The following is a 115343-nucleotide window of genomic DNA, read 5'->3' as shown; positions in this document are numbered from 1 at the left end:
ATCTTCGGATAGGTTACGCTTTTGTTTTATCCAAAGTTAATTCCTAATAAAGCTTTATCAGTGGTCTCACGATCTAATCCTAAGTACTTCAACGTCATCTCAGCACTCGAATGGTTCAGTAGTTTCATTACTAATGCAATGTTATAGCCCGTTTGTTTGTAAACCAAGTAAGCCCCTGTCTTGCGCATCGTATGAGTTCCTAAGCCATCCATTCCTAACAAATCTCCTACCTTCTTCATAATATGGTATAACTGTTTTGTCTGAACATGATCATTCTCGTCTCGACTGTTAAGAAATAACCATTCTGAATGGTAATCGTGTTGTCTTAACCATGCTTGATAAGCTAATAAGTCTGTTTCGACAGGCTTTAAAAAGAGTTGGTTCTGTTTATTAGTCTTCTTATCATGAATGAAGGCATGTTCACGGATATTACCGTTCTCATCAAAGACATCATGATATTTTAAACTGAGCACATCACTCACCCGTAACAAAGTCGCTTTGCCAACTTGAAAAATGGTGTAGTTCCGTCGACCATATTTTGGAAAATTATTGAGTAACGTGTCTTTCACTTTGGCAATGTCGTTCATATTTTTTTATGGTTTAACATTTTGCACAGAATGAGTTGCATTCTGTTTATTGATTTTCGTTCTTTGATCATGATCTAACATGAAAAATCATCTCTTCAATTTTAATCCCTTAATATAATCATAGCATATAAAAGGGATTATAAATAAAGACACAATTTAAAAGTTGCTGAAATAAAAGTAAAACAACAATCCCATAACACACTATGGGATTTTTACTATTTAATTATAATATTTCTTAAGCATAACTCATTAATTATTTCTAAAAAATGTTTAGCTAACGAACCTAAATTATCAAATACCTTAATTTTTGAATAGCTTTCATCAATATAACATGGAATTCCATACTCATTTAAAAACTTGTTAGTAATTAAAAAATAGTCTTCTGCATAATCAAAACTAAATATTTGATTTATTATGTTATTTCTCTGTGTTAACAAACAATCACATGTTACATCTAAGTATTTATTAAATCCATTTTTTCTTTTTCCGATAAAATTTTTTGTACGGATTATTGACATAGGAGCAATATCTAGTAGATATAATTTTAAACTTATTCTTTTATTGAAAATAAAACGACTAATAATGGTAATACTGATGCTAAGATTGCAAAAGCATTCGCAAAGTTATTAACCGCTCCCATTAATAGTGAGCCGAGAATAAAACTAAACATTATCATTAATGTATCAACCAGGATTCCTTTAGATTTGTTGTCTTTGTTCTTAAAAGTCGCGTACAGGTTATTCATCGTTTTGCTAACGTTTCCAGTCATCATTAGCGGATTAAAGCTATTACCCTTTAACATCTTAAACTCTTGTAATTGGGCTGAGGCTGCGATAGCTAGCAGCCCAACGATGAGTATGTCAGGTAATACTTTTGCTAGAATTCCTGAAATTAGTAAAATTGTTATCTCATAGATAATGATGATGCGCTTTCGGGTACTTTCCTGTTCTATCTTTTGTTGAATTAATTTAACAATCAATATTCCTAAAGCAAAGAATAGGATTGAGATAACATACTGGAGTGCTTTACCAAATTGGAGTTGGCTTAAGCTAATCCCCATCAAGATGTTATTTCCAGTTTGGAGTCCCGCAAATACGCCACCTCGATCCAAAAAGGTATAACTATCGATGCTTCCGCTAACCATTGCTAATAACATCCCGATTAGTGGGCCTTCATAACTTTTGTATTCTTTCATATTTTCCTCCATTTTTAACAATAATTGTATTAAATCCACTAACAATTTACTTCATCTAATAAAAAAGACCGTCCAAATATATTTTCATAATTTGGACGATCTTCCCCGTGGTGCAAACCCGAATGAATTAAAAATTCATTCACTAGATGATAACGAATCTATCGAAAACCGCTTTTATTTCTTATAAGTAAACTTATAAGAAAAGAAATTGTTATTAAACTTAAGAAAATATTAGCACCATCTTTTTTAGATGTCAATTATCCGTGGTTAGTATTGATGATAAATAATACTTTAATAATTGAATGAGCTATAACAACCGCAAAAAATCCAATAAAGAAATAAGTACCTTTCGAATTTAATAAAATATATTTTTTTACACATCTTCATCAACTTCAAACCTAGGCATTTCACTAATCAAATCAACGGTTTGAACTGCTCCCTGATATTATTAAATCTAAATTGTCCCCCCATAATTAATCAAATTGTTCGGGACGCTCAATAATAGACTTATTATATGATAAATACTTTTTCGTGAAGGGTATATATAACATTTATACAACGATTATTATTTTCAAGGTACTGTCCCTTATTCATAGAAGAATCAAAAATGAAAATATATCAAAAATGCGACTTTCTTTAAATTCCATAATGTACTTATGGGATTTTTGTTTTAATTATCAAAAATTCAAATCATTATTAATTTTATCAATATGTGCTTTTAAAGTTGTGTTCCTTAATGTGTTTAAATCTTTAGCAAAATTTACAGTACAGTGAGCAAGTCTTCTTGATGATATTATGAATCTTTTTAATAAATACTCAATATCATCATATGGAACTCTATTATATTTAATATAATATGTGATTAATTCCTGTTCTATTTCTTCAGTATTAGTTGCAGCTTCTATCAAAGATTTTACAGATGTATTGGAATAAATTAACCCCTTATCTAATTTATAAGCATTATCAAAAGTAAGTTTATGAATTTCATTGATAACACCCTTGCAACCATGATCAACTAAATCATCCAATTCTTTTTGATTTATTGTCCTAAAATCAGACGGCTTTTTAGTAATATGTTCCAATGGTGCTATAGCAGTTAGTATTTTACTATAAGAATTAGAACAATTATCTTCAACTAATTTTATTTCATCATAAGTTTTTAAATATAATTCATTTTCCAAGTCTATCTGATGATTTTTTCTCATTTCCATAGAAGAAACTTCTATAGTAATGAAAGCTGTAAATGGTATTGCAACTAATGTTCCACCCATTGATCCCCAAAAAGTTATATATGTATCTTTTTTAGTATGTGCACATACTAAAAATGTATTAATGACAATCAAAATTATTAAGAAAATCAATATACATATAATAAAGTATAATTTTCTTTTTTTATTCATGTTATATAAGTGACCTCCGATGCTTAATGTTTTCTTACATCAAATCAATTTAAAAATTACATGACAAATAAAAAGAGCACTCACTGAGTGCCCCAATTATAATCAACTATCCCTCAATAGTTGAAACTGTTGTTTCTTGTATCTCTTCTTGAATACATATTATCACCTTGCCACATTAATAGTCAACATATATACTTATTAATGCTGTTAATTAATTCCCTCAGTTAATTAACAACGCTTAATCCTTGATGGAAAAGAGGTGAAACTGTTGTTTTCTAATGTTGTATCTCTTCTGTCTAATGTTATAGTTCCATTATTAGTCCCAGTCATTGGGGCATGGGCTATGCATTATTTCGATGATCATCACGATAATCATCGAAATTAATTAATCGTGTTGCACATCTAGTCTTGTACTAGATGTGTTATTTTTATATCTTAATTGTTTCTAACAGTGATATAATCATAGTCATTTATGAAATTGATTAATAGTATCAGCATTATTAATAATTAAATTATGATTATAGCGTTTAGATGCATTTGAATTTCTAACAGTCTTCCATAAGATCGCAGCCACTTTCATTGGCTCATCATATTCATTATGAATTGGATCACTCATAAAATCCTTAACGAAATGATTCCATTGATAAGTACCTTCTTCTGCATTCTGATGAGTTGGTTCATTTAATGCATCAATTAAATCAGCTACAGTCGCATTTTTATCATTATTAGACTCTACTTCACGCATTTTTATTCCCATAGATTTACGGAATGAAAATTTAGCTACATGGAAATAATTAGCAAAGAACTTACGAGCTTCATTATTTAATGAAAAGCCAGAATTAATTAGTTTTGTATCTAATGATATTTCATCAGTACGTAGTTTGGTTTTAGAATGTCTTTTATTTATCCGAACGGGTTTAATTTCAGATGGTTGGTTACCCATTAGTAATTGCTTTAAATAGATCATTAATTCAGCTTTTGTCCCATATGTGGGTAAACCATACTTGCTACACAGTTTTAATAGCTCATTCTTATACCAATAAAAATTTTCAAAATCACTAATCTTCATATTTAAACTAAATATCGGTCTCATAATTTAAACTTCTATCATACATATGTTTTAATTTGCAACTATTCTTACATCAAATCTATAAAAGATGCTAAAAAACAGCTATAGCGACTTTCAATTTATTATGGTTTTCATAAGTATAAACGTTCTTAAACTTATAATAATTAACAAGAATGACTGTGAGAATTAATAAAGATACAAATGTTATTAAGCTGATCATATTAATTATCTCCTAACAATATTTATTAACGTTAATAATAGCACAAATTTTTAATTTTTTGATCTTATTAGTTGTTATATAAGGAAAATATTTAAAACACCTTTTAAAATCTATGCCAACTATTGTTAAGTATGTATCATAAATAAAAAGATCCCTTGCAGGCTCTCTTATATTCTTTACAATAAAATAATTAGTACGATTTAAAATAAATTTCAATCTCCAGTAATTTATGCAATTCAATTTTCGGGGTGGTTATTATCAATGATTAGAAATTTTCTTAATTAACAATAAAGTTATTAACAAAATTAAAGCTCCAGTAAAAAATAATACCCATTGCCAAATGTTTCCAGATCCTCTTGAATTAAAAATCATTATAAAATCAATTATTAGATATATTATTAATACAAGCCAACACACCATATAAGAATTTCTTTTCTACTCATTCATTTTAAAAGACACTCCCTGAAAATAATAATATGTTATTCATTTAATACTCAATAATCCAAAATGAATCCTCAAAAATGAAAAAGCCAACTAGCACGATTCCTTTTTGGACTTTATTTATTTATACCTTCTCTTATTCTCTGTACAAATAACCATAAAAAATAAAGAAGAGATATACTAGCAAGTAAAGAACGTAGGATATTAAATGGTAAATAAAATATTACATATAAAGATAATAAAATAAAAAACACAGAGATTAAAATACTTAAATAACGATAGTATTTATTATTAAGCAATATAGACCCCCCCTTTTTACTTATTGTTATTCATAGTTTATAAATTTCTAAACTAGATTTCTATCTACTGGATACTTAGTAACCCAAAATGGATTCCTAATCCAAATCCAATCACAAACAAAATTTCTGGAATCAAAAAGATAAATAACTTTTTATTCGTCATTTTAAACATCCTCTTGTACTATTTTATGCATACGATAACATACTAGTAAGATAGCAATCAACCGTAATAATATGCATTCATCGCAAAGCCTATTAAATCAATGCTTTAATTCTATATATAGATAGCGTTACAGATTGCCAATTATTTGATATAATATGGAGGAAGTTAAATGAGTAATCATGATAAACCTAAAATGAATCGTAAAAAGAGTCTTATCTTAATGATTGCTGTTCTTGCTGCAACCATTGGACAAGGTATTATGACCCCATTCGCTCGCTCTAGTTTTGTAAAAGGTTTTGAACAAGGTAGAAACGCTAGCGTATCTAAACATCAAGAAAAAAACGAAAGTAATCTTAATAAAGATAAATGAAACAATTGCTATTTATAATCAAATATAAAAATTGATTAAAAAATTTCAACATAATGTGAAGACCACTTATCAATATGATGTGGTCTTTTTATTAGCTAAAAAGCGTGCTATTGATACATCCATAACTAAAGTACTTAAATTGGTTCATTTTGTTGCAATCAAGTGTACTCAAAAAAACAACATAAAATAAAAAGAACACATTAAAAATGTGCCCTATAATTTTATCCACGGATATGATTGTAGTACGTTAATCTTTACTTCATCATAATCTCCGGCATACACGTTTTGAAATTTAACAGTATTATCATAAATATAAACATGATCAGCCATCTTAGCAATATCTGGTAAATTATGATTAGACTGATAATATCGTTTAGTGATAACATCGCTTTCAATTCCATGTCCACCTTTAACTACTCTTTGTCTCACTCGATCAATTGCGGTTTGTGCATTATTGACTGTCACGTATAGCAAAGTGACATCGAAGCCATTATCATGAGCTTTCTTAATTAAGTTGCGGTGTGTTTTACCACCACCAGCGAGTGTCGTTTCAATATGAATACTCTTCCGGTTAGATAGAGCATGATGCAATTTTCGCACTTCTACCTTCATTGCCTTACGATTATCCATCGGATTACGCCAATCACCGTGCATTCTTTGTAGAATTTCATCAGCATTTAAACGTTCTGTATCTTTAAATAGAAACGGTTGAGCTCGATATAACGTACTTTTTCCAGCACCATTAATTCCGGCCACAATAATATATTTGGGTTTATTCATTTTAGATTACGAAATGGTTTTGTTGAATAATAGTGTCTTGTTTTCTATCTAGTGCATAGTTATACAAAGCATTAAAAACTTTTCGTTTCTCAGGATCCTTATTATTAATCGACTGATTAAACAATTCTTGTAGATCAGTGTTTTCTGTATCTTTTAGGATTTTATCAGAATTAGTCATAGTTCGAGACTCCTTTTTAATGTTAAATAAAGTATATCATATTTAGTTAATGCAAAATAACATTATAATTAAATCACTTTTTTGAAATAACCTAAACATAGTGACATCAGAATATTATTAACTTTTGAACAACAAATAAGTTCCAATATATAATAAGACATAATAAAAAGCATTGAGGTGGTTAAAATGGATGATGCTCAAAAATCAAAAGAGTTCGTTATCAATGGTGGCTGGACTTTGTATCGTATTAGCAAAAAAACGGAAATAACTAGTAATAAGTCCTTCTTGTTTAAAACATGGAACAATTGATTCGTATAACATGGACTATAGAAGTATCATGAAAATTATCAAAATTTTATGATGAAAACAAAACATGTAACGTAAAGAATTAACCTCTACGTTACATGTTTTCATTTTGAAAATGATTACCGTTATTAAAGTATTTTTATATCATTTTAATTTCTTTAAACAATGACATAAATTGATAATTGAACAATAAAAGATATTATTGATATAATAATTACTCTTCACTTAAACTTTCAATTGGATCTAATTTAGCAGCCTTTCCTGCTGGTAATAGTGCTGCTAAAGTATTGATAATTAATGAAATTATAATAATAAATAAACTGTTGCCAAGTGAAATTTGCATGATTGAATAATCAATCGAACCTTTTAATAATGTATTAACACCAAACTGACACAGATAAGCAATTCCAACTGCGAGGACAGAAGCAGAGATTCCTAGAATAATAGCTTCACTAAAGAATAATGAACGAATATTACCTTTAGTAACTCCCAAGGCTCTTAAAATTCCAATTTCTTTAGTTCTTTCTACAACACTGATGAATAATACAATAATAATCATAATTGCTGATACTAATAACGAGATTCCAGCAATAGCAGCAAGTACATAAATAGCCAAGTTCACATACGTGTTCAAAGTAGTGATCATTGAACCCATGCCAGCAATCTTAAAGTCTTTTTTACCATTGACCCCATGTAATGCCTTAATCCGATTTTGAGTTGGTGTAATATCAGAAATGCCACCTTTGATATTAGCAATCGCAAAATTTGGCTTTAATGTTTGATCTTTGCTACTATACATTTTTTTTAGAGTGTTGTAGCTTACATAAATAACTTGATCTTGACTACTATTAATTCCACTAACTTTAAGTGTTTTAGTAATTGGGACTTGTTTACCATTTTTGCCTGTTGCAAGCAATGATAATTTAATGTTCTTACCAACCATGTTATTAACGTTTTTGTTCATCTTTTTAGCAATCGTTTTAGGTAACATGATTGTATTCAACTTAGTAGGAGCTTGGCCATGCTTAATATTCTTCTTAATAAAACTTGAATTATAAGTGTTAAATGCTTGTGATGGATATTTCTTACCCTTATAGTTCATTTGAATATTAGTTTCCATCGCACTCTTTTCAACAGACTTAACACCTTTAACCGTGCTTAGTTTATGAATATCACCATCACCAATATACGTCTTAGTTGGATTGGAGCTACTGCCAGCTTTACCTTTTGTAACTTGAACTGAGTTCGGATTGATTTGTGATGAAATCTGGTTATTAATGTATCCTTTAATACCAGTTCCAAGCCCTAACATAAGTAAGACACTGAACAGACCAATTGAACTCCCAAAAATAATCAAAATGTTTCGTTTCAAATTATAAGCAATTTGTTGAAACGCCATTTTAAACACATTCATGATATTTAGTGGATGCAATTTCATTTCATTCAAGTGTTTAGCCGCATACTTATTACGAAGTTTCTTATCACTATCGATTTTACCATTCGACATATGAACAACACGAGTTCCATATGCAGCAACCTTATCTGAATGGGTAACAGTAATTACCAACTTACCTTCTGAAGCAATTTTATCTAATATTTTTAGAACTTCATCAGTATTCTTAGCATCTAAAGCCCCAGTTGGTTCATCCGCAATAATGATATCTGGATCAGATGCTAAAGCACGAGCAATTGCTACTCGTTGTTTTTGGCCTCCTGATAATTGATTAGGATGCTTATGAATATGTGCACCCAGACCAACTTCTTCAAGTAATTCTTTTGATCGTTCAACTTGTTTAGATTTAGATAAATCACTCATTTCAAGAGCAATTCTAACGTTTTCTAAAATCGTCATATGACTAATTAAATTAAAGTTCTGAAAAATAAACCCAATTGTTTTACGACGATATTCATCTAATTGCTTATTAGTATCATGTTTTAATGATTTACCATTTAAGAACACATCACCTTGATAATTACTATCTAAACCACCAATGATGTTCATTAAAGTGGATTTACCACCACCAGATTCACCTAATAAGGATACGAATTCACCATGCTCAAACTTCAAGCTAATCCCATTTAGAACTTTTGACTCTTTTTTCCCTAAATAATAGGACTTATGAATATTTCTTAAAACTAATAAAGACATGTTTTTCTCCTAATATTATTTTATTCTTTAATTTATTTCTTCACTTTTGGGTAACCAAACACTGATTTTTGTACCTTCGTTTAATTTACTTTTTACGAATATTTTCCCATGTAAAATATCGATTATCTTTTTTACCATTGCTAAACCTAACCCATTACCATCACCAGCATGAGAAGTATCACCTTGATAGAATTGATCAAAAATACGCTTAATCATTTCTGGTCTTATTCCAATACCATTATCCTCAATGCTTATACAAACCCCATTGTTAACTACTTTTTGACTTATATTAATCTTTCCATCCTGATTACAAAATTTAATTGCATTAGAAATTAAGTTATTCCAAACGATCGATAACATCTCTTGATCAGAATAAATATCATAAGAATCAAATAAATCTGCAGATAGTTCAATATCCTTTTTTGACCATTGCGGCTCAAATGAAAGCGTGATTTCTGTTAATTGATCACTTAAATCAAATGACACAATGTGTTTATTTCGAGATTGATTCGACAATTGACTTAATCTCAAAATATCAGTTACTAAGTTTGTCATATTATTAGTAGCTTGATCAACTACCTTAATACGTTGTTCTCTTTGTTCTTGCGAAAGCTCATTATTATTTAATTCACTAACATAGCTTTTTATTATTGCTAATGGTGATTTAAATTCATGAGAAACATTGCTAATAAAGTCAGTCCTTAAAGTTTCAGTTGATCCTAATTCCTTGACCATTTCATTAAAATTATCGAAGAGTTGATCTAGATAATCATACTTTTCTTTTTTATGAACTGGTTTCAATGAAACTGAAAAATCACCACCTGCTACTTTATTAGCTGCTTGACTTAGTTTTTGGAGAGGTATTTCATAATTTTTATATCGTGTATAAATTCCTATAGCTGATACAATCGTTACGACTATCACCCAATAAAAAAGATACCAATATACATATCGATTCATTACAGTTAAACTTAATCCCTTAGAGAATACTCCCTTAGAAAAAATTATTCCTGGCAAACCACTAATTATTGCGAACACCATCACCATTAGGATATATTTCCAAATTGAAAATCGTTTTTTCATAACAGGGTTTTTACTGATATCATTATCGTTCATCAGTAATCACCAGCTTATATCCCAATCCATGAATCGTTTTAATTGAAATATTATCAACTTTTTTCAATTTATCTCTTAACTTAGTAATATAAACATCAACCGATCTAAAACTACTATTGGTATTCGTATCCCAAAAACCCGCCATTAACTTAGATCTAGAAAATGCTTGATTAGGATAGGAAAGCATTTTATATAAGATATTAAACTCACGGACTGTCATTTCAATATTTTGATTATCATAAACAACTGAACGTTCTTTTGCGTTCATTATTAATCCACCAATAACAATTTCGTCATCTTGATCGATGTGCACCCTTCTAAGAATTGCTTTTATTCTTAAAACCAACTCTTCTAAATCAATTGGTTTTACCATATAGTCATCAATACCGACTCTAAAACCATCTTGTTTAGTTTTAATATCATCTCTAGCAGTGACAAAAAGCAGAGGAATTTCCTTATCAATAGTCCGTATTGTTTCTGCAAACTCAATCCCATTAATTTCAGACATCATAACGTCGGTAATTATTAAATCAAATTTTTCATGATCAATCACATCATAAGCTGCTTGTGCATTTAAACACCCAACAGCATGAAAATCATTTTTATTTAGATACTCACACAATATTTGGTTAAAATTTCTATCATCTTCAACAACTAAAATACTTGCCATTTATATTACTCCCCTAATTATTCTTAATAGATATATCTAATACCACATTAGCAAGAATAAGTGAGATTGCAATTGTTAATAAATAAGTTGCTAAATCATTTCTTCAAACATCTAAAATCACCTCACTAATCACTAACTTAATTGATTTGATTATAATCAATGAATGTTAATCAAACGTTTGCGAAATGTTGCTGAAATGTTAAATATGATAATTTATATTCCTAAAATCTAAAAGTATATAAACAAAGAGCAATCTATCAAAAGATTAATTGCTCTTTGTTTTTTGCATTTTTAGTATGAATGAATTATAAATTAGATAAAACTCTCAATTAAGTAATGACTGAGAGTTCCTTATATTCCTTATATATATGTATATCATTATTAGCACGAAACAATGATATAGATGAATAACACAAAAAAGATGAGCGTAGAAGCGCTCATCTTTTTTTATTAAACTATCCTAATTCACTAAAGTCTAACATGTTCTGATGTTTCTTGATGGTAACGATACACAAGTTAACTAATACTAAACAAAAACTTAGAACCGCTAATGAACCTAATATTGGAGCCACACTAGGACCACCATTGATGATGTTCATACTTGATGAAACCCCATAATACATTGGAGCGGCATAATGAATGAACTTAAAGAATCCATTCATGGTTTCAACTGGGAACATTCCAGCACTAGCAACGACTTGAAGCATCGTGAAAAAGATGTTAATTGATGTTCCTAATTGACCAAGAATCATGATCATAATCGAATTAAAGTTCATACATGCAAACAGGAATAATGCATTACTAATCCATAAATGAACAAAGTTAACATTACCGATCAACAGAGAATCAAATCCTGAAACCACTAGTTGTCCAACAACGGAAATTAAAACGATTGATAATTCAAAGTTAACGAATGATCTGAAACGACCGATTTGTTTAGCAAACTTAGCAAATGTCCCATAGATAACTAAGGCCCCTAGTAAAGCTGAAACGTAAATGGCTAAACAAGAGAAGAATGGCGATAACGAATAGTTCAAGCCTTTCTTAACCTTATTTTGACGCTTAATGTTAATCTTTAGGTTATTACTCGATTTTTTAGCTTCTTTGGTTGCACTGCTAATGATAACGTTCTTTTGTTTAAGAGCTTTTTGTTTAGCAGTCTTTTGACTAGCATTAACTTCTTTTTCTAATTTAGCTTTCAATTGTGCTTGTTGACTAGCAGGAACGGAAGCAATCGCCGCTTTTTGTTGATTAACTTTCTGTAAACCAGCCTGTTGTTCTTTTTTGACCTCACTTTGTAATTTTTGAAGTTGAGGTTTAGCAGTTGAAATTGCTTTTTGTTCAATCACAATCTTATCCTTAACGTTGTTCCCCACTGTGGCTGCCGTATTCTTCATGGCCGAAACAACAGATTGGGTATTGGATTCATCAACATAAAAATTAAGATTATTCTTTTTATTATTGGTAACATTATTATAGAAATGCTTTGGAATGTTAATTATTAAGTATGTTTTGCGCTTGTTCAAATCACGCTTGGCGTCAGATAAACTTGATCCCGTTTTAACATGCTTATATGGCAGTGCTTTCTTTAACTGCTTAGCAACGTCCTTGCTTCTTTTATCTTGATTAACAATTGTTACTGGTAAGCGATCCACGTTATTCGGCATTGCTTGATAACCTGAAAAGTAAATCAGGAAAACTAAAATTCCAAATAGCATTGAAATAATTAGTGATAATAATGTCCCGCGACTAAAAATAAATTTTCTAAACTGCATCGTAAAACTCTCTCCATTCAAATAAATATTAATAATCTAAAGTGATCGTGTGGTTCAAAACATTCGGGTCGTGATTAGCCAAAGCTTCAATACAATGAGAATCATAAGCTGTTTCCCGTACCCAAGCTAGGCTAGTAATAGCTTGTTTGCGACTAATACAGATGCCTGGTGTTAGCATTTTGTCCCATGATTTCTTGGATTATCCGACATCGGCTGCTAAAATTACATATCTACCATCATTGCCACGAATCATCGTCGTAGTTAATCCTGCTGAATGACCAGGTGTGTAAATTTGAATCAAACTACCATCACCGAACACGTCATAGCTTTGTCCATATGGACCAAATCCAGTATCATCATAATGATATGTATGAACGTTACAGCCTTTCCATTCATGTGGGAGGTATACTAACGGAAGATGATTAGCACTCTTCCATTCGTCATCAGAAACTAAAATTCGTTTAGCATTAGCAACATGTTTCAATCCACTAACATGATCACAATGCATATGGCTTAATAAGAGGTAATCAATATCCTCCGGTTTGTATCCTAATACTTCTAAGCGTTCATCTACTGCCCAGCCATTAGGAAGATAGATAACCGGTATTAATTTGAACTTGGAGCCCTAGTTCGGACCAATTACTTTTTCGAACTTTTTTATTCCACCCCGTATCAATTAAAACTAACCCCCTTGGATGTTCAATCAAGTAGCTGGTGACTGGAACCGTCACTTGATTCTTTTCAGTCCTAAGGATTCCAGTAAATGCTAAGGAATTCCGATATAAGCCGTGGTATGGAAGTGCTTTGTCCACCTTTACCATTCCAGTATGCATTACATGAATTTTAATTTTGTCCTCAATCATTATAAATTCCTCGATTCACTAAAAACAAATAGACATAACGTTGTTTTTAATGATATATTTAATGTCATATCATTACAACCATCATAATTTTCAAAAATGTTGGTTTAAATTTATTTAAAGAGGTTTATTAATATGAGGACTAATCAAAAAATTATTAATACTGAAGATAAAATTATGAATGCTTTTATCAAAATCGTAAATCAAGATGGTTTTGATAAACTAAGCGTTAAAAATATTACTGAGACTGCTCATATTAATCGAAGTACTTTTTACAATCACTACGTTGATAAATACGCCTTAATTACGCATTATGAAAACATTGTTATCAAGGGTATTAACGATATTATTAATAAAAACTTCCTTTCCAATCAACAACTGCATAAAGTTGATGCCACTACTATGCAGGTTTATCCCATTTATGAAGTTGTTTTAAACTACATTGCCGATAACTTCGATTTATTTAGAGTTCTGTTAGGTCCAAATGGTGATTCCCAGGTGGAAAATAAGTTAAAAGAAATGCTCAAAAAAATCATTGATAATGATATTTATAACGTCAAAGGTAATACTAAAATGACTGCAAAGGTACCTAAGGTGTACGCTCAAACTCTTGTGATCAACAGTATGATTGACGTTACCAAAATATGGTTATTAAACAATGACCCTAATACAGTTAATGATGTTGTCAGCATTATCACTAAGACCAGATTCATGAGTCCATATGAATTATTAGGATTTAAAGAATAATTGCACAAAAAAGACTGCTTAGCTCACTAAGCAGTCTTAACAGGGTTGTTAATAAATGAACCATCACTAGTGAAATGGGGAAACACCCTGTCTCACTAACATTAAATACCATAATAGATTTAGTAACGTAAAACAATCATCAAAAAAATGAAATGTGTTTAATTCGTCTTTAATAGTTTTTGATTATAATTTAATATTTCATACAAAAAAAGAGCCCTTAGCGGCTCTTTACTACTCTTTGCGACAAGTAATCAACTGATCGCTCAAGCGGAGATAAATCCCACATGTATTCTGTAACTACATAATACTAACTTAATTATTTAATGTCAAACATAACAAGTGTGTCTTTTGTTATAATTATTATCAGGTGCCGTTCAATCCAATCAATTGAGCAATCAGCATCTGATGGGAGGGAATCCCAAGTGTATTCTGTAGTAGTCACTATTTTTAGTGGCATCTGTATATCAGTTATTAGCAGTGTTTTAACACATCTAATAATTTCATATATAGATCGACACAAGAAATAGTTAACATAGCGTATCTTATCTTCAGATAGGTTACGCTTTTTTTATTTGAATCCTTTTTCAATCCGAAACACCGTTCTAACGCTAACGGGTTTACCAATACTAATAAAGTACTCTGACGTTTCCCTTGCTGAATGGTCCTGCTTATATTCATGCACCGCTTCATAAAACCCTTTATTCTTACTAGCCATACGTTTCGGACGTCCTTCTTTGTAATTCGGGTTATGTGCTTTGGCGTACGCTTTACCAGCTTGTGTGCGTTCCACGATCATGTCCCGTTCAATGTCAGCTACCATTAAAAGCGTATTGTACATAATTTTACCTCCAATATCATTGCTGACGGTCATCATGGGTTGCATGACTTTAATCGTAACTTTATTTGCCCGTAAGTCATGAATTACATTCAACGCTTCCCGAATATTTCTGGCTAGTCGATCAAGCTTAGCGACGACTAACGTGTCATTTGGTTTTAGTATCTTTAGTAATTTATCGAATTCAGGACGATCAGTAGTCGTCCCCGTGAATTTTTCGTGAAAAATATTTTTTGTTTCGACTCCACCATTGTTCTTAATTAAATCAATTTGATCTTTTAGCGATTGCCCTTTGGTACTCACTCGAGCATAGCCATATGTGGTCATCTTTATCAACACATTTTGTCATAACTACATGTCATAATACAAATCCTATTATAAGAGCTTTTTAAAATCTATGCCAACTATTGTTAAGTATGTGTCATAAAATATACAATGAATACTCCTAATTTTAAGTGCTATTAAGATGTTTAAAGATGATACTTAATTTAATAAAATTTACTAATGATTTTCCATTTCCCCTGGGACTTTGCATTATTTATTGCATAATTTTATAAAAGATAAAACCATTGCTGTTCAATTGAACAACAATGGTTTTTATTTTATCTATGTTAATTTTCTACTATAAATAATAACTTATGTGGGTTTAAAAATTAAACTAAGTCAATCTTCATATCACCCTTCTTGATTCGCTTAGTAGCTCGAAGGAATTTCCCTAAGAAGAATGAGATTACAGCTGGCAATACCACTCCAATTAAGAGATACATTCCAAAAACACCCATGTTTTCAGAAGCCAATGTGATTGGTGCAATTAAAGAGTTAAGTCCCATTCCAGCTAACTTAAATGAAACACTAAAATGCATTGTTAAAGTGGCAATTGGAGCACATACAGCAGCACATAGTAATCCAGGAACGGCGATGTATGGATTTTCCACAATGTTACCAAATTGAACCTTAGGAGTAATAAGTCCCTGGGCGATGTTAGCACCACCATCATTTTCTCGGAATGACATAACTAAGAAGCTAACGAATTGAGCAGTAGTCCCAATCAATGCTGCTCCAGAAGATAATGGATCCAACATAACAGCAATTGCCAATGCAGCAGATGATGCTGGTGTTAACATGAATAACGACCAAACAACTGAGATAACTACTGAACCAAGGAGTGGGTTAACAGTCATCGTTTTTGCAATAACACCAGAAAGCCATACTAATGCAGGAGTGGTAACTGCAGCAAATCCTAATGCAATGACTGCCCCTAATGTAGTTGCACAAAATGGAACTAAGAACATGTCTAATGGTGTTTTACCAGTTAAATATTTTCCAATTAGGGTAGCCACCACAGCACCACCTAGTGCACTAACTGGTTGTCCAATCATGAATACTCCTGAACCAGCAGCTTGTGGTAGTAAGTGTCCTGTCGCTGTTACTGCTTTAACAGCTGATTGAGTAAAGAACACGTTATTAGCACCAACTGTTGCAGCAATCATCGAACTGAACAATACTAATGTGTTAGTTTTTAATTGTGAAGCTACAGCTGCCCCAATCGCTGGAGCCATTAACCATTGAGCAATTAATCCAATTTCACCTAAAGCATGCCAATGAACAAAATTAGAAAGTGCCCCTAATAAAAGTCCAACTCCTAATGTAACTAAAATCGCATTAGACACCCCATTAAAAATCAAATAAACAGTTTCTTTCATCGAAGACTTTGGTTCTACATCAGCTAAATTAGCTGCATTCATCTTTGGAGATGTTTTTTCTGTTGAATTCATCATTTCTCTCACTTCTTTCCTAATAGTTATATTATTTTTACTAATGTTTCTTCAGTAAATATAAGTTGTACTTATTTAAACATGAATATAATTACTTGTCAATCTTTTTCTTTATATTTTTTTAATCTTTTTTACAAAAAATTAATATTATATGTAAGTTAAACATTCAAAGACCGATGTTTTCAAAATTATTAATAATAACTTTCACCTTCTTTATCGTTCAATAAAATAAAAAAGCACCCTTAATCTCAATATAGAGAAAAAGGGTGCTTTCGCACGGTACCACCTTAATTTGTCACAAAAAACATGACCACTAACCTACAGATAATAGGTTGACACTATAATGGGTGTACCCAACACACGTTACTAATTTCGGTGTGTAACTAAAAAGGGATCATTATTCAAAGTTTCAAATGCTTCCTTTCACCAAACGAAGCTCGCTGCTAATTGAATTCCTCAATAACGTTCTTTTATAAATGCTATAATCTATTCAACTTTTAAATTAATAATGATTTTACTCGATAACTTTTATTAAGTCAACATATATTTATATCAACATCTAATTTTTCTACTTATTACTATTCTTTTCTTCTAATTTATCCATTCTCTCATTTAAACTTACAAGTTCATCTTGAATCTTTCCTAAAATTTGTAATTGATTTCGACTAATTGCCAAACTATTTGGAACTTGTTCATTATTAAGTTGATCAATTTTGGCATGTAATAATCTTAATTCACTTTCTGATTTTAAGTTAACGTGAAAATCATTATCCGCTGCCAAACGATCCCTTTGATCAGCTCGATTTTGACTCATCATAATGATTGGTGATTGTAGTGCTGCTAAACAACTTAAAGCTAAGTTCAACAAAATAAATGGATAAGTGTCAAAATCAATTCCAAAAAGATGCGTTTGGTTCAAAAACATCCACATTAACAAAAACAATGTGAAAGAAAAAATAAATCCCCAACTACCTCCAAACTTAGCAACAATATCAGCAAATCTTTGCCCAAAACTTTCACTACCATTCAATTTATTGTTAATATTTTGAATCTTATAATCACTATCAGCCATTGACTTCGTTAACCGTTTATTAATTTTTTCACTGTTATTATCATGTGTTCGAATTAATTGGTTAAAGAAAGACAATTGATATTTTAATAAATGATGGTCACAGATATAATCAGATTCAGATGCATTGGGATAATCATTCTTAATTCTCCCCCACATCTTTGAATCGACATCTCTTAATTGATAACATTCATTTTCCGGATAAGTTTTCCCATCCACTAAGCATTTAACATTTGCTTCACTCAACTCATTTCAACTCCTATATATATTGTTAATATTTTTAATTTTAAATTCTTAAAAACAATTGTCAATAATAATCATCCAATATAATTAAGAAACTCTTAAGTCCCTTAGTAAAAGAAAAATTACATGATATACTATCTATTGAGGATTATGGTTTGGATTGCTTTAGTCCTCACCTTTATGTAAACCTCCAATGAACTTTGGAGGTTTCTTTTTGTCTATCTACCAAACATACGTTCGCTCAAACGTGTTATAATTATTAAGACATTTAAGGAGGGGGAATCATTTATGTATGACTATAGTAATGAACCACACGGTATCTTTTTTTGGATTGATAATAAATCTTTTTATGCCAGTTGTGAGGCAATTCAACGTGGTTATAATCCTTTAAAAGTTCCCCTCGTTGTAATTAGCGAAGCTGAAAATACAAACGGCGGCCTAGTTTTAGCAACTTCTCCAGAAGCCAAAAAGTTATATGGTTTAAAAGCCAACGTTTCTAGACAAAGAGACTTGCCACACGATCCCAATCTAGTTGTTGTTCCTCCCCGAATGAATTTATATATAAAAAGAAATGGTCAAATTAACCAAATTTTTCGAACCTTTGCAGCTGATGATGATGTATTTCCATACTCAATCGATGAAAGTATCATTGATATGACGCATTCTTACCATTTATTTGGTGATAATCCCAGAAAAGTTGCCAGAAAAATTCAAGAGACGGTTCGTAAAAAACTAGGCCTGTATACAACTGTAGGAATTGGAGACAATCCAGTTCAAGCTAAAATTGCCCTAGATATTTATGCTAAACATAATCATGATCTTATTGGTGAAATTCATTACGAAACTATTCCCGATAAGATTTGGAAAATTCCTGAAATTACTAAAGTCTGGAGTATTGGAAAACGAACTGCTAGACGTTTAAAAAAGTTACATATTAACAATATGTATGAATTAGCACACACTAATCCGTACCTTTTAAGAGAAAAAATGGGCGTAATTGGTGAACAACTATTTGCTGTTGCATGGGGAATAGATCGTTCTAACATCCGAAACAAACCTGTTGCAAAGGAAAAAAGCATTGGTAATTCTCAAGTATTACCTCGTGATTATGGTAATAAAAGGAACTTAGAAACAGTTATTAAGGAAATTGGTGAACAAGTAGCTGCTAGACTCCGTCACCATAAAAAATTAGCCGGTTGTTTATCATTAGGATTAGGATTCTCTTATGTATCAATTGAAGAAGATGGCCGAAGTGGAATCCACCATTCAATGAAAATTGAGCCTACTGATAATAACTTAGAAATTACATCACAATTATTATTCTTATTCCATAAGTATTGGGAAGGTCAAGCCATTCGTCATATTTCTGTTTATACTAGTCATTTATCCGACAATAATGGCCAACAACTAAATCTTTTCTATGATACTAAACAACAAATCCATAATGAAGACTTGAACAACGTTGTCGATAAAATTCATCAAAAATACGGCTTTGGTAAACTAGTTTATGGAAACAGTAAATTAAACGGTGCTACGGCGATTAATCGTAAAAATCTCGTTGGTGGTCATAATGGTGGAAATAGTTATGAATAATAAAGAAATTAAAGATATGGCCAAAAAAATAAAAGATTTATTTAAGTATCCAAGACCACATACTCGTTACTGGGTCCAAGTGGTCAATGATAAATACGATCGAACTTATAATTTCTTTTTTAATTCACAGAACCGTCACACTAGACTAAAATCAACTCCACTATACAAGATGAATTCATATGATCTTAAAGAATTAGAAGATGTCATTAATCGCCTAAATAGATTAACCCCCTTCATAATTAAATATGTTGGTTTTACAAATTATCGTTGGCCATCTAATAACCAAGTCATTCAAAAGGAACGTGATATGTTTGAATAATAACGATTTTGATATAAATACCGTTACTAATTTCTTTAAATATGATTACCATGATCGCGGAATGGTTAAATGGCAGGGCTTTTATCTTTCTGATCATAGTGCTGCAATCGAAAAGCAAAAACTAAAAAATCATCAAAAAACTTTAATTGGAAAACCCCAATCATTAAATGAAATTAAAAATATAATAATTAAGGCCCAACGATATAAAAAGAAAGTGCAATTAACACTTAAGGAAATTAGTGTTAAAAATAATGCTGCTACAATTGTTAATACTAGAATTATCGGAGTCCAAGACAATGAAATTTTTCTTGATAATTACCAAGAAATTAGTATTGATGAAATTTTAAGAATTGATATATGAAAATTATAAACTACACCATAAATCTATCAATTTAATTATATACACAAACTAATAACCAAAACAGTTACTTATTTTGAATTTAGCGGACATTTTGTGCATCAACTACTTAATTTTAGTTTAATATTGTTAAATTAATTGTAAGAAAATTGATACTAAGATATAATTCAATTGTTGATTAACCCAAATAATATATATTATGTCAGTTAATTGATCTACCCAATCAATAACAAATTATATATAATAACTCATATATTTACCTTATATCATACTTAATCAACATATATATCATATAACTCTCTAGAAGAAGTCCTACCCAGACTTCTTCTTTTTTGGAATGAAAAATTTTTTAACTTATAATGAATAAAATACCACCATAAGGAATGATTTGAATTGACAAAAAGTGAAACAGAAATTATCAATACATTTATGTCTTTACTACAAAATAAATCATTACTTGATATTACTAATGATGATATTATTAAACATTCATCTATTTCTAAAAGAACTTTTTATAATTATTTTAGTAATTCGAATGACATTTTAAAAGTAATTCAGGAGATTATTGATAATCGAATTATGATTCCATATACTAAGGTATCAAACAAGTTTAGTTTAGATGACATTACTAATATTCTTCAAATTTTTAATTTATCAATTGAATTAGTTGTTCCAATTATCCTAGAAAATAAGGATTTCTTAATTAGACTAAACAATGCTAAATTGAGTTACATTTGGAAAACACCATTTTTTCACATTTATGATGAAGGATTAAATAAAAGTGGACTTAATAAAAATAGTACCATCATTAGTAAATTACTTTGTTCTTACTTAACCAATCTTATTGAAACCTGGTTAATAAATATGCCTGAAATATCAGAAAAAGAATTTAAAATTCGAGCATTTAACTATTTAGAATTTTCATTCAATGATTTATTAAGAAAGAAAAGAGGCTCATAATGATAGATTATAAGGATAAAATTATTGATGCTTTTTTAATTCAAGTTATGCAGACTCCGGTCTCATTAATTACCAATAACCAAATAATTGAAGCCGCTAACGTTTCTAGAGCAACATTTTATAAACACTTCTCTAGTAAGGAAGATATTATCCTATATTATGGGTATCGTTTTAATAAAAAGATCACTAAAATTTTTAAAAATAATATTAGAAAAAAATACAATGGTAAAGTTAATCTAGAAGCTTTTACTGATATCTGTGTAAATGATGTTGTTCCAATAGTGTATAGAGAAAGAGATCGTTTTCGAATTCTTATGTCAAGTTCTTTACGTGGTATTTGGAACAGTTACTTAGAAGAACATTATATTCGAGTTTTGAACAAATTATTTCCTGATGCTGATAAATTCAATGTTATCGTTTATGTAAAAAACATTGTTACAATTTTAACAGTTTGGATGGACAGCTTTATTCCAATTCCAGAAGAGGATTTTAAACAATTCGTTTTAACTATGTTTGACACAAAATTAAAAGATATTTTTACTAAACAACCATATGATCGTCTATTAAGAAACATAAATTAAAAAATAGCGAGTTAAGTTATTTCCTAATATGTTAGGAAACATTCTTAATTCGCTATTTTTTTAACTTAATCGATCAACTAGTTCTTTAATTGTTAATGGTTGTAAATTATTTAAATCATCCGTTGGTTTCCAGTTATCATTTCGATACAAAGCCGTTTTTGGTTGTTGAACTAAATGATTGAGATTACTAGTTAAAGTAACTAGCTCTTCTTTACTATCATCAATATTTAACCAGGTCGTAAAGAAATCAAACATTGAAGCAAAGTCAGCTATGTTGTTTTCTTTTAATTTTCGGCTCCATTTGTTTTTACTAAAATCAAATTCATTATCAGCAAATTCTACAAATGCATCATTATCAAAAACTGTATCTGGTAATAAGTCATTTTGTTGTAAAAAATCTTTCAATAGATTTTTATATAATTGTAACTCATCCATTTAAACATCTCATTTCTTTTCTTATCAAAACTATTTACATAATAACATCTAAATATTAAGAAAAATTAATTATATTAAATGATCAAGTTGCATCCGTTTCAATAAATAATGACCAGTTTCACTATTCTTTGCCTTAGCGATATCTGTTGGCGTCCCAGTAGCAACTACTTTTCCACCTAAGTTACCACCCTTAGGTCCTAAATCGATTACATAATCTGCGTTCATGATAACGTCCAAATCATGTTCAATAATAACTAGGGTAGCTCCCTTTTCTATCAACTGTTGAAATACGTGGTTCAATACTTGGACGTCTTTAGGATGTAATCCAACTGAAGGTTCATCGAAAACAAATAACGTATCCCCTTGTTGTCTCCCCATTTGAGAAACTAATTTCAACCGTTGTGCTTCACCACCTGATAAAATCGGTGTGCTTTCTCCTAAAATTAAATATCCCAATCCCATTTGATCTAATGATTTGAGAATATCATAAATCTTAGGCTCCTTCTTGAACACTTTTTCAGCTTCAATAACTGATAAATCAAGAATATCAGCAATACTATATCCATTCCACTTTACAGCTAAGGTATCAGCAGAGTATCTCTTCCCATGACAAACTGGACAAGTCATCGTCATATCTGGTAGGTACTGAACATCTAATGAAATCGTCCCTGTTCCCTGACAATTAGGACAGGCGCCATCTTTAACATTATATGAGAACCGTCCTTCATTCCAATGATGTTTCTTTGCTAAGGGAGTTGCTGCAAATAATTTTCGAACAGGATCTAAAATTCCACAATAAGTTGCAACGGTCGACCGCACATTTTTTCCAATTGGCACAGAATTAATTTCGATAACTCGTTTCAAACCATTACTATTGAACTTATCAATATAATCTGGAAGAGGTTGATGATTAGCTTGACGTTGCATGGCGTTCACTAGTCCACCCATAACTAATGTTGACTTCCCAGCTCCTGAATATCCAGAAAAGACAGTCATTCTGTTTTTAGGAATTTTTACCCCCACATCATTTAAATTATGACATTTCGTAATATGCAAGTCTAAGTAACCATTTTTAAAAATCTGATCTTTAGGAGCTTGTGGTCTTTGGATGATCTTTCCTTCACCTTTTAAAAATGGTGCAATAATTGAGGTTTTCTTCTGTTTAATTTCCGCTGGAGTTCCATAATCAATCACTTGACCACCTAAACGACCAGCTTTGGGACCAATTTCAATAATGTAATCAGCAGCTGAAATTATATCAATATTATGATCAACAACTACTAGTGAATTTCCCTGACTGACTAATTGATGAAGTACTTTAATAAGCCCCGCTACATTGGCAGCATGTAAACCAACTGAAGGTTCATCTAGAACGTATAAAACTCCTGTTGTTTGACTTCGTAAAGTTCGACCTAATTGAATTCGTTGGAGTTCACCAGTAGATAAAGTATTTCCTGATCGAGATAGTGTCAAGTAATCTAATCCTAAATCATAGAGCGGTTTAATCGCTGCTTTAAACTCATGAATCAGATTCTTTGCCAGTTCATGCATATCATCAGGCAATGATTTATATAAGTTATCCATGAATGGAATTAAGTCTAATAATGACATTTCACAAACTTCAGCAATGTTTTTCCCATTTAACTTAGTTTTGTAGACATCAGGATCAAAACGATCCCCATGACAACGTGGACAAGTCCCAAATTCAAAGAATCTATCTAATCGTTTTAATGAACGAGGATTTTTAGTTGTTTTTAAACTATCCTCAACCGCAGCATATGCGTTTTCAAACTTTGCATTTAAATTGAAGACTCGACCAGTTCTAGTTGGCCAACTAATTTTATATTTCTTCCCAGGACCATTAAATATCAAATCTTTTTCATGAGCATTCAAATCCTTGAATGGAACATCAATTCTAATTCCCATTTCACGAGCAACAGATGGCATGAAGTTTCGACCTGGTAAATGCCATGAGGCAACCGCCCCACCTTGAATCGTTTCATTTTCATCTTCGATCAAAGTGGACTTAAGGATCTGTCTTACTTTTCCAGTTCCGTGACACATTTTACATGCCCCTTCAGCATTGAACGCAAATGACTCTGCACTTGGTGCTGAAAATACTGCTCCACAAGTCGGACACTTAATCTTTCCCATTGCTTCGCCTGGTGTATCCATTGCTTGAGCCACTTTAATAGTTGGTGGAACCGTATGACCATTAGGACAGGTATATGAACCCATTCGAGAAAACATTAGTCTTAAAACATTCAATCCTTCTGACATTGTTCCGACAGTAGAACGGCTTCCTGGTACCGTTGGCCGTTGTCTTAATGCAATTGCAGAAGGAAGGTACTCGATTTTAGTTACATCAGTATGAGCAGCTTGACCAATTCGCCGTCTAGTATATGTAGACAGTGCATTTAAATATCTTCTCGCTCCTTCAGCGTATAACGTCCCCATTGCAAGGGATGATTTTCCTGAACCAGAAACCCCCGTAATTGCGACAAACGCATTCAGTGGAATTGAAACATTGATGTTCTTTAGATTGTTAACTTTTGCTCCGTAAACCTTGATATCATCTGGAATTGTTTCTTTATGTTGAATCGCCATAATTCTTACCTTCTTTATTTTCATCGTAACATAAAAGAACTAAAAAGACTGGTTCAAAGCAATCTAGGCATCTAAATTAACTTAAGTCCTTCTCTAACATGACCATATCTTTTAATGTAACGCCATTAGAAACAATTGGTTCAGCATATTTAAGAAAGAAATTCTTTTTAACTCCTATAAAACGAAACCCATTCTTCAAGTAAAAGAGAATATTTTGAACATCAGCATCCCCAGTTCCAACGATCAATTGTTGATAATTAGTTTTTAACTGTTCACAAATTTTTTGAATCAACATTGTTCCTATCCCTTGTCCCTGAAATTCTGATGAAACGGCAATATTTTTCAATTCTGGAACGCGCGAATTATCAAATGTAACGATGGATATTGCTACTAATTCAGTTCCTTTTTGAATTATGAACACCCGTCCATCATTCAAATATTTCAATAATTGTTTTTTGTCTTCATCTGCTAACAGCAATAACGATAGGTATTGTTTACGGTCTTTACTGAAATCCTCTTTAAACTGATAATCAGACATTTTAATTAACTCCTTTTTAAAATAATTATATTATTAATTAATTTGTTTCCTCAACATAACAGTGTTATATTTTAAAATAAATAACGCTGTTATGTTAGGAGAAATCATTTTGAATACCAAGGAAAAAATAACCATCACTTCAATTAAATGGATTGAAAAAAATGGTTTCAAAAACTTGTCTTTAAGAACCATTGCTAAAGAAGCTCACGTCACAACTGGTGCTGTATACACTTACTTTAAAAATAAAGCAGATCTCTTTTATCAACTTACAATTGAAATATCTAAACAATTTGTAACTGAAATCCAAACAAAAACAACTACCAATTTAAATTCATATGATCAACTAGTGACAATTGCGCAGAAAATCTGTTTTGAATTTCAAGAGCATCCCAATAAAATGGATTTTCTATTTTTTAATCCTATTGCACAAAAAATCTATCAAGAAAATAATAATCAATTTGAATTACTTAACCTAATTAAAAAACTAATTCATGAAATTAATCCAGGAAGAACTAGTGATAATAATCTTTTTATTCAATTATGGTCTTTTATCCAGGGCTATACATTATTAATAAAAAATCAAATTATCGTTTTCAATCAGAACCTAGTTAAACAAACACTAATTTCCTTGATTGGAGGAATAAAATAATGAAAACTTTAATCGTTTATTGTCATCCATATTCTAAAAGCTTCAACCATGCAATTTTAAAAACAGTTGAAAATAATTTAATAAGAAATAAAAAAACATACGAAATAATTGATCTTTATTCAGATCATTTCAATCCCACTTATTCATCTGAAGAACTTAGGTTATTTCATACTGGGCAAACCATTGACCCCCTAGTCACAAAATACTTACAGATGGTCAGGGAATCACAAACAATAATTTTCATCACTCCATATTGGTGGAATAGTATTCCCGGCATGCTAAAAGGATGGATTGATAAAGTCATGAAAGAAGGACCGGGCCTATCCCACACTGTAACAAGAACCGGTGTTCATGGTGAATTACGAAACATTCAACATTGTTATGTATTAACTACATCTACTAGCCCAACTTTTTATATTCGCTTTTTCTGTGGCAATGCAATTCGCAAAGTATTCATAAATAAAACATTAAAACAACTCGGCTTTCAACATTGTTATTGGCAAAATTTTGGTAACATTACAAATTCAAAGTTACCCAAACGAAAAAAGTATCTAAACAAAATTAATGACAAAAATTTTAAATAAAAAAGCACTTACCAATCTTGGTAAATGCTTTAATTAATTAAAAAACAATCAATGATTTAATTGCTTCACGTTTATCCATTGCATCATAAGCATCTTGAATATGAGCTAAATCAAATTGTTTTGTAAATACTTTTCCTGGATCAATCTTTTTATCCAAAACGGCTTGTAATAATTCATTCTTGTCATATGTGGTAACCGAAGCAATCCCACCACGAAGACCAGTATTGTTCCAGAATAATTGCTTTGTATCCATCTCCGCTTTTTGGGGAATTCCTACTCGCCCAACAATTGCTCCAGGACGAGCGATTTTAAGTGCCGTATCAGTTGATTGAGCAGTTCCAACACATTCTGGGATAGCATCAACTCCATTATTGCCAGTTATTTCCATAACCTTTTTAACTGCATCATCGCCACGCTCTGCAACAATGTCAGTTGCCCCAAATTGTTTTGCTAATGCCTGTCGATCTGAATGACGACTCATGGCAATAATTCGTTTTGCACCCCTGAGTTTAGCAGAAAGAACCCCACAAAGGCCAACAGCACCATCACCCATGACAGCAACCGTATCACCAGCCTTAACTTCGGCACTAGCTGCTGCATGATATCCTGTCGCCATAACATCTGCCAATGTTACAAATGATTTCAGCATTTCGTCGGAGTAGTCAGCAGGTTTCCCAGGAATTTTTACTAGTGCCCAATTGGCATTCGTAAAACGCAAATACTCAGCTTGATATCCACCGTTGCTACCTTCGCCTCGATTAGTGCAATTACCATCAAAACCAGCTTTACATGCTGCACAATGACCACAACCATGTGTAAATGGTGCAATCACAAAGTCTCCCGGTTTAACATCAGTAACTGAAGAACCCACTTCTTCAACTACCCCAATTGCCTCATGGCCGACCAAGCTAGGTTGGCGTTTAGTAATTCCCCGATACCACCATAAATCTGAACCACAAACACTTGCCCTAACGACCTTAATAATCGCATCTGTAGATTGTTCAATTGCTGGTTTTGGAACTTCAACCATTTCTACTTTTCCAGGTTCAATAAATTTTGCAGCTTTCATTTCTGATTCCTCCATTTTTAATTTTATAAATATAATATACGCTTTAAAGTGCACTTGAATGCAAGAAATTAATTTAAAAATTTATTTGCATTCAAGCATACTTTAAGGATTAAAATAGAAACAATTATTAATTCAAAGGAGATTTTCAAATGACAACACTTTTTATCAATTGTAGCAAGGATACTAACGGGACAACTGCATCCCTAGCTAAACAAATCACAGACAATTATCAAACACTTAATCTCGTTGAATACCTAGTCTATCCGTTAGGTCAAGAAAATCAAAAGGATGATCAATTCAAAGTAATTTGTGACCAAGTTGCTAAGTTTGACACGTTAATAATTGGAACACCTGTCTATTGGTCATCAATGTCGGCTTATATGAAAATATTGATTGACAGAATGACCGGTGTATTGCATAATAACAATCCTTTTGACGGTAAAGATTTATATTTAATTATTGATGGATTCATGCTTGCAGATGCAATTCCACATATTAAACATGTTTGGGAACACGTTGCAAAGAAATTTGGCATGAACTTAGAAAAGACCATTACAAATTAATAAAGTGGGGAAATATTTTGAAAATTGAAGAAGTAAGTGCTAAATTCAGTATTCCAAAAGCAACACTTAGATATTGGGAATCAGCTGGACTACTTCCTAAAATCAAAAGGGATGCAAGTGGTTATCGAGATTATTCTCATCAAAATTTAAATTGGGTAATGTACGTGATGGTTCTTAGAAAAGCCGGTATGTCCATCGGTAAATTAAAGAAATTCATTGATTTATATCGAGAACCACAAACCAAAAAAGAACGTAAACAAATTTTGATTCAGCAACAACATGAATTAGAGGCCCAACGAAATGAAATTACCAAGACTTTAAATTATTTGAACTATAAGATTAATAATTTTGATTCCCACATGCTGGGATATGAAAAAGAATTTCTTGCATATGATCCGGAAAATAAAAAATAAAAACGTAACTTATCGAGGGATAAATTACGTCTTAGTATATGCTCATATTGTTGCAATGGCTTTTTGAGATTATCTCACTGTGACAATGTGAGTATATTACAACCCCTCATGTGTATAAGATCGAATGAATCTCGCATATATAAAAACCATGCTACTTTTTAAGCTTAACAGAGAATTATAAAATAAACAATCTAATTTAGAACACATCTAATTCCTTAACACTAACTTTAAATATATATGGGCTGCCTAAAAATAAGAACTAAAAAGAGCGATTGAATTATAAAATCCAATCACTCTTTATTTATCTAAAATTAATTATCAATCGTTTTATGAAATTCACGATCAATTACTTTTACACGAGTTAAACCATATAAAATGACAACTTGTAAAGCAGTTCCAAAAACCTCTTTAATCAATCTAGGTACTAGAAGTTGTTTTAGTGGGTAATGATATAATAACATCAGCCAGTACGTATTCATTATCGTGTTAACGATCACAGCTACCAGCAAAACAGTAATTAGTACTCGAAGGAACGTTGGTTTACGATTATACATCATAAAACCATAAATCAAGCCACCAACAATTGCTGATAGCGTAAATTCAGGTGCATATGACATTGTACTTAGAAAACTTTCTAAAATGTCACATACCGCTGCAATAAAGGCTGCCCACATCGGGCCAAACCACATTCCAGCATAAAAAATGATAATAAATCCAAAACCAATTTGGATAATATAAGATGAATACGAAAAGCGACTAATCACCAAGTGGAGGGCAATTAATACTGCAACCATCACACTCTGCTTGACATCTAACTTTCCCTTACCTAAAACAAAACTCATTCTGACATCCCTTTCAAAGAGCTGCCACTTTTTATGGTGGCGAATGCGGATTCAATATCGCAAAACATCGTTTTTCGTCCAAAGTTCACATTCCGTTCCTTTGGCACTTAACGCATCGAATCCTACTCCAAATAATTTATTTATTATTCAATCACGAATAACATTTATCATTTTACTATGAATAGTTAGGAAAAACAATTCCAGATTAATTTTTCAAAATCAAGATTCTTTGGCGTTCTTTAAGAACTAAGTTATAATGCTTATATAAATTTAATTATTTTAAAACGTGCGGTACCCACAAGCCTGGCACGTTAAAAACGACTTGTGGCGCAAGGTTGCCCTGATCGCTTGCGTAATCAAAACAAAAGGAAGTATTTTCATGTTTAAGTTTTTTAATAAAATTGCAAATTCATATTGGTATGATATCGTTGGACTAATAATCGTTATTGGTGGATGTATTGCATCTGGATATGTTACTGAAACGTTATCCATAACGCCTGCTTGGCAAAGTAACGATTGGTTCGCTCATTTATTTCCAGGTGGATTATGGATTGGTGTTATTAGCATCATTTCAGCTGTTTTTAGTTTGGAATCGAACCGGTTCGAAAGTCGACTTTCTAACATCGGAAATTGGTTAGGAATTCCAAGTATTTTATTAACCATGTTCGTTGATTTAATGTTCGGAAATAGTGCTGCTTGGCTAACATATCCGTTAACGATGATTATTCAGATTATTGCTGTTCGGGTATGGAGTAAAACCGAACAGTATAAGGTCAGTAAACCGCTTCATGGATTTAAAGCCGTTTTAACATTAATATTAATTAGTTTAGTTAGCCTGATTTTTAGTTACTTTACTAATAACATTGGCTTCGATGGCCAACACAACTTAATTTTTTGGACAACTACCTTTGCCTTTGCCATTTCAATTGTTGCTAACTTGGCAGAAATGGTAAAACTAAGCTTTAACAACCATGCTTGGTTCATTTATAATTTATTTCAATTATGTAAGGCGATTGCCCAAATGAACTTAGCAAACGTCTTTAAAATTATTTATTACCTATTTAATAATGTTCTTTCGATGGTCAGTTGGTCATCCAAGGGACGTGAACTTAGTAGCGACAAAGCCATAGATTAAAATCTAATCCCTAAAGTTAGTAATCCCTAAAGTTAGCCGAACTGACTTAGGGATTTTTTATTGGAGGAATTGAACTATGCAACAAAAACAAAATAATAATTCAATGCGCGTCAGAATAGCCGGATTATTGATTGGAATTTTACTAAATGCCTTTGGAAATGGACTTACTATTTCATCTAATACTGGTTCCGCGGTTTATACTGCATCAGCAGTTGATTTATATAAGTTAACTGGAATCGGAATTAGCATCTACGTTTTTGGATGGGGATTTTTGAACACTATTTTGAACCAATTCTTAATCAAGCACTGGGATTGGGTCCGTTTTGTAAAAGGTGTTACTTATACATTGTTCTTTAGTTACTTTGTTGATATTTTTCTTAACCTGGTTAATGCAACTGGCCTTCCCAACCAAACCTTTATCATTAGAACTATCTTTTCATTAATTGGAACAACTTTGATTGGAATTTCAATTTCCATTTATCAGCGAGCTAATTTATTGATGCATCCAAATGATGAACTAACTAATATTCTCCGTTTTGATTATCTACATGGCAATGTAGTATTAGCGCAAGCAATTGATTTATCATTTCCGGTCATCGTAATCATTATTTCATCAATCTTATTAGGTCACGTCTATGCCGTTGGTTTTGCTACAATTGTTTACTTCATATTCAATGGAACAGTGATTAAGTATGCCGATCGTTATGTTTGGCCTCATTTAATCCATAATTTTTAATTTTAATTAATATAAAAAGAGAGCTCTTTAGCTCTCTTTTTTTATCGATTATTAGATTGCATTTTCAATAACTTACTTCTCAACAACGGATCACTGATGTATAGATACAAACCCTTAACGCCTCGCTTCATTAGTACATTTACTGAATTGAGCATTAATTGTTTCTTTACCTGATCAAAGTCAGCTTTTTTAATATCTTTACGATACTGATATGCCACAGGATCAGCAAATTTATCCAAATGAACCTCCAATTGATCACTATTCGGTTTTAGAGTTATCACTGGTCCAATAATTAAACCCACGTAATTTAAATCAAATCCCTGACAAGTATACATCGACCCAACCTGGTTGATTGATTCTGGCAATTCTGCCCATGGCGTTGTTTTATGATTATATTGATTCCATGGTAACTTAAAATCACCCTCTACAACATAATGTTTATGTCCGTCCAAGGTTGAAGGATAACAATAAGTTGCTAACATTCGAGATAAACCAACTTCCTTATTTCGTTCAATAATTGCCTGATACATTTTTTCAGGATCATCGAAGGTTCTAAAATCGTAATTTTTCCCAGGTTCAGGCAACTTTGTGAGTTTTCCTTCTGAGAAATCATCGATCCACTGGACTAATTGTTTACTACAGTGCATTCTAAATTGTTCCGTTAATTTAAATTCAGTATGTGGATATGGAGCAATCACTTTTTTCAATAATGCATCATTCCAAAATGATTTCGTTCTTAAAACTTGATGTTCATCAAATACCAAAATCGTTACTTTCGACTTTTTAATGATTTCGGTAAACTGATTATTTTGTTTGAATTTATTATATGCATCCCGTTCTGACAATAATAAATGAGCTTCATCAATAATTGAGACATCACTATAATCGATTTGATTAATAAAACTAGTGGGACGCATGAAGTTTTTCTTTAAAACATGTTTCTCAGTTGTTGATAATTGTTGATAAACCTTTAAAATTTCCGGATGATTAACCAAGAAATAATTCTTAGTATTATAAAAGCATGAATTCTTATCGACCGTTTCCTGTTGAAAATCACTAAAAAGATGACTTAGGACCACTGATTTCCCAGTCCCAGCTTCTCCATAAATCACAAAAACAGCATGATCATTTAATTCAAGATGTTCTTGCGTAAATGATTCGACCTGATTTAACAGCTTTTGTTGCTCATCAGTCAATTTTATATTAGGACTTAATTTTGTAACTGCATGATTATTCATAATCGTTACCTTCTAACTACAGATGTAATTTAAAAAAAGAATTGAATCTAAAATAGTTTGGTTGTATACTAATAAGTGATGATTAACCCACTCAGTTAATCATTATATCATTTACTTTTTATATTTGAATTTGTTGTATAACACTTTCATATTACCTACCCAACAACATCCTACCTCATGGATGTTGTTATACATAGGGATAACCTAATACTACCATATATTTAAAAAACAAAAAGCAAGGTGCAATTAATAGTTGCATCTTGCTTTTTGTTTATCTTTTAATCCCAGGTTTAATCGTATAAATTAAAATTATAATTGACGTTACAATTCCGACAATTGGAATAAATGACAATCCAATCAATAAAGCAATCGCTAAATTAGATAATCCGACATCCCTTAATCGTCTAGTAAGAATCGCAAATTGAGGAATAACTGTCGCTAATTCATATATTATCCAGAATAAAAAGAATAACGAAAATAAAACGATTAAAAAAATTGGAATACTAAACCAATTCAACAATAAGAAATAAAGTAAAATAGGCCCAAACAAGGTAACTGCTTGGCATAAGTTCCACCACCAATACTGGCTACGACTGCTCGTACCACTAAATACCGCAAAATTATCCCAAGCAGATAAATAAGCTGCTGATATATCAGCGGGTGCACTGTTCATTGTTTTTTTCTGTTTTCTTGGTTTGAACTTATGATAGTAACTATTTACAGTTGTGGGAGTTTCAAATTGGTTATGTCGCTCATAATTTGGCTGCGGAGATTCTTTTTTATCTTGATCAGGAATTTTAATATTTTGATGTAGATATGGATTTTCAAAACAACTGGGTTCTTTAGATTCATTTGGCTTAGTATCGTTATCCACACTTGGCTGTTCAGCACCACAATTAGGACAGTATTTAAAATCAGCAGGAATCTGACGCCCACAATTAGGACAGTATTTAGTTTCCATCTTTATCCCCTCTATATGTTAATATTGCAAAATCGTGATGTTACTATACATTATATGTTAACTTAGATAAGTAATAATATCCATGTTTAAACAAAATCATTAGATACTCTCATAGATAGTTAAAAACTAATTGGAATTATCATTTTAATTCAACTTAGGAAATCGTTTCGTTCTATAAATTTCATCTAAATCTTCGTATTCTTCAATTGGATTATACAGTTCACCGTTAATATCATTCCAATCATTAATAACAGAAAAAGCACTAATTGCAGCGAAACTTTCATCACTATCATTTAATTCAATCATTAAATTCAAGAATTCATTCCAAATAATCATTACAAATTCTTCATCATATTCTTGTATCTGAAACTTATTTTCAACTTGTTTCTTGTAAATTTCACTAACCGTTCGAAATGGTTGCTTAATAAAATTATCTAAATATTCATCATTAACAACATCATTCAAAATGTATCGAACATATTTACGCAATAGATCATATTTATCAGTAAAATGATGGTAAAAAGTATTTCGATGAATTAATGAAGCAGTCGCTATCTCACCAACTGTAATTTTATTAAAAGTATGTTTCTTCAAGGTATTTGTAAATCCATTAAAAATTGTTTGTTCAATTCGTTTCTGTCGCAGATTTATTTTCATATTCATTTTCTTACCTCTGCACATAAAATGTGCAACGTATCTAGTTTGTTTATTCCTAATTATTATAAGCTGCTCTATTATAATATTCAAAACATAAATGAAAGGAATAAAAACATGAGTAAAAGCATTTCCCTTTCTGATCATAACTCAATTATTCAAATCATTAAGGCAATTAGTAGTAATGGAATTAGTGCGTTTAGTTTCGGCATTTTCCAATATGGAATTAACTTTATGTTATTACACCAAACCAAATCTCCATTAAGCTTTGGAATGGGACTTACAATTGCCCCAATAATTAGTCTGTTGTTCTTTATTCCAATAGGTAACTTTGTTGATTCCCATGATCATAAAAGAATCATTTTTTGGAGCTATTTATTACGAATCTTTAGTTTCTTAATCTTAGCTTCCATACTTCCGTTCTTTCATAAAGATGGTTTATTGATTCCTGTTGGAATTTTTGTTGCTACTGATTCATTTTTAGTAGAAACTAGAAACACAACTTTTTCTGTTTCTGTTAAGGAATTAGTAAATAATAAATACGTTCCGAAAATAAGTTCGTGGACGACCGCCTGTACTTCAGCTGCTAGAATCCTAGCACCGGTACTAGGTGTAATGCTATATACCCTCATCAGCATCAATGGACTGATTACGATCGAAATTATTGCAACGCTTATTGCTATGATTATTTTAATGTTTCTCCATTTCAATAAAATTAAAACCGATAATCATCCTATCCATCATACGTCTCAGGCAAAGAAGTTCATTGAAACATTAAATTACATGAAAACAAGACCATTTGTTCGCGATTCGATCATTGCAGAAATTGTTATTAACTTCTTTTACGCTGGTGTAGTAACTGGTAGTCCATTCATTATCGTTAACGAACTTCATATGAACAACCAAACTGTTGCTTGGGTCGAAATGGGTTATTCTGTCGGTTATTTATTAGGCAGCCTTGTTACTAGTATGTTGAAAAATAATAATAATTTTGCCAACCGCATTATTTTCTCTTTAATAACAGTTGGAATCGCACTATCTGGCTTAGGAATTTTATTCTTTATTTCACCAAGTGAACTAATTGTGGTTTGGGTTGGTTTCATAATGGGATTAATCATGGATTTCGCGTTTGCTATCTTTGATCTAGCAATTGAAATTAGACTTCAAAGTACCGTTGAACATCACATTTTAGGACGAGTAAGTTCAACACTATACACCGTAAGCTATGGAATTATGCCAATCGGAACATTGGTATATTCCGGACTCTTCAGTATTTTTTCTAAGGGAAGTCTTATTTTAATAATCAGCGGAATTGCTTTAGTAGTTTATGCTTTTCTTTCTAACCAAATGTTTAAAAAAGACATCCAAAAAGATGATCAATATTTAAATAACTCCAATAAGCAAAAAGCTTAATCCCAATTAATGAGATTAAGCTTTTACTTTATTCGTTCATTTGAGCGTTATCTTGTTGGTTAGTAGGAGCATCATTGATCGATCCATTAGATTGATTGTTTCCTTTATCATTTGAAGCATCATTTGAATCGGAATTAGATTGATTATCATTCGTGTTACTTGGCGTTGAATCTGAGTTTGCACGAGATTGATCGTTGCTCATACTACTTGGCGTTGCATCCGAGTTTGCACGAGATTGATTACTACTCATACTACTTGGCATTGCATCAGAGCTAGCATTAGATTGATTACTGCTCATGCTATTTGGAGTAACGTTTGAGTTAGAATGAGAATTTTTATGACTGCCCATACCATTTGGCATTTGTTTGGAGTTGTTATCACCATATTTACCAACTGCTTTAGCCTTAATCATTTTATGATGGAAAGCTCGTTTTCCATGGTTGTCCTTAGGTGCCTTACTAGATTGACTATCATTATTGTCCGAAGGTTTATCCTTTGGTGCAGCATTGGATTGATTACTATTGTTGTCAGCTGGTTTATCCTTTGGTGCAGCACTGGATTGACCACTGTTATTGTCAGCTGGTCTATCTTTTGGTGCAGCATTAGATTGGTCACCATTGTTATCAAATGGGTTGTTGTTTGGCATGTCGTTTGATTGATCATCATTATTGTCAAATGGGTTATCGTTTGGCATATCGTTTGATTGATCACCATTGTTATCAAATGGGTTGTCGTTTGGCATATCGTTTGATTGATCACCATTGTTATCAAATGGGTTGTTGTTTGGCATGTCGTTTGATTGATCATCATTATTGTCTGATGGCTTATCATTTGGCACAAAGTTAGAATGGTTGCTGTTATTATCAGCTGGTCTCCCCTTTGGTGCGGCACTGGATTGACCACTATTGTTATTAGCCGGTCTGTCTTTTGGTGCAGCACTAGATTGACCACTATTGTTAGTGAATGGATTATAATTTGGTAAAGCATCAGATTGAGAACCAGCACCATCAGAAGGAATCCCATTTGATGCTGCACTTGACTGACTACTGTTACTATCAGTTGGTTTAGACTTTGGCATAGCATTATGCTTCTTGCCATACTTACCATTAGGTCTAGCCTTAATCATTTGAAATTTATTACTATTTTTATTGGTAGATTTACTGCTAGAATCTGATTGTTCATTTGAATTCTTTTGGGCATTATTTGATGAGCCCTTATTATTCAAATAAGATTGGGTACTATCAGCATTTACCGTTGGCACATCCATAGTTTTAGAAGTAGCAAATAATCCTAAAAGAGATGCCCCTAAAACTGCTGTAGATAAAATCCTATAAGATCTTTTTTTCATAATAAAACCTTCCTTTCAAGTTATTCATATGAATTTCATATGAATAACAATAATTATATTTCTTAATAATAAATAAAAAAGTAATTAAGGATGTTTATAACTATATGTTTAGGAAGTTTATAAAAAGGCTAAATAAAGTTAAGGTTCGTTTAAGGTTCAATATTTAAATAAAAATTAAAAGCATTACCAATTTTACTGGTAACGCTTTTCCACAATACATTATTATCCATATACTATTTGTTAATATGGATCTGAATAATCTGTTTATAATACCTTACATAAAGCATATATTGACACTGCTACAACGATAACTCCTAAAGTTGAAACATCTATTTTAACTTTTGTTTCGTCATTATCATTTGATACATTATAACTAAATAGCTTTGTTTTTATATTTCTACTTTTCATTTAAATATACCCTTTATTTTAATTTATTTATTATATCTTTAAATTTTATCTCAACTTCAAATATGCAATAACAGCAACTACAATTGCAATAAAAATAATTCCTTCAATTTTTTCTTTCTTAGTTGTTTTTTGCATTGTAATCCTTACATGTTTACTATGATATAACTCTTTCATTGATAAATCATCCTAACGTGTTCTTGTATTATATAAAATTATTCTACAAGATTTTTGTGTAATTTACCATTATACTAATCACATTTACCTACGTTTAAATAATTTTAAGGTAATAAAAATCCGCCACAATAACGTTTATCAACGTAAATCATAACGGACAAATCTCTATAAATGCATTCCCCGGGAATCGAACCCGGATCGTAAGGACCGAAATCTTAAGTGCTATCCATTACACTAGGAATGCAGTAACTCAACAAGTTTGATTATAGCAGAATCATCTTTAATAAACAAAAAGAACGCCCATTAACGGACGTTTTTTATAATGAAGTCAAAAACTAATCTTTACTAGATTCGATTTGTTTCTTTAATTCCTCATAACCTGGCTTACCTAATAATGCGAACATATTCTCTTTGTAATCCTCAACACCGGGTTGATTAAATGGATTGATTCCATTCAAATACCCAGAAATAGCAATCCCGAATTCAAAAAAGTAAATCAATTCACCTAACGTGTAGGCACTTTGATTCTTAATGTTAACAATCATATTAGGAACTCCACCATTAGTATGAGCTAAAATGACACTTCTAAAAGCCTTATCATTAACATAGTTCATGGTATTGCCTTCAAGATATTCAATTCCATCATCATTATTTCCAGTTTCTGGAATTGCAAAATCAGATTTAGGGTTTTCGACCTTAACGACAGTTTCCATTAAATTACGCATTCCTTGTTGAATGTATTGACCCAATGAGTGAAGATCAGTTGAAAAGTTTGCAGAACTAGGATAAATTCCTTTATAGCTTTTCCCTTCGGACTCACCAGCTAACTGTTTCCACCATTCAGACAAGTATTTTAAATTTGGTTCATAATTTTCAAGAATCTCAGTAGTATAACCCTTTCGATATAAAATGTTTCGGTATGCAGCATATTGTAAAGCTCCATTTTCATTAAGCTCAGCCGATGCATAGTATTCTTGAGCATCCCGAGCTCCAGACATCAATTCATCAACATCAACTCCAGATACCGCAATTGGTAGTAAACCAACTGGACAGAGAACAGAGTATCGACCACCAATGCCATCGGGAATTATAAATGATTCATAACCCTTTTCATTAACTTCTTGCCTTAATGCACCATTCTTAGCATCAGTGGTTGCATAAATTCGATTTTTAGCTTCTTCTTCACCATATTTTTCAACCAATAATTTTCTAAAAATTCTAAATGCAACTGCAGGTTCCGTTGTAGTTCCTGATTTAGAAATAACATTAACGGAAAAATCCTTATCACCAAGCCATTCGATCAAGTCATTTACATACGACCCACTAATCGAATTCCCAGCAAAAACTATCTTTGGAAATTCTTGCTTTTTATCTGCTAAATAGAAATTGCTGTGCAGAAAATCTAAAGCCATCTTAGCACCAAGGTAAGATCCGCCAATTCCAATTACAATTAAAACATCGGAATCATTTTGAATCTTCTTAGCAGCTTTCTTAACGCGTGCAAATTCTTTTTTATCATAGTCAGTTGGTAATGTTAACCATTGGCGCATATCATTTTGAACGCCAGTTCCTTTAATCAATTCTTTTTTAGCTGTCTCAACCATTGGTTCAATTTCTTTTAATTCAGTTGGACCAACAAACTTCTTTAAAGCCGACTTATCAAATGAAACATTTGTCATTTCAATCACTCTTTTCGCCTATCAATTTCTTCATTAAATGCATTTTATCATTTGTAGTTTAGCATACCCTGAAAATGTTCAAAATAAAACTTGTTTTCAATTATTTAAAACTTAATTAATTGCATTTGAGGTGTTTTAAAAATAAAAATTATTAATAATAAGTAATTTAAAATTTATTATTAATTTTAAAAGCTTATCTTCCCTTTTATCTAAACATGTATACTATAATAAAACCTATAGTAAATAATAAGGAGATAATAGCTTTGGATAAAAAGATGTTCAATGAGCAATTAGATGAAATTGCAAATAAGGTAGAAAATAACAAAATGAGTCCTTCACAAGGTTTTACTGCCATCAACGAATTCATGAGTACTTTACCTGCTAATACTGAAGAATTTAAACAAGTTAACGATGAAGTAACTGCTCCAGATTACCCAGTTTCAGGGGACGTGCTAAATAAAGCATTAACGAGTATTAACGCTGCTGATGACGCATCCCTTTCTGGTCAACCTTATAATGAAGATATTTATTATGTTGCTGATTCACAAGGTAAATATCAACCAATTACTGAAGATACATTAATTGATAAAATTAACGAAATTAAATTTTAATTACCATATGAAAAATCCTCTCCAATCTTAAATTGAAGAGGATTTATTTTAGTTCAACACTTTTAATACCATTTCTTTTAAATCAGTTAATTTAATTGTATTAACATCATCCGCACCAACATGATCATTTGCTGGAATCTTACCATCGGCCTTAGCCTCAGTATCATCTTCAAAGAAGCTTTGGTTCTCACTATCATAATAAACATCATAGTCATCACCAAGACCTTGGCAAATGTCTAATAAGCTATCATTAGCTTTTAAAATGTCAATTAATTGTGCAACACTTGTAGCAGCATTAACTTTTGTTGCTAATGTTTCATTTACCATTGTAACAGACCTTCTTTTTATTTTAATATATTTATATTTTATCATATTTAATTTATGACTAAAGAATTATGAATTCCGATTCTTCCAGAAAAATAATTAAAATAAGTTGAAATTCTCCATACGTTAAAAACTGTTTAGCATACATATAAGAGAAACATCATTAAAGAACATTTCTATTTAAAAAATACATTTTGGCCTTGGAACGTAATTACATGACCACCGGACTTAATTCCATAATTGAATGCATTGGTACCATTCTTTACTGAAACCTTATATTCTTTACCCTTAGTAATATGATATTTAGTACCACCCTTGCGGATATTAAATGAATATAATGCCTTTCGATATTTGTAATGACTCCCAGCATTTACGCTCGTTGCTGAAACAGTGTAAGCTTTGGCTGTTGTCCCACTAACACTCATTGTAGCTGGAACAGCCAATGTAACAGCTGCAATGGCTGTAATTAAAATATTCTTCATTTTCATCAAAAACACCCCTTAAGTATTAATGTTTTAATTATAGTCATTAAATAATATATTAAACAAGCAATTATTAAAATTATTTTATAACTTTGTTATTTGTGAAACATTCACTTTAATTATAAAAATAACATGACGCATCAATCACTTTATTATACAATTAAGGAAAAACTTAATTGAGGAGATTTTTACATGAATGATACTAAAGCCCGTGAAGCAGCAAAAAAAGAAATATTTAGTGTTTTTGATAAGGATGACTTTGATAATGATCTAACAACTTGTAATGTCGTATCTGATAATGACAAACATACTTACCAAGTAACATATGAGTTCTTTCCGAACAAAAGCACTAAATTAGGGATTTGGTATTACACAGATACTAATAAGTCATTAATTAATGCGACCGTTACTGAATTTACCCATGGAAAAGATAACAAGGATGGCAAATTTGAAGAAGCAGGAAAAACATTCATGAATACTGAACTAGGCGATAAAGTTCTTCCTGCTGCAAAACAATACTTAACTGAAGTTTTAAATTCACAATCTAAATAAACAAAATGGAAATGAAGGACTCATCCTCCATTTCCATTTTTGTTTACAATTAATGACGAATCTGACCATCACCATTAATAATATATTTATAAGAAGTTAACGCTGGAAGACCCATTGGACCTCTAGCATGTAATTTTTGAGTCGAAATTCCGATTTCAGCTCCAAAACCAAACTCAAAACCATCGGTAAACCGAGAAGAAGCATTTACATAAACGCAAGCGGCATCAATAGACTGCTGAAACTTAACTCCGGCTTGATAATTATCTGAAATAATCACTTCAGAATGATGAGTTCCATATTTATTAATGTGATCAATTGCTTCATCTTCAGAATCAACAACTTTAATCGCAATCTTTAAATCGTTGTATTCAGTAGCCCAATCTTCATCGGTAGCTGGTTCAACATCTTTAACGATTTGACGAGTCGTTTCATCCCCCTTAACTTCAACGTGATTTTCCCCAAGTTTTTTAACGATCGTAGGTAAAAACTTATTTGCAACATCCTTATGAATCAATAATTTCTCAATTGAATTACATACTGATGGTCGTTGAACTTTACCATTAATAATAATGTTAGTTGCCATATCTAACTCAGCAGCTGAATCAACATAAATATGACAATTTCCAGCTCCTGTTTCAATAACTGGCACCGTAGCATTTTTCACGACTGCTTGAATCAATCTTTTACTTCCGCGTGGAATTAAAACATCAATATAGCCATTCATTTCCATAAATTCTTTTGCAATCGCATGATCAGTCTCATGAATAATTTGAACGATATCTTCTGACAAATGGCATGTCTTCAAAACGTTTCTAAGAACGTTCGTTAATGCAATGTTTGAATTAATTGCTTCTTTTCCACCACGCAAAATAACTGCGTTTCCAGCTTTAAAACAAAGACCTGCCGCATCAACTGTTACATTAGGCCGCGCTTCATAAATCATACCGATTACCCCTAAAGGAACCCTTTGTTTGATAATCCGTAGCCCATTTTCAGTTCTCCAACCTTTATCAATTATTCCAATTGGATCGGGTAATTCAACTAATTTTCTTAAACCCGTTGCCATATCATTAATTCTATCCTTGGTAAGAGTTAATCTATCGATAAAACGTTTTGCAACTTGACCATTTTTCAAGTCTTTTTCGTTGGCTGCTAAAATTTTATCACTATTCTCTTCCAATGCGTTAGCCCATAATTTAAGGACATGATTTTTCTGTTCTAAATTTAACTTACTTGTCTTATAACTGGCACCCTTTGCAGCTTCACCAATTGATAATAGTTGTTCATTCATTATTGCGCTCCTTTGGTCGTTTAGCACTAAAGTAAGTTCCAACATTTTGACCGTTTAATAGTTGTCTAATAATTTCCGGGTTGGAACCATTTAAAATGACCATTTTTTTGTTATCTTCTAACATAATTTTAGCCGCTCTTAATTTAGTAGTCATACCACCAGTTCCAAATTGAGAACCGTGTCCCCCAGCTGACTTCATTAAGTGTTTGTCAACATTTGGGACCCACGATAACAATTTTGCATCGGGATATTTCTTCGGATCTGCACTATATAATCCGTTGATATCTGACAAAATAATTAACATATCAGCATCAATAAAAGTTGAAGTAATAGCTGCTAATTGATCATTCTCACCGAATGTTGTTTGGTGGTTGAACTCATCAACAGAAACGGCATCATTTTCATTTACAATTGGAATTATATTATCATCGAGCAGCGTGTTTATGGTGCTCAAAACATTCTTTCTACTTTTCGGATAATCAACAACATCCCGAGTCAATAAAAGCTGCGCTACAGTTTGATTATCATTACTAAATGCATCCTCGTAAATGTGCATTAACTCACTTTGCCCAATTGCAGACAAAGCTTGTAATTTACCAATCTCGGTTGGTCGTTTAATAATATGTAACTTATTCATTCCAACACCAACGGCTCCAGAAGTCACTAGTAATACTTGATAATGGTTTTGATTTAAAAAGCTAAGAACTTTCGCTAATTTATTAATTACCGAAAGTTTAATTTCTCCATTAGAATTAATTAGTGAACTAGTTCCTATTTTTACAACAATCCGTTTTATTGAATCGGACATCACGACACATCCTTTCCCTATCTTCATTTAGTTTAATTTAAATTTCAATTTTAAACAATAATTATTATTAAAAGATTTTGACTTTAAAAATAATTGCTTAAAATAAAAGACCAACAAATATTGATATTTTTGAGTTCAATATTCGTTAGTCTTTATATAATCAATTTTTATTTACTTAATATCCTATTCAAAAATTCCTCTGTCACATCTTCCACCATTAATTGATCAATATTTTTAGTAATCCATTCAATATCTTTATTCCACCAAGATAATGCTTCTAGTTTTTTAATTATTTTAGGAGTAAAACGATAACGAATCAATTTAGCTGGATTACCACCAACAATGCTATAAGCATCAACATTACTTGCAACAACGCTGTTAGCGCCAATGATTGCTCCATCCCCAATTTTTACACCAGGTAGGACCGTCACATTTTGCCCAAACCACACATCATTTCCAACAATTGTGTCCCCTTTGTTAGGAAGGTCATCATTACCAGGGACATGTTTACTCCAATCACTTCCCATAATATAAAAAGGATAAGTGGATGTGCCCTTCATGACATGATTAGCTCCATTCATAATAAATTCAATCCCAGAACCAATTGAACAAAATTTCCCAATAATTAATTTATCACCTTTAAAATCATAGTGATGAGTGACATGCTTTTCAAAAGCTGTTGCATCATTTGCATCTGAATAGTAGGTATAATCACCAACTTGAATATTTGGATTTTGAATTACATTCTTAACATAAACAATACTTTTTAAATCCGGATTCGGATAAACACTATTTGGATTTGGATGCATCTAATCACTCCTTATGTATGTTTAAAAATTAAAAGTATAAAAAAAATCGTGATCCTTCAAAATTAATTAAGAAGAATCACGATACTCATTTACTTTTTAATTACCTATTCCCATCCTACCGTAGGGCAGGTTGTCCATCATAAAGAGCTATTATGTAAATCTCATATACTCTGCCCTACAAGACATAAGTATATCATAATAAAATATAATAGCAATAGTTTTGTGTGAAAAGTTTTATTATTCTCTTTGCATATCCTCAATTACCGTTTCTAGCTTGACTACATTCCCCTTATCATTAACTTCATCGAAATTTTTAGCCCATAACTCACTGTTCTTACCAGTACTTTGCGGGTTATTCCCAAGCTCTCTTGATTTTTCAATAGTATTTAATACTAATTTTCCTTTTGCTTTATTCCAAACTCTGATTGGATTTACTTTCCAGACTAGCTGACCATTATTTTCTTCAATTAATGATCTAAAAGCTGATATTATCGGAAAAATAAATCCTTGAGTAACTTTATACTGAATGTCATTTTTTAAAAATTTAGTTTTTAAATTTTCTTTTGATGTTATCCCTTTTATTTTGCCAAACTTACCACTAGGATTAACTTCTTTATATCCTTCACTCATCTCACATTCAATTGTGTCATATAAATTTATAATATCAGGAAGTAGAGGGGCAAGAATTTTATAACAATTAAAATCTTTGTCATAGTTATTTAAAAAATCATCAAATAACTGCCCTTTTACACTATAAGCTTTAACCGGTTGTTTATCAGAATCATTTGGATATTTAAATATATTAAACATAAACATCAATCTTATTAAATCCAATGAATCTATTTCTTTATCATCGTTCTGTCGATAAGAAATGTCATTAGCATATGGTTGTTTATCAATAACATCTTTAACAAATTTAAACTTATTTGCTAATTCAGCAATTGCTTTATCAGAAACTTGTTCACTAGTATTACGTGCTTCTGCAAGACTATCTATATTTCTTACTTTAGTCATTACTTCCAAATGAACATATTGATTTTCAGTATCTAAAATTTCATCACGATGATTTAAAACAGCGTTATAAGAATGTCCTCCATCTAAAACACCATATAAACTTCTATCATTAAGATTATCTTGTCCAACATTTAATCTTATCATCTTAGAATCAAACATAATTTCCTTTGCTGATATTAAAATTCCTCGATTATTCACAAAGAAATTCTCTTTCCCATCAGTCAGTCCAGATACTATTTTTTTATACACTTTTTTCTTTGTACTAACATCCCTGGGGTTTACTTCAGTCGGAATTTTCTCTGGTAAATCCATAACATTAACATAAATATGATATATACTTCTATCATCTTTATCATATGGACTACTGATAATACCTAATCTTTTATACGGAAAAACTTTTATAGTGTCTTCTGACATTAATTAAATCCCTCATATTCTATAATTATTAAAATTCAATAAATTTATGATATAACATTTTTTGTTAAAATTGAAGATCTTATTTAACTAAAGGAAAACAAAATAATCTACAACAATTTAAAATGATGTTGTTTAAACAATTTATATATATTAATATATATAAAATATAAATAATAAAGGAAACTGTAAATAATGACTGAGTATAATATAAAAATTGGCGAATCAATCACAAATGATAAATTAGCGAAAATGTTCAAAGTGTCCACTCAAGGTGGTATGAGAAAGAGTAATAGAACTAACTCTTTAATATTAATACAAAAAACATATCAAGAATTATATCCTGATAAAATTAATTGGAATAACCATACAGTTGATTACATTGGAATGGGCCAATCTGGAGATCAAGATATTAACTTTGCCCAAAATAAAACTTTAGCTAATTCAAAAAAGAATAATATAGATGTTCACTTATTCATTAATGACAAACCCAACAACTATATTTATTATGGAAGAGTGTCAATGCTTAATGCTCCTCAAATTAAAACACTTATGGATGGAAATGAAATAAAAAGAAAGATGATTGTTTTCAATTTAAGAATGATTGCATTATCAAACTTTGAATACCTCACTAAATTAAAAAAGCAGTACAAAATTATCATGAATAATAAACATTCAACGATGGATAAAAAAGCAAATAAGATAATCAATTATAAAAATAAAGCAGCTAGAATTAAAAAACTAATTAGTTATGATAAAAGATATGAATATAATTTTTTAAGAAATAATATCCAAGAAACAAAAGATATCAAAGTTAATGTAAATAACCCATACACTGCTGCTCTAGCTAAAATATTAGCCAATGGAAAATGCCAGTTATGCGGTAAGGATGCTCCCTTTAAAGATAAAAATAATAATCCTTACTTAGAAACACATCACATCAAACCATTGTCCGAAAATGGAATGGATTCTATATTTAACTTGACTGCTCTTTGTCCCAACTGTCATTGTAAAATGCATATCTTACAAAAACATGATGATATAGAATTTTTGCAATATAGGGCCAACAAATTAGCAAATAATTTAAATATTCAAAAATCTTTTTAAGTCAAAAAAGATCATTACTATAGGATCTATAGACAAAATCTCTTTGGTATCAAGGTATTAGCCACTAAATTAATTTGATTTAGTGGCTTTTATTATGCAATAATTCTTATAGATCAATATTCTAAAAATAAATTAATAATCGGAGACAATGATGGAACAAAATTATCAGTACATTCAACTATCTTATGCAGAACAACTAAAAGAACATATAAAAGTTCCAAAATTTCAACGCTCTTTAGTGTGGAGTAAACAAAAAAAATTAGATTTAGTAAAAACGCTTCATAAACATTTTCCTTTCGGAGCTTTATTAGTATCTCCTATGGATAATAAGAAACATGAATACAGACTTTTAGATGGTCAACAACGCTTGTCTACCATTAAAGATTTTGAAAACAATAAACTTTCTTATTGGAAAGAATTAAACAAAGATAAATATATAAATGACTTTGATAAATTAAACGACACTCTTTCAAAAAATGGTTTAGACAAAATTGATTCTTCAAAGTTTAATGATTTATTAGATGGAAAACTAAACTCAGCAACCTGGACTGATGAATATGATAGTAGTGATTTTGAAGGTGTTTCTAAAGAAGAGGCTGTCAAAATAAAAGCTAACATTCGTAACATGATTGATAATTTTCAAAAAGAAATTGATAATTATATAAACCTTAATACTTTAACAATTCCAGTTATTGAATTTCTTGGAAACGAATCAGATTTACCAGAGGTATATGAAAATCTTAACCGAGGTGGCGTTCCATTAACCAAATATGAAGTTTTAAATGCTTCTTGGTCAGATGCTGATATTACAATTCCAAGTGATTTCGAATTAGGAGACACTATTTTAAATTACGTAAAACAATACTACAATAAATTAAAAAAAGATGGTTCTTTTGAATTAGAAAACTTCTCTGAAGATGATATAACAGAGAGTCGAAAAATTAATCTAGCAGAACTAGCAAGAGCTATTGGAAAACTAATAATAAAAGAAATGCCCTCTGTTTTACCTGATAAGCCAAAGCTTACAAATGAAATTGGCTTTGGTCTTTTAGGAATTATTACAGATACAGATAATAAAAAAATTGCAACAATTCACAATAAGAATAGCGAAATTCAAGATAACATAAAAGAAATTTTACAACAGTTAGATTCAATTGCTAAAAAATTAAATAACAGATTTAGTGTTCTATTAAAACAAAACATTGCATTTAACAACAAACAAAAATCAAAGAAAAATCCATATGTACCTGGGTTATCTACAACATTTAAAATATTATCTTATTTTGCTAGTTTGTGGAATCGTGACGATGATTATATTAAACAATCATTAATAAACATTCCTCAATATTATGTTTACGACTTTGTAACCCAAGCATGGAATGCCCATGGAGATCAAAGATTATTTAGTTACTACAGAAAAAATGATGAAAGAAATTATTTAACCTCTGTTGATTCAAGTGAATTTATCTCTCAATTCAAAAATTGGATAAAAGATACCCCTGGGAATCGTAAAACTTTTAGTAAGGAGAACCAAGCATTAATAACAATTCATTCTAATTTAACCTACTTAGCAGGTGGATTACCAACCCCTGAGGATTATGAATTCGAACACGTCATTCCAAGAGCTAGAATTAAAAAATTTGATCCCGGATTTAAAAAAGTAAATGTTAGTAATTTGGGTAACGGAATGTTTCTTCCGAAAACGTTAAATAATAATAAAAATAATAAGACTATTTATGAGTATAATAATGGTAATAATGATAACTATAATAATCTAATGAAAGAATCAGATTATTTTACTGAACATGACTTTGTTAAAATATTTTCTGATTTGGATAATTACGATTTTGATGATGTAAACCAATTTATAAATAAGCGTGCTAATCTAATGGCTAAACAAATCGTTAATGGTTTAGACCCTAATAATGAAGTTTTTAGTGAATCTTTAAAATAAATTGTAATTGTATATTCTATGAAACATTAAGTAAACTACCCAAAGAAAGGTTCTGATCACCATCGATGCTCTTCTACCTATCCAACCAAAATGTGTTCAAAAAATTGTTTCAGGAAAACAAACTTATGAAGTTCGTCGCCGTCCACTAAAACAAGATGCTGAACACTTTTATATCTATCAATCTAGCCCAGTTCAAATGGTGACCCATCGTTTTACTAGCGATGAATTAATCATTGACACACCTAATGTCGTATGGGATAAATGTGGTTCAGAAACTGGAATGACCAAAAAAGATTTCTTTGATATGTATCAAGAAAAGAAAACAATTGAAGCTATCAAAGTTGAAAACCTAGAAAAATTACCAGAGCCAAAACCACTTTCTGATTTTGGCATTGATCATGCACCACGTTCATTTCGTTATCTTAAATAGTTGCAAATTATCTTAATCTATATTATATTGTATGAATACATTATGATTTAAACAATTAATTTAAAATTCTAATTCAATAATAATAATTTATTAAGCAAACGACTGTTATAGAAGCACTTAAACTAATTATTCTAATGTTTTGGTGCTTCTTTTATATAAGAAATTAAATGATATTACACATATTTCTTGCAAAATGAATTTATATGTTATATCATATATTTGGATGTTGAGATGAATGACTCATATCTGTATACTGTGTTAGTTCTTATTTATAAGAATTTTCTAGCAATCGTCACATATCATTCAAACCCTATTGTGTATGAGGTCGGGTGAAAGTTCGACCTCGTTTACATAGTTTCATAAAATTCATATATGAATTTTAATAAGAATTTTAATTCCTTCGAAACTTTTCTTTTAATAATCGTTAAATAGATAGAGATGCTTTCTCTATCTTTTTTATTATTCCTAAAAGTATGATATTATTTAACAAACTAAAGATTGGACGTGATTATTTTGCCACTTATGAGAATTGATGTTATTAAAGGTCATGATGAAAAATATTTGAAACAATTATTGGATACATCATATCAAGTGATGCTAGATACTTTCGGTGTTCCTAATGGTGATCGTTATCAAGTTTTAACTCAACATGAACCATTTGAAATGCAAATTTTAGATTCTGGTTTAGGAATTGAACGAAGTGATGATGTAATCGTTTTCCACATTACTACCCGAGCACGAACAGTTAGTCAAAAACGGGCTTTCTATGACCAATTAGCCAAAGGGCTTCAAAAAGCAATCGGATTGGACCCTAAAGACTTATTGGTTAGTCTTTCAACTAATGGAGATGGGGATTGGAGCTTTGGAAATGGTAAAGCTCAATTTGTAGACGGTCCACTACACTAATTATAAATAAGTTAATTTTATTCAAAAAATCAATAAATTATATATCATATTGTTTTAATACAATATGTCGTGTATAATTTATCATTGTCTCAGGTTTGGATTGCCTGATACGAATTTTTTATTTTATGTGCCGGATCTCAAAGATCCATACTTAGCTTATTAATGTGATATAATTCTATGTCATACTTATGATCAGTTTAATAATCTAGGAAATAGTCGGGTTTATACCCGACTTTTTATTTACATACAAAAAGACTTGTTGATAATAAGATCAACAAGTCTTTATTGTTTATTTAACTAAATCTAATGTAACTAGCTTGTAAGTAAATTTGCTGCTTACACCATGTAATTTTTTAATTTTATTACTAGTCGTCTTATAATCTTTTATGCTATAACGGACTTTAACATTTTGAACACGCGTAACAACCAGGTTTTGATTAGGACTTAATAAATATTCTTTTTCACTTTTAACCTTGGATAACGATTTAATATAAGCACCGGTCTTTCCAGAAGGAAGATTAATCTTCATAATCACATTGTTATTGGATATCTTACCCTTCTTAGCACCAACGTCTAAGAAAGACATTGCAATAGACTTATCAATACTAGTTGATTGGAAAGCTGGATCATTGTAAGTACTTCCAATCGTTAATTTTTGACCTTTAAGACCTGTCTTAAATCCCTTAGCTTGAACTCCTCGATATACCGTCATTGGTTTTTCTAATTGGAACTTCGCTAAACTGTTTTTAACATTATTAATTTCTTCCTTTGTCTTAGCTATTTTCTTTGATTTACCAGTTCTAAGATACTGATTGTCATTTTTATACCCATTACTGGTATAATCCCCAACAGCTTTAACCTGGGTTTTGCTTAACCCTTTGGCCCACTTTTTACCATCCCGGTTTAATTTAGCATAATCTGCTTTGGTATAAGTGTATTCTTGGTATGGATAAGCAATGTTATCAATCATTGGAACAATTAATGTGCGAGTATCATTAGGAATCTTAACTAATTGCTTACCATTAGCTTTACCTGCTAACGTCATCGTCGTTCCTTTAGGAATATTGACTTGGTCGCTACTATTCTGAACTTGTGCTGTGACGTCTTGACTAGCAACGCGCTGGTTAACTGTTGAATCAGTAACTTCGGAATCGGTATTACTTTGAACATATAAGACTTTGCTACTTGTCTTTTTAGCATGAGTAATTTGGGAAGGTAGCACAGACATCCCTAACGTCAGAGTGGTAAGTAAAGTAATTAGTTTTGTTTTCTTCATATATAATCTCCCTATTCTTATTTATGTTAATAGAGTACCATATACTGAATATTTTCTCTAAATTATTTATCACTTTCGTGGCGAATACCATAGCTAAAGTAAATTACTAATCCAATTATGAACCAAACGAGTGCTGTTAATTTAGCTTGAATATCCAAACCCATGAATACAACGAATGATCCAATCAATCCCAATGTTGGTAACCATGGATAAAATGGTGATTTAAAAGCTGGTTTTGGCAAGTCCTTACCTTCGCGTCTCCGTAAAGCAAACATCCCGACTGAAACGAACATAAATGCAATCAACGTTCCAGCAGAAATCAATTGAGATAAGAAACTAAATGGTAAAAATGCACCAACAAAAATGGAAACTAACGTAACTACCAACAATGCCCGATTAGGTAAGTGTTTTTGATTCAAGTGACCTAACCATTTGGGTAACATTGCATCTCGACCAAATGAATATAGCAACCGTGACCCTGCTAATGACATTCCAATCAAAGCAGTGAACATCCCTACAACTGCAATTCCTTGAACAACTGTCGCAACTAAGTAATGATTACTTTTTCTTAATGCCCAACCAACAGGTTCTGCATTATTGTTGAAGTTCGTGTATTTAAACATTCCAACGAGAACAAGTGATACTAAGATGAATAATACTGCCGCAATGATCAATGAACCAATAATTGCTCTAGGCATTGTTTTTTGTGGATTTTTAGCTTCAGCTGAATTTGCTGCAATTGTATCAAAACCAACGTAAGCTAGGAAAATCATTGAAACTCCAGCATAAACTCCTTGCCAACCACCAAATTGACTCCCATCAGCATTAATGTGATGAGCTGGTACAAATGGAACATAGTTATTCAAATGAATTGCTGTTGCTCCAACAACGATAAATAGCAAGATTGCTAACACTTTTAAAACAACTAATGCTTTTTCAACTCGTGCCATTTGTGTCGTTCCTTGAGATAACAGCCACCCAACTAATGATATTGCTATAACAACAGTGATGTCGAACCAACCACCATTGACACCTGCTGGGTTTGCTAATATTTTAGGAAGTTCAATTCCTAATGGAGAGATTAGTCCCTGAAAATTGGCAGATAATCCGGCTGCAACAAACGAAACAACAATGAAGTACTCTGCCAGCAACGCCCAACCAGCAATCCAACCCCAAAACTTACCGTATAAAATATTGATCCATGAGTATGCAGAACCAGCGAACGGCATGACAGCTGACATTTCTGCATAACTCATTGCCACCATTCCAGAAATAATTGCTGCCAATAAAAATGAAATTGTTACTGCAGGTCCAGCATGTTGCGCTGCAACAATTCCAGGTAATGTAAAAATGGATGCAGAAACAATTGAACCGATCCCTAATGCAAGGAATTCTTTTAGGCCTAAGGATCTAACCAAGTGCGAATCCTTTGAAGAATAGACTGTTGCATCTTCTTTTTGGTTCATTTTTTGCCAAATCTTCATAATTCTAACCTCCTAAATTATTAACCAACAAAAAAAGCCACCACCGCTAACGTTTCTAGTAACGTTAACGCATGGTGACTTCACTATATCTAGATAATTCCACTCTAAAATATATCTAGCTACGTTCGTGAGATTCCAATGCTACTAACGCTATGCTAGACATACAACAAGTATTTAATTTAGTATTCCGTAATAACATTGCAATCCCTCCCGGTTAATTTAATTTTATTATAGGGGTAACATTTTAAAAATGCAACTAATATAATTACGAGTAATAAATAATTAATTTTAAATTATTAATAATAAATAATAGGAATTTTTTATTTATTATGTTTACTGCTCTTTTTGGAATGTTTCTTAGTATGCTTTTGACTCTTTTTAGAATTCTTTTTATTAGTTTTCTTGTTATTTTTCTTATTGTTAGTCTTTTTACTGGTTTTGTTCGATGATGAATTAGAGCTATTATTCGTTGTTGAATTAGATTTCCCATCTTTACTAGCAGCTAATGCTTCTGGAAATTTAACGTGAGCTTTTTCGAAGCCCTTTTGAGCACTGTTAAAATTCTTTTCATACATATGAACTGGTCCAGATTGTGCCATATTTCCACGAGCATTATTTATTGTATTATAATCATCTTTAACAAAACCAATCGCTGTTGTTTCACCATCAAGAGCATGATTTAATCGATCTAACCAAAAACCATAAGCATCTCGTTGAGGACCTTGAATAGTACTCATTGCAGTTGTAGCTGATTTTGAAGTTTGTTGATCAGCACTTAAAACTGCTTCATCACTTGATAAAACTGTAGCAACACTTGCTGCAGCAGCTTGTTGTTCAGATGAGTATGCCTTGGCAACTACTTATTCATTATTTGATTGAGTAACTTTGACAGTTTATACCCCTCCAAGTGTTAAAAATGATAATAATGTTAAATATAAAGCTGTTTTCTTCATAAAATATATCCCCTTCTCTTTAAGATTACATAAGTAGTAATCACTATTATTTTATAACCTGTAATGGAATATAAAAAAATTTTTTAAAACAAATCAAAATTACTTAAAATTAATAATATGTTATAAATAATTAATTATTTATAATTAAAATTAAACTTGTATTTTTACCTAAAGCAAGTTAAAATTATCTCAAATAAAGCAAAGACTTTAATTTAGTCCCGTGAGGCTAGCAAGTTACGAATAATAATTTCTCATCTATAGTATTAATAGGTGAATTTCAAACTGGCTAGTCACAAGACTGGTCAGTTTTTTGTTTGAAGAAAGGTGAGAATATGCGACCAATTATCATTGCATTAGATTTCAAAAATAAAGCAATTGTTTTAGATTTCTTAAAACAATTTCCTAATCCTGATCAACTATTTGTAAAAATTGGCATGGAATTATTTTATGCTGAAGGTCCTAGTATTGTAAAAGAAATTCGTTCAATGGGCGTTAAGGTTTTCTTAGACTTAAAGTTATACGATATTCCCCACACGGTTAGACAAGCTGCAGAACAATTAGGTAAATTGGATATTCAAATGACAACTGTTCATGCATCCGGCGGATCTGATATGATCAAAGCTGCAAAAGAAGGTTTGATCGCTGGTAGTAAAGCAATTAATGCTGAACCTGCCAAATTATTAGCTGTTACTCAACTAACGTCTACTTCTGAAGAACAGATGCAAAGTGAACAATTAGTTAATGCAACGATGAAAGAAGCCGTTACGCATTTAGCTGAAGTTGCCAAAAATAGTGGCGCTGACGGAACAATTTCTTCTGCCTTGGAATCCCCATTAATTCACCAAGCAGTTGGAAATGACTTTTTATGTATTAATCCAGGAATTAGATTAAAGAGCAATGATAATAATGATCAAAAACGAGTTACTACCCCAAGTCAAGCACGTGAACTAGGAAGTAATGGCATTGTTGTTGGCCGTGCCATCACCAAAGCTAAAGATCCAGTTGCTGCTTATGAAATTATTGAAAAAGAATGGAGATAATTAATAATGTCATTAAAAATTGAAAAAGAAATTGCTTCAGGGCTTTTAAAAATCAACGCCGTTACCCTTTCACCACAAAAACCATTTACATGGGCAAGTGGAATTAAGTCGCCAATCTACACTGATAACCGTTTAACGATTGGCTATCCTGCCTTAAGAACGGCAATTGCTAACGGACTAGCAGATATGATCAAAGTTGCTTATCCTAATGCCAATGTTATTGGTGGAGTCGCAACAGCTGGAATTCCACATGCTGCCCTTGTTGCTGATCGACTAAACTTACCAATGATCTATGTTCGTTCTAAACCAAAGGATCATGGTCAAGGCCGTCAAATTGAAGGACATTTACCTGAGAATGCCAAAATTGTTTTAATTGATGATTTAATTTCTACTGGTAAAAGTGTTTTAGATGCTGCCAAAGCTGTTGATAAAGAACCAAATGCTAGTGTTATCGGTGTTGCTGCTATCTTCACTTACGAGTTAGCTGATAGCACTAAGAATTTTGCTGATGCCAACAAACCACTAACAACTTTGACGAACTATTCTGCTTTAATTAAACAAGCAATGGACGAAAATATCATTACCCCTGAAGAACATGATTCCCTCACTAAATGGCGTCAAGATCCATGGCAATGGACGAAATAAGATAACTTCATTAACATGTATTATTTATAAACGTTTATTCTATTTACCTTAATTGGTATATATGAATAAGCGTTTTAATTTTATTTAAAGTTTTTTACGATTATTTAAAAACTAATGATATAATTATATTAACTTTTTTTAATAGAATGAGGTATTCAATGAAAAAAAATTTTATTATACTAACCGTTATATTTGGAATTAGTGTGATTGCTAATCCACTTCCAGCTCATGCTGATGAAATAAATTCTTCAAGTACTGTTAATAATCAATCCAATAGTACTGATAGTCAATCGAATTCCGAACAACAAGGAAATAGCTCAAGTTCAACTCAAAAAATTGAACATCAATATGCTAAGATGACTAATGTAAAGAGTATTAAATATGAAGCAAACTTAAAAAATGGCTTACATCATGTTTATATCAATGGTCCCAAAGGAACAATTTCCGATAATTCTAATCCTAGTGAATTAACAACTAAAAAACGAGTTAAAATTACTGAACAAGCATTAGTAAATGGGGTTAAGTGGTCTAAAATTAACGGAAAATGGATCAAAAGTAACTATATTGATTCCAAAACACATTTTCTAAAAGTTCCCATGATTGGACAACGTCCTCAATTACCTACAGGATGTGAAATAACAGCGGTAACAATGATGTTAAAATATGCTGGAGCAAATGTTAATAAATTAGAATTAGCTAAGGAAATGCCACGTAGTAGTAATCCAAATAAGGGATTTGTAGGCAATCCGCATTCTGCAAAGGGGCAATTAATTTATCCCAGTGGTTTAATGAAATTAGTTAAACACTATGCTGGCAATGCAGTTAATATGACTGGTGCTAAAATAGATGTAATCAAGAAAAAAATTAGTGATGGTCACCCAGTCGTTGTTTGGGTAGCTAACGTTGATAATTTTCCTAACCATGCTCTAACAGTATATGGTTATGACCATAATTATATCTACTATAATGATCCATGGTTAAATAAACCAATGAAAATGAAATATGCAATTTTTGAAACACATAGACGCTCAGACGCCATGCGAGCACTAAGTTATTAAATAAAGGGGATTTTAAAATGAAAAACTGGAAACATTTATTAGGAACAATCATTATTGGAACGTTTATTATTGGTGGGGGTTATCAATTAGCACATGCCGATGATACAGATTCAACAACTCAAAGTACTGAAAAAAACACACATAAAGCAAAAGAACTACAAAATCCAAAGCGTTATTATCAAATTCATAAAGAAACAATTAAACCCGTTGGACAAGTAGGATATACAGTTAAACAAGGCTATGAAGGTATTAAAACATACAAAATTATGAAAGCTACCCATACTTTCAATGGATATAACAAGTACAGTGCATCAACCACTGCTGCTGTTAAGAAAATTCAAGCAAAGCATAACTTAAAAGTAACTGGAAATGTTGATGTAAAAACTTGGGTTGCCTTAGGCCTCCCAAAGAATGAGTTTTATAGTATTGACCGATACGTAGCTCCATTAGGTGCTAAGATTACTCAAGGTCGAAAAGCTCATATTGAAGCTGCAATTCGACAAGCCAGAAAATATTTAGGTAAACCATATTTAGTAGGTGCTTCTACTTCTCCTAAGTATGGAAATGATTGTTCCGGTTTAGTTACACAAGCGTTGTACGCTGGTGGAATCAGTCCTGTTCCCGTCAGCTCTATTCAACATGCTCATCCCGGAAATGAATGGAATTCAAGAAAGCTATTTGCTACTAAGAAATTCAAACATGTTCCTCTATCACAACGTCAACGTGGAGACCTAATATTTTATTATCAACCAGGAACTCACACTATTTGGCACGTTGCTCTTTACTTAGGAAACAATAAAGTAATTGAAAGTTGGCCACCAAGGGTTATGATTTCTGGGATTAGAAATGCTCAACGCTCTGATATTGCAGGAGTCGCTCGTCCATGGTTAGAAAAATAAAAATTAAATAAAATAAGTTAAAAATAAAAAGCTATCAATATCGAATGAAAACTTAGATATTGATAGCTTTTGCTATTCAAATACAATTTTAATGAGCTAATTCAAACATAATGGCCCCATATTGAGAGTTCCCAGTATAGTTACCCTTTTTCCAATTTGTATGTTTAGGTACTACCCAAAATGACTTTTTAGAAATAAGTCTAATTCTTACAGGATATTTTGAATTAATACGTGCATAATAATTTTTGCTATTCGCTTTTTTAATATTACTAAATTTCCAAGTAAAAGAACCCTTTTTAGGAATTGATACACTTGAACTTGAGAATTTACTTTCTGGATAACCATGGTATGTTAATGAACTACCATGAAATGTAGTTTTATCATGATACCCACCCTGTGATCCATCAGTAATTCTATACCATGTATGATGCGTAATGCTACTTGGTAACTTAGCAGCATTTACATTATTGTTAGCAAGTACTAATAAAGCAAATGAAAATCCTAATGACATTACAAAAAGTATAATTTTTTTCATAAACATTCTCCTTAAGATTTTATATCTAAATACGTTAATAACTATTTATATAATTTCAATTGAACTATATCGTAAAGTACATTAATATGATTCCCAACTGGTTTAAATGATACTCCATCGATACTCTTGTTCAATGGATATCCAGCATAGTAGGATCCATGCCATCCTTTTTGGTTACTATAAGCTTTTTTGAACTTAAATTTAAAGAATTTTTTCCCACTTGTATCACTAAAATATCCATAATTAGCACCGATTTTATAGATATAGTGTCCATGATGATACGTATGTCTGTATTTCACCGGAACAACACTTGCCTGAACTTTTTGATTTATCAGTATACCTGTATTAATCAAAAATATTAATGAGACTAAAGTAATTAATATGCTTTTAAGTTTCAAAACAAAACCTCCTATATTAATATTATTTTATTATATTTTAAAAATAAGAATAATAAAAGTAATATTTAAAAAAACATTGATTTTATATAAACATTATTGATATTATAAAGACATAAATTTATAGGAGTGAATTAAATGAAGATTAAAAATATATTGATTAGCACTTTGGTTACAACGACATTATTTACAGGAATATCAGGTGTCAAAAATGAAACTAAAGCCGCAAGTATTAAATCTCCATCAGTAACTAAAAAATTTGAATCACCATATTATGGAAATACTACTAAAAAGGTTACTATTTATGAAGTAAATGAGAATAAAGTTAAATCAAGTGATTCAATTACTAAAATAAAGAAAATGACCACAAAAAAGAAAACATTAAAAAGTGGTTCTAAAATCGGTTTGGCATTAGTAAAAACAAATGGTCATAGATATTGGTCAGTACAATCTAGTGCTATTAAAAAATGGAAAGAATCTTCAATTGTAATTGTTCAAAACGACAATTGGTTCAAGACAACTTCTGTTGTTCAAGGAAAAGGTTAAATAAACATATAAAAAAGAGCTGAACGAAATGTCCAGCTCTTTTTATATATTCTATTTTACATATTACTTCTAACTCGTTCAAAAAAGTCCGTAAATAACTTCTCCTCTTTTGGATCCTTTTGCCATAAATCTTCTGGATGCCATTGAATCCCTTGAATCATCCCATCGGAAGATTCGACTTCCTCAATAATTCCATCAGTTGCATGTGCTCCAACAACCAACCCTTCACCAACTTTATGTGTTCCTTGGTGGTGTCTGGAATTAATTGTAGCCTTATCACCAATGCTTTTATTGATGATCGATCCCTTTTCAGTTACAACACCATGGGTTGGAAAATATCCAACATCCCAATCAGCTGTATGTTCTAATAAGGAGTTTTTATTTGGATGCTGCGTGTATATATCTTGATACAAAGATCCACCACGCATTACGTTAATGGCTTGCATTCCCCGACAAATTCCTAACACTGGTTTATGTTGTTTAATTGCCGCTTCAATTGCAGCAAATTCAGAAGCATCTTTTGGATCATTTGCTGGATCAGTAGTTGCTAATGCCTTTTGATGATATCGTTCTGGATTAACATCAGTTCCACCCTTTACGATTAAGCCATCAATAGTTTTAACCAAATCAACAGCTTCTTGTGAACTTACGATTGGAATGGCAATTGGGGTAATATGATGTTTTTCAATTACTTTAATAATATTTTTTGGAATTCCCGACAGACTTCCTTTTTTATATTCATTTGAATCAGATGTTATCCCAATTTTCATGTCTCCACCTCCAAAGATAATAAAAAACCACCCTTAGTGAATTCACTTCAGGTGGTTTTACTTTAACCAGAATTCATTAAAGGATTTTAATTAGTAAATGTATTCATAATAATTTTAATTAAACACATCATAATTAAATCCCCTCTCTTTTTACTTAGTATTGAATATAATTCATTCTTCCTTAAAAGTCAACTTTCATTAGACAGACCAAATGAAGAAGAGAAGGATTACAACTAAAATTATCACAATGATTTTTAAATTAGATTGTGAGTTATGCAATTCTGTTTTGTTAAAGTACTGTTTTTGAACCTTTGATAATTCTTTTTGCTTGGTCGCATATTTTTCAGAAACAGATTCTAATCGATCATCCACTTTATTTTCGTTCTTAATCCATTTTTTTAAAGATTTATCAGTAGAATAAGGTGAATTGAATGCCTTCTTATAATGGTATTGAACGACCAAATGATCATTATATGCATTCCGTTTTTCTAGCTTTAAATCAGCAGTTTGCTTCTTTAATTTAGGAAGTTTACTATCTACTCGTTTATTAGTAATTTCAGCATTTTGATTAAATTGATGATGCATATAATTATAGCTCATGTATGCACCATAACCTACCAACAACGTCATTATCACTCTTACTAAATTAGCCCAAGTAAACAAATTTTTCTTTTTCAAAATAATTCTCCTTTTATTATTAAAAATTAATTTTTTAAAATTAATAATAAATTATTAATTATTTATTACCCAAAATCAATCGTATCAAATATTGATTGTCGCGTGATTTCATCTAACCCTAGATAATGAAGTGTCATTGCCTCACTAGAATGATTCAAAGATTTCATTACGATTGCAATATTATGATCAGTTTGTTCATACAAACGATAAGCCCCGGTTTTTCTCATCGTATGAGTCCCCAAGTAATTAATTCCTAATAAGTCACCAGTTCGTTGCATAATTTTATAAAATTGATTAACTGTAATGTGCCGTTCTGGATACATTATAGATGGAAATAACCACTCACTCTTTCGATTACGTTTCTTCAAAAAATTAGCGCGCCATTTTTGGTAACTTAATAAATCCTTAGCGACCGGTTTCCAATATAAGCGATTAATTTTCCCCGTCTTTTTATCATGAATATATCCCGTTGTTCTAATTTCATCTTTTTCATCAAAGACATCATTGTATTTAAGAATCATCACATCACTACAACGTAATAAAGTTGCTTTCCCAACTTGGAAAATAGTATAGTTTCGGGGACCGCTTTTTTCAAAATAATTCAGCAATGTATCTTGGACCTCTTTTAAGACCTTGTCACTTTTAATTGGATACACTTGTTCTTCGGCCATGACCAATGCCTCCCGTAATATATATAATACCTATTATTATATCATCATTATGTTTTTGAACTAAAAAAATTAAGCAGTCTTAAATTTTATTATGTATTCTTAGTCCACAAAAGGACTAAGCAATTTATGTTAAAGATAATGCATCCCACCATCCACCATAATAGATTGACCAGTAATATAATTAGTATCATCTGATACTAACCATGAAACTAGATTAGCAACATCAGCTGGAGTTGCCTCCCGACGGTTATCAATTTCACTTAAAACTGATTTACGTTGTTCATCGATTGAAATATGTTTAATCTTAGAAGTAACTTCATCAATCATATCTCGTAGCGGCGTTCTCACAACTCCTGGATTATATGCATTTACGGTGATATGATATTGTGCTAATTCCTTTGCTGCTGCTTGAGTAAGACCACGAATTCCGAATTTAGAAGCAGAGTAAGCACTTTGTAACGCTGAAGCTTCCACTCCAGCTAAAGAAGCTGCATTTACGATTCGACCTCCATTACCCTGTTTAATGAATTGTTTAGCTGCCGCTTGAATTCCCCAGTATGTTCCCTTTAAATTCACATCTATTAATCGTTCAAACTTTTCAGGATCAGAATCAACAAATGTATCTATAAAAGCAACTCCAGCATTATTGATCCAAACTGCTAATTGACCTAAATCATTAACAGAATCAGTCGCTAATTTAAATACTTCATCTCGTTTAGCTACATCTATAACATAAGCCTTAGCTTTATATCCCTGATCATTCAACTCTGCTGCTACTTGATGGGATGTTTTTTCATTGATATCAGCAACCGCAATTGAATAACCTTGACTAGCTAATTTTTCAGCGATCCCTTTTCCAATTCCTTGGCCTGCTCCAGTAACTACCGCTAATTTTGTCATTTTAAATTCCTCCCAAAATAAAAAGTATCTTCATCCAAAAGGACGAAAATACTTTCCGCGGTGCCACCTTATTTCAATGACTAAATAGTCATTACACTTCAGATACCTAATAATATCCTAACTCTATAACGGGAGTTCCCGATGTTACCTTACAATTTTGCTCAGTAGCATGAACATTCCTAAGACCATTTTCAATCAATTTACAATTAGTACTTCTCACCAACCGTACTTCTCTTTAAATTGTTCCCTGATTTACTTATCTTTTCGCTCATTTAATTTATTTAAAGTTTATTCTAAACACATAATTTTAAAAGTCAATTCTTTTATTATATAATTAATTATTAAAAATAAAATATAAATAATTAATTATTTATAATACCAACTGATCTAATTTCAATTGCTTTTTTGCTGATTTCATTTTATAATACAAGCAACATATGAATATTGATATCCTTTAAAAGTTGACCAGAGAGTCGCTAAGGGTAATTTATTTGTATCTCTCATGGATGGATGCAAGTACATAACCAAAAGCCCCCTGTTCAAACAGGAGGCTTTTTTATTCGATATCAAGTTCATTTCATAATCAATAATGTACTCCAGAGAGGGTAGTTGATGTTTAATGAAGTCCCCCAAACAAGACTACCCAATCTGATTGGATAGTCTTTTATTTTTGAGGAGGAAATCATAATGGCTTCTGAACAATCACATCACTTTTTAAACATTAACAAATTACCTAATAATGAAATTCAAAATTTAATTGAATCAGCAGAAGCTTTTAAAGCTGGTAAATCAGTTCAACTTAAGCGACCAATTTATGCGGCTAACCTTTTCTTTGAAAACAGTACAAGAACTCATAGTTCATTTCAAATGGCTGAAAAGAAATTAGGAATGCAATTGATTGGCATCAATCCAGCAACCAGTTCAGTTACAAAGGGTGAATCCCTTGGTGATACCATTAAAACGCTTCAAGCCATTGGCTTGGATTTCACAGTTATTCGTCATTCAGAAACTGGTTGGTACAACAAGCTCCAAGACGATCCTAATATTCATCTTTCATTAGTAAATGCTGGTGATGGTAGCGGTCAACATCCCTCTCAAACCCTCCTCGATCTAGTAACTATTCATGATGAATTTGGTGATTTTAAGAATTTAAAAATTGGTATCTTTGGTGATTTATCTCATTCTCGTGTAGCTCGTTCAGATGCTGAAATCATGCATCGACTTGGCGTAGAAATTTACTTTGGCGGCCCTCGTGAATGGTATCCAGAAGACTTTGATCAATTTGGTACCTTCGTAAAGATGGATGACGTTATTGATAATTTAGATGTTGTAATGCTCTTGAGAGTTCAACTTGAAAGATTGAACAAAAACGCAGTTGCTAGCTTTACCCCTGCTGACTACTACACAGAATACGGATTGACTGAGGAACGAGCAAAGCACATGAAGCCTAATGCTATTATCATGCATCCTGCGCCCGTTAATCGCGGTGTTGAAGTGGCATCATCATTAGTTGAAAGCCCTAAATCTAGGATTTTCACCCAAATGCACAATGGTGTCTTTGCTAGAATGGCAATTTTAAATCAGTTATTGAAAGAACGAAACTTAGTGGAGGACAAATAACAATGAAAACATTAATCAAAAATGCGATGAAAGATGGTCAAATCACAGATTTATTAATTGAAGATGGTAAAATCATCAAAATTGCACCCCAAATCAATGATTCAGTTGATAAAACATTTGACGCTGAAAAGAACACGATCATCCCCGGATTAGTTGATGTCCACGTTCATTTTCGTGATCCAGGTCTAGAATATAAGGAAACTATCAAGACCGGTAGCAAAGCTTCTGCTCATGGCGGCTTCACTACTGTTCTTGCGATGCCAAACGTTAAACCTGTCGTTGATACTCCCGAAATGTTACAAAAAATGTTCGATAAAAATAAACAAGACGGTGTCATTAAAGTTGGCCAAATTGCTGCCATTTCTGGTGACTTAACTGAAGATAAAGTTACTAATATTCAAAAGATGGCTGAAATGGGGGCTGCGGCTTTCAGTAATGATGGTCATGGCGTTCAAACTGCAGACACAATGTTCAAAGCAATGAAGTTAGCTAAGTCAGTTAATAAGGCCATCATCGCTCACGTTGAAGACGATAGCTTAATTCATGGTGGTGTGATGAACGAAGGAGCTGCTTCTGAAAAACTAGGCTTACCTGGGATGTCCTCATTAAGTGAATCATCCCAATTAGCCCGCGATTTAGTTTTAGCAAAAGCTGCTGGATGTCATTACCATGTTGCTCACATTTCCACTAAGGAATCCGTCGAATTAGTTCGCTTTGCCAAGTTACAGGGAGTTGATGTAACTGCTGAGGTTTCTCCCCACCATTTGTTCTTGGATGATTCAATGATTACCATGGATAATCCAATGATGAAAATGAATCCACCTTTGAGAACTCCGGAAGACAGAAAAGCTTTAATTGCTGGATTACTTGATGGCACGATTGATATGATTGCAACTGATCACGCCCCTCATAGTGTAGAAGAAAAGAGTGGTTCAATGAAGACGGCTTCTTTTGGTATCGTAGGCATCGAAACTTCCTTTGCCCTTGCCTATACTAAGTTCGTAAAGAGCGGTTTAGTAAGTCTCAACACATTATTAAAATGGATGGTTACTAACCCCATCAATGATTTTCAATTAAAGAATGCCGGCCAATTAAATATTGGAGATCCAGCTGATTTTGCAATTATGGATTTAAATCATGAATATGAAATTAAAGCCGAAGACTTCCTCTCAAAGGGAAAGAACTCCCCCTTCATTGGAGAACATGTTTTTGGTAAAACGATTGCAACATTTGTCGATGGTAAACAAGCATACTAGGAGGATTGTTCAATGAAACGTTATTTAGTGTTAAAGAATGGTTCCGTTTATACCGGAGAAGGTTTTGGTTCAAATAAGGACATTTATACTGAAGTAGTCTTCAGTACTGGAATGACTGGCTATCAAGAAACGATGACTGATCCTAGTTATTATGGTCAATCAATGGTATTTACTTATCCATTGATCGGAAACTATGGTATCAATCGGGATGATTCCGAGGGATTCAGACCAGCCGTTGATGCCATCATTGTACATGAGCTTGCTAGAAGACCTAGTAATTATCGTTCTGTTATGTCATTAGCGGATTATGCAGAACAAGAAGATCTACCTGGCATCACAGGTGTTGATACTAGAAAATTAGCTAAAGAAATTCGAGATGAAGGTTCCATGCCTGCCGTCATCGTAAGTGAGATCGATGAAGCAAAGATTAAAAAGACCTTTGAACAAGACTATCAACCGATCCTAAGAGCAAAAGCTGATGAAGCTGCCACCAAAAGTGCTTATCAATCACCAAGTAATGGTGTTCGAATCGCCCTTTTAGACTTTGGTTTAAAGGAATCAATCGTTAGTGCACTAGATAAACGCGGAGCAAATGTTACCGTCTTTCCTGGTCATACTTCTGCAAAGGAAATTATGGAATCATATCCAGATGGAATCCTACTTTCTAATGGTCCTGGTGATCCATTACAATATGAATACGCATTACCAGTCATTAAAGAATTGGAAGAACATTATCCATTAATGGGAATTTGTTTGGGGCATCAACTTTTCGCTCTCGCAAATGGAGCTAAGACCTATAAAATGAAATTCGGGCATCGAGGCTTTAACCATGCCGTTAGTGATGTGGATATGAAACGTAATAACTTCACTTCCCAAAACCATGGTTATGCTGTTGATCGTGACTCAATCCAAAATACCGACTTAGAAATTACCCATGAAGAAATTAATGACCACACAGTTGAAGGAGTTCGTTTAAAGGGACACCATGCTTTCTCTGTTCAATTCCATCCCGATGCTTGCCCTGGTCCTCATGATTCAGAATACATGTTCGATAATTTTATTAAGATGTGTGAAGAAAACAGTAATGGAGGTCTTAAATAATGCCTAAACGAAATGATATTCATAAGATTTTAGTAATCGGTTCTGGTCCCATCATTATTGGTCAAGCTGCTGAATTTGATTATTCCGGTTCACAAGCTTGTTTAGCTCTTCGTGAAGAAGGCTATGAAGTTATTTTAATTAACTCTAATCCAGCTACGATCATGACTGATAAGGAAATTGCGGACAAAGTCTTTATTGAACCAATTACCCTTCAATTTGTGTCTAAGATCATTCGACAAGAATTACCAGATGCAATTCTGCCAACCTTAGGTGGTCAAACTGGATTGAACATGGCTAAAAAATTAGCTGACTCTGGTATTTTAGATGAATTAAAAATTGAACTATTGGGAACTAAACTTCATGCCATTGAAGAAGCTGAGGATCGTGAACAATTTAAGGAATTAATGGAAAGAATTCACGAACCAGTTCCAGAATCTCAAATTGCAACGACATTGAACGAGGCTAAATTATTTGTAAAAGAAGTTGGGTTCCCAGTTGTTATTCGACCTGCTTATACCTTAGGTGGAACCGGTGGTGGTTTTGCTCACAACGAAGAAGAACTAGAAGAAATTGCAACCAATGGTCTAGATCTTTCACCAGTAACTCAAGTCCTCGTTGAACGTTCAATTGCCGGATATAAGGAAATTGAATTTGAAGTAATGCGGGATGCCAATGATAATGCAATTATTGTTGCTCCAATGGAAAATATTGACCCAGTTGGAATCCATACTGGTGATTCAATCGTTACTTCACCAACCCAAACTTTGTCTGACCGCGACTATCAAATGATGCGGGATGCCGCATTAAAGATCATTCGAGCCCTCAAGATCGAAGGTGGTTGTAACGTTCAAATGGCATTGGACTTGAACAGCGATAAATACTACATTATCGAAGTGAACCCCCGTGTTTCCCGTTCATCTGCTTTAGCTTCTAAAGCCACTGGGTATCCAATTGCTAAGACTGCAGCTAAAATTGCGGTTGGCTTGAACCTAGACGAAATTAAGAACCCTATCACTGGTAAAACTTGGGCTGACTTTGAACCAGCATTAGATTATGTTGTTACCAAGATCCCCCGCTGGCCATTTGATAAATTCCCTGGCGCTAGCCGTAAGTTGGGGACCCAAATGAAGGCAACTGGAGAAGTCATGGCCATTGGAAGAAACTTTGAAGAATCTATTCTAAAAGCAGTTCGTTCATTGGAAATTGATAGTAAATATGTTGATGATCCTAAATTTAAAGACACCAGTACGGATGAATTATTAGCTGATTTAATGCCAGCTAAGGATGATCGCTTATTCGTTATCTGTGAACTCCTTAGAAGAGGCGTTACGATTGAAAAAATTCATGATATTACCAAAATCAATGAATTTTATTTAGATAAGTTCCTCCACATCATTGAGATTGAAAACGATTTAAAGCAACATCCAAACGATCTAGTGGTTTTAAAGAATGCTAAGAAAAATGGTTTTACTGATGCCGAAATTGGTAAGTTATGGGGTAAAACAGCTCAAGAAATCCGTGATTTTAGAAAAGCAAATAAGATTCTCCCAGTATATAAAATGGTTGATACTGTCGCAGGTGAATTTGAATCTGAAACTCCTTACTATTACAGTACTTACGAAGATGATGATGAATCAGTTGTTACCAAGAAACCTTCTGTTTTAGTAATTGGTTCTGGTCCCATTAGAATTGGTCAAGGGGTTGAATTTGATTACGCTACCGTTCATTGTGTTAAGGCAATTCAAAAAGCTGGTTACGAAGCCATCATTATGAATTCTAATCCGGAAACTGTTTCAACTGATTTCTCGATTTCAGATAAGCTTTACTTTGAACCATTAACACTAGAAGATGTTTTAAACGTCATCGACCATGAAAAACCAATGGGTGTTGTAATCCAATTTGGTGGACAAACAGCAATTAATTTAGCAGAACCATTAAATGAACGAGGTATCAAAATTCTTGGAACTTCAGTTGAAGATATTAATCGTGGTGAAGATCGGGAACTCTTTGGGGAAGTTATTAACAAGTTGAACTTACCTCAACCTAAGGGTGCTACCGCTACTACGATCGACCAAGCCGTTCAAGTTGCTAATGAAATTGGCTATCCCATCTTGATTCGTCCATCATACGTTTTAGGTGGTCGGGCAATGGAAATCATTACTTCTGACGACGCCCTTCGTGAATATATGCATCGGGCCGTTAAGGTTTCAAATGATCATCCCGTATTAATTGATTCTTACTTGGTTGGTTCTGAAGCCGAAGTCGATATCATTGGTGATGGTAAAAATATCGTCATTCCTGGAATTTTGGAACATATTGAACGAGCCGGAATTCATTCTGGTGATTCAATGGGTGTTTACCCTCCTCAAAATATGGCCAATGATGTAAAAAAACAAATCATTAACGATGCCATTAAACTAGGAAAAGAGTTGAACGTGATCGGTTTAATGAACGTCCAATTCGTCATCCACGACAACAAGGCCTATGTAATCGAAGTTAATCCACGTGCATCCCGGACAGTGCCATTCTTATCCAAAGTAACTGGTGTCAGTATGGCTCAAGTTGCCACTCAATTGATGCTTGGTAAAACTCTTCCTGAATTAGGCTACGAAGAAGGATTAGTTCCAGAACCTAAGATGGTCCACGTTAAAGCCCCCGTTTTCAGTTTCAGTAAACTTCCTGCTGTTGATAGCATTTTAGGACCTGAAATGAAATCTACTGGTGAAGTTATGGGATCTGATGTAAATTACTCCAAAGCATTATACAAGGCCTTTGTTGCGGCTGGTTTAAAGGTTCCTGATCACGGAAATGTGTTATTCACGGTTGCTGATGCTGACAAAGAAGAATCACTCGCCCTTGCCCACCGCTTCAGAGCACTTGGTTTCCAGATTCAAGGAACTGAAAACACTGCTAAGTTCTTTGAACAACATGGTCTTCGTGCTAATAAGATCGATAAGTTAGAAGAATCTGAAAACAACGCTATTAACGAGATTCAAGACGGGAAGTTACAAGTAGTTATCAATACTGTTGATAACACCAAACGGGCTGCGAATGACGAAAGTCAGATCCGAGCTAATGCCATTGAAAATGAAGTGCCATTATTCACTGCAATGGACACTGTCGACGCATTTTTGGATGTTCTTGAATCACGTTCATTCGCCATTAACCCATTATAGGAGGATCATTATGACTAACTTTGATTTATCAGGAACAATTGCTGGACATGAATTCAAAAGTCTTTTCTTGAACGCATCTGGTGTTCATTGTCAAACGACTGCAGAATTAAACGATTTGATGACTAACGAATATACCGGTGGGATTGTAACTAAAAGTGCTACCCTGCAAAAACGGGACGGTAATCCCCAACCTAGGTATCACGAATTAGCTAATGGTTCTATTAATTCAATGGGATTACCTAACCAAGGATTTGAGTATTACATGGATTATGTATCCCAGGAGCATAATAAACCAACCGTGTTATCAGTTTCTGGCTTATCTGCTGATGATGATATTAAACTGCTTCATAAAATCATGGATTCTGATTACAATGGGTTAACTGAATTAAATTTATCCTGTCCCAATGTAATTGGTAAACCTCAAATGGCATATGATTTTGAAGCAACTCAACAATTATTAGAAGATGTCTTCCAATTCTTTACTAAGCCACTTGGTGTCAAGTTGCCTCCCTATTTTGATTTAGTCCATTTCGATCAAATGGCCGCTATTTTAAATCAATTCCCACTCACTCACATCAACGCTGTTAACTCCGTTGGTAATGGATTATGGGTTGATATTAACAGCGAATCAGTTGTTATTAAAGCTAAAGGTGGGTTTGGTGGTCTTGGAGGAAATATGATTTTACCAACTGCTTTAGCAAATGTTAGAGCCTTTCGTCAAAGATTAAATCCTGATATTAAAATTATCGGAACTGGTGGAATCAAAACGGGAGCAGATGTCTTTGCTCATATCCTTTGTGGAGCAGAAATCGTTTCAGTCGGCACCCAATTAATGATCGAAGGCCCTCAAGTATATGAACGTTTAACTGCTGAATTAAAACGTATCATGGCTGATAAAGGTTACCACTCATTATCAGATTTCCGTGGCAAGTTAAAAACAATGTAATTAATAATTAAAAATAAATTATTAATTATTTAAAATAAAAGCCGATTTAGCTAAAAACTAAACCGGTTTTTTATTTACTAAATTATATCCAAAGGTTGTTTGGTCGTAGGAGCTGGAAAAGCTGCTTCTAATTCTTGCATATCTTGCTCCGTTAATTGAATCTTAGCAGCATCAATATTTTCTTGCATATGTTTTTGACTATCAGTTTGCGGAATTGCTAATGTCTGGCCATCTCGAATTGCCCATGCGAGCATAACTTGATAAACAGTTGCAGAATGACGTTGAGCAACACTTTCTATTGCTTGGTTAGCAACAATTCCGTTTCCTCGACTATCAGCTTGATCGATTGGTGCATAAGCAATTAATGGGATGTTATGTTCTCGTTGCCAAGGAAGTAAATCATAATCAATTCCCCGTGAACCAATGTTATAAAGATCTTCATTTGCCATTACATTTTTCCCATCAGGAACTGACAATAAATCTTGCATATCAGGTAAGTCAAAATTAGAAACGCCCCATCGCTTAATTTTACCCTTATCTTGCATTGCTTGCATATTGGCTACTACTTCACTTAATGGAGTAGCTCCAATCCAGTGATACAAGTATAAATCAAGATAATCGGTCCCTAAACGCTTCAGACTATTATCCAAAGCATTTTCTAAAGCCTTTTTCTCAGCATGAAACGGATAGAATTTTGAAATTACAAATAAATTATCTCTTGAGAAATCCTTGATCGCATCCCCAACGATCCGCTCTGAATCACCTTCGCCATATTGTTCAGCAGTATCAATAACGTTTGCGCCATGTTCAATTCCATATTGCAATGTCGCTTTTTGTTGTTCATAGAGATTAGAATCACTCCCCATGTGCCAAGTACCCATACCAATTGCTGGAATTTTTACACCATTAAAATTAATCATTGCTATCTCCTCTCTTTATTCATCATTTTAAACGGTGATTATTATAACAGGCTCAACATTAGATGTAATATAAATTGCTCGTTTAGAAGGGATTCTCAAAATTTTTCTTGACACCAGCTAGAAACGTTAGTAGAATTTAAACAATTTAAACAAAAATTAATAATATTAATTAAAGGAGTGAAGTGTTATGAAATATACTGTTTTGGGTGCCGGAGCGATGGGTTTACGAATTGGGGTATTACTCCAAGAATCCGGCGCATCTGTTGATTTTGTGGATAATTGGGATCCTGAAGTAACAACTATTAAGGAACAAAAGGGCGTTTATGTTTCTAGAGATGGTCAAAATCGTCATTTGGTACCAATTAACATTTACACTCCTGAAGAATATAAGGGTAATCCAGACGTATTAATTGTTTTTGCAAAGCAAATGGGATTAGCCAAATTATTGGAACAGTGTTCTCATTTCTTCAACGATAAACAATATGTCGTTAGTGGAATGAACGGGATGGGTCACATTGAAAAGTTCAATAAGTACTTTGCTAAGGACAAGGTCATTGGCGGAACCGCAATGATTGGAACTGTCCTAAATAAAGCTGGAGACGTTGACTTTATTGGTAAAAAGGGTGCTGGTTCAATGCATTTTGCAAATGAAACAGAAAAACCTGATGATACGACTCACGCTATTATGGATGACTTCCAAAAAGCAAACTTAAATCCTAAATTAACCACTAACTTTATGGGAACCTTATTATCCAAAGTAATTTTCAATTCAGTTGTTAATACTATCTGTACGATGATGAAAATTCCAATGGGTGAATTTATTCAAGCTCCAACAGCTGAAAAACTTTCTCGTCAATTAATTAATGAAGCTTACGATGTTTGTGAACGAGCTAATATTAAATTATTAGCAACAAGAGAAGAAGAATGGGAAACCGTTAAATTTGTTAGTGAAAAGGGAAATCCTTTACATTATCCATCCATGTACCAAGACTTCTCTAAGAATCGTCCAACCGAAGTTGATTACATTAACGGATATTTATATGAATTAGGTTTAAAGTATCATTATGAAGCATCTACTCATGATTTCTTACGCAATATGGTTCATCTCGCTGAATTTAGTAGTAATTTTGACTTAGATGCATACGTTAAGAAAATTCAAAACAGTTAAAAGAAAGTAGAGGTTCAGTCATGTTCACTAAACTAGTCAGTGCCCTTTGCCCAATTATTGTTACTTTGCTAGTCGGTTACTACTCCTCCTCTCGAAATACATTCAATTTAAAAGACGCCTCTAAATTCAATCAATTTGTCTTAGGTTATGCGCTACCATTCAGTTTATTCGGTAGTATCATTTCCTTAAAAAGCAAAACGATTCTAGACAACTTTAATGTTGGTGGGTGGGTCGTTATTGCTATGGTCGGAACATATTTGATTACTTTTAGTCTTTCTCATTTTGTATTTAAACAACGAATGGCTGTCTCAGCAATGAGATCACTTGCTATTGGGGCTCCATCCATTGTTTATGTTGGTCCAATCATTTTAGGAACTATTTTCCCAAAACAAAGTCCGCTTATCATTTCATTTGGAGGTATTACACTAAACCTACTATTAATGCCATTAACGATTATTTTAATTTCAATGGATAGCGGTGATGATACTCATTATTCTCAACACTTCATCAAAGCAATCAAAAAACCAGTTGTGTTTGCTCCAATTATTGCTGCAATTCTTGTCTTCTGTGGCTTTAGCATTGATCCAATGTGGGAAACTAATTTTAAAATTATTGGAAGCACAACAAGTGGTTTAGCCCTTTTCTCATCTGGAATTATTTTACAAAGATTAAAAGCAAGTTTCTCATTTCAAGTTTTCAGAAACGTGTTTGCTAAATTAATTATTATTCCATTAGTAATGTTTATTGTAATGACGACCGTTCACGTAAGTTCAGATGTTGTAACTGAAGTTTTAATTACAACTGGAATTCCAAGTGCGGGAATTATCACTACTTTTTCAAATCAATACAAAGTTGCTGAAAAGGAAATGGTTTCTACTTTATTCCTAACGACTGTGCTTTCAATCATTACATTAGCATGTATCATGATAATCCGTGGAGTTTAAAAAAGAGTATCAACACCAAAGGCTTTGATGTTAATACTCTTTTTATTTTTTATTATTAATAATAAATTACTAATAATATATAATTTAATAAGCAAAATAAAAAGCCGTTTACATTTAGTAAACGACTTCTTTTAATTAAAGGTCTATTTCGGAATTAAACCGGTGATAACTCCACCAATAACAACTAAAATTAATCCTTCAATTACATAAGTAAGACCCTTCTTACTCTTCTTTTCACCGAGTAATAAAATCCCACTTAATGTTGAAACGATAACACTCATTTGAGATAGCGTAAATCCAGTTGCAACTCCATTTCTATGAGTAGAAACTAAGTAAACAGCTGAAGCTAATCCAAAGTCAATCCCAACAATAATGTTTTGGAAAGACTTCTTTTCCATGATTGGTAATTTACCATTTTCATCTCGATAGAAGAATGAGATACAAATTGATGCAATGAACATCCCCAATGATTGAGCTGGAAATGCAGCAAATGCCATTTTTAGTGATTCAGCAGGGAAGTTACCAAATCCTGTATTTCCAGGAATTTGTGGTAATACTGAGAACCCAACGTAACCGATGGTTCCAAGTAGTAAGATAATGGTTCCCTTTCTTAAAACCTCAGGATCAAGACCACTTGCTTGGTCAGCATTATCTGTCTTGGTAGTTAAGAAAACACCACAAATGACAATGATAATAGCAACAAAACCAATGATCTTATCCATTGTGTTAGGCCAGTTACCCAAGAATAAAACTCCAATAATTGAAGTTCCAACTAATTGAGCTCCTGTTGAAATTGGCATCGCTCTTGATACCCCAATCTTAGGGAAGGAACTATATTGTGATAGTTGACCACAAGTCCATGCAGCCCCAGATAAGAAACACCAGAACAATGCTGTTAAGGAATAGTGAGGTTGAACGATCAAAAACGTAATGATCCCAACGATGAGGGCCCCAGCAGTATTACCAATCAACTGGTTGATCGGCTTTCCACCAGTTTTACCGGCAATGACCGGCATTAATCCCCATAAAAGCGCTGGAACTAATCCAATTAAAATATTCATTTGTCATAGAACTCCTTGTTAAATTTTTAATTTAAAAGTTTATCTGCTTATAAGTTTATAACACGTGATAGGTGTTGTCAAATTAATAATGTAAAGGCTTACAAAGAAATAATTTATTTCTATATTTATTTGATTAGGATTATAATATTGATATTAAGGAGAGTGTTAATTTTGGATTATAAAGAATCTGTTGTTGAGAATTCAACAAAACTTACGCACAAAAATAAGGCTCTTAATATAACGTTAAGAACTATCATGTCATTTATTGGAATTGCTATTTTATCAATGGGAACCACCTTTTTAAAACAAAGTGGTTTGGGACTAGATCCATTTACTGCAATGAACACTGGTTTTTCTAAATTAACTGGAATTCAATTAGGACCACTGCAATTAGGAATCAATTTGATAATGTTCATTTTTGTTTTATTTATGGACAGAAAACAAATTGGAATTGGAACTATTTTGAACATGGTTCTAGTCGGTTTTGAAATTGAATGGTTTTCAGTTTTATACAAAGAATTCCTTTTTGCATACAGCAATCCGTACGTAGTCATTGTTGACTTAGTAGTTGGACTCCTTCTATTTACCCTCGGGACTTCAATTTATATGAGTACTAACTTAGGAGCTGCTCCATATGATGCAATTGCACCTATCTTAACTAAAAAATTACACGCTAAATATCAACATGTTCGTAGTTGTCAGGATATTGCATTCATGGTCGTTGCCTTTTTTGCAAAGGGTGATGTTGGTGTTTTAACCCTTGTAATTGCCTTTTTTGCTGGTCCATTAATTAACTTTTGGACAAACAGTGTTTCCCAACAACTCATGTATCATATTGATCACTTTAGTGAAGAACCAACAATTAAAAATGCTGGACATGGAATTTCTGGTTTAGGAAAATATGGATACGCTCTTTTAAAGCATGCATATTATCAAACTAATGCCATGAAACAACATATGTCCAGTTATTCCGATGAAGATTTAATCAATTTAATGGAAAATACTGAACATCAAATCAGTCGTTCAAAACGACTTCAACAAGAATTAATTTACAGATATAATTCATTGAAAGCCGAAGCAGAAAAGCGAAACTTAAATATTAATGATCCTTCAAAATAATAATTAACTAGCATCCTCAAATGAGGATGCTTTTTTTACATAAAAATTGTGTAAAACTACCGATTGGTATAAAATTTAAAGAAATAATTTAAAAGGGAGTGTTTGCATGTTTAATAAGCTTGGGAATACGATTATCAATCAGCAATTACAAAATGTATTGATGAATATTACTACTGGAATTGAAGTAGAAAGAGACCGAACGAATTTAAATGGCCATTTAAGCAAAGCTCCCTATCCGAAAAATATTGGCAATGAAGCTAAGAATCCTTGGATCACAACAGACTTTCTTGAAGCAATGACTGAAGTCGTCACCCCACCAACAAATAACGATATTTCAACTCTTCGTTATTCTTCAGATTTAACAACTGTTTTAAGAAAAAACTTAAGTCCAAATGAAGTTCTTTGGCCAATGTCAATGCCACCAATCTTACCAACTTCAGACTATGAATCATATCTTGCCAAAGCAAGTCCCAAAAAAAGAAAATATATTGAAGGTTTATATAAGCGTTACGGATTCGCCAAACAAACACCTTGTGGCGTTCACATCAATATTAGTCTAAATTATCAAATTTTAGAATTTATAAAAACGCATTCAAATGAGAAATATAAAACAATTGGGGATGTTGAAAATTACATTTATCCAATAATTGCGCAAGGATTTATTAAATATCGTTGGTTTTTAACATATCTTTTCGGCGCTAGTCCAGTTGCCCAAAATAACTATTTTCAAAATGAAGCTCCTAAGAATCCAATTCGTAGTATTAGACAAAGTCATTTTGGATATCCAACATCATTTGACATTGATTATTCTAATGTTGATTCATATGTCGATAAGATTATAAATGCCGTAAAAGACGGCAAAATTATGTCAATTGCAGAATTTTACGGAGCCGTCCGATTTAAAGGTAGTTCAGATTTAAATACCCTTAAAGAAGATGGAATAAAGTATCTTGAATTAAGAATGTTAGATTTAGATCCAACTACCCCTATAGCAGTTAAAACTAGCACATTAACATTAATTCGATTAATGATGGCATACTTTATAATTACAAATGATAAGAATAATATCCATTCGGCAGAACAAACTCAAATTTACAATCAAATGAATGACAATGTGGCTTCAGAAGAACCTAATAACCACTGTCAATATGAAAATTTAGCAATTTCATTCGTTAATAATTTAAGGTGGACGGCAACAAAATTAAATCTAAGTCCAGAATATTTAGAAGTTCTCACTTCAGTTGAAAATCAAATTACTGATCCAGATTTAACAATTAGTGGAACCTTAGTAAAACACATTAACAAAAATTCACTACTAGAATATGGATTAAAAACTGCAAAACAATATCAAAAAGATGTATTAAATTCACCAATTTCTAGTGATTGTCTTAAAGATAAAGCTGATGATTTGAAACAATCCGATTTAAAACACATTTTTAACTAAATATTTTATTCTTAAAATTGAGTTAACAAGCTATTTTGTTTTCTCAATTTTTTTAGTTTTTCTAATGCGGTAATTTCTTTTCGTTTATTTTCACTTGTCGTCTTATTTTGATTTGGATCATAAACTTCATTCATCCAATCTGGTTTTTTAATATTTAACGTCTTTTTAGCGTTCTTTACTTTAGGAGTGACTAATTTATCCTTTTTAATTCCTAAAGCCTCTAAAAAGAAATTTTTTAGACATTTTGTCATGTATTTACTTTGTTCATCAACCTTGTTAGGAAGATAATTAAACATATATTTTAATTTAACCCCTAATTTGGTTTGAATATTAGCATTAGATTCAAACTGCGTCTTGGTAGATTTTTTTAATTTATTTTCTTTCACAACACTAGTTCGGGCATTAGAAATAATCCCGACAATTTGGTAGGCACGATTTAAATCATTATGCGTAAATACAAGGATTTGTTCAACCGTTTCGATTGGTAATCCTATTTTATGAACTACAGCTTGTTTCCAAAGATCAATTTTATTTGGTTTATCAAGTTGCTGCTCTGTATTAACTGTATAAATCTTTGATTTATTTTTTTGATTAAGATGCTTTTGATTATTAGTTTGCAAATTTTGCACTTTAGCATGTGCAGATTTTGCAAGTGTGTTATTTTGTTCTTTAATAAATTTTGGCAGAAAAAGACGACTAGCAGTGCTGAATTGTTTTTTAGCCCGAACTAAACCAAGCTCAACAAGTTTTTTAAAGATGGAGTTCACCTTTCTTGCTGAAACTTTCAGAGCACTCGCCATTTCTGCTTGTGTATAAATGACATAGTGGTCATTTTCTTTTTTATCAAAAAAACTAGATAATTTTCTAGATGATTTCATACGATCACATAATAGTGAGTAGGCGATGATTTCATCATTTGATAGCTCTTGATTATCAATAAGTTCCCTATTAACCATGATAAATTGCATAGTTATTGCTCCTTTTTTGGAAGCAATCGGTATAATGTATTGTCCTATCAATGTTTTAGTTCCTTTATTAGATTGAAAGGCACAATTAAATAAGCTATAATGATATACGAAAAGTTAATATATGTAGGAGTATATTAACCAATCACTATAGTCAAGATAGGATAATTTCTTATTCTGATTACTTTAATTTCTAATTTATTTGCTCTGTTACGTCGAAATAACAGAGCTTTTTTTGTGTTTTTTATCTTTTAAATAAGAACACGCTAATAGAATAAAACGTTGTTATATCAATGTCAATAGGGAATTTTGCATAAGCACTACAGCACTACTTAGTGCTTGCACACATGCACACCTACACTAAATATTACTTTAGTGCTAGCACTACAGCACTATTTTAGTGAGCTTATAAAAGTTGATTTAATAACAATTTAAACTAAGAATAGTGCTAGCACTATTGCACTACTGAACACTAGCACTAAATATTACTTTAGTGCGGGCACTACTGCACTAAATAAAAAATATTTTATTGATAAGACATTTTGTCAGTGATATGATGAATATATTAATAAGGAGTGATTTTTTATGACGCAGGTAATAACTTTTGGGAATTTTAAGGGTGGTGTTGGAAAAACAAGCAATGCGACCTTGACTGCATGTGAACTTTGTAAAATGGGAAATAAAACGTTAATTGTGGACTTGGATCCCCAAGGAAATGCAACTAATTTAATGTTAAACACTAAGGTGAACATTGATGGCAAGGTGGGCCATTTTGATGAATCTTTAATGCGTAGTATTGAAAGTGGGGATTTGTCTAAATCGTTAATTCAAATAACCGATAATTTAGACTTATTAGCATCTGCACCTGACTTTTCGTTATTTCCTAGATATATGGAAAAAATAAAGAACTATAATGAAAGAGTTGTTCAATTTAGTAAACTTTTAAACAAGATTAAAAATGATTATGACTATGTAATAATTGATACACCTCCAACAATTTCATTAATTACTGATGCAGCATTGTATGCTAGTGATTATTGTGTAATTGTTATGCAAACACATGAACATAGTTTTGAAGGTGCTGAAGCCTTTATTCGCTATATTCAAGATGAGGTTATTGATACCTATAAGGCACCTCGTTTAGAAATTGTTGGAATTTTAGCAGTATTAATGCAAGCTAATGCTCCTGTTGATGAAGCAACGATTAAAAATGCAACAGAAGAGTTTGGTGGAGAAAATATCTTTAATACTAAAATTCATTATATGCAACGAATTAAAAGATATGGAATGACTGGGATTACTTTTAAAACTAAATTCGATAAAAAAGTATTCAATGTTTATGATAAAGTTGCTAAAGAATTGTTAAGTAGAATGGAGCGGATTGAACATGGCGAATAGATTAGTTAATTCCAATCGAAAAAAGATTAAAGATCAATTGAAACCTAAGAACATTGCTAAGGCAACTGACTTTACTAATACTAACAATGAAACCGTAAAGGAAGACAATAAGCGAGTTACTTCAGTTACTTTTTCTACTAATTTGAAGATTAATAATCATACTAGAAATAGACTTCAAGCAATGGCAATCTTAGGCTATGCATCTTCTCAGAAGGATGCAGTTGATATTGCATTATCAGCTTACTTAGAATCCATAACAAACAAAGAGCGTGAAGAGATTCAACTTCAAGTTCAATCTCTGGAACATCGTGATACATTACAAAAACAAAAGTAAAATGAAAAGAGCTGCGAAATTTAATTCGCAGCTCTTTTTGTGATTTTTTATGATGTATGGTGGTAATCACTTTGAGAATGAAATCATTTTCTTAGTGAATACAAATAATATTATCATAGTTCTTTGGGATTGTTAAGTTTAAACTGTTTGTTATAATATAAGAATGGGGGGGAAGTGTTATGAATATGAAAAAAATGATTTGTGGATTTACAATGGGGTTGTTGATGATTTCTTTATCAGCATGTAGTAATCCAAATCAAAATGCACAAAAGAAAGTTTCATCTAGTGATAAATTACCATCAACTTATTTTGCGAATGCTAATCAACAATCACAAAATAATGCTGGTCAAGAAGTTCAAATTCATATGATTACTAAATCATTGAAGAGTAATTATAAAGGACTATTTAAAGTTCATTATGATCAACCTAGTAATACGATTATGTTAAAACCAATTAATAAATCAGTTCTTCAATTAATCAAGTTATCAAAGAATGGTAATTCATCCGCAGAAACAAATTGGAATCAGTTTGTTGGTGGAGTTAGAAAAACATCACTTTCAGTTTCCAAACAAGTTAAAGGAAATAACGTTAAGTTAGGAATTGTTGATCCTAATAATGAAGCTAAATTATTATACACGGCTGCTAATGGAAATACATTGACTAATAAGTTTTAAAATAAAAACGATGATTTTTAAAATCATCGTTTTTATTTTTCATTACTATTAAATTTTCCGGAGTTGATTGCAAAACTAAGCATGTCATCAATAACATCAATCATTTTTTTATCTTGAAAGAAAGCAATCTTCTTAATTTCTTGATAATAACTTTGTCTAACTTGAATTGGTTTACTAGTTTCTTTTTGTTTTGCAAATGGACTACTAGAATCACTAGTCTTTAATTGTTGGTTAGCTTCATTTGCCATTTTATTTAAAAAATCGTCTTTCATCATTTGGCCTTCTCCATTCTTGTTAATTCTTCTTCTAAAACAGTTTGATACATATCTAAAGCTCTCTTATCCCAATAATCTTCATCTTTAATTCCTGAATCACCAAAAACTTTGATTCGTTCCTGTTGATATACATAATGATTAAAAACGGCATTGCCAAACGATTCTTTTGCAGCTTCAGAAATTTCACGATCGGTCTTTGCACTATGTTTAACTAAATATAAGATAACTCCCAGAACGTTATAATCAGCTTCTTTATCGTAATCCTTTCTCAATTGATACATGTATTGAGCGGTTTTCAATATTGAAGTATACGCTTGCCGTTGAGTTTGAAGAACTAATGAAATGAAGTCACTAGCCAAAATAGCATTATTTGTAAAAGTAGATAGTGTTGGTGGAACATCAAATAGGATATAGTCATACTTCTCTTTTAAAGGTGCAATTAAGTGCTTTAATATTAAGGGTCTTTCTTTTCGATTATATTTTTCAACTTGTCCAGGCCAACGACTGAGCGACCAGTCCGAAGGAATTAAATCAAGTCCATCGTTAACATTAACAATACTGTTAGATAAATCAAATTTTAATAAACCATCAGTTAAAGAAGTAACTGGGGTTTTATCATTATTATATGTTGAGTTAATAATTTCAGTAGCATTTGCTTGGGGATCCATATCGATTAGTAAGACTTTTTTACCCATCTTATTAAGTAAATAAGCATCTAGTACCGTCATGGTCGTTTTGCCTACGCCACCTTTAAAATTAAAATGAAGTAATACTTTACCCATTTTTTATCCTCCGTTTTCAATTATAAATAATTTATAATTAATAATTATTTATTTGTATTATTTTGTTTGATTGGGTGTTGAGTACTAATGGTTAACAGGTTATTGGATAAAGATTTAAGAACAGTTTGATATTTACCTCTAATTGTCATTTTAGTAGTCCAGTATAGAGGAGAGTTATCAGCTAATTGATAAACAGGACTTCCATCTTTATAACCTTTAAGCTTAATATTTAATTTACGATCACCAGATTGTTTGTTGGAATATAAAGTAACTCCGCTCATATTAAAGTGATGAAAATGATTTAGAGGATGGTTATTATTTTTATGATGGAAATACATATATTTAGCAGTTAAAACGAATTGACTTCCAATTCTTGTAAATTGACGATTGCCAGCTTGATTTGAGCTGAACCATTTTCCTCTTAAACTAAACGGAGTTGTTTGAATCGAAGTTTTTGATGCATTTACTTTTGGGGCAAATTCTGAAAATGAAAGGGCTGCGAGTCCAACTAAACTGTACTTAATAAATTTTTTCTTCATATTATATAGTCCTTCTTTCCTTAATCATCTCTGATTGAATAATTACTAATTATAATAACATATATAATTATTTATTTAAAATTAATTATAAATAATTTAAAAAAAGTAATTTGTAATTAATTACTTTTTGAAGAAATAAAATGATTTACGTAATTATTACTGAGGTGATAAATATGCTATTGAATAAAGAATTAGTAGCTAAATATAAAAATACTAGAAAAAGGGGGAAATTAGTTCTTCTATCAATGCTATGCTTTGGATCTTTTAATTGCTCAATTGTTGCAAATGCTGATAAAGAAAATGTTCAAGTTGTCCATAATCAACAAGAATTAGTTGCTGCTTTGGAAAACAGAGATATCAATAAAATTAGTCTAGAAAACGATGTTCAAATGGAAAATCCCCAAACGTATTACGTTCCCGCAAGAAGTCTTTTAATTGATTTAAACGAGCATCAACTAAATTTGAATCAAGAACAAATCCAATTTAAAAAGAGTGAAAATGATGGGGTGGACAGTTGGAATGAAAGTGAGTTAGAAAAGAGTAGCAAGGTTGAATTTTGTAATACCCATAATCAAGCGGATAAAAAAGATGTTAATTTAAGTAATGGGAATTCAAATGACTTTCATAGTGAAGACAAAGAAAAGAAAACTACCGAAGAAACATCCCAAAAAATAACAAATAATCCTACTAATAATATTCAGTCAGATTCCTTGAATAAACTTAATTCAAAAATAGAAGATTCAAAGGATAATAATTCTCAAAAGTTAAATGTTAGTAATAAAGAATGGCAAGTAAATAAAACTTTATACTCACGAAGTGTAACAACTCCAAATAACAATAATAATGTTCAACAAACTAAAAATGATAGTAATGTAAAAAAAGAATCTGACGATATAAATGGGATTAAACAAAGTAATCTGGATTTGAAAAAGACAATTCAAAAATTAAATGAAACATTATTAAAGTTCGAAACTGAATTTGAAAATCGAATTAAAAATTTTGAGCAACGTCAAAATGAATTAGAAAAAAAGAAAAATCAAAAATTAAATTCAAAAAATAAAAATAAATTGTTCAGTGTTAATCCACATCGAGTTCATGTTAAAAGAAAATGTTATATCTATTCAGATGCTACTTTTGCTCTAAATAAGAGATTAAGATTAGCAACTAATAAAGAATTATCTAATCAAAAGATTACGCAGCATGGTTCATCAAAAGCAGGAAGACTTCGCTATAAGGTAAAGAGTGGTTTTATCACAGCTAATCCTGATTTTGTTGATAAAATTAAATAACTGATATAATAAAGGTTAATTGCTTCTTTTATAGAACAATTAATCTTTTTATATTTAGAATGATTTTTAAATTCATTCATGAATGATAGTGGATTTATATCGTCATTCGTATTATCATGTAATTAATACTTAAATTAGATTCAATGTGTTTTAAATATAATGAGTAATGTTTTAAATATAATGAGTGGTGGTAATATGTCATTGTTTAAGAGAGAGTTTTCAAACAATGCGGGTGAAGAGAAGGTACCTACAACACAACCAGAGATGCGTTGGTTGGTTACCTCTCTCGCATTGATGGAATTTACAAAAAATTATAATTCATTTTATAGAAGTAAAAATATTAGTGGTCATTGGGATGATTTACCATTTGATTCTGCTAATCAGAAAAAGACTCAAGCTGCACCGAAGTCATCTGTGGCTAATAAGAGCACTCGGGTATCTGATCACAGAATATTATATTCTCCTAATCAAAGAAGTTTTGTGGCTCCAGGAAAGAGGAAGGCTAGTGATGTTGTACTCACTAGTAACGCTAGAAATGATGTGGATTCAGTTTCTTCATCTTCTAATTTATCTGAAGCTTCTAAAGCAGACCAAAATGGATATCATTTTAGTTTAAATCAACCAATTAATAAAAATATTTCACTAGATGAAAAAACTTTGAGTGCTAGTGAAAGTAAGGCCTCTGCTAAAGCTAATAGTGCAAGTATTAACGATACGGAGAACAGTGTTGCTTTAGAGGATAACGAACAACACCGTTCTTTATTTGCTGTGAGTTTAGCTGATAATGTTGCTGGCAAGAGTAATGAAAGCCCTAATCATTCAATTGTTGAAAAAACAATTTTGAATCAAATTAGTACTAATCACGTTTTATCGGCAGAATATCAGCACTTTTTGAGAGCAAATAATGATATTGTTCAAAGCAGTGTTACTGATACTTCTGTTGTTAGTTCAGCAAGTAATGTTGCTAATGATACTGCCCAAGCAGGAGCCGAGAGTAAACCTTCATCAAATGTTATTAACTTTTCTGAAATTAAGAAATCTGCACATGATAACCAAGTTTCAGGTGAAGCTAGGGCATCATCGGCATCAAGTACTTTAAATTCAGTTCAGAATAATTATGATTTAAGTTCTGATAACAGTTTATTGAATGAAAATGAATCTTCTGAGGAAAGTTCTGTTCAAGAACAATCTGCAGTTGAGAATAGCGTTGCAGTAGAAAAGAGTTCCGAAGCTGAAAATGATTCATCAGTTGAAGATGCTGCAGTAAGTTTAGCGACTACATATTTTGAAAGTGCTAAGAATGATTACAGCGATGCTGGCGATGTAGACGAATTTGCAACATCTGTTGCTAATTATGTTAGTGAAAATAAAAAGCATTTCGATTCAATTAGTAAGAGTGTTAGTGATACGATTGCTAAAACCAATAACTATATTGATACGATTGATGATTATGGTGAAAAACTATCTTCTGATTTTGATAGCCTTTCTAATAATGATCAAAATGTGATTAACGATATTAATCAAAATGTTCAAAATGTTTCAACTGAAAATGCTGATATAGAAGATGCATTGGAAGCTGTTAAACAACAATTACCACATACTATTAGTTCTTTGAATAGTCATATTGAAGGGGCTCACAATGCCTTCAATGATGTTCAACGTTTCTTTAGTGCTGTGGATATTTCATTCGACAACAAGGATGGTAATGCAGCAAAGATGTATGCTAACTATGTTAGTTCAGCTACATCAGTTGCTCAAACTAAAAGTGATGCAATTAGTTCTGGCCTAGATGAATTCAATAGTACTTTAGCTCAAAATAGTTCATATGCAGATAAAACAAATCATAATATGAATGAAGTTAAATCAAATGCATCTGATAACGCTAAGATCTACAATGATTTCCAAGCTCAAAAGAATCAACAACCAATTGAAAACAGCCAAGATGCCCAACCTACTTCAATTGTTTCAGCTAGTGATTTCAATCAAAGCAATGTGTCTGTAGAAACTAGTAACGTAGTTGAATCCTCTAATGAACCTCAATTCAGCCAACCTTCAGCAGGTAACGTTAGTCAATCTTCTAATGACGTTGTTGATTCACTTCAAGGTATGGAAAATTCAACTAATGTTATTCCAGATACGCAAACACTTGAACAAAAGATTGGTAAAATTACTGCTGATTATAATAATGCAACTCAATTGATTAGTAAGATGAATGTTGCAAGACAACAATTAGAAGAAAATAAGCAACATCTACAACAATTGTTTGATTCATTGAAGACAGAATTTGCTAATACTAAACAAAAAGCAGCTCAGGGACAAACAACTAGTCTTATTTCAATGGCTATTTCTAAGATGGATGCTTTGATGAACGATGCAACTCAAATCATCAGTCGAATTCAAAGTGTTAACCAAAACATTGACATGAACCAAAAGAATTCGAATGAAACATTGAGTAAGATTCAACAATACTTGAATCAAATGAACGAAGTTGTCAGACTTTCGAAGACTTTTGATCCTTTAACATCTGAATCAGTTGATTCAATGGCAGCAGCTACGTTAAATCGTACTAATGGTTATTACCAACAAATTAATCAGATGAATAATGAATTGGCTAACAATTCTAATACAATTCAATCTCAAATTAATACGATGGATTCTTACTACAATGTTGCAGCTAAGAATGCTAGTTTAATGGATTCAATTAATCAAATTAGTAGCATTACGGATGATGTTAAGGGAGCAAGTGATGATGTTGAAACCCTATACAATAATGCGAATGCTAGTTTAAGTAGTTTAGATGCTTACAGAAACCTAGCTGATTCATTAACTGTTAGAATGAATAGTATGAAAGCATATACTGATCAACAACAAGCCACTATTAATGAATATGCAAGTATGATGCCAAACAATGAAACATTGAGACAATTAGGCCAACAAGCATTTAGTGCGGCTTCGAGATTACACTCAGCTCAATTAGAAATGCATAGTCGAGCAAATGAAATTGACTTTACTTATTCTAGAGCTAATGCTTCAATGGCTAATTTAAATCAAATTCGTTCTGATGTTAAGTCCACTGAAATGACTACTGATCATTATGCTAGTCAGGCTGTTATTTGTTTTAACACCAATGATAATGATGATGTTAAGAATAACATTTCCGAAATGAAGAAGAATCAAGAACAATTATCAATGATGTGTTCTGCAGCTTCTAATGCGGTAGATGATGTTAAGAAGACCGTTAGTCAATTTAAGATGGATAATACTTTTAATAAGGTTGAAATTGCCATTAATGAAGTTAAAATCCAATTAGATGGTCAAGTTAATAAAGCTAAGGGTGTCCAAGGTGGAATTGGCGATGCAATGAATCGTGCTAACGCTGTTGCAGCTGAAGTTAGCCGTTTATTTGATGTAGCTAACCAAAAGACAATGAAAAATGATAGTTCTGTTAATACGCTTGATATTAATGTTCAACGGGTTAACGCTAATTTAGCTGCTATTAATAATTCAAGTAATATTGCTCAACAATATACACAACAAGTGCTTAATAAGATTAGCGATGTAAATGATGCTAACTATCAACAAGCGACTAATTTAGCTCAACAAGTTAACCAATTATCGATGGGAACATCTGGAATTCAAAACCAAGTACAAGGTATTTCCAGTCAATTCAATGATCGACGTAACGTTATGAGTAATACTGTTACAAATATTTCTAGTCAGGCTGATAGTGCTAATCAAGTTATCCAACGTGCGTTTAACGAATTACGGGATGGTAATTTAAATTCAGCCAATAGTTTATTAGATGAAGCTGAAAATGATATTAATTTGACTAAACAAACATTGAGTAATTACGAAAATGATTTAACTTGGATTCAAACTTCTATTGAAACCACTAATAATTTGATTCACCAAACAGAAAATTCAAATTCTGAAATTTCACGACTTGTGAACAGTGCTCAACAAATTACAAATCAAATTGGTAGATAGAATTAGTGTTTAATTGAAATTTACTTCCATAAGTTTTATGATGAAAATGGTAATAGAAAGTAATAAAAAGGTGTGGTGATAATATGTTATATAATAAATTTAATGTAAAAAAAGTAAACGATAAAAAAGTATTGAAGAAAGTTAAGAAAGAATGGGTAGTTGTTTCTGTAGCTTTCTTATCTGCAGTTGGTGGTTATGCGTACAGTCAACAAGGTAATACTGTAAATGCTGATACAACAACCCAAGGCCAAAATGATGCAAATCATAGTAATGAAAATAATATGACTAGTACCACTTCTAATGATTCTACGAGTACTCAAACATCAGATAATGGTCAACAAGATACTAAAACTTCACAATCTGAGAACAATCAACAACAAAGCACTAAGGATTCACAATCTAGTGATACTAGTGCCCAAAGTAGTAACAATGAATCTCAAACATCTTCAAGTTCCAACAATCAATTAGGAGCAACTAATACAGCCACTACAAGTAATACTAGTACTTCTACAAGCAGTAGTAGTTCAAGTCAACTTACTGCGACAACATCAAGTTCCACTACCTCTAGTAGTTCAGCAAGTTCTAGTTCTGCTTCAGAAAATTGGAACAGTATTGCATCTCAAGCTGAAAGTATTGCATCATCAGCTTCAGCTGCCGCTGGTAGCCTTCCAGAATATATTATTGGAGTTAGTGGAGTTGCTAGTGACGTTGCTTCTAAGAGAGGCTGGAGCTCAATGGCTACTGTCAATAGTAGCGTTAGTGTAATTATTAGTAGTTTAAGTAGTTTAAAGAGTTCTGGAGCATTGAACTCAGCTCAATCTGCTGAATTATCTAGTGCTCAATCAGTTGCTCAAGAGTATCAATTTGATATGTTGGCTTCTGATCAAGCTCAAAATGCAATTACATATGCATCATCAGCTAACATTCTTATCAATGGTAAATCTGCTAGTGTAGTTAATGGTAGTTCTGTTGCTGGTAGTAACGGTGATTTAAAAGATATCATTGCTTCTGCAAGTGTACTTGCTTCCCAAGCTAAACAATATGCTGGTAAGACCATTGATTCTGCTGCAAGTAGTGCATGGATCGTTGCTCAATCAAACTATGCTACATTAAGTAGTCAAGCCATTGCAGTTACTTCAGTTGTCGGAGGAACTAAGAAGAGCGAAGATGCCTTAATTGACATGAGTCAACACACTAGTAATTTAGCTTTATACGGTGCAAGTTCTGCTGCATCCGAAGCTCAAACTGTTATCTCTGGAGCTGAAGCTCATGCTAGTGCAGCTAATACCTATTTAAGCAGTGCTCAAAGTGATTACATTAAAATCTCTGAAGCAGCTGTAAATGCAAGTATGGCATATCAATATGCGTACAATCTTTCATCACAAATGGCTTCGTATAATGCGGCTAATCCAAGTAAGCAATTTAATAATGCAAGTGTAGCAACATATGTAAACCAATTAAGTCAATACAATAGTACAGCTGCATCTGCTGCTAAATCAGCAAGTACAGTTTGGACTAAGTTATCAGCTGCTGTAAATACTTATGCAAGTACAGCAACTGCAATTAAGAATGCTGCTAGTCAAGCAAATAGTTATTATGCAATGACTTCATCTGCATTTAAGGCTAACGATTCTAAAGCTTCTGAATATGCAATTGACGCAGTTGTTTTGAATCTAAATGCTAGTGTTCTTGGTGGAGAAGAAGGAGCTCAATTCTATTCACTATTAGGAAACGTTTCTAACTTACAATATGGTTCTTATAATGTTCTTAAGAATAATCCTAATGTTAATTCACTTGCAAGTGCTGCTAGTGGTGTAGGAAGCCAATTCACTAGTGCAACTGGAATTAATGTTATTAAACCTTCTTCTGCTTCATCAAGTTCTGCTAGTTCTAGTGCAGGTAGCAATGGCAGTTCAGCTAACTCCAGTAATGCTTCTAGTGCTGCTTCCAGTGCTAACTCAGCTAATAGTTATAACTCCAGTGCTGCAAATAATGGTAGTTACAACAGTTACATTGCTAATGATTCGGGAACTAGTTCAACTTCATCTAGTACTGCCTCAAGCGCTTCAGAAAGCAACACTGTGTTAAGTGATGCTTTAAGTGATGCAAGTAAGGGTGTTTATGATGTGAACAACACTGATCCTCAATACCGCCAAGACTATATCGATGCCCGTCTTGGAACCATTGCCGGTAAGAAAGATGGTAAAAAAGGGGATAAGGGTGATTTAACTGGTTCAAGTCAAGCCTTTAAGGATGCTTACAAAGAAGCATACAATACTGCTAATGCTAAACGAAAAGCAGCAAATGCTAAGAAAGAAAAAGCGGCCAAAGCTGCTAAAAAAGCAAAGAAAGAATCTGAAAAGAAGAGCAGTAAGAAAACTACTAAGTCAACCAAAAAAATTGAAAAAAAGAAAAATATAGAGTCGACTTCCGCTCATACTAGCTCAATTAGTGGTTATTGGCATACTAGTGATTTGAAAGTATCTGTTCATGGTAATTATGCAACTGCTAATGGTTATTCTGCAAAACTTAAAAAGACTGGTCATAACAAATGGGTAAGCATTTATAATAAGAAACAAGAAGGACAACCATTCAGTCTTCATAAAGTTGGTAATACATTAAACTTCCGTTCAGGAATGGATAAAGAAAAATTACACAGATAATAAAAATTACAATATTTAAAGGATTGAATTGATAGATTCAATTCTTTTTTATTTTCTTTAAAAGTATTATTGAGTGCCTGAAGCATTGAAATATTGTATAATAGACACAATTATTAAGGGGGAATAAAAATGAATGAATTTCCACAAGCAATGACGATTGCAGGTTCTGATAGTGATGGTAGCGCTGGTATGCAGGCTGATTTACATACCTTCTTTGTCCAAAAAGTATATGGATTATCAATTGTTACAGCATGTGTAGCTGGTAATTCTTTTGGAATTCATGCTCAACATTTAATGCCAACTGACTTTATTGAACAGGAATTTAAAGATGCTGCCGATGATTTTAACGTTAAAGCTGCTAAAACAGGGATGTTAGCTAATAATGAAATTATCAAAGCGGTTATTAAAGACTATCAAAAATATGATTTTGGACCATTAGTTGTTGATCCAGTAATTATCACTAAGCATGGTGATATGTTATTAGATGATGAAGCTTTTGAAACTGTTAAGAATGATTTATTACCATTAGCAGAAATTGTTACCCCTAATTTCTATGAAGCTCAAAAATTAACAGGAATTGCGATTAAGAGTGATGATGATATGTTAGCAGCAGCTCAATCGTTACAAGAAATGGGAGCAAGAAGCGTCTTAATTAAGGGTCGTCATAATAGCAAAGAACAAAAGGAAGTTCGTGATTTATTATTACTAGCTTCTGGAGAAAGCAAATGGTTCTCTGGACCATATTTTGATACTGATCGTAAAAATGGAACAGGTGATACCCTTTCAGCATGCATTACAGCTGAGTTAGCCAAAGGGAAGATGCTCATAGATGCAGTTTCCATCGCTCATGAGTACGTTCAAACTGCAATTAAGAATGAAATTGCAGTTGCTCATAAATTTGGTCCTGTTAATCAATTTGCTAATTTATAACATATAATATATTATTAGATTCAGTGAGATGATCATGATTGGTCATCTTTTTTATTATGAACTTGAATGTAACTTGAGGTGTTTATGTGGAAAAAGAAAAACAAGGAATTGGTGTAATTCTTGCCATTGCTGCTGGAATCATGTGGGGAGTTCAAGGTCCAGTTTCTCAATTTTTATTCCAGGATCAACGATATTCACCAGAATGGTTAATGGGCATTAAAATGCCGATTGCCGGAATCTTGATCTTGTTATTTACCAGCGGAGTAAAAAAGCAACCGATTATGGACATCTGGAAATCTGGACGATTGCTATGGGTATTTATAATTTATACTTTTCTAGGTTTAGCAGCTGTCCAATATATGTATTTATTGGCTGTTCAAAAGAGTAATGCTGGAACGGCAACAATTATGCAAAGCTTAGGAACCGTTATTATTATTATTTTAACGGCAGTGATTTATAGAAAACTGCCAAATCGAAACCAATCGATTGCGGTAATTGTGGCATTGATTGGAACGTGGTTATTAGTTACCAAGGGTGATTTTAGTCACTTAGCCATTTCTCCTGATGCATTGGGGGTTGGACTTCTCTTGGCGTTAGCTGGTGCTTTGCAGACAATGTTACCCGTTAAGTTGTTACAACATTTTGATTCAAAAGTTGTGATTGGGTGGGCAATGGTTATTGGCGGATTGTTCTTTGCAATTCGCCATCCCTTTTGGGATAATCCACCTGTAATTACTTTTGGGGGATTTTTAGGAATTGCTTTTATTGTTCTATTTGGAACGATGATGTCATTTTTATGTTTTGTTGGTAGTTTAAAATATATTACACCAACGGTTGCTGGAATGTTAGATACCTTTGAACCCTTTTCAGCAACGTTAGGAGCAGTCTTATTTTTAAATACTAGTTTTAATACTTATGAAGTTGTTGGAGGGATTCTTGTTATTAGTACTGTTTTTATTCTGGCATTACCAGACAAAAAATAGCACAAACGTTTGTTCCCTTTTTGTTAATTTAATGATACAATAATAGATGAAAATTAATTACACAAAAAAACGGATTCCTGTCGCCAATGGGAAATCCGTTTTTTTGTATTAGATTCCAATTTGGTAAACCATGGAATCAATAATGTGAAAAGCAAAGTCCTTATCCTTATCAGAAACGGGAATAACATTAATCGTATTTTCATTTCCGATAAACGTTTGAAGCTTGTTGATGTTTAAAGGTTCGTCATTATTTTTTGCAAGCAATTTATATAATTGATCCTTATCCCTTGATTCAAACATCGCATCAGTCTTTAGCATGGTGGCATTCCCTAAAGCGACCATGTAGTCTTCGATTTCTTCACGTTCGATAAAAAATTGTTTGAAGTATTCATGATAATCCATTTGTAACTCGTCTTCATGGTTCATTTGATAGATAAGTGAAAAATGGCTTAATTCCTGAAGATAAGCATTAGGATTTGAAGTTTTATCCTTTTTATTTTTAAGGTCATTATATATTTTTCGTTCTTTATCGGTTCCCTTTAACATACACGAACACCGCTTTCGTTTTATTAACTATTAATAATTGTATCGCAATAGGGTATTAATGGCTACTCATAATAATTAACAACCTTCTTATAGTTTATATTTTATATTTAGAAAAATTAATTATTATGTAATTCGGTAACATTTGATTGATTAATATCTTGAAAATGGTAAACTAAATATGTAAATGAATAATTATTTAAAAGGAGATTTTATATTATGGCTGATCGCGATAAGTTAAATGAAGATTTATTAGCTCGTTTAAACAGTGTTCATAAGTTAACACAAACCACTGAAGAAATTGCTTCTTTACAACAACAAGGTCTTATTGGTCTTAATGTTGATAAAGACAATCCTACTCCTGTAGCAGAATTCTTAGCTAAGATCGACGCAGAAGTACATGCTGCACAAGAAGATATTAAGAACTTATACAAGTAGGCTTAATATCTAATTGAAAAAGGGCGCTGATTTTTCAGCGCTTTTTTTGTGGAGAGGAAGATATATATGTGGGAAATAATTAATAAGATATTTGCTAGTTATCCATCAACTAATTATGTATTACATGATTTTGTAAGGGCATTTAGCCCCAGTAATCCACATTATGCGATTACTTTAGCTGTTGCTGGATTGACATTTGCAATTGGATTTATCGAATATATTTATAGCTTTGCGTTGATTCAAAGGGAGGATAGTTCGCCCTATAGCATCTTGATGCATTCGTTTTATTTCGGAATTGACTCAATGGGGATATTCGTTTTTGCAACGGCTTCACATGCTGTTGGTGGGTTTTGGATTTTTACCGGCGCTTCAATTGCTGAAATTATATGGACGTTATTTGAAACGTATAATTTAATCATGTGTGTCTATAAAGAACGGTTTGAAATTTGGGGAAAGCAAACGACTGTTAGAGATGCTTGGTGGAAAGTTATTGGTTGGGTAATTTTTATGGTTGTTTGTGTTAATATGTTCCGGGTATTCATGAATGACACAGCAATGTTTAAATGGTACATATTTACAAATATTTTAATGGGAGTTGTACCCGGTTTATATTGGGAAAAGCGTGGAACCCAAATTGGTGCCTCATGGGGATTGGCAATTGTTATTTTGATTGGGACGATAAACTCGTTCTTACCAACTAATATGTGGGCTTTAGCGAGTCCTTACTTTACAATGAATAATAATCCTTGGTTCTATGTTATGGGTCCAGTAGCAGTATTCTTTGCATTTAGAGCTTTATGGGTCATGAAAAAATTACCGAATAAACCTAAGATTTTACCAAACGGTAAAAAATCAATTTGGTAAAAATGATGAACAGATATTCTATAATGAATACCTGTTTTTTTGTTGGGACGCATTAAAATGAACTGTTTGCTATAATAAAGAAATGATGAGCGAAATAGAAAGGGATTTTTATGAGTAAAAAAGCATTCTTTATTATTGTTGCAATTGCATTGGTATCTTTTTTGGGAACCGCTGATATGAGTATTGTTAATACAGCGTTGCCACAAATTTCAAAAGAGTTATCAATCCCAATGAATCAGGCAGAATGGATTTCATCTGCTTATTTAATTTTAATTTGTATGTCGCTGATTTTATTTGGTAAATTAGGCGATCAAACGGATAAAATTCGTATTTTCCAATTAGGAACGTTATTATTTACGATTAGTTCTTTATTATGTGGGATAAGTACTAATTTTACGGTTCTGATAATTGCTAGAGGATTACAAGGAATTGGTGCAGCAATGAATATGGCTACTAATTTTGGAATTATTACTGAGGCAGTTCCATTTAATGCTCGAGGACGGGGATTAGGATTAAATACGACGATTGGTCAAACTGGATATATTGCTGGTCCAGCTGTGGCCGGAATGATTTTAGCAATTACTAATTGGCACTGGATTTTCTTGTTTAATGTGCCAATTGGCATCGCAGCGTTTGTATTTGGAGAAATCGTTTATCCGAAGAAGCCGAAAACAAGGGTAAAAATTAAATTAGATTATCCTGGCTTTATCACTTTATCGGTATTACTAGGTTTATTTTTCGGTGGCATTTTCTATGGACAAGAAACTAGTTTCAATAATCCGTTAATTATTGGGATGTTCATTAGCTCATTTATTTTACTAATATCATTTCTTATGATCGAAAAAAATTCGAATGATCCGATTCTAGATTTATCATTATTTCGAAATCCTGGATTCACAATCAGTATTATTGCATTAATGTTTATGTACATTATAATTTACTTTAATAATGTATTATTACCATTTTATATTCAAAATACGCTTGGTTATTCGCCAGCTCAATTAGGTTTAATCATGTCAATCTTACCGTTAGTGAATGTATTTACTGCTTATTTAGGTGGGGTATTATGTGATAAATACGGTGCTGTCTTTATGTCGGTTAGGGCAACAATTTTATTCATTATCGCAGAAATGATTTTTGCAATAATGGTTCCAAAATGGTCATTATTGGTCTTGATTGCTGGATTCATCTTCTTTGCATTTGCCAATGGACTATTTCAAAATAATCCGATGGTAATGGAGAATGCTAGTAAAGATCGTCAAGGAATTGCGGGGGCAATGGCCGCCTTAAGTCGGAATGTTGGATTTGCTTTAGGATTGTCCTTAGCTACTTCAGTCCTATATATGGGGATGAGTTATAAAGCGGGACATAAAATTACGACTTATCCATTTGCTCATCCAGAATGGTTCATTTATGGAATGCATTTAACGTACTGGATTGCAGCTTTAATTATGGGTAGTGTCCTGGTAATGTTGACTTGGTTATTAAAGTATAAAAATAAGAAAATATAGGAGCTGAATAATGAAACACTTACCTTCATCAATAAAAACAATTTGGTTGCAAAGTGCCGGAATTAGCTTATTTTTTTGGATTGTTCTTCTTATTGCTTACATTATAGTTATGAATATTTGGAGCTTTCTTCCTTTTTTCGGATTGTGGATTATTTTAGCCTTGATGGTAATTGAAGTTGTTATAGAAGTTGCGTTGATACCATATCGCTATGCATTTTATGAATATGCAGTAAATGAAACAGATGTTGAAATCAAGAGTGGGTTCTTTTTTCGGCAACATGTTTCAATTCCGATTGCTCGAGTTCAAAACGTTGATATGAATCAAGGGCCACTATTAAGAATGAAAAACTTATTTGAAATTACGATTGCGACTGGTGGTTCTAGTCATTCAATCGAAGCATTAAATCAAGAAGACGCTGAAAGACTGAAAAATCAAGTCATGGAATTAGCACGGGAGGCCCGGAATGCGAAGTAAACGCTTGAATATTTTGGCATTGATAATGTTTATTATTAATTCACTTCGTAGTTTTGCTTTACCATTAATATTGCTATTTTTTAAAATTTGGTTCATTCCGGTAGCAATTTTAATTTTGATAGTAATTCCATTTATTCAGTACATTACATTTAGATATGAAATTGGCGAAAAAGAGTTATTAATTAAAAAGGGATGGTTGTTTAAGAAGCAATTCCACGTTCCTTATGAACAGATTCAAAATGTTCAGCGTCAACAATGGTTTTTCTTGAAGCCCTTTCATGTTGAGGAACTGGTGATTGATACTGGTGCCAAAAGTGAAGATAAGAGTAAGCTTGCTTTACCAGCAGTGAATGAAAAAATTGGAAATTTAATAGAAGAAAAGAGACGATCTAATAAAGCTATTAATGTTAAACATAGCGATGATTCTTCTAAAATTAAATATCAAATTAAATGGTCAGATATGTTTATTTTTGCAATTACAAATTTAAATATAGTAGCTGAGTTAGCGATTGTTTATTCATTCTTAGAACGATTTCAAGTTGATAGATTTTTTGGGAGATATATCGATAGTGTTGAAGAAAGAGCTCTTCATAGTGGGATGCTGATCATTGGCAGTTTAGTTGTGATTATTTTGCTTTTGATGGTTGCCAACATTATTCAGTGTATTATTAAGTACTATCATTTTACCGTTGAACGTGACGTCGATAAGATTAAGATTACACGTGGGCTATTTCAGAAGCGAACGCTTCAATTTACTACTAGTAGAGTTCAAGCAGTTGAGTTCAAACAACGTCTGCTTCGTCAGTTGTTTCACCTAACGACTGTTAAGCTACATCTTATCATCGATCATGATAGTAAGGATGATCATCAAGAAATTACCCTAATTCCCGTAATTAATGATTCGATCGTATCTAAAACGGTTCATCAATTTATAAGCACCATCCCTTATAAAAAGCCTAACTTACAAAATGGTGATTTTTATTCTAAATGGTTATTTGTTAGAAATGGAGTTCTTTTATCTTTAATCCCGTTATTACCAATATTCGGATTAATCTATCATTTTTATACTGGGATGTTTATATGGATAGGTTCTGGAATTATTCTTGGTATTGTTGTTTTGAACGGGATTTATAAGGGCCATTATACTGGAGCTCAGCAATTAAGTTCAGATACGTTGCTATTAAGGACAGCCCAACTATTAACTAATAAAGAAATGATAGTTGATTGGCATTCAATTCAAAGTATGAAACTCCATCGTTCAATTTTGATGAAAAAAACAAAACGAACTCATTTAGATATCATGGTACGTAGTGGGAATGACGCTACATTGTTCACATATCGATATTTAAAAGCAACGGATGCTCAAGCCATTTTTGATTGGTACTGTCATTTTGCATAGAGGAATTTCTTATTAGTTGTTATCAGTAGCATTATCAATTAATTTCTTGTATAATTTTAGGCGAACTTACTGAGTTTAAATAAGTGAACTTAAGGAGGAGACACATGAGTAAAGAAGACAGATTATTCAATGCTTTTCAACCAGATCACTATGATGTTTTTATTAACATTAATCGTGAAAAAAAGACGATTGATGGAACAGTTACAGTAACTGGGAATGCTTCAGAAAAACAAATCGCATTAAATCAAAAATTTTTAATGGTAGATTCTGTTACGGCTGATGGTAAGTCAGTTGATTTTAATGTAAACGATAAAAAAGAAACAATCGATATTGATTTAGGTAAAACTGGTCAAACAACATTAAAAGTTGAATATCAAGCCCCATTGACTGATACAATGATGGGAATTTATCCATCATATTATGAATTGAACGGCGAAAAGAAAGAGTTGATTGGAACTCAATTTGAATCAACTTCAGCTCGTCAGGCCTTTCCATGTGTCGATGAACCTTCTGCCAAAGCTACCTTTAGCTTGGCAATTAAATTTGATGAACATGATGGTGAGACCGTTATCAGCAACATGCCTGAAGAAAAGGTAGAAAACGGGGTTCACTACTTTGAAAAAACTGTTAGAATGTCAACTTACTTAGTAGCATTTGCTTTTGGTGAAATGCAAAGTAAGATGACCGAAACTAAAAGCGGTGTTAAAGTTGGGGTCTTTAGTACGAAAGCTCATCAACCAAAAGAACTTGATTTTGCTTTAGACATTGCAAAACGTTCGATTGAATTTTATGAAGATTTTTACCAAACTCCATATCCACTTCCTCATTCTTGGCAATTAGCATTACCTGATTTTTCAGCTGGTGCGATGGAAAACTGGGGACTAATTACCTATCGTGAAGCTTACTTAACAATTGATCCTGATAATACTGCTTTAGATGTAAAACAACGGGTTGCAACTGTAATTGCCCATGAAGTTGCTCACCAATGGTTCGGTGATTTAGTGACCATGCAATGGTGGGATGACTTATGGTTGAACGAGAGTTTTGCTAATATGATGGAATATGTTGCTGTAAATGCATTGGAACCCGAATGGCATATTTGGGAAACTTTCCAAACAACTGAAGCTCCAATGGCATTACAACGGGATGCAATTGATGGGGTTCAAGCTGTGCATGTGGAAGTTAATAATCCAGCCGAAATCGATGCACTATTTGATGGAGCGATTGTTTATGCTAAGGGAGCCCGGATGCTAGTAATGGTTCGCTCATTAGTTGGCGATGATGCTCTTCGAAAAGGATTAAAGAATTACTTTGCTGCCCATAAATATGGAAATGCTAAGGGTGATGACTTATGGTCAGCTTTAGGTGATGCTTCTGGAATTGATGTTGGAACGATCATGCATTCATGGTTACAACAACCTGGTTATCCAGTTGTTGATGCTAAAGTTGTCGATGGTAAATTGAAGTTGAGTCAACAACAATTCTTTATTGGTGATGGTAAAGATGTTGGTCGTCAATGGCAAATTCCGTTGAATAGTAACTATGATCAAGCTCCACGAATTTTTAAAGGTAAAGAGATTGACTTAGGTGACTACGAAGAATTACGTCAATCTAATGGTAAGCCTTTCCGAATCAATGTAGGAAACAATTCCCATTTCATCGTTAAGTATGATCAAACATTGCTCAATGACATCTTAGAACATATTAATGATTTAGATTCGATTTCCAAGATGCAAATCATTCAAGATTTACGTTTGCTTGCACAAGGTCGTCAAATTAGTTATGCAAGTGTTATTCCATTCTTAACACGTTTTTCAGACAGTCACTCTTTTGTTGTAAATGATGCTTTATATCAATTTGCCGGGAGTTTAAAGCAATTTGTTACTCCAGATTCTGATGAAGAAAAAGAATTAAAAGCACTTTTCAATAAGTTAAGTAAGGATCAGTTCAATCGTTTGGGATTAGAACCACATGATAGTGATAGTAATGATGATGTTTTAACAAGACCATACATTGTCAGTGCAGCTTTATATGGTAATAATGAAGAAGCTAAAAAAGCTGCCCATGCGTTATTTGATGATACTGATAATCCAGTTAACTTACCAGCCGACGTGCGGTCATTAGTTATTGCTAATGAGGTTGAAAATTATTGTTTTGCGAATAAGTTCAAACACTTATTGAAAGATTACGCTACAACTTCTGATTCAGGATATAAAAATGATTTATCAGTTGCGCTCCCTAAGACGACTGAAAAAGAAATGCTTGAGAAGTTGATCGATGAATTTGAAAACAGTAATGTAATTAAACCTCAAGATTTAAGAGCATGGTATAAGGGCGTCTTGGCTAACCATAAAGGACAAGAAGCTGCGTGGACTTGGATTCGTGATGACTGGCAATGGTTAGAAGATACAGTTGGTGGTGACATGGAATTCGGAACATTTGTTACTGTTACGGCTGCTATTTTCCATACCCCATCTCGTTTAGCTGAGTTCAAAGAATTCTTTGAACCTAAATTGGATCAACCTGGTCTAACTCGTGAAATTCAAATGGATATTCGTTCGATTAAAGGACGAGTTAACTTGATTGAAGATGAAAAGCAAGCTGTTTATGATGCTTTGAAATAAGATTAATATACATGTAAAAAAGACTTCAACATTTGAAGTCTTTTTTGTATTTACCGGATAGAGTATGTATTGATTTATTGTTATCAATGTTGCTTTTGTGGGTATAATTATTCACACATGATATAGCGGATCTTAAGTGATTTGTTTGGGACCTGAGAAATTATTTTTTGTGTAACTTTTAGTTGAGAGTTTGACGGATTAGTAGTACCCTAAATTTATAGGGGGAATATAATTATGAAGATTAAGAATATATTGATGGGTGTAACCTTATCCGCGTTATCACTTTCATTATTAGCCATTAGTGGTAATACTGCACGTGCTGAAAAGGTTATTAATCAACATAGTAGTGCTTTAAGTACTTACTCCACTAAGGGATACAAAGTCGTAAACAATGTTAATAATGGTACCAAATATGATGGTCATAGTTATGATGGATCAGATGTTGATACGTTGAACTCTGTTGCTGGATATCCAGTAACTTTCAACCATTATGAATCATTAAATAATCATCAAGCTAGTCCAAACAACTCACCACAAGGGTTAGTTTTGACTCCTGATGCAAAGCATGCTTATGTCGCTTACAATGATTATAACCAAGGAATGAACATTGGTTATTTTGATTTCTCAAGTAATCCAACAAGTATTAAGCAAGGATCCGTATTCAATGGTGGTCATGGTCAATCATTTACGTACAATTATAAGACTGGTCAACTATGGTTGATCGGTAATAAGTCAGGTGCTTCTCAACATAAATCATGTGTTGAAGAAATTAGCAAATCAACTTTACAACCAATTCGTAAAATCAACTTTTCATTTGGTCAATCAATCATCAGTACCAATTTAGCATTTGATAACAAGGGAAATGCTTATACCTATACAATTACTGGTGGTGGATTTGCACCAAAGAATTCTATTAAGTTATACAAGGGAAAGATTACTAACAATTCAGTTAAATTCCACTTGGTTAAACAAGGAATTAGATATGCACCTGGTGTAATTCCACAAGGAATGAGTTATAACCCAGCTAACAATCGTCTTTATCTTTTAAGTGATGGAGAAATTACCTCCTTCCCAGCTAACAAGATTGGTCATTTAAGTAAGAGCGATGTTCGTTACACTAAATTTGCTCATCAACAAGAGTTTGAAGGCCTCTACTTTGATAGATCAGGTTATGGGTACTTATTACTTCATGAAAATATCTTAAAGAGTAACAAGGTTTTCTAAAATAAATTTTAAATCGTTTTGAATCCATATTTACTAATTATTAGTGAATATGGATTTTTTATTTTTAAGTTTTATATTTTTCATTAAATTTAATTATAAAAATGGCATATTTTGCTTTTAAGTTCAGAAAAATATAAAATTGACTATGTAGATATTTTAATATGAGCGAGTCAATTAAGTAATTTTGTGAGGTGCTTAAATGTTTGGATATAATAAGAAACAATACAAAAAAATGAACGATAAAAAATTATTAAAAAAAGTTAAGAAACAATGGGTAGTTGTTTCTATTTCGTTGTTTGGTCTTTTAGGAGCTAATCAATTAATTGACAAGCCAGAAGTTAAAGCGGATGCGAATGTAAGTTCCGCTGAGGAAAGACAAACGGCAGTAAATAATAGTTCGAATAGTAATGATACGAGTAACAATGTGTCTAGTAGTTCTTCTTCTGTGCCATCTAATGCTAATTATTCAAACCAAACCGTTGCAAATCGTAGTTTGGATGAAACTGATAGTAGCACTGGTATTTCTGAATCCAGTCAATCAAGTTCAAACCAATCTAGTGAATCTTCTGGATCCAATTTAAATAATAGCAGTAATGTTTCTAGTGCAGATATTTCGAGCATGAGTAGTAAGTTAGACAGTGCCATTTCCCTTAACGATTCGACGATTGCAACTAACACAAGCTCTTTTAGTGCTACCAAAAATTCTTTGTCTGATGCCAGTGCTTTTGTTAGTAATCATAGTGATCAAACAGCCTTTTCATCTACCTATGATAGTGCAGTAAGTCATATTGCAGATAACTCTGTACAAGCAAGTAACGAAGTAGAAAAAACCAATTTAATTTCTCAAAATAATAATGCCAATCAAATCAATGCATCACTTACAAGTGAGAATGCTAATACAAATGTATCCTCAGTTAACTCAATTAGTAGTACTGCTGCTTCTGTTGCATCCGTCGTAAATAGTTTTTATAGTGATACAGTTAAGACTATTTCCAATGTAAATAGTCAATACAGTGATGCAGTTAATTCAGAAAGTAATGGAAGTGCAAAAGCTGCTGGATTAGGTGGGAACAGCTCAACGACAAGTGATTATTCATCGGCAGCTTCTAGTGCTGCAAAATCTGCTCAAGCTACCGTTGATAGTGCAAGCGAAAATCAAGCTAAAATTAGTGCGGCTGTAATTAGTGCTAATACTGACTACAACAGTGCTTCCGCAAATATGCAATCGATCAATGCATTGAACACGTCTTTATCTGCCGCTTCCGCTGCTATGTCTAATCAAGCAAAGGCTAATCCATCCGATACAAGTATTGCTTCATATCAAGCAGATATTGCCAAACAAGTTCAATCAGCATCCGGCTTATTTAGCGATGCAACAATTGCTTTTGATTCTGCTACAAACGAAAGTAAGGCTATTTCCAGTGCAAGTTCAACTGCTTCATATGAATATAATGTTGCTAGCAACGCTTTAAGTGATGCTAATTCTTTAGTTGTAGTTACATCAAATGCGGTTAAAAATAATGATATTCAAGCTGATTCAGGCGTTATGGACAAGATTACTGCAAATAGTAGTACTGTTGATACAGCTGCTAATCTTATTGCTACTAATTCATCAATTGCATCTACAGCTGCACAAAGCATTAAAGATAGTTCAAATGCCATTAATAATTCAAAAACTTCAATCAGTTCAATTAATGATAACGTGAAAAACTATGCTTCATCTGCTGACGGAAAGATTAGCGAATCAGCAGCTGTGAGTGAGGCTAATAGTTTAGTGAGCCAGGCTAACACGGATATGACAAGTGCATCTTCGGCAATAACTTCTGGGGATGCTTCCATTGCTGACATTCAACAATCAGTTGAAGCTGCTAATCAAGCTTCTATTGCTGCCGCTAAGGCAATGGCATCGTTCTCTGCTGCTGATTCAATTATGGCTAGTTTGGCAAGTATGGATAGTAGTAATGCTGATATCACAAATGCAAAGAAGGCTATTGAGGCTGATAAGGCAACTGTAACCGCTGCGGTTGCTAAAATCAATGCTGATAGTCAGGCAATCTCAAAAGATTACAGTAGTGCTCAAGCAGCATCGACTGAAGCTAAGACGGCTTCTGCTAATGCAAGTGAAGCTACTAAAAATGCTAGTTCAGCTGCTAAACAAGCTGCTGATTTATCCAGTGCAGATTCAAACGGGGATAATTCAGTCGCCATTTCTAATGCCGTTTCCACTGCAAGTGCCGAAGCAGCAAAGGCAGCTCAATATAACACAACAGTAAGTTCAGCTGAGAAGACAATTAAGAATTTATCTTCCGATGCAAGCAATAGTGGAAAAGATATTACAGATAATCAAGCCACCATTTCAAACGCAATTACAGCTGCTAATAACACGGCTAGTAATGCTGATAAAGCAGAAGCAACTCATTTAAATAGCGAAGCTAGTGTAAGTGCATCAACTGCTGACTCTGCCGCTGCTTCTGCATCTAATGATGCTAGTTCAGCTAATAGTACTGCTAAATCAGTTGATAATGATGCAACTTCCGCAAGTACTGCAGCCTCCACTGCAGCCGACAGTGCGAAAGCTGCTTCAGCTGCCCTAGCTTCTTTGAACAGTTTATTTAGTTCAAATGCTAGTGATGCAACTGTTAGTGCTGAAGTGAAGAGTGCTCAATCTGCATATAACTCTGCCAGTGCCGCTGCTCAATCAGCTGCTGCCAATGCTACTACCGCGGCTTCATTAGCAAAAGATACGGATAGTGCCGCTAAATCTACTGCTGATAGTGCCGCAATGACTAGTCAAAATGCCAAGGATGCTGACGATGCTAGTGCAGCTGTTTCATCTTATGCTAAATCAGATAATATGGCTTCAGCTGCATCCGCTGTTGCAAAAGTTACATCAGCTGCATCAGTTGCTGTTCAATCTGCTAACAATACTTCAACAGCTAGTGCACAAACTGATACCAGTGCACAATTGACTTCCTCTGCTAGTACGGCAGTTAGTTCTAATAGTGCGGTGGCTAGTTCACAAGCAAGTATTGCCAATTCTGCTTACCAATCTGCAAATGATGAGGTAAACAGCAGCGATTCTGCAATCATTAGTGCTGCTGACAGTTCAGCATCTGAAGCCGCATCAATTGCAATTAGTAATGCCAGTGTTGCTAATAGCTTATTTAATGGTGGCAGCTTGAACTCGAGTACAGCTCAATCCTTAGGTTCACTTGCTAGTACAGAAGATAGTGTTATTACATCAGCTGCTAGTTTAGTTAATAGTTTGAATCAAAATAACTTTAAAAATCCAGCAGTTTCTAATGCTTTTGCCGCAATTATTAATGATCAAAATGCCGTTTCAAATGTTAATAACGATTTAAATAATAATATTAATACAATTATTAGTGCTAATTCAGTTGCATCATCAGCTAACTCAACTGCATCATTAGCTTCTAGTACTGCTCAATCTGCTTCTAGTGTTGCTAGTATGGACAGTAGTATGGCTAATTCCATTACTTCAGCACACGGGGATGCTTCACAAACGGCCGCATTAATTGCCTCTGCCTCGGCGGCAGCGAGTGATGCTGCTGTTGAACAATCCATTGCATCTTCGATGGCAAGTATTGTTAGTTCAGAAGCAGCAATTATTTCAACTGCTGCAACAAGCGTTTCCAGTGACAATACCATTATTAGTAATGCTGCATCTAATGCTTCTTCTGCAGCATCAGCAGCATTAGACTCTGTTCAAAGTGATGCTAAATCAGCTTCTAGTAAGGCTTCAGATGCAAGTAAGGCAGCTTCATTAGCTTCGGAAGCTGCATCAGAGGCTGTAAAGGGAAAGAATGGAGCTAGTATGAATGCATCAGAAGCATCTGTTAATGCTTCTGTAATTAACTCAATTGCCAGTGAAGTGGATTCAATCAATAGTCAAATTGCTAGTGATGATAACTCTGCTACGATTGATAGTTTTAATAGTGCTCAAGATAATATCATTAGTGATGCGAAAAAAATAACCTCTGCGGCATTGTCATCAGTTAATAGCTATAACAGTTTGATTGCTAGTGCCGATAGTGATGCTCAAAGAAATACAGCAAATGCTTCCTATGATTCAACAGCTGCATCCTCTGCTGCCTCAGCTGCAAATTCATTTGCCAGTATGGCGGATACTTATAATAGTAAAACATCTAATGATGCCAAAAGTAATAATGGGGCTGATGCTTCTGTTGATGCTAGTGTTGCTAGTGACTATGCTTCATTAGCGAGTTCAGCAGCTAATATGGCTAGTTACTTTTCTAATGCTGGATCTCAAGCATCTAGCAACGTTTCTAGTGATTCTACCATTGCCGATAGTGTTAAGGCTAAAGTTATTACTTCTTCGACGGCAGCTTCAAATGCTGTTTCATCAGCTAGTAGTGAAGCGAATTCGGTTGCTTCATTAATATCAGTGGTTACTAGTATTGCTTCAAAAGCAGCAGCTGATATTGCTATCGTTACTAGCGATGCTGAAACTGTTAATCAGAATAATAATAACGCCAGCGCATATGAATCCAACGCCATTATTGCATATAGTCAAGCATCATCAGCAGCAGCACAGGTCAGCAAGGCTAGCGCTGATGCTAGTTGGGCAGATTCACTGGTTAATAGTTTAACCTCTGGTAAACAGATGGACGCAAGTACAGCATCAAATAGTGCAGCAATTGTTAAAGATAAATCTGAAGTAGATAGTATTGCAAGTGACGTTAAAAATGAAATGGCTGATGCTGATAAACAAAGTGCAACGATTAGTAGTGCAAGTAGTACAGAAACAAGATTGTCAGGGGATGCCTCAGCTAATAGTGTTAATGCTTCTACAGCCGCTTCTAAAGCGGCAGCTGATGCTGCTACAGCTTCTAGTTATGCTGCCAAGGGAAATCATTCCGAAGCAAATGACTTTAGTAGTGCCGCAATTATAGATAGTACCGCAGCAACCTCATATTCAATAATCGTTAGTAATGATGCTAAGGCCGCTAGTTCTGCAAACATTGTAATGAGTGCTGCAATTACGAGTCTGAACTCCGATAATAGTGCTATTCAATCGGGTAGAACGAGAGCCAGTGCTGCTGCATCCGATGCAATTGATAGAGCTTTGAATGTTTATGGTGGGAGCGGATACGGTAACAAGGGAAGTAGTGAAGCTTCAAATGCTGCTTCTCAGGCATCAGCGGATGCTTCTGCTGCTATCTCAGCTCGTAATAAAGCATCTGATTCTGCTAAGAATATTACTTCAACCACCAGTAGTAATACTGATACGTCGAATGCCGCTTCTGCTGAAGGTAAAGATGTTAATTCGTTATCGAGTGATTATCCCGATAATTCAACGATCGCTAGTGATAGTGCTCAAATTTCTTCACTCCAATCTTCAGTTACGGATAAAAGTAAAGATGCGGATAGTCAGTATATTATAGCTTCGAATGCCGCTACAATTGCCAGTTCTTATTGTAATTCTGCGGTTAGTTATGCTGCTGACACAAGTAGTGCTTATATTGATGTAGTTAATGATATTACGAAGTTTAATGACGATAGTAAAGCTCAAAAATCAGCATTTGAAGCTGGTCATAGCGCAGATTCCTTAAAATATGAAAATGCTGTTAAGGCTGATATTTCTGATACCTATCGAGATACTAGTATTGCTGATTCTTACGCTGTTGAGACTCATAATCAAACAGTGTCAGCCGAGTCAGCTAGTGTAGTTGCATCTACGGCTAATGATACTGCTAATGGTGATCGTGGCGACATCCTTGCAATTAAGGGCCAGATTGATTCTGCCCATAGTCAAGCTGAAAATGCTGCTTCAGCTGAAAGTTACTATCATGGTGCTTCCAGTACTGCTAGTGACGTTAATAAATCAGCCAACGCTGATGACAATTCAATTATAGCGGTTAGTTCTGCTTCTGCATCGGCTAGTGCAAACTTAAGTGGTGCTAATAATGATGCTGGTTCTGCCGCACGACATGCAACGGATATTAGTTCCGCTGCTGCTGAAACGGCGAGTGTGGCAAGTCAAGAAAATAATAGTTTTATTAGTAATCAAGTTGCCAGTGAATCCGCTGCAATCGCAGTTGATAGTGCAACCGCATCGATTGCTGTTTCTCAAGCGAATATTTATACCGGTCAAATTGCTTCTAACAATAGTATCATTAATTCTGCTCAAGCCGCAGCAAATAAGGACAATGCTTTAATTAAACAGTATCAAGCTAGTGCAGATGCATTTGCTAGTGATGCAAAAGCACAAACCGGAATTTCTAATGGCCAGGGTCCAGATAGTGCTGCTGCAAGTGCTAAATCTGCTGCTGCAAGTAATGCATCCAGTGCAATTACTTCAATTGAAGCTGATTTACAAAAACAACTTGCTTCTGCAAGTACGTATGCCGGATATACTTCAGCTGAATCTAAAGAGGTTAGTGAAGCAAATGCTAGAGCATCTGCAGCTGCATCAGATGCAATTGCTCAAAATAATAAGGCGGTTACTAACTATGATTCATTACAAGCATCTTCCAATGCTTCCTTAGCATCATCCGCTAATTCTACGGCACAGTCTAATTCTAAAGCAATTGATAGTGAACAGACCAGTATTAATGCTGTTGTTAATAGTTTAATCAGTCAAAATGCCTCTGCTAGTTCTTATGCCAGTGAAGCTGCAAGTATTTATGATAATGGCGGGGGAAGTACAGCACGAGGTAGTATCGCAATTTCCATGGCTAATAGTGCTGCTCAATCTGAAGCTAGATTAGTTAAACAAGAATTAGATGATGCTACAGTCCAACAAAGTGTAATTAGTTCTGCCAGTGTTGCGGCTTCAGCTGCTGCCCAAATAACAAGTCAACAAAATTCTGCTGCTATTGCTGCGATGAGTACTGCTAGTGCCGCTTCTGCAGATGGAAATCGGAGCAACGGATCTGCTGCAGTGCAACAAACTTCTAGTGCAGCTAGTGCTGCTGCAATTGCCGAAAATACGACCAGTGCGAATGCGACATTCGGAAGTAATGCCTCTAACCGTGCGAATGCAGATTCTATTGCTGCTTCTGGTGCTGTTGAACGTGCTAATAATGATTATCAAAGTGCAAATGATTATAACCAAGCTAATCAATCTGCTCAATCAGCCCAAGCTGCTTCAAGCGCAGCTTCTGAAGCCTCATCTGTTGCTAGTTTAGCAAGTAGTGCGGTTGCCAGTTTGTCACAAGCAATTGATAATGATTCTGCGACTGGTAGTACAAAGTCAGCTGATATCAGTAATGAAGAAAAAATTGTTAGTTCAGCTGTTAAAAAGATTGATGATTTGAATCATCATAATCAAAACGACATTTCTAGTTGGGCATCTGCAGTTACGAGTGCCCAAACTGCGATGACTAGTTTGATTAACGTTGCTAACTCTGCTTCAACAGCAATTGCTAATGATAAAGCAAATGCATCAAGTCAATCTAGTATTGCTAATTCAGCTTCAGCAGCCGCAAGTTCTGATTCAGCAGCAGCTTCGACAGCTTATTCAATTGCGTCTTCGTACGCTACAAGTACTCAAAGTAAAAATGCCGATGATGGATCATTAGCTAAATCGGGAGCATCAAGTGCGATGTCAACTGCCATTTCGGAAGCAAGTAAAGCCGCAATTGAAAGCTCGATTGCTCAAGCTGCATCTACCGCTGCTTCAGAAGCAAATACGGATGCAAGTAATCAAGCAAGCATTTTATCTAGTGCGGATAGTAATGCAAATAGCCAAGCTTCTGTTGCATCCAGTGCTGCATCATCTGCTTCTAGCTTCGTTTCCAGTGAAATGAGTTCGGCTTCCAATACGGCAACTTCAGCTAGTTCTCAAGCAAGTAGTGATTCTAGTTCAGCTTCTAGTGAAGCAACGTCAGCAAGTAATGATGCAACATCAGCAAACACTGATAGTACAAATGCATCTTCTGATAGTAAAGCAACTAGTTCAATTGCTTCTGATGCCGACAGTAGTCGGAATCGAGCATCAAGTACGGCTTCGGAAGCTAATTCGATGAATAGTAAGTTCCCTGGTCACTTTAGTGATAGTAGTTTGAATAGTTATACTAGTGGGGCTTCTGATGAAGCAGGTATTGCTAGTTCTGCGGCAAGAGATGCAAACAGTGCCAGTAGTGATGCTGCTTCTGCCAGTGAAGCAGCTTCAAGTGCTGCCGCAGTAGCTTCAAGTGCAGCTAAACAAGCTAGTGAAGATAATTCTAAAGCGATTGTTAATTCTAACGGAACATCTTCTGCTAATGCGAATGATAGTGATGCACCAACAGCAATAACTAGTGCTAATAGTGCTTCAGATAATGCTAAAGACGCCTCAACTGAAAATAGTATTGCCTCTAGTGCTGCTGCTATAGCAAGTACTGAAAGAAGTAAAGCTGCTTCAGCTGCGTCCAGAGCAAATAATGATAAAAATACAGCAAGTACTGCTTCTTCAGTTGCATCTAGTGATGCTTCAATGGCTGCGGCTAACTTGGCTTCATTAGAAACAAGTAGTTATGCCTCAACAACAAGTAGTGCTGCCAGCGGAGTTGATAGTGCTTCAACGGCAATTAATAGCGATAGTGCAAGTGGAAGTACATTCTCAAGTGCAACTAGCTCAGATAATACTTCAACGTCTTCAACTGCTTCAGCTGCAAGTAAAGAAAATTCTGATAATCCAAGTGCTCGTGGTCATTCTTCAATGGCTTCGGCTGCTAGTCAAGCTAATTCCGCTGCCAGTGATGCTTCTTCAGCCAATTCAGACGCTGCTAAACAATCATCAGTAATCGCTTCAGCCAGCTCAGCTGCAAGTTCTGATGCAAGTGTTGCAAGTAGTGAAAGTGCAATTGCGTCATCAGCTTCTACTGCTGCATCGAGTGACTCTGCTAAGGGAGATTACAGTGATGGTAGTAATCAAGCTAGTATTGCGAGTGCAACTAACTCGTTAGCAATATCTGCTTCTAATGATGCAATTAAACAATCAACTGCTGCTTCAAAGGCCTTGAGTTCATTATCGGCTGATAATTCAGTTGCAAATAGTGCTTCCGTGGTTGCATCATCTGATTCTGTCTTTATTCATGATGCTGTAATTGCCAATAGTTATGCTAATAATGCGCAAAATTCAGCAAGTAGTGCGCAAAGTTCAGCTAACTCTGCTTCTGATGCAAGTAAGAGTATTAATGATGGTAGTAGCAAAGCTTCAGCCGATGATAGTTCCGCTAGTTCGACAGCTTCACATGCAGCTAGCCAAGCAAAATCAATTACTAGTGATGATAGCATTATTAGTAGTTTAGACAGTTTAAACCATTCGTTGTCTAGCGTAAGTAGTGCTAATAGCACCGCAAGTGATATGAACAGTGTTGAAAGTTCAGCTTCATCCAATGCTACTTCTGCTAGTTCTGATGCAAGTTTGCAAAACTCAATTTATAGTTCTGAAATGGCATTGGCTTCTAGTGCTGCTGCATCAGCTGCTAACGCGGCAAATATTGCTAGTTCAGCTTATAACAGTGAAGCTTCGTCAGCGGCATTTAATGGTAATAGTGATGAAGCAAGTACTGGAAACGTAAGTGCAGGTTCGGCTTCTACCGATGCAAGTACCCAAAATAGTATTGCTCAATCTGCAAGTACCGCTGCTTCTAAAGCCGCTGCTCAATTAATCGTTGATTCAAATCAAGTTGATAAGGATAATTCAATTTTAAATAGTGCTTCTACTACTGCCTCTGCAGCTAGAAGTACCGCTCAGAGTGCAGTTTCATCAATGATTTCCAGTGCTGCTTCTGCAACCAGTGTTAATCATTCATCAGTAAATTCTGCAAGTAGTGAGATTTCATCTAATCAATCAAGTGCTGATTCAGCTATCAATGGTTCAACCAACGCAAGTAGTGCCAATTCAGCAACAATTTCTAATGCAATAATTGCCAGTTCCGTTGATAATGATACGATTTCAATTGCTAATGCTAATTCTGGCATTGCATCAATTGCTAGCTCCTTAGCTAGTGATGCTTCTGCAGCATCAGAAGATACTTCTATTGCCAGTGAAAAGAGTTCTGATGCTACAATTCAAAGTTCAATTGCTAGCTCAGCTGCGTCAGCTGCTATTAGTGCTTCAGCAATAATGAGTAGCGCATCTTCTGAAGCTTCTGCTGCAGAAAGTACTGAAAATTCAGCTGAAGCTCAAATTGCAAAAGATTCTAGTTCAAGTAATGCTCCTGATGCTTCAAGTGCAGCAGCAGTAGCTTCTGATGCAGCAATTGCAGCTTCCAATGCGGCTATTGCAGCACATAATGCATACATTGTTAATAGTAATGCGACTGTTTCTGCTGAATCAGCTGCTAATCAAGCAATTGAAGATGAAAAAATTGCTAGCCAAAAAGCCGACGATGCAATTATCCAAAATGCGAAGGCTCATACAATAATTGATTCGAATACAGCAAGTAATGATAGCAATGCTGTTTCAAGTGCTTCCGCTTCAGCAAGTGATCATGCTAAGAGTGCTTCTAGCAATGCAAGTAGTGTAAACAGTATTACTTCTGATACGAATAGTATTACTTCATCTGCTAATACTTCGAACACTTCAGCCCAATCTCAAGCAAGTAACTATCCAAGTGGACGAGTTCACAGTTACATTTCCAGTCAAGCGAGTGCTGCTAATTCAGCTTCAGCTGCTATGAGTACTGCAAATAGTATTGCTAACAGTGCTAACTCAACTGCTAACTCGGCAGCTTCAATTGCTTCAGCTGCCGCTAATGATGCTAGTGCTCAGAGTAGTGCTGCTAAATCTGCTTCCGAAGCAGCAAGTTCTGCATATAGTAAGGCTGCTAAGGATAGCGATGCTTCATCTGCGGCAATGGATAAGGCTGCTGGTAGTTCTGCTGCGGCTTCTGCAAGTTCAGCAAGTACTGCTGCAAGTAATGATGCTTCAACTGCTGCCAGTGCTTCATCAGTTGCCAGTGCAATGATTAGCAGTGCTAATGATGCGAAGACATCTGTTGCCAATGATAGTGCAATAATTAGTAGTGCAAGTACCGCTATCAGTAACGCTGCCAAAGCAAATGCTTCTGCTGATAGTGCTTCTAGTGCAGCATCCAGTGCTAGCGCTGATGCTAATTCTGCTGCTGATGATTCAAAGGCAATTAATAACAATACCAGTTCTGCAAATAGTGCTTCTGATAACGCTGCAACATCGAATAAGAGTATCGCTAGTTCCGCATCATCAATTAATTCAGCAGAGAGTAGCATGGCTTCTTTGAATAGCCATGATTCGTCTCTTCAACCAATGAGTAGTGGTGAGAAGTATCCAATTAATAGTGATAGTACAGTAATCAGTAGTGCTTCTAATGCTTACAGTTCAGCTTCAGCAGATGCTTCAAGTGCATCAGCCGCAATCAGTAGTATGAGTGATGAAATCAAGAGCTTATCGAGTGCAACTAGTGATAATGCTAAGAGTGCCAGCTCTGCCGCCGCAGCTGCTAATAGTACTGCAACTGATGCCTCCAGTGCGGCTTCAAAAGGTGATTCTTCTGGAGCTCAATCGGGTAGTATCGCAACTGATCCACATAAGAGTGACGCAGATAGTCAAGCTACGAGTGCGAAAAACAATGCAACAAGTGCAGCTTCAATTGCTTCAGAAATTGCTTCATTGTCAGGAAGAATCAACAGTGATTCAGCAGCAGCTCAATCAGCAGCATCTCTAGCTAGTTCTGCAGCTTCTAATGCAGCTAGTACCATTGCTTCAATTATTTCCAGCGCTAAGAGCACTGCTTCTTCTGCATCCGACGCAGGAAGTCACGCAAGTGCTTCTGCTGCTCCAGCAGCGAGTGCCGATGACAATCCAGCTATTTCTGATGCATCCAGTGCTTCATCTGATGCGGATGTAACTCATTCTAAAGCTAGTCAGGCTAACTCAGCTAACAGTGAAGCCCATTCAATCCCTAATACTGATTCTGTTATTAGTAGTGCCCAATCTCGTGCTAGCAAGGATGCAGCGGATGCCAATTCTAAATCTTCTGATGTGATCATTGCTTCTAGTGATGCCCAAAGTGCTAAATCGGCTGCCATTATTGATTCTTCAGCTGCTAATAGTTATGCTAATAGAACTTCATCAGAAAATGCTGAAGCATCAAAAGATGCTTCTCTAGCTAATAGTGCTGCAAGTAATAGTAGTGATGCCTCGTTAGCTTCTTCATATGCAAGTTTAGCTTCTTCTGCAGCCGCCTCAGCAACTTCTGATGCTTCTGAAGCTGTTAGTTATTCAACTGCCACTTCAAACGAAAATAACAGTGCAGCAAGTGCATCGACTCGTGCTTCTAATGATGCGAAGATTGCCAGTCAAGATGCTAATGATGCTTCAATCGCTAATGATCAAGCCCATGCTGAAAATGATTCCATTATTGCAAGTAGTGCTAAGTCAGTAGCATCAAGTGCTAGTGCAGCGATGTCTAATGCCGCAAGTAGTGCTAGTTCTGTAACCAGTGCTTCTGCTAATTCACATGTTAACAGTGATTCAACATTCATTAGTAGTGAGTCTGTAGTGGCATCGAGTGCCGCAAGCGTTGCTTCTAATGAAGCATCAATTGCTTCTGCTGCTAATTCGGCTGCTCAAGTGATTTCAGGTAACGATTCATCAGCGGTTTCATCAGCTGATAGTTATAGAAGTAAAGCTGATTCGGCTGCTGCTGCCGCTTCTACTGCTGCAAGTATATCAAGTTCAGCCATCAGTGGGGCTTCCTCAGCTGCTTCCGATGCCGTTAGTTACAACGATTCTAACGCTAGTTCAAGAGCAAGCAGTGCTAGTGCGAACGTATCTAGTCAAGCAAGTTCAGTTTCCAGTGCGAACTCACAAGCTAGTGCCGACTCAACTGCTAATGATTCTAACAATGCCATTATTAGTTCTGCCACTTCTGATACTGATAACACATCTAAGGAAGCTGACAAGATTAAGAAGAGCGACGGTAGTCCTTCTGTTGCTAGTGCTTCAGCAGCCGTAAGTTCAGCTGCTTCTTATAACCATTCCTTAGCTAGTGATGCTTCTCAGGCAGCCTCTACCGCTAATAGTGAAGCTCCAACATTAAGTTCAGCCAATTCTGCAATGAATAGTTATTCAAATAATGCGGCTTCATATTCTAGTGAAGCTGCTGCAGATTCTGCTAATGGAGATGTTTCAGATGCAGTTAAATCCGCTTCAGCTGCAGAAGCTAATTCAAGTGCTGCAGCTAGTGAAGCATCGATTGCTTCTAGCGCGTTTGTAATCATTAGTTCAGCTGCTTCGCAAATTTCTCATGATGCTAGTTTAGTTAAATCTGCAAGTATTGCTGCTAAGAGTGCAGCTAGTGAAGCTTCAGCTGCTTCTAAGGCTGATGCTGAGGGTGGTGGTGCTGTGACACCAAGTTCTAATCCTTCAGCTAATGATTCAGGTGCATCAGGCTTTACACCATCAGGTGAACCTGGTTCTACACCAAGTGCATCTAACGATCAAACACCATCTTCTGATCCAAATGAATACATTCATGGAGCAAAAGATGCAACTAAGGATACGAATGGAACTGATGACAGTAACCATACCTATGATCATGGTTGGCATGATTCTAAGAACGGAATGAAACAAGCCAATAAGGATAAGTTGGCTATTAGCGATCTAAGTGTTCATTCACTCGGATTCCAAATTGGTTATGTTGCTCAATATAATCGAAACTTAAAGAAGCATCCAACTTATATCTATCTTAAGGATAAGGGAATGTTCCTTTACAACGTTAGTTTTGTTACTAAGGATGGACGAATTTTCCACTTCAATAAACGTCGTCGTAACAAGGCTTATGAATTTAAAGCTACTCATATTTCAGTTAATAAGAAAGGTTACGTTCGTTATTATGTTCAAACTAGATTCTTTAAGAACGGTGTTAGCCACAAGTTATCTGGGTATTTAACTGCTCGTAAAAATTATATTGGGTTAGCATATTATCAAAATAAGAAGACCCCTAAAGTTGCTCACGTTATTTATAGAAAGGGAATTGAAGTTCATAGTAGTACTCAATTCGGTAAAAACCGAATTACCCATTTGAAACGTGGAACTAAGCTTAAGATTAAGGGCTACTCCTACAACAATGGAGTTGCTCGATACAAAATTGGTCATGGTAAGTATATTACTGCCAATAAGAAGTTCGTAAGTACCAATCGCCATGGTTCATTTAAATAATTTGGAATTGTAATATTGACTAGGATATCAATTAATTTTGACATCCTAGTTTCTTTATTCTAATAAAATACTTTATATCGGAGTATACTAATATTGATAGAGATATTATAAGGAGATTATTTATTATGAAGAAAAGTAAATTATTAGGTACAGCATTATTATTGCTAGGTTCCATTAGCATTTTAACTGCTTGTGGGAACAGTAATAACAATGATTCACAATCCGATAAAAATTCTAAGAAAATTACTAGTTTAGAAAAGCAAGTTAAGAAAAACTCTAGTTCTTCAAGTTCCTCAGTTTCAAGTAGCAGTGATAGTGATAGTTCTAATAGTAGTTCATCATCTATGCAAAATGATAATATTGATGATAAGACTGTGGGGACAATGGTAGCATTGTTACAAGAACCAGACTGGTTTAAGGATAATGTTAAAGACAATGCGATGTTTTATGGAAAAGTTC

General features: G+C 33.3%; 100 protein-coding genes, 1 riboswitch and 1 other annotated feature (1 of these 102 cut by a window edge). Of the genes, 51 read left to right on the top strand and 49 right to left on the bottom strand.

Going from position 1 to position 115343, the window contains the following annotated elements:
- Nucleotides 1–26: 26 nt before the first annotated feature.
- From AC3B6G_RS07295 to AC3B6G_RS07280, 4 genes are all read right to left on the bottom strand, one after another.
- The gene (locus AC3B6G_RS07295) at nt 27–587 is read right to left on the bottom strand and encodes a tyrosine-type recombinase/integrase (RefSeq protein ID WP_489849754.1); all 561 of its coding nucleotides are present in this window, start codon (nt 585–587) and stop codon (nt 27–29) included.
- A gap of 550 nt (nt 588–1137) precedes the next feature.
- Entirely contained in the window at nt 1138–1782 is a 645-nt protein-coding gene (locus AC3B6G_RS07290; protein WP_489849753.1) for a YoaK family protein, read from the bottom strand.
- 677 nt (nt 1783–2459) lie between these two features.
- Nucleotides 2460–3182 (bottom strand): hypothetical protein, encoded by a 723-nt coding sequence (locus AC3B6G_RS07285; protein WP_489849752.1) that lies wholly within the window; start codon nt 3180–3182, stop codon nt 2460–2462.
- Between the two features lie 466 nt (nt 3183–3648).
- The gene (locus tag AC3B6G_RS07280) at nt 3649–4275 is read right to left on the bottom strand and encodes an SAP domain-containing protein (protein WP_489849751.1); all 627 of its coding nucleotides are present in this window, start codon (nt 4273–4275) and stop codon (nt 3649–3651) included.
- 1268 nt (nt 4276–5543) lie between these two features.
- Between AC3B6G_RS07280 and AC3B6G_RS07275 the strand changes: the two genes are divergently transcribed.
- Entirely contained in the window at nt 5544–5744 is a 201-nt protein-coding gene (locus tag AC3B6G_RS07275; RefSeq protein WP_489849750.1) for a hypothetical protein, read from the top strand.
- A 213-nt stretch (nt 5745–5957) separates the two neighbouring features.
- Here AC3B6G_RS07275 and AC3B6G_RS07270 read toward each other — a convergent pair whose 3' ends face one another.
- From AC3B6G_RS07270 to AC3B6G_RS07235, 8 genes are all read right to left on the bottom strand, one after another.
- Entirely contained in the window at nt 5958–6524 is a 567-nt protein-coding gene (locus tag AC3B6G_RS07270; RefSeq protein ID WP_489849749.1) for an ATPase, read from the bottom strand.
- 1 nt (nt 6525) lies between these two features.
- Nucleotides 6526–6702, bottom strand: coding sequence for a hypothetical protein (locus tag AC3B6G_RS07265; protein ID WP_489849748.1), 177 nt, complete (start codon nt 6700–6702; stop codon nt 6526–6528).
- Nucleotides 6703–7222: 520 nt separating this feature from the next.
- Nucleotides 7223–9157 carry an ABC transporter ATP-binding protein/permease gene (locus tag AC3B6G_RS07260; protein WP_489849747.1) on the bottom strand — a complete coding sequence of 645 codons (1935 nt, stop codon included), beginning with the start codon at nt 9155–9157 and terminating at the stop codon, nt 7223–7225.
- A 27-nt stretch (nt 9158–9184) separates the two neighbouring features.
- Complete coding sequence (locus AC3B6G_RS07255) at nt 9185–10273, bottom strand: HAMP domain-containing sensor histidine kinase (RefSeq protein WP_489849746.1); 1089 nt, start codon at nt 10271–10273, stop codon at nt 9185–9187.
- The gene (locus tag AC3B6G_RS07250) at nt 10263–10943 is read right to left on the bottom strand and encodes a response regulator transcription factor (RefSeq protein WP_489849745.1); all 681 of its coding nucleotides are present in this window, start codon (nt 10941–10943) and stop codon (nt 10263–10265) included. The genes AC3B6G_RS07255 and AC3B6G_RS07250 overlap by 11 nt, the downstream gene beginning before the upstream one ends.
- Before the next feature lie 455 nt (nt 10944–11398).
- Complete coding sequence (locus AC3B6G_RS07245; RefSeq protein ID WP_489849744.1) at nt 11399–12718, bottom strand: YhgE/Pip domain-containing protein; 1320 nt, start codon at nt 12716–12718, stop codon at nt 11399–11401.
- 199 nt (nt 12719–12917) lie between these two features.
- Nucleotides 12918–13226 (bottom strand): MBL fold metallo-hydrolase, encoded by a 309-nt coding sequence (locus tag AC3B6G_RS07240; RefSeq protein ID WP_489849743.1) that lies wholly within the window; start codon nt 13224–13226, stop codon nt 12918–12920.
- Between the two features lie 76 nt (nt 13227–13302).
- A complete protein-coding gene (locus AC3B6G_RS07235) occupies nt 13303–13581 on the bottom strand; it encodes a hypothetical protein (RefSeq protein ID WP_489849742.1) in 279 nt (92 codons plus the stop codon).
- Between the two features lie 132 nt (nt 13582–13713).
- Here AC3B6G_RS07235 and AC3B6G_RS07230 point away from each other — a divergent pair, with 132 nt between their 5' ends.
- Entirely contained in the window at nt 13714–14325 is a 612-nt protein-coding gene (locus AC3B6G_RS07230) for a TetR/AcrR family transcriptional regulator (RefSeq protein WP_489849741.1), read from the top strand.
- A gap of 568 nt (nt 14326–14893) precedes the next feature.
- Here the strand turns inward: AC3B6G_RS07230 and AC3B6G_RS07225 are convergent.
- The 3 genes from AC3B6G_RS07225 to AC3B6G_RS07215 form a co-directional block, all read right to left on the bottom strand.
- Entirely contained in the window at nt 14894–15487 is a 594-nt protein-coding gene (locus AC3B6G_RS07225) for a recombinase family protein (protein ID WP_489849740.1), read from the bottom strand.
- A 326-nt stretch (nt 15488–15813) separates the two neighbouring features.
- Nucleotides 15814–16905, bottom strand: coding sequence for a PTS sugar transporter subunit IIC (locus AC3B6G_RS07220; RefSeq protein ID WP_489849954.1), 1092 nt, complete (start codon nt 16903–16905; stop codon nt 15814–15816).
- Nucleotides 16906–17503: 598 nt separating this feature from the next.
- Nucleotides 17504–18250 carry a DUF1003 domain-containing protein gene (locus tag AC3B6G_RS07215; protein WP_489849739.1) on the bottom strand — a complete coding sequence of 249 codons (747 nt, stop codon included), beginning with the start codon at nt 18248–18250 and terminating at the stop codon, nt 17504–17506.
- Between the two features lie 285 nt (nt 18251–18535).
- On the opposite strand from AC3B6G_RS07215, the gene AC3B6G_RS07210 reads away from it, so the two are divergent.
- The 5 genes from AC3B6G_RS07210 (at nt 18536) to AC3B6G_RS07190 (ending at nt 22058) form a co-directional block, all read left to right on the top strand.
- Nucleotides 18536–19840, top strand: a complete 1305-nt coding sequence (locus AC3B6G_RS07210; protein ID WP_489849738.1) for a Y-family DNA polymerase — start codon at nt 18536–18538, stop codon at nt 19838–19840.
- Nucleotides 19833–20159 carry an acetyl-CoA carboxylase gene (locus AC3B6G_RS07205; RefSeq protein WP_489849737.1) on the top strand — a complete coding sequence of 109 codons (327 nt, stop codon included), beginning with the start codon at nt 19833–19835 and terminating at the stop codon, nt 20157–20159. The genes AC3B6G_RS07210 and AC3B6G_RS07205 overlap by 8 nt, the downstream gene beginning before the upstream one ends.
- Entirely contained in the window at nt 20152–20520 is a 369-nt protein-coding gene (locus AC3B6G_RS07200; protein WP_489849736.1) for a hypothetical protein, read from the top strand. The genes AC3B6G_RS07205 and AC3B6G_RS07200 overlap by 8 nt, the downstream gene beginning before the upstream one ends.
- A 390-nt stretch (nt 20521–20910) precedes the next feature.
- Nucleotides 20911–21477 carry a TetR/AcrR family transcriptional regulator gene (locus AC3B6G_RS07195; RefSeq protein WP_489849735.1) on the top strand — a complete coding sequence of 189 codons (567 nt, stop codon included), beginning with the start codon at nt 20911–20913 and terminating at the stop codon, nt 21475–21477.
- Complete coding sequence (locus AC3B6G_RS07190; RefSeq protein WP_489849734.1) at nt 21477–22058, top strand: TetR/AcrR family transcriptional regulator; 582 nt, start codon at nt 21477–21479, stop codon at nt 22056–22058. Before AC3B6G_RS07195 ends, AC3B6G_RS07190 begins: the two co-directional genes overlap by 1 nt.
- A 60-nt stretch (nt 22059–22118) precedes the next feature.
- On the opposite strand, the gene AC3B6G_RS07185 is transcribed toward AC3B6G_RS07190, so the two are convergent.
- The 3 genes from AC3B6G_RS07185 to AC3B6G_RS07175 all read right to left on the bottom strand — a co-directional run bounded on the left by AC3B6G_RS07185 (nt 22119) and on the right by AC3B6G_RS07175 (nt 25638).
- Nucleotides 22119–22493 carry an immunoglobulin domain-containing protein gene (locus tag AC3B6G_RS07185; protein ID WP_489849733.1) on the bottom strand — a complete coding sequence of 125 codons (375 nt, stop codon included), beginning with the start codon at nt 22491–22493 and terminating at the stop codon, nt 22119–22121.
- A 69-nt stretch (nt 22494–22562) separates the two neighbouring features.
- Nucleotides 22563–25100 carry an excinuclease ABC subunit UvrA gene (locus tag AC3B6G_RS07180; RefSeq protein ID WP_489849732.1) on the bottom strand — a complete coding sequence of 846 codons (2538 nt, stop codon included), beginning with the start codon at nt 25098–25100 and terminating at the stop codon, nt 22563–22565.
- Between the two features lie 76 nt (nt 25101–25176).
- Entirely contained in the window at nt 25177–25638 is a 462-nt protein-coding gene (locus tag AC3B6G_RS07175) for a GNAT family N-acetyltransferase (RefSeq protein ID WP_489849731.1), read from the bottom strand.
- A 109-nt stretch (nt 25639–25747) separates the two neighbouring features.
- Between AC3B6G_RS07175 and AC3B6G_RS07170 the strand changes: the two genes are divergently transcribed.
- Both AC3B6G_RS07170 and AC3B6G_RS07165 read left to right on the top strand, forming a co-directional pair.
- Nucleotides 25748–26287, top strand: a complete 540-nt coding sequence (locus tag AC3B6G_RS07170) for a TetR/AcrR family transcriptional regulator (RefSeq protein ID WP_489849730.1) — start codon at nt 25748–25750, stop codon at nt 26285–26287.
- Nucleotides 26284–26871, top strand: a complete 588-nt coding sequence (locus AC3B6G_RS07165; protein WP_489849953.1) for an NAD(P)H-dependent oxidoreductase — start codon at nt 26284–26286, stop codon at nt 26869–26871. Before AC3B6G_RS07170 ends, AC3B6G_RS07165 begins: the two co-directional genes overlap by 4 nt.
- Nucleotides 26872–26908: 37 nt before the next feature.
- On the opposite strand, the gene AC3B6G_RS07160 is transcribed toward AC3B6G_RS07165, so the two are convergent.
- The gene (locus AC3B6G_RS07160) at nt 26909–27940 is read right to left on the bottom strand and encodes a zinc-dependent alcohol dehydrogenase family protein (protein WP_489849729.1); all 1032 of its coding nucleotides are present in this window, start codon (nt 27938–27940) and stop codon (nt 26909–26911) included.
- Between the two features lie 149 nt (nt 27941–28089).
- Here AC3B6G_RS07160 and AC3B6G_RS07155 point away from each other — a divergent pair, with 149 nt between their 5' ends.
- A complete protein-coding gene (locus AC3B6G_RS07155) occupies nt 28090–28503 on the top strand; it encodes a flavodoxin family protein (RefSeq protein WP_489849728.1) in 414 nt (137 codons plus the stop codon).
- A gap of 17 nt (nt 28504–28520) precedes the next feature.
- Nucleotides 28521–28916: a MerR family transcriptional regulator gene (locus tag AC3B6G_RS07150; RefSeq protein ID WP_489849727.1), complete on the top strand. Its 396-nt coding sequence runs from the start codon at nt 28521–28523 to the stop codon at nt 28914–28916.
- A 311-nt stretch (nt 28917–29227) separates the two neighbouring features.
- Here the strand turns inward: AC3B6G_RS07150 and AC3B6G_RS07145 are convergent, their stop codons facing one another.
- Complete coding sequence (locus AC3B6G_RS07145; protein ID WP_489849726.1) at nt 29228–29758, bottom strand: folate family ECF transporter S component; 531 nt, start codon at nt 29756–29758, stop codon at nt 29228–29230.
- 35 nt (nt 29759–29793) lie between these two features.
- Nucleotides 29794–29890, bottom strand: a riboswitch (THF riboswitch).
- A gap of 247 nt (nt 29891–30137) precedes the next feature.
- On the opposite strand from AC3B6G_RS07145, the gene AC3B6G_RS07140 reads away from it, so the two are divergent.
- The gene (locus AC3B6G_RS07140) at nt 30138–30893 is read left to right on the top strand and encodes a nicotinamide mononucleotide transporter (RefSeq protein ID WP_489849725.1); all 756 of its coding nucleotides are present in this window, start codon (nt 30138–30140) and stop codon (nt 30891–30893) included.
- Between the two features lie 76 nt (nt 30894–30969).
- The gene (locus tag AC3B6G_RS07135) at nt 30970–31629 is read left to right on the top strand and encodes a DUF6198 family protein (protein ID WP_489849724.1); all 660 of its coding nucleotides are present in this window, start codon (nt 30970–30972) and stop codon (nt 31627–31629) included.
- Between the two features lie 41 nt (nt 31630–31670).
- On the opposite strand, the gene AC3B6G_RS07130 is transcribed toward AC3B6G_RS07135, so the two are convergent.
- From AC3B6G_RS07130 to AC3B6G_RS07120, 3 genes are all read right to left on the bottom strand, one after another.
- Nucleotides 31671–32867: a DUF2075 domain-containing protein gene (locus tag AC3B6G_RS07130; RefSeq protein WP_489849723.1), complete on the bottom strand. Its 1197-nt coding sequence runs from the start codon at nt 32865–32867 to the stop codon at nt 31671–31673.
- 271 nt (nt 32868–33138) lie between these two features.
- Nucleotides 33139–33828 (bottom strand): DUF805 domain-containing protein, encoded by a 690-nt coding sequence (locus AC3B6G_RS07125; protein WP_489849722.1) that lies wholly within the window; start codon nt 33826–33828, stop codon nt 33139–33141.
- 144 nt (nt 33829–33972) lie between these two features.
- Nucleotides 33973–34491, bottom strand: a complete 519-nt coding sequence (locus AC3B6G_RS07120; RefSeq protein ID WP_489849721.1) for a TetR/AcrR family transcriptional regulator — start codon at nt 34489–34491, stop codon at nt 33973–33975.
- 108 nt (nt 34492–34599) lie between these two features.
- Between AC3B6G_RS07120 and AC3B6G_RS07115 the strand changes: the two genes are divergently transcribed.
- Nucleotides 34600–35895 (top strand): MFS transporter, encoded by a 1296-nt coding sequence (locus tag AC3B6G_RS07115; protein WP_489849720.1) that lies wholly within the window; start codon nt 34600–34602, stop codon nt 35893–35895.
- A 28-nt stretch (nt 35896–35923) separates the two neighbouring features.
- Here AC3B6G_RS07115 and AC3B6G_RS07110 read toward each other — a convergent pair whose 3' ends face one another.
- From AC3B6G_RS07110 to AC3B6G_RS07095, 4 genes are all read right to left on the bottom strand, one after another.
- Entirely contained in the window at nt 35924–37243 is a 1320-nt protein-coding gene (locus tag AC3B6G_RS07110) for a hypothetical protein (protein ID WP_489849719.1), read from the bottom strand.
- A 264-nt stretch (nt 37244–37507) separates the two neighbouring features.
- Nucleotides 37508–37651, bottom strand: coding sequence for a hypothetical protein (locus AC3B6G_RS07105; protein ID WP_489849718.1), 144 nt, complete (start codon nt 37649–37651; stop codon nt 37508–37510).
- Between the two features lie 45 nt (nt 37652–37696).
- Entirely contained in the window at nt 37697–37825 is a 129-nt protein-coding gene (locus tag AC3B6G_RS07100) for a hypothetical protein (protein ID WP_489849717.1), read from the bottom strand.
- A 335-nt stretch (nt 37826–38160) separates the two neighbouring features.
- On the bottom strand, nt 38161–39504 hold the full coding sequence (locus AC3B6G_RS07095) for a glucose-6-phosphate isomerase (RefSeq protein WP_489849716.1): 1344 nt from the start codon (nt 39502–39504) through the stop codon (nt 38161–38163).
- Between the two features lie 263 nt (nt 39505–39767).
- Between AC3B6G_RS07095 and AC3B6G_RS07090 the strand changes: the two genes are divergently transcribed.
- On the top strand, nt 39768–40115 hold the full coding sequence (locus tag AC3B6G_RS07090; protein ID WP_489849715.1) for a hypothetical protein: 348 nt from the start codon (nt 39768–39770) through the stop codon (nt 40113–40115).
- A gap of 48 nt (nt 40116–40163) precedes the next feature.
- Here the strand turns inward: AC3B6G_RS07090 and AC3B6G_RS07085 are convergent, their stop codons facing one another.
- Nucleotides 40164–40442, bottom strand: coding sequence for a hypothetical protein (locus AC3B6G_RS07085; protein ID WP_489849714.1), 279 nt, complete (start codon nt 40440–40442; stop codon nt 40164–40166).
- A gap of 173 nt (nt 40443–40615) precedes the next feature.
- Nucleotides 40616–40927, bottom strand: a complete 312-nt coding sequence (locus tag AC3B6G_RS07080) for a hypothetical protein (RefSeq protein ID WP_489849713.1) — start codon at nt 40925–40927, stop codon at nt 40616–40618.
- A gap of 186 nt (nt 40928–41113) precedes the next feature.
- Between AC3B6G_RS07080 and AC3B6G_RS07075 the strand changes: the two genes are divergently transcribed.
- On the top strand, nt 41114–41473 hold the full coding sequence (locus AC3B6G_RS07075; RefSeq protein ID WP_489849712.1) for a hypothetical protein: 360 nt from the start codon (nt 41114–41116) through the stop codon (nt 41471–41473).
- 49 nt (nt 41474–41522) lie between these two features.
- On the opposite strand, the gene AC3B6G_RS07070 is transcribed toward AC3B6G_RS07075, so the two are convergent.
- The 4 genes from AC3B6G_RS07070 to AC3B6G_RS07055 form a co-directional block, all read right to left on the bottom strand.
- Nucleotides 41523–42764 carry a glutamate-5-semialdehyde dehydrogenase gene (locus AC3B6G_RS07070; RefSeq protein ID WP_489849711.1) on the bottom strand — a complete coding sequence of 414 codons (1242 nt, stop codon included), beginning with the start codon at nt 42762–42764 and terminating at the stop codon, nt 41523–41525.
- The gene (gene proB, locus AC3B6G_RS07065; RefSeq protein ID WP_489849710.1) at nt 42757–43572 is read right to left on the bottom strand and encodes a glutamate 5-kinase; all 816 of its coding nucleotides are present in this window, start codon (nt 43570–43572) and stop codon (nt 42757–42759) included. The genes AC3B6G_RS07070 and proB overlap by 8 nt, the downstream gene beginning before the upstream one ends.
- A 167-nt stretch (nt 43573–43739) precedes the next feature.
- Nucleotides 43740–44381 carry a Vat family streptogramin A O-acetyltransferase gene (locus AC3B6G_RS07060; protein WP_489849709.1) on the bottom strand — a complete coding sequence of 214 codons (642 nt, stop codon included), beginning with the start codon at nt 44379–44381 and terminating at the stop codon, nt 43740–43742.
- Nucleotides 44382–44618: 237 nt separating this feature from the next.
- Nucleotides 44619–45812, bottom strand: coding sequence for an AIPR family protein (locus AC3B6G_RS07055; RefSeq protein WP_489849708.1), 1194 nt, complete (start codon nt 45810–45812; stop codon nt 44619–44621).
- A 192-nt stretch (nt 45813–46004) separates the two neighbouring features.
- Here AC3B6G_RS07055 and AC3B6G_RS07050 point away from each other — a divergent pair, with 192 nt between their 5' ends.
- From AC3B6G_RS07050 to AC3B6G_RS07035, 4 genes are all read left to right on the top strand, one after another.
- On the top strand, nt 46005–46916 hold the full coding sequence (locus AC3B6G_RS07050) for an HNH endonuclease (protein WP_489849707.1): 912 nt from the start codon (nt 46005–46007) through the stop codon (nt 46914–46916).
- Nucleotides 46917–47067: 151 nt separating this feature from the next.
- Nucleotides 47068–48870, top strand: coding sequence for a GmrSD restriction endonuclease domain-containing protein (locus tag AC3B6G_RS07045; RefSeq protein ID WP_489849706.1), 1803 nt, complete (start codon nt 47068–47070; stop codon nt 48868–48870).
- Between the two features lie 199 nt (nt 48871–49069).
- On the top strand, nt 49070–49300 hold the full coding sequence (locus AC3B6G_RS07040; RefSeq protein ID WP_489849705.1) for a hypothetical protein: 231 nt from the start codon (nt 49070–49072) through the stop codon (nt 49298–49300).
- Nucleotides 49301–49813: 513 nt separating this feature from the next.
- Nucleotides 49814–50206: a tautomerase family protein gene (locus AC3B6G_RS07035; protein ID WP_489849704.1), complete on the top strand. Its 393-nt coding sequence runs from the start codon at nt 49814–49816 to the stop codon at nt 50204–50206.
- Between the two features lie 289 nt (nt 50207–50495).
- On the opposite strand, the gene AC3B6G_RS07030 is transcribed toward AC3B6G_RS07035, so the two are convergent.
- The 3 genes from AC3B6G_RS07030 to AC3B6G_RS07020 form a co-directional block, all read right to left on the bottom strand.
- Nucleotides 50496–51482, bottom strand: a complete 987-nt coding sequence (locus AC3B6G_RS07030; protein WP_489849703.1) for an ADP-ribosyltransferase — start codon at nt 51480–51482, stop codon at nt 50496–50498.
- A 62-nt stretch (nt 51483–51544) separates the two neighbouring features.
- Entirely contained in the window at nt 51545–52969 is a 1425-nt protein-coding gene (locus AC3B6G_RS07025; RefSeq protein WP_489849952.1) for an APC family permease, read from the bottom strand.
- A gap of 317 nt (nt 52970–53286) precedes the next feature.
- The gene (locus AC3B6G_RS07020) at nt 53287–53703 is read right to left on the bottom strand and encodes a hypothetical protein (RefSeq protein WP_489849702.1); all 417 of its coding nucleotides are present in this window, start codon (nt 53701–53703) and stop codon (nt 53287–53289) included.
- Nucleotides 53704–54251: 548 nt separating this feature from the next.
- Here AC3B6G_RS07020 and pyrF point away from each other — a divergent pair.
- From pyrF to AC3B6G_RS07000, 4 genes are all read left to right on the top strand, one after another.
- Nucleotides 54252–54959 (top strand): orotidine-5'-phosphate decarboxylase, encoded by a 708-nt coding sequence (pyrF, locus tag AC3B6G_RS07015; RefSeq protein WP_489849701.1) that lies wholly within the window; start codon nt 54252–54254, stop codon nt 54957–54959.
- 6 nt (nt 54960–54965) lie between these two features.
- Nucleotides 54966–55604: an orotate phosphoribosyltransferase gene (gene pyrE, locus AC3B6G_RS07010; protein WP_489849700.1), complete on the top strand. Its 639-nt coding sequence runs from the start codon at nt 54966–54968 to the stop codon at nt 55602–55604.
- Between the two features lie 158 nt (nt 55605–55762).
- Nucleotides 55763–56662 (top strand): C39 family peptidase, encoded by a 900-nt coding sequence (locus tag AC3B6G_RS07005; protein ID WP_489849699.1) that lies wholly within the window; start codon nt 55763–55765, stop codon nt 56660–56662.
- A 17-nt stretch (nt 56663–56679) separates the two neighbouring features.
- The gene (locus AC3B6G_RS07000; protein WP_489849698.1) at nt 56680–57561 is read left to right on the top strand and encodes a C40 family peptidase; all 882 of its coding nucleotides are present in this window, start codon (nt 56680–56682) and stop codon (nt 57559–57561) included.
- Nucleotides 57562–57649: 88 nt separating this feature from the next.
- Here AC3B6G_RS07000 and AC3B6G_RS06995 read toward each other — a convergent pair whose 3' ends face one another.
- Together AC3B6G_RS06995 and AC3B6G_RS06990 are read right to left on the bottom strand one after the other, a co-directional pair.
- Entirely contained in the window at nt 57650–58096 is a 447-nt protein-coding gene (locus tag AC3B6G_RS06995) for a hypothetical protein (protein ID WP_489849697.1), read from the bottom strand.
- Between the two features lie 41 nt (nt 58097–58137).
- A complete protein-coding gene (locus AC3B6G_RS06990) occupies nt 58138–58395 on the bottom strand; it encodes a hypothetical protein (protein ID WP_489849696.1) in 258 nt (85 codons plus the stop codon).
- Nucleotides 58396–58629: 234 nt separating this feature from the next.
- On the opposite strand from AC3B6G_RS06990, the gene AC3B6G_RS06985 reads away from it, so the two are divergent.
- Nucleotides 58630–59037: a hypothetical protein gene (locus AC3B6G_RS06985; protein WP_489849695.1), complete on the top strand. Its 408-nt coding sequence runs from the start codon at nt 58630–58632 to the stop codon at nt 59035–59037.
- Between the two features lie 56 nt (nt 59038–59093).
- On the opposite strand, the gene AC3B6G_RS06980 is transcribed toward AC3B6G_RS06985, so the two are convergent.
- The 4 genes from AC3B6G_RS06980 to AC3B6G_RS06965 form a co-directional block, all read right to left on the bottom strand.
- Nucleotides 59094–59807 (bottom strand): gamma-glutamyl-gamma-aminobutyrate hydrolase family protein, encoded by a 714-nt coding sequence (locus AC3B6G_RS06980; protein ID WP_489849694.1) that lies wholly within the window; start codon nt 59805–59807, stop codon nt 59094–59096.
- A gap of 198 nt (nt 59808–60005) precedes the next feature.
- A complete protein-coding gene (locus AC3B6G_RS06975) occupies nt 60006–60485 on the bottom strand; it encodes a hypothetical protein (protein WP_489849693.1) in 480 nt (159 codons plus the stop codon).
- 65 nt (nt 60486–60550) lie between these two features.
- Nucleotides 60551–61156: a tyrosine-type recombinase/integrase gene (locus tag AC3B6G_RS06970; protein ID WP_489849692.1), complete on the bottom strand. Its 606-nt coding sequence runs from the start codon at nt 61154–61156 to the stop codon at nt 60551–60553.
- A 129-nt stretch (nt 61157–61285) separates the two neighbouring features.
- Nucleotides 61286–62056 carry an acetoin reductase gene (locus tag AC3B6G_RS06965; RefSeq protein ID WP_489849691.1) on the bottom strand — a complete coding sequence of 257 codons (771 nt, stop codon included), beginning with the start codon at nt 62054–62056 and terminating at the stop codon, nt 61286–61288.
- A gap of 35 nt (nt 62057–62091) precedes the next feature.
- Nucleotides 62092–62333: a binding site (T-box leader), on the bottom strand.
- A gap of 410 nt (nt 62334–62743) precedes the next feature.
- Here AC3B6G_RS06965 and AC3B6G_RS06960 point away from each other — a divergent pair.
- The 5 genes from AC3B6G_RS06960 to AC3B6G_RS06940 are packed head-to-tail and all read left to right on the top strand — an operon-like array spanning nt 62744 to nt 70155.
- Nucleotides 62744–63676 (top strand): aspartate carbamoyltransferase catalytic subunit, encoded by a 933-nt coding sequence (locus AC3B6G_RS06960; protein ID WP_489849690.1) that lies wholly within the window; start codon nt 62744–62746, stop codon nt 63674–63676.
- 2 nt (nt 63677–63678) lie between these two features.
- Nucleotides 63679–64932 (top strand): dihydroorotase, encoded by a 1254-nt coding sequence (gene pyrC, locus AC3B6G_RS06955; RefSeq protein ID WP_489849689.1) that lies wholly within the window; start codon nt 63679–63681, stop codon nt 64930–64932.
- A gap of 12 nt (nt 64933–64944) precedes the next feature.
- Nucleotides 64945–66033: a carbamoyl phosphate synthase small subunit gene (locus AC3B6G_RS06950; protein WP_489849688.1), complete on the top strand. Its 1089-nt coding sequence runs from the start codon at nt 64945–64947 to the stop codon at nt 66031–66033.
- On the top strand, nt 66033–69209 hold the full coding sequence (carB, locus tag AC3B6G_RS06945) for a carbamoyl-phosphate synthase large subunit (RefSeq protein ID WP_489849687.1): 3177 nt from the start codon (nt 66033–66035) through the stop codon (nt 69207–69209). The genes AC3B6G_RS06950 and carB overlap by 1 nt, the downstream gene beginning before the upstream one ends.
- Nucleotides 69210–69219: 10 nt before the next feature.
- A complete protein-coding gene (locus AC3B6G_RS06940; protein WP_489849686.1) occupies nt 69220–70155 on the top strand; it encodes a dihydroorotate oxidase in 936 nt (311 codons plus the stop codon).
- Nucleotides 70156–70232: 77 nt separating this feature from the next.
- Here AC3B6G_RS06940 and AC3B6G_RS06935 read toward each other — a convergent pair whose 3' ends face one another.
- The gene (locus AC3B6G_RS06935) at nt 70233–71075 is read right to left on the bottom strand and encodes an aldo/keto reductase (RefSeq protein WP_489849685.1); all 843 of its coding nucleotides are present in this window, start codon (nt 71073–71075) and stop codon (nt 70233–70235) included.
- A gap of 187 nt (nt 71076–71262) precedes the next feature.
- Between AC3B6G_RS06935 and AC3B6G_RS06930 the strand changes: the two genes are divergently transcribed.
- Both AC3B6G_RS06930 and AC3B6G_RS06925 read left to right on the top strand, forming a co-directional pair.
- Nucleotides 71263–72243 carry a ketopantoate reductase family protein gene (locus AC3B6G_RS06930; protein ID WP_489849684.1) on the top strand — a complete coding sequence of 327 codons (981 nt, stop codon included), beginning with the start codon at nt 71263–71265 and terminating at the stop codon, nt 72241–72243.
- 20 nt (nt 72244–72263) lie between these two features.
- Entirely contained in the window at nt 72264–73187 is a 924-nt protein-coding gene (locus AC3B6G_RS06925; RefSeq protein WP_489849683.1) for an AEC family transporter, read from the top strand.
- Nucleotides 73188–73330: 143 nt separating this feature from the next.
- Here the strand turns inward: AC3B6G_RS06925 and AC3B6G_RS06920 are convergent, their stop codons facing one another.
- A complete protein-coding gene (locus AC3B6G_RS06920; protein WP_489849682.1) occupies nt 73331–74248 on the bottom strand; it encodes a GRP family sugar transporter in 918 nt (305 codons plus the stop codon).
- A 171-nt stretch (nt 74249–74419) separates the two neighbouring features.
- Here AC3B6G_RS06920 and AC3B6G_RS06915 point away from each other — a divergent pair, with 171 nt between their 5' ends.
- Entirely contained in the window at nt 74420–75367 is a 948-nt protein-coding gene (locus AC3B6G_RS06915; RefSeq protein ID WP_489849681.1) for a YczE/YyaS/YitT family protein, read from the top strand.
- Between the two features lie 106 nt (nt 75368–75473).
- Complete coding sequence (locus AC3B6G_RS06910; RefSeq protein ID WP_489849680.1) at nt 75474–76811, top strand: glutamate--cysteine ligase; 1338 nt, start codon at nt 75474–75476, stop codon at nt 76809–76811.
- An 11-nt stretch (nt 76812–76822) separates the two neighbouring features.
- On the opposite strand, the gene AC3B6G_RS06905 is transcribed toward AC3B6G_RS06910, so the two are convergent.
- Nucleotides 76823–77830 (bottom strand): replication initiator protein A, encoded by a 1008-nt coding sequence (locus AC3B6G_RS06905; protein WP_489849679.1) that lies wholly within the window; start codon nt 77828–77830, stop codon nt 76823–76825.
- A gap of 531 nt (nt 77831–78361) precedes the next feature.
- Between AC3B6G_RS06905 and AC3B6G_RS06900 the strand changes: the two genes are divergently transcribed.
- The 3 genes from AC3B6G_RS06900 (at nt 78362) to AC3B6G_RS06890 (ending at nt 80182) form a co-directional block, all read left to right on the top strand.
- Complete coding sequence (locus AC3B6G_RS06900; RefSeq protein ID WP_489849678.1) at nt 78362–79174, top strand: ParA family protein; 813 nt, start codon at nt 78362–78364, stop codon at nt 79172–79174.
- Entirely contained in the window at nt 79164–79508 is a 345-nt protein-coding gene (locus tag AC3B6G_RS06895) for a DUF5388 domain-containing protein (RefSeq protein ID WP_489849677.1), read from the top strand. Before AC3B6G_RS06900 ends, AC3B6G_RS06895 begins: the two co-directional genes overlap by 11 nt.
- A gap of 179 nt (nt 79509–79687) precedes the next feature.
- Nucleotides 79688–80182 carry a hypothetical protein gene (locus AC3B6G_RS06890; RefSeq protein WP_489849676.1) on the top strand — a complete coding sequence of 165 codons (495 nt, stop codon included), beginning with the start codon at nt 79688–79690 and terminating at the stop codon, nt 80180–80182.
- Between the two features lie 32 nt (nt 80183–80214).
- On the opposite strand, the gene AC3B6G_RS06885 is transcribed toward AC3B6G_RS06890, so the two are convergent.
- Genes AC3B6G_RS06885 through AC3B6G_RS06875 form a run of 3 tightly spaced genes read right to left on the bottom strand, consistent with a single transcriptional unit; the run spans nt 80215 to nt 81778 of the window.
- Nucleotides 80215–80457, bottom strand: a complete 243-nt coding sequence (locus tag AC3B6G_RS06885) for a hypothetical protein (RefSeq protein WP_489849675.1) — start codon at nt 80455–80457, stop codon at nt 80215–80217.
- Nucleotides 80454–81239: a ParA family protein gene (locus AC3B6G_RS06880; protein WP_489849674.1), complete on the bottom strand. Its 786-nt coding sequence runs from the start codon at nt 81237–81239 to the stop codon at nt 80454–80456. Before AC3B6G_RS06880 ends, AC3B6G_RS06885 begins: the two co-directional genes overlap by 4 nt.
- A gap of 44 nt (nt 81240–81283) precedes the next feature.
- Entirely contained in the window at nt 81284–81778 is a 495-nt protein-coding gene (locus tag AC3B6G_RS06875; protein ID WP_489849673.1) for a hypothetical protein, read from the bottom strand.
- 179 nt (nt 81779–81957) lie between these two features.
- Here AC3B6G_RS06875 and AC3B6G_RS06870 point away from each other — a divergent pair, with 179 nt between their 5' ends.
- The 5 genes from AC3B6G_RS06870 (at nt 81958) to AC3B6G_RS06850 (ending at nt 91630) form a co-directional block, all read left to right on the top strand.
- The gene (locus tag AC3B6G_RS06870) at nt 81958–83067 is read left to right on the top strand and encodes a DUF5776 domain-containing protein (protein ID WP_489849672.1); all 1110 of its coding nucleotides are present in this window, start codon (nt 81958–81960) and stop codon (nt 83065–83067) included.
- Nucleotides 83068–83262: 195 nt separating this feature from the next.
- Nucleotides 83263–87054 carry a coiled-coil domain-containing protein gene (locus tag AC3B6G_RS06865; RefSeq protein ID WP_489849671.1) on the top strand — a complete coding sequence of 1264 codons (3792 nt, stop codon included), beginning with the start codon at nt 83263–83265 and terminating at the stop codon, nt 87052–87054.
- A gap of 83 nt (nt 87055–87137) precedes the next feature.
- Nucleotides 87138–89717 carry a hypothetical protein gene (locus AC3B6G_RS06860; RefSeq protein WP_489849670.1) on the top strand — a complete coding sequence of 860 codons (2580 nt, stop codon included), beginning with the start codon at nt 87138–87140 and terminating at the stop codon, nt 89715–89717.
- A 129-nt stretch (nt 89718–89846) separates the two neighbouring features.
- Complete coding sequence (gene thiD / locus AC3B6G_RS06855) at nt 89847–90647, top strand: bifunctional hydroxymethylpyrimidine kinase/phosphomethylpyrimidine kinase (protein ID WP_489849669.1); 801 nt, start codon at nt 89847–89849, stop codon at nt 90645–90647.
- A gap of 86 nt (nt 90648–90733) precedes the next feature.
- The gene (locus tag AC3B6G_RS06850) at nt 90734–91630 is read left to right on the top strand and encodes a DMT family transporter (RefSeq protein WP_489849668.1); all 897 of its coding nucleotides are present in this window, start codon (nt 90734–90736) and stop codon (nt 91628–91630) included.
- 108 nt (nt 91631–91738) lie between these two features.
- Here the strand turns inward: AC3B6G_RS06850 and AC3B6G_RS06845 are convergent, their stop codons facing one another.
- On the bottom strand, nt 91739–92176 hold the full coding sequence (locus tag AC3B6G_RS06845; RefSeq protein ID WP_489849667.1) for a hypothetical protein: 438 nt from the start codon (nt 92174–92176) through the stop codon (nt 91739–91741).
- Between the two features lie 216 nt (nt 92177–92392).
- Between AC3B6G_RS06845 and AC3B6G_RS06840 the strand changes: the two genes are divergently transcribed.
- The 9 genes from AC3B6G_RS06840 to AC3B6G_RS06800 form a co-directional block, all read left to right on the top strand.
- Nucleotides 92393–92611 carry a hypothetical protein gene (locus AC3B6G_RS06840; RefSeq protein ID WP_489849666.1) on the top strand — a complete coding sequence of 73 codons (219 nt, stop codon included), beginning with the start codon at nt 92393–92395 and terminating at the stop codon, nt 92609–92611.
- A gap of 66 nt (nt 92612–92677) precedes the next feature.
- Entirely contained in the window at nt 92678–93475 is a 798-nt protein-coding gene (locus tag AC3B6G_RS06835; protein WP_489849665.1) for a hypothetical protein, read from the top strand.
- Nucleotides 93476–93585: 110 nt separating this feature from the next.
- Nucleotides 93586–94986, top strand: coding sequence for an MFS transporter (locus tag AC3B6G_RS06830; protein ID WP_489849664.1), 1401 nt, complete (start codon nt 93586–93588; stop codon nt 94984–94986).
- 10 nt (nt 94987–94996) lie between these two features.
- Nucleotides 94997–95461 (top strand): PH domain-containing protein, encoded by a 465-nt coding sequence (locus AC3B6G_RS06825; protein ID WP_489849663.1) that lies wholly within the window; start codon nt 94997–94999, stop codon nt 95459–95461.
- Complete coding sequence (locus AC3B6G_RS06820; protein ID WP_489849662.1) at nt 95451–96860, top strand: PH domain-containing protein; 1410 nt, start codon at nt 95451–95453, stop codon at nt 96858–96860. Before AC3B6G_RS06825 ends, AC3B6G_RS06820 begins: the two co-directional genes overlap by 11 nt.
- Nucleotides 96861–96964: 104 nt before the next feature.
- Entirely contained in the window at nt 96965–99484 is a 2520-nt protein-coding gene (locus tag AC3B6G_RS06815) for a M1 family metallopeptidase (protein ID WP_489849661.1), read from the top strand.
- A 234-nt stretch (nt 99485–99718) separates the two neighbouring features.
- Nucleotides 99719–100708, top strand: a complete 990-nt coding sequence (locus AC3B6G_RS06810; RefSeq protein ID WP_489849660.1) for a hypothetical protein — start codon at nt 99719–99721, stop codon at nt 100706–100708.
- Nucleotides 100709–100907: 199 nt separating this feature from the next.
- Nucleotides 100908–114884 carry a DUF5776 domain-containing protein gene (locus tag AC3B6G_RS06805; protein WP_489849659.1) on the top strand — a complete coding sequence of 4659 codons (13977 nt, stop codon included), beginning with the start codon at nt 100908–100910 and terminating at the stop codon, nt 114882–114884.
- A gap of 125 nt (nt 114885–115009) precedes the next feature.
- Nucleotides 115010–115343, top strand: partial view of an Lreu_0056 family protein gene (locus AC3B6G_RS06800; RefSeq protein WP_489849658.1) — the 5' portion only. Its footprint extends 299 nt past the window's final position; 334 of the gene's 633 nt are visible here — the first part of the coding sequence; its start codon is at nt 115010–115012; the stop codon falls past the right edge of the window.

Source organism: Nicoliella sp. ESL1149 (genome assembly GCF_058107265.1).
Note: the sequence above shows the minus strand (reverse complement) of the source record. Positions and strands in the feature narration are given on the sequence as shown.

Excerpts from the sequence above, each read along its gene's own strand:
- AC3B6G_RS07295 (WP_489849754.1), bottom strand. The coding sequence starts at position 587 with ATGAACGACATTGCCAAAGTGAAAGACACGTTACTCAATAATTTTCCA.
- AC3B6G_RS07290 (WP_489849753.1), bottom strand. The coding sequence starts at position 1,782 with ATGAAAGAATACAAAAGTTATGAAGGCCCACTAATCGGGATGTTATTA.
- AC3B6G_RS07285 (WP_489849752.1), bottom strand. The coding sequence starts at position 3,182 with ATGAATAAAAAAAGAAAATTATACTTTATTATATGTATATTGATTTTC.
- AC3B6G_RS07280 (WP_489849751.1), bottom strand. The coding sequence starts at position 4,275 with ATGAGACCGATATTTAGTTTAAATATGAAGATTAGTGATTTTGAAAAT.
- AC3B6G_RS07275 (WP_489849750.1), top strand. The coding sequence starts at position 5,544 with ATGAGTAATCATGATAAACCTAAAATGAATCGTAAAAAGAGTCTTATC.
- AC3B6G_RS07270 (WP_489849749.1), bottom strand. The coding sequence starts at position 6,524 with ATGAATAAACCCAAATATATTATTGTGGCCGGAATTAATGGTGCTGGA.
- AC3B6G_RS07265 (WP_489849748.1), bottom strand. The coding sequence starts at position 6,702 with ATGACTAATTCTGATAAAATCCTAAAAGATACAGAAAACACTGATCTA.
- AC3B6G_RS07260 (WP_489849747.1), bottom strand. The coding sequence starts at position 9,157 with ATGTCTTTATTAGTTTTAAGAAATATTCATAAGTCCTATTATTTAGGG.
- AC3B6G_RS07255 (WP_489849746.1), bottom strand. The coding sequence starts at position 10,273 with ATGAACGATAATGATATCAGTAAAAACCCTGTTATGAAAAAACGATTT.
- AC3B6G_RS07250 (WP_489849745.1), bottom strand. The coding sequence starts at position 10,943 with ATGGCAAGTATTTTAGTTGTTGAAGATGATAGAAATTTTAACCAAATA.
- AC3B6G_RS07245 (WP_489849744.1), bottom strand. The coding sequence starts at position 12,718 with ATGCAGTTTAGAAAATTTATTTTTAGTCGCGGGACATTATTATCACTA.
- AC3B6G_RS07240 (WP_489849743.1), bottom strand. The coding sequence starts at position 13,226 with ATGCATTGTGATCATGTTAGTGGATTGAAACATGTTGCTAATGCTAAA.
- AC3B6G_RS07235 (WP_489849742.1), bottom strand. The coding sequence starts at position 13,581 with ATGATTGAGGACAAAATTAAAATTCATGTAATGCATACTGGAATGGTA.
- AC3B6G_RS07230 (WP_489849741.1), top strand. The coding sequence starts at position 13,714 with ATGAGGACTAATCAAAAAATTATTAATACTGAAGATAAAATTATGAAT.
- AC3B6G_RS07225 (WP_489849740.1), bottom strand. The coding sequence starts at position 15,487 with ATGACCACATATGGCTATGCTCGAGTGAGTACCAAAGGGCAATCGCTA.
- AC3B6G_RS07220 (WP_489849954.1), bottom strand. The coding sequence starts at position 16,905 with ATGAATGCAGCTAATTTAGCTGATGTAGAACCAAAGTCTTCGATGAAA.
- AC3B6G_RS07210 (WP_489849738.1), top strand. The coding sequence starts at position 18,536 with ATGTATGACTATAGTAATGAACCACACGGTATCTTTTTTTGGATTGAT.
- AC3B6G_RS07205 (WP_489849737.1), top strand. The coding sequence starts at position 19,833 with ATGAATAATAAAGAAATTAAAGATATGGCCAAAAAAATAAAAGATTTA.
- AC3B6G_RS07190 (WP_489849734.1), top strand. The coding sequence starts at position 21,477 with ATGATAGATTATAAGGATAAAATTATTGATGCTTTTTTAATTCAAGTT.
- AC3B6G_RS07185 (WP_489849733.1), bottom strand. The coding sequence starts at position 22,493 with ATGGATGAGTTACAATTATATAAAAATCTATTGAAAGATTTTTTACAA.
- AC3B6G_RS07180 (WP_489849732.1), bottom strand. The coding sequence starts at position 25,100 with ATGGCGATTCAACATAAAGAAACAATTCCAGATGATATCAAGGTTTAC.
- AC3B6G_RS07175 (WP_489849731.1), bottom strand. The coding sequence starts at position 25,638 with ATGTCTGATTATCAGTTTAAAGAGGATTTCAGTAAAGACCGTAAACAA.
- AC3B6G_RS07160 (WP_489849729.1), bottom strand. The coding sequence starts at position 27,940 with ATGAAAGCTGCAAAATTTATTGAACCTGGAAAAGTAGAAATGGTTGAA.
- AC3B6G_RS07155 (WP_489849728.1), top strand. The coding sequence starts at position 28,090 with ATGACAACACTTTTTATCAATTGTAGCAAGGATACTAACGGGACAACT.
- AC3B6G_RS07145 (WP_489849726.1), bottom strand. The coding sequence starts at position 29,758 with ATGAGTTTTGTTTTAGGTAAGGGAAAGTTAGATGTCAAGCAGAGTGTG.
- AC3B6G_RS07140 (WP_489849725.1), top strand. The coding sequence starts at position 30,138 with ATGTTTAAGTTTTTTAATAAAATTGCAAATTCATATTGGTATGATATC.
- AC3B6G_RS07135 (WP_489849724.1), top strand. The coding sequence starts at position 30,970 with ATGCAACAAAAACAAAATAATAATTCAATGCGCGTCAGAATAGCCGGA.
- AC3B6G_RS07130 (WP_489849723.1), bottom strand. The coding sequence starts at position 32,867 with ATGAATAATCATGCAGTTACAAAATTAAGTCCTAATATAAAATTGACT.
- AC3B6G_RS07125 (WP_489849722.1), bottom strand. The coding sequence starts at position 33,828 with ATGGAAACTAAATACTGTCCTAATTGTGGGCGTCAGATTCCTGCTGAT.
- AC3B6G_RS07120 (WP_489849721.1), bottom strand. The coding sequence starts at position 34,491 with ATGAATATGAAAATAAATCTGCGACAGAAACGAATTGAACAAACAATT.
- AC3B6G_RS07115 (WP_489849720.1), top strand. The coding sequence starts at position 34,600 with ATGAGTAAAAGCATTTCCCTTTCTGATCATAACTCAATTATTCAAATC.
- AC3B6G_RS07110 (WP_489849719.1), bottom strand. The coding sequence starts at position 37,243 with ATGAAAAAAAGATCTTATAGGATTTTATCTACAGCAGTTTTAGGGGCA.
- AC3B6G_RS07105 (WP_489849718.1), bottom strand. The coding sequence starts at position 37,651 with ATGAAAAGTAGAAATATAAAAACAAAGCTATTTAGTTATAATGTATCA.
- AC3B6G_RS07100 (WP_489849717.1), bottom strand. The coding sequence starts at position 37,825 with ATGAAAGAGTTATATCATAGTAAACATGTAAGGATTACAATGCAAAAA.
- AC3B6G_RS07095 (WP_489849716.1), bottom strand. The coding sequence starts at position 39,504 with ATGACAAATGTTTCATTTGATAAGTCGGCTTTAAAGAAGTTTGTTGGT.
- AC3B6G_RS07085 (WP_489849714.1), bottom strand. The coding sequence starts at position 40,442 with ATGGTAAATGAAACATTAGCAACAAAAGTTAATGCTGCTACAAGTGTT.
- AC3B6G_RS07080 (WP_489849713.1), bottom strand. The coding sequence starts at position 40,927 with ATGAAAATGAAGAATATTTTAATTACAGCCATTGCAGCTGTTACATTG.
- AC3B6G_RS07075 (WP_489849712.1), top strand. The coding sequence starts at position 41,114 with ATGAATGATACTAAAGCCCGTGAAGCAGCAAAAAAAGAAATATTTAGT.
- AC3B6G_RS07070 (WP_489849711.1), bottom strand. The coding sequence starts at position 42,764 with ATGAATGAACAACTATTATCAATTGGTGAAGCTGCAAAGGGTGCCAGT.
- proB (WP_489849710.1), bottom strand. The coding sequence starts at position 43,572 with ATGTCCGATTCAATAAAACGGATTGTTGTAAAAATAGGAACTAGTTCA.
- AC3B6G_RS07060 (WP_489849709.1), bottom strand. The coding sequence starts at position 44,381 with ATGCATCCAAATCCAAATAGTGTTTATCCGAATCCGGATTTAAAAAGT.
- AC3B6G_RS07055 (WP_489849708.1), bottom strand. The coding sequence starts at position 45,812 with ATGTCAGAAGACACTATAAAAGTTTTTCCGTATAAAAGATTAGGTATT.
- AC3B6G_RS07050 (WP_489849707.1), top strand. The coding sequence starts at position 46,005 with ATGACTGAGTATAATATAAAAATTGGCGAATCAATCACAAATGATAAA.
- AC3B6G_RS07045 (WP_489849706.1), top strand. The coding sequence starts at position 47,068 with ATGGAACAAAATTATCAGTACATTCAACTATCTTATGCAGAACAACTA.
- AC3B6G_RS07030 (WP_489849703.1), bottom strand. The coding sequence starts at position 51,482 with ATGAAGAAAACAAAACTAATTACTTTACTTACCACTCTGACGTTAGGG.
- AC3B6G_RS07020 (WP_489849702.1), bottom strand. The coding sequence starts at position 53,703 with ATGAGTACTATTCAAGGTCCTCAACGAGATGCTTATGGTTTTTGGTTA.
- pyrF (WP_489849701.1), top strand. The coding sequence starts at position 54,252 with ATGCGACCAATTATCATTGCATTAGATTTCAAAAATAAAGCAATTGTT.
- pyrE (WP_489849700.1), top strand. The coding sequence starts at position 54,966 with ATGTCATTAAAAATTGAAAAAGAAATTGCTTCAGGGCTTTTAAAAATC.
- AC3B6G_RS07005 (WP_489849699.1), top strand. The coding sequence starts at position 55,763 with ATGAAAAAAAATTTTATTATACTAACCGTTATATTTGGAATTAGTGTG.
- AC3B6G_RS07000 (WP_489849698.1), top strand. The coding sequence starts at position 56,680 with ATGAAAAACTGGAAACATTTATTAGGAACAATCATTATTGGAACGTTT.
- AC3B6G_RS06995 (WP_489849697.1), bottom strand. The coding sequence starts at position 58,096 with ATGAAAAAAATTATACTTTTTGTAATGTCATTAGGATTTTCATTTGCT.
- AC3B6G_RS06985 (WP_489849695.1), top strand. The coding sequence starts at position 58,630 with ATGAAGATTAAAAATATATTGATTAGCACTTTGGTTACAACGACATTA.
- AC3B6G_RS06980 (WP_489849694.1), bottom strand. The coding sequence starts at position 59,807 with ATGAAAATTGGGATAACATCTGATTCAAATGAATATAAAAAAGGAAGT.
- AC3B6G_RS06970 (WP_489849692.1), bottom strand. The coding sequence starts at position 61,156 with ATGGCCGAAGAACAAGTGTATCCAATTAAAAGTGACAAGGTCTTAAAA.
- AC3B6G_RS06965 (WP_489849691.1), bottom strand. The coding sequence starts at position 62,056 with ATGACAAAATTAGCGGTAGTTACTGGAGCAGGCCAAGGAATTGGAAAA.
- AC3B6G_RS06960 (WP_489849690.1), top strand. The coding sequence starts at position 62,744 with ATGGCTTCTGAACAATCACATCACTTTTTAAACATTAACAAATTACCT.
- pyrC (WP_489849689.1), top strand. The coding sequence starts at position 63,679 with ATGAAAACATTAATCAAAAATGCGATGAAAGATGGTCAAATCACAGAT.
- AC3B6G_RS06950 (WP_489849688.1), top strand. The coding sequence starts at position 64,945 with ATGAAACGTTATTTAGTGTTAAAGAATGGTTCCGTTTATACCGGAGAA.
- carB (WP_489849687.1), top strand. The coding sequence starts at position 66,033 with ATGCCTAAACGAAATGATATTCATAAGATTTTAGTAATCGGTTCTGGT.
- AC3B6G_RS06940 (WP_489849686.1), top strand. The coding sequence starts at position 69,220 with ATGACTAACTTTGATTTATCAGGAACAATTGCTGGACATGAATTCAAA.
- AC3B6G_RS06935 (WP_489849685.1), bottom strand. The coding sequence starts at position 71,075 with ATGATTAATTTTAATGGTGTAAAAATTCCAGCAATTGGTATGGGTACT.
- AC3B6G_RS06930 (WP_489849684.1), top strand. The coding sequence starts at position 71,263 with ATGAAATATACTGTTTTGGGTGCCGGAGCGATGGGTTTACGAATTGGG.
- AC3B6G_RS06925 (WP_489849683.1), top strand. The coding sequence starts at position 72,264 with ATGTTCACTAAACTAGTCAGTGCCCTTTGCCCAATTATTGTTACTTTG.
- AC3B6G_RS06920 (WP_489849682.1), bottom strand. The coding sequence starts at position 74,248 with ATGAATATTTTAATTGGATTAGTTCCAGCGCTTTTATGGGGATTAATG.
- AC3B6G_RS06910 (WP_489849680.1), top strand. The coding sequence starts at position 75,474 with ATGTTTAATAAGCTTGGGAATACGATTATCAATCAGCAATTACAAAAT.
- AC3B6G_RS06900 (WP_489849678.1), top strand. The coding sequence starts at position 78,362 with ATGACGCAGGTAATAACTTTTGGGAATTTTAAGGGTGGTGTTGGAAAA.
- AC3B6G_RS06895 (WP_489849677.1), top strand. The coding sequence starts at position 79,164 with ATGGCGAATAGATTAGTTAATTCCAATCGAAAAAAGATTAAAGATCAA.
- AC3B6G_RS06890 (WP_489849676.1), top strand. The coding sequence starts at position 79,688 with ATGAATATGAAAAAAATGATTTGTGGATTTACAATGGGGTTGTTGATG.
- AC3B6G_RS06885 (WP_489849675.1), bottom strand. The coding sequence starts at position 80,457 with ATGATGAAAGACGATTTTTTAAATAAAATGGCAAATGAAGCTAACCAA.
- AC3B6G_RS06880 (WP_489849674.1), bottom strand. The coding sequence starts at position 81,239 with ATGGGTAAAGTATTACTTCATTTTAATTTTAAAGGTGGCGTAGGCAAA.
- AC3B6G_RS06875 (WP_489849673.1), bottom strand. The coding sequence starts at position 81,778 with ATGAAGAAAAAATTTATTAAGTACAGTTTAGTTGGACTCGCAGCCCTT.
- AC3B6G_RS06865 (WP_489849671.1), top strand. The coding sequence starts at position 83,263 with ATGTCATTGTTTAAGAGAGAGTTTTCAAACAATGCGGGTGAAGAGAAG.
- AC3B6G_RS06860 (WP_489849670.1), top strand. The coding sequence starts at position 87,138 with ATGTTATATAATAAATTTAATGTAAAAAAAGTAAACGATAAAAAAGTA.
- thiD (WP_489849669.1), top strand. The coding sequence starts at position 89,847 with ATGAATGAATTTCCACAAGCAATGACGATTGCAGGTTCTGATAGTGAT.
- AC3B6G_RS06845 (WP_489849667.1), bottom strand. The coding sequence starts at position 92,176 with ATGTTAAAGGGAACCGATAAAGAACGAAAAATATATAATGACCTTAAA.
- AC3B6G_RS06840 (WP_489849666.1), top strand. The coding sequence starts at position 92,393 with ATGGCTGATCGCGATAAGTTAAATGAAGATTTATTAGCTCGTTTAAAC.
- AC3B6G_RS06835 (WP_489849665.1), top strand. The coding sequence starts at position 92,678 with ATGTGGGAAATAATTAATAAGATATTTGCTAGTTATCCATCAACTAAT.
- AC3B6G_RS06830 (WP_489849664.1), top strand. The coding sequence starts at position 93,586 with ATGAGTAAAAAAGCATTCTTTATTATTGTTGCAATTGCATTGGTATCT.
- AC3B6G_RS06825 (WP_489849663.1), top strand. The coding sequence starts at position 94,997 with ATGAAACACTTACCTTCATCAATAAAAACAATTTGGTTGCAAAGTGCC.
- AC3B6G_RS06820 (WP_489849662.1), top strand. The coding sequence starts at position 95,451 with ATGCGAAGTAAACGCTTGAATATTTTGGCATTGATAATGTTTATTATT.
- AC3B6G_RS06815 (WP_489849661.1), top strand. The coding sequence starts at position 96,965 with ATGAGTAAAGAAGACAGATTATTCAATGCTTTTCAACCAGATCACTAT.
- AC3B6G_RS06810 (WP_489849660.1), top strand. The coding sequence starts at position 99,719 with ATGAAGATTAAGAATATATTGATGGGTGTAACCTTATCCGCGTTATCA.
- AC3B6G_RS06805 (WP_489849659.1), top strand. The coding sequence starts at position 100,908 with ATGTTTGGATATAATAAGAAACAATACAAAAAAATGAACGATAAAAAA.